Genomic DNA, 105,111 nt, shown 5'->3' on the forward strand with positions numbered 1-105,111 from the left:
AGAGCTGGACAAGTGGATGCGTCACCGGCTGCGAGCCATCCAGCTCAAGCACTGGCGCCGTGGTCGGGTCATTTACCGAGAGTTGCGTGCCCTGGGTGCTACAGCTGACGCCGCCAGGCAAGTAGCGGCGAGTGGCCGGTGCTGGTGGCGCAACAGCGGGGACTCGCTGAACCGAGTCCTGACCATCGCCTACTTCGATCAGTTGGGCATGCCCCGCCTCACTTAACCTCAACCTCTCGAACCGCCCGGTGCGGACCCGCATGCCGGGTGGTGTGGCAGGGGCGCAGCCAGTGCGGCTGCCCCCTATGCCGATTGCTCTTGCGCGACGGCTTTGCGTGCGCAGCCGGGCACGTTATGCTAGCGGGCAACGTGCCCGGGCTGGCGTGCGGTGCCGCGCCGGCGCAAAGCAATCCTCGGACAGGAGCGTCTATGGCAGCGCTTGCAGCATGGTGGCGGCAAATCGCAATCCTGTGGACGCTGGCGCTGCCGTGCCTGCCGGCATGGGCGGCCACGCTGGCAACGGCACCAGCACCCGCACCAGCGCCGGTACCGATCGCCGTGCCCAGCGGCGAAGTCGCGGAACTGAGGCTGATGGACCGTCCCATCGCCATGCTGCGCGCAGCAATCGGCGGTGCGACACCGGCCATGCGCGTAGCGCGCGCCCAGCAGTTGTTCGACGGTCTTACCGAAGCCGAACTGGCCCAGCCGGTCGGGCAGCTCAGCGGCACCCTCGGTGATGCGCCGATGATCGCCTTCCGGCTCGGCGACCGGCTGCTGTTCGCCCTGGCCGTGCAAGACCTTTCCCCGGAAGACAACCTCACGCTGGAGGCTGCCGGCGCGCAGGCCGCGGCGGCGCTGCGCCAGGCCATTGCCGCGCGGCGCGCGCACCTGCACTGGCCCACCCTGATGCGCGGGGCCGCGCTGAGCCTGCTCGGCCTGGGCGTGCTGGCTACGCTGGCCTGGGGCGTCTCGCGCGCCAGCGTGACGCTGCGCACGCGCCTGCGCACGGCATTGCAGCGCCACGTGGCGCTGCACCTTGAGCGCCGGGCCGGCCAGTTCGACTGGACCGGCACGCTCTACCAGTTGGTGGCGCGCCTGGTGCAGATCGTTGCCGTCGGCGTGGTGCTGGTGCTGGCCTTTGCCTGGCTGGAGTTCGCGCTCGAACAGTTTCCGCTGACGCAGCCGATGGGCGACCGCATGGGCGTGTTCATCCTCCACCTGCTGTCGGGCATTGCCTTGTCGATGGTGGGGGCGGTGCCAGGGCTGGTGACGGTGGTGGTGATCCTGCTGATCACGCGCGCGGTGCAGCGGCTGGTATCGAATATCTTCAAGGCGGTGCAGAAAGGCCAGATCTCGGTGCCCGGACTGCATGCCGAGACCGCCGGCGCCACGCGGCGCCTGGCCGCGGCGTTGATCTGGGTGCTGGGCTTCACCTTCGCCTACCCGTATATCCCGGGCTCGGAAAGCGATGTGTTCAAGGGCCTGTCGGTGCTGCTCGGCTTTATGGTGACGCTGGGCTCGGCCAATGTGGTCAACCAGCTGATGAGCGGCATGGTGGTGGTGTACTCGCGCGCGCTGCGGCGTGGGGACATGGTATGTATCGGCGATACCGTCGGCACGGTGGCCTCGCTCGACGCGCTGTCGGTCAAGGTCATCAACCTGCGCAACGAAGAAGTGACGCTGCCGAACGCGGTGGTGGTCGGCAGCGCGATCCACAACTACACGCGGCACGGCAGCGTGCGCGATGCCGGCACGAAAGAGGGCTGGCAGGCCGCGATGATTTCGACCTCGGTCACCATCGGCTACGACACGCCCTGGCGGCAGGTCCATGCCATGCTGCTGGCTGCGGCCGCGCAGGCCGGACACGTGGCGGCGTCGCCGACGCCGTTCGTCCTGCAGCGTGGCTTGTCGGATTTCTACGTCGAGTATGAACTGTTTGCCGCGCTCGATGATCCGCGCAATCGCTTCTATGCGCTATCCGCGCTCCACGCGGCGATCCAGGACCAGTTCAATACGCACGGCGTGCAGATCATGTCGCCGCACTTCATGGCGCAGCCGGAGAAGACGGTCTACGTGCCAGAGGCCAAGTGGTTCGAACAGCCCGGCAGCGCTCAGATCGATCCGGCCGCGCGGCCACACCGGGCACCGTCGCGCGCCGCATGAGCACGGCCGGTGCACAGGTCGTACGCGCAGCGGGGCGCCTGCCTCAGCCGTCGACGTGGCGGGCCTTCCATTGCCCGCTGGGCTGCTTGCAGAACCAGCCTTTCCAGTGTTCCTGCGAGCTGCCGCGCTTGAGCTCCGACTCGAGCCGCCGGCACTGCTGGCCCTTGTCGGTCTTGCTTTCAACCGGGGTGATGGTGCCATCGACTTGCGGGCGCCGGCCGTTGGCCGGATAGGTCCAAGTCACCGACTGGCCATCCGCGGTATCGTTCAGGGCCTTGCGCACCGATTGCGACAGCGAGGCACCTTCCTTCTCGTTGAGCGTGCCGATGATGGATCCGCTCAGGTAGTTGTCGAAGTACGCGTGGGCCGGCGCGGCCATGGCGAGCATCAGCGTGGAGCCGAGCACGCCGGCGAGGGCGGCGCGAGTGGCGGCGCGGATGGCAGGGCGGAACGGGCGGTCTGTTTGCCGAGGCAGCATGGCGATTCCTTTGGCTTCGTGTTGGCGTGCCGCGAGCCGAGGGAAGGCATTGCGCGGGCAAGCCGGATGGGTCGTTTGGGTGGCATTGTAAGCGCAATGCCGGGCTGGCGACGACCACTTTGCCGCATTGCGGCGGCGCCGGCGCGGTTGACACCGGCGTAGCGCTGACCTAGCGTTGATTGCTGCCCCAACGCTTGCCATCCCTTGTTCCGCAGCGGCTGTCGGCGGTGCACGCCGCAAGGCAAGCGCCTTTCCCCCGAGAGGAGATCCCATGAAGCTGCGCTACCTCATCCTCGGCCTGGCCGGTGCGTGTGCGTTCGGCACACTGCATGCCCAGACCGGCAAGGCCGACAAGTTCAACCCCTATACCGACGGCGCCAGGCAGGACAAATTCAGCACGTACACCGATGGGGCCAAGCAGGACAAGTTCAGTCCCTATTCTGATGGCGCAAAAAGCGACAACGTGACCTCGCTCAACCCCGGTGCGCGGCCTGATCAGATGGAACCGATCCAGGGCGGAGCGCAGAAGTCGTTCGATTCATTCAGCCAGGGCGGCATGAAGAGCGGCAAGTTCGATCCCTATAGCGAAGGCGCGAAAAAGTAACGCTGTATTAAAAGTGTCGAGTGCGGGGTGCCGGCTGGCACCCCGCCCATCACGCTGGTCGGAGGTCCGGCGAGCTTGGCGCTCGCCTGCGCTGCGCCGGTGTGACCCGAACGCCCGCAAAGCCTTGCCCGGAGCGGCTTTCGGGCAACCTCACCAACATTTTGTTGCAAACCTTGCGTGATCGAAACGTGACTTCCGCGTCTCGAATTGTTATGGTTTATTGCGCATCGCAACAAACCGGATACAGCGCCCCACCGGCCCCGAGACCCGTGTTAAGGCCACGCCAGTTTGGCCGGGCCCGTCTCTTGCTGTGTCGTGTCTTGCTGCACCGCCTGCAAGGCTCTTCGTCCCGACCGCCGATGCCGGTCACCCCGTTTTAACTGTTCCCCTGGCATACATGTCACAGATCGCCACGCTACGTTTATCCGCATTGTTTACCGTGCCTGCCCGTCGCCGCAGCGCGCGCGCCGGCGTACGGATCGCGGCATGGCTGGGCGGCGGCGTCCTCGCACTGTGCGCCATGACGGCGCAGGCGTTCGACTTCGATACCGTCGCCGCGCGTGCCAGGCAGCTCGCAGCATCGCCATACAAGGCACCGCAGCAGACCCTGCCGCGCGAACTGCGCGAACTTTCGTACGAGCGCTACCGCGAGATCGAATACAAGCCCGAGCGTTTCGCCTGGCGCGGCACGCGCTCGCCGTTCGAACTGTCGTTCTTCCATGAGGGCATGGTGTTCGACCAGCCGGTGCGCATCCATGAAGTGGTGGGCAACAGCGTGCGTGAATTCCGCTTCGATCCCGCCGCATTCAACTACGGGCCGCACAAGGTCGACGCCGCCAAGCTCAAGGGCCTGGGTTTCGCCGGCTTCCGCATCCTGTATCCGCTGAACCAGGGCAAGCGCAAGGACGAACTCGCGTCGTTCCTGGGTGCCAGCTATTTCCGCGCGCTCGGCAAGGACCAGTGGTACGGCCTGTCGGCGCGTGGCCTGGCGGTGGACACCGCGCTCAATTCCGGCGAGGAATTCCCGCGCTTCGTTGAATACTGGATCGAGCGGCCTGGTCCCAATGCCAAGGAGCTTATCGTCTACGCACTGATGGATTCGCGCCGCATGAGCGGCGCCTACCGCTTCACCATCAAGCCGGGCACCGAGACCGCCATGGAGGTCAAGTCGCGCCTGTTCCTGCGCGAGAACGTGACCAAGCTGGGCCTGGCGCCGCTGACCAGCATGTATCTGTTTGGCGAGAACCAGCCGGCGCCGGCGCGGGATTTCCGCCCCGAGGTGCATGATTCGGACGGCCTGTCGATCCACCTGGGTACCGGCGAATGGGTCTGGCGCCCGCTGGTCAATCCCAAGCGCCTGCTGGTGACGTCCTTCGCGGCGACCAACCCGCAGGGCTTCGGGCTGATGCAGCGCGACCGCAGCTTCAACAACTACCAGGAACTGGGCGCATGGTATGAGCGCCGCCCGAGCGGCTGGGTGCAGCCGCGCGGCAACTGGGGCTCGGGCCGGGTCGAGCTGGTGCAGATCCCGACGCCGGACGAGACCAACGACAACATCGTCGCGTACTGGGTGCCGGACAACCCGCCCAGGCCGAAGCAGCCCTTCGACTACGAGTACCGGTTGCTGTGGCAGAAGGACGGCGAACAACTGCCGCCGCTGTCGTGGGTGAGCCAGACCCGGCTGGGCCAGGGCCAGTCGGCCAGCAAGGAGGACACGAGCTTTTCGCTGGTGGTGGACTTCGAAGGCCCGGGCTTTCGCAAGCTGCCCGCGGACGTTCGCATCGACCCGGTGGTTTCGGCCGATGCCAACGGTGAACTGCTGAAGACGTCGGTGCAGCGCAATGAGGCGACCGGCGGCTGGCGCATGACCATGGTGATGCGCCGCAAGGATGAAACCAAGCCGGTAGAGTTGCGCGGCTATCTTCGCAACGGCAATACAACCCTATCCGAGACGTGGAGCTACATCTTACCCCCAGGCTAAAGCAGCGGCCGGCCCAGGCAGCGGCATGCGAGCGCTATGTCGACCGCCTGCCCATATCGCCTGAAATCCGCAGCGAACTGCTGGCCGACATGCCCGGCGCGGCCGCGGCGCCGGTGGCGTCGCTGGCGCCGCTGAGTACGGCCAGCCCTGTCATGCCGGTCGGCGGCGACGGCCGCGATGCACAGGAGGCGATCTCGCGCCTGCAGTCGCGCCTTGCCGCCAAGGACACGCCCGCCGCGCAGGGCGGCAGCGCCTACGCCTCGGTCGGCCGCCGTTTCACCATCGCTTACGGCAACCCGCAGATCGGCGGCGAGCCGCTGCTGCAGCGGCGCGAAGACGGCACCGTCAAGGTCGACACCGGCCCCGAGCCCGAGCGCAGCTCGATGGTGCCGCGCCAGTGGCCGCCGCATATCGTCACCGGCTGGCTGCGCAATACCTGGCGCCGCATGCTGGGCCGTCCGCCCGTGCCCGAGACCTGGGACACGCTCCACGACGGTCCCGATGCCGAAGGCAAGTGGCATCCGGCCGGTTCGCACCGGCGCTGGGTCCTGCTTGGCCTGGTCCTGGTCCAGACCGTGCTGGCCACCTACTTCATGACCAGCGTGCTGCCATACCACGGAGTCGATCCGCTCGAGATCGCGATCCTGGGCCTGTTCGCCATCCTGTTCTCGTGGGTGTCGGCGGGCTTCTGGACCGCGATGATGGGCTTCCTCGTGCTCGCCAAGGGCGGCGACCGGCATCTGATTTCGCGCTCCGCCGCACCCGAGGGGCCGCTCGCGCCCGAGGCGCGCACCGCGATCATCATGCCGATCTGCAATGAGGACGTGACGCGGGTGTTCGCGGGGCTGCGCGCGACCTATGAATCGCTGGCGCGCACCAGCCATCTGTCCAATTTCGACTTCATCGTGCTGTCCGACAGCGGCAACCCGGACCTGCGCACCGCCGAGCATGACGCGTGGATGGAACTGTGCCGCGCGGTCGGCGGCTTCGGCCGTATCTTCTATCGCTGGCGCCGCCACCGCGTCAAGCGCAAGACCGGCAACGTCGCCGACTTTTGCCGCCGCTGGGGCAGCAAGTACCGCTACATGGTGGTGCTCGATGCCGACAGCGTGATGAGCGGCGACTGCCTGGCCACGCTGGTGCGGCTGATGGAGGCCAACCCCGGCGCCGGCATCATCCAGACCGCGCCGCTGGCCGTGGGCCGCGAGACGCTGTATGCGCGCGTGCAGCAGTTCGCCACGCGCGTGTACGGGCCGCTGTTCACCGCGGGCCTGCACTACTGGCAGCTGGGCGAATCGCACTACTGGGGCCACAACGCCATCATCCGCGTCAAGCCGTTCATCGAGCATTGCGCGCTGGCTCCGCTGCCGGGGCGCGGTCCTCTGTCCGGCGAGATCCTGTCGCACGACTTCGTCGAAGCCGCGCTGATGCGCCGGGCCGGCTGGGGCGTGTGGATTGCCTACGACCTCGAAGGCTCGTACGAAGAGCTGCCGCCGAACCTGCTCGACGAGGTCAAGCGCGACCGCCGCTGGTGCCAGGGCAATCTGATGAATTTCCGGCTCTGGCTCAAGCAGGGCTTCCACGTGGTGCATCGCGCGGTGTTCCTGACCGGCATCATGGCCTACCTGTCGGCGCCGCTGTGGCTGTTGTTCCTGCTCTTGTCCACGGCGATGCTGGCCAAGCATGCGCTGGTGCCGCCGGAGTATTTCACGCAGCAATACCAGTTGTTCCCGACCTGGCCCGAGTGGCATCCGGAGAAGGCGCTGGCGCTGTTCTCGGCGACCGCCACGCTGCTGTTCCTGCCCAAGCTGGCCAGCGTGGTGCTGCTGATGAAGCAGGCGCGGCGCTACGGCGGCGCGGTGCAGCTGTTTGCCAGCATGCTGATCGAGGTGCTGCTGTCAGCGCTGCTGGCACCGACGCGGATGCTGTTCCATACCAAGTTCGTGATCGCCGCCTACAGCGGCTGGGGCATCTCGTGGAAATCGCCGCCGCGCGAAGACGCCGAGACCACCTGGGGCGAGGCGTTTCGCCGCCATGGCTGGCATACCGCGTTGGGGCTTGCGTGGGGCGGGCTGGTCTACTGGCTGAACCCGTCTTACGTGCTGTGGCTGCTGCCGATTGTCGGGTCGCTGGCATTGTCGATCCCGTTGTCGGTGATGCTGTCGCGCGTGTCGCTGGGCCGTGCCTCGCGCAATGCGGGCCTGTTCATGATCCCGGAAGAAACGCTGGTGCCGCGCGAGATCGTCGAGACGCAGCAGCATGTCGAGAACGCCGCGGACACGCCTGACTTTGTCGATGCGGTGGTGGACCCGGTCACCAATGCGCTGATGTGCGCGACCGCGACGGCGCGCCTGGTGCAGCCCGAAGCGGCACGCCGGCGCCACGAAACGCTGGTCGAGCATGCGCTGACCCATGGTCCGCGCGCGTTGACGCCGGCGCAGAAGCACCTGCTGCTGGACAACCCGTTCGCGCTGGCCCGGCTGCATGAGCTGGTGTGGGGTTCGCCGCTGGCCGATGCCGGCTGGAAGGACACGCGTTTGCTGGTGCGCAGGGCGGCCAACGTGCTGCCGTTGCGGCCGCGCGCGGCGTGACGGTGGTGGCTATTGTCTCCCCTCTATGGGAGAGGGAGTAAACCTACAGCCTTTGACAAGTCTGCGAAACAAAGCTGCGGCCCGCTAGATGCGGGCCGTTTTCATTTTGCGCAGGGCACCGGCGCCAGCTACCCCATTTGCAACCGATTCTTGTTTCCTGCTTGCTTCAGCGCAGCGCCGACGTGCAGATCGGCGCGTTGATGTAGACATCGCCGATGCGGCGCTCGCCGCGGTCCTTGCGGGTCATGTAGCGGAACATCAGGCTGACGCCGAGCTTGGTCAGGATCTCCACGTCGCGGTTGGCGCAGATATTGCGTTGCAACGGCGCGGCATAGTTGACCTCGAAGCTGGCGAGGTCCAGCATCGGCCCGCGGTAATTGGTCAACTCCAGCTGGAACAGCACGTGCTTGCCGGGCACCGACTGGCAGCGGCGCAGCCGCGTCTCGCCGTCGATTTCGATTGGCAGGGCATCGTTGAGCTGGCGGCAGGCGCGCGCCAGTACGCTGTCGGGACGAGTGGTGTTGCGCAACAGTTCCGGCACGCCGGCGGCGCCGGTATTCTGGCCCGTGGCAGCCCCCTTGAGCATGCGCGACAGGGCTTCGGCTTCGTCGACCGTGGGAGCCGGCGCCGACGCCGGGGCGGCATTGCGCGCCGGCACCGGCGCCGCTTGCAGAGGCAGAGGCAACAGCAGCGCGGCCACCCATGCAAGGATGGCCAGGCCAGGCGAAGCGGAAATCGGCGTGTGTCGTGTTCTCATGCAGGCTAACGTTGCCGGGAGCGGTACTGTCGTCCGTCTCTGCGTGGCCGGCGGCGCATGTCACGCGACACTCACGCCGACAGGCTCGCATTGTACCCTCGACCCTGCCAGGCGTGAAAGGCGCGCCACACTTGCCATCCTGGTCTGCGTCAGCCCAATGCGCGCCATGCATGCCGGGCTGCTGCTCGCCTGAGCACTATCTGGCAAGTTTGCCAAACCTGCCAACGTCATCGAACCCGACCTTGGCAGGGCAATATTCCTGAACGAGTGTTTCAAACCTGCGCAACCCACTGCGGCATCGCTTTCGTTATGCTGTGCAACAATTGCACCTTTCCACAGGTTGCTCCCGCACCCCGGCATTGCCCGCGGCGGTGCGCGCCGCGCAACCCTGTGCACCGGATCTCTTCCATGTCCCGTTCCCCGAGCGCTGCCTCGACCGCGCGCTTTCCTGCCTGGCTCTTGATTTGCGGCTCGCTGATGGCGATCGCGCCGCTGTCGATCGACATGTACCTGCCAAGCTTTCCCGCGCTGGCAGGCGATCTTGGCGTCGATATCGGCCAGGTACAGCTGACCCTCGGCGCGTTCCTGGTCGGCCTTGCCCTGGGGCAGGCGTTCTACGGGCCGTTCAGCGACCGCTTTGGCCGCAAGCCGCCGCTGTACCTGGGACTGGCAGTCTATGTGGTTGCGGCGATCGGATGTGCACTGGCGCGCAGTGCCGAGACGCTGATGCTGTGGCGCTTCCTGCAGGCGCTGGGCGGTTGCGCCGGCATGGTGATGGCGCGCGCCGTGATTCGCGACCGGCTCGAGGCCCATGAGTCGGCGCGCGCGTTTTCGTCTCTGATGCTGGTGATGGGGCTGGCACCGATCCTTGCGCCCGTCATCGGCGGCGCGATCCTGACTGCGGCCGGCTGGCGGGCGATTTTCTGGGTGCTGGCGGCGGCCGGCCTGGCCATCCTGCTGCTGGTGCACTGGCGCATGGAGGAGTCTCTGGACCGGCGCCGGGCGGCACCGCTGCGGCCTGGCACCGTTGCCAGGAGCTATGGCGAACTGCTGCGCGACCGGGAATTCGTCGGCTACTCGCTGTCGGCCGGTTTCGGGTCGGCGGGGATGTTCGCGTATATCTCGGGTTCTCCGTTCGTGCTGATCGAGCTGCACGGCATTGCGCCGTCGCACTATGGCTTCGTGTTCGGCGCCAATGCGCTCGGCCTGATCCTCATGTCGCAGCTCAACAGCCGGCTGGTGCACGGCCGTACGCTCGACAGTGTCCTGGGACAGGCGCTGCTGGCGGCTTGCGCCGCCGGCGTGGTGCTGGCCGTGGCGGCGCTGGCTGGACGGGCGACGCTGCCGATGCTGCTGGCGGCGTTCTTCGTCTTTATCGGTGCGCTGGGCTGCGTCACGCCCAATGCTTCCGCGCTGGCGCTGGCGCACCAGGGGCATCGCGCCGGCACGGCTTCGGCACTGATGGGTACGCTGCAGTTTTCGCTGGGCACGCTTGGCGGCGCGGCCGTCAGCGTATGGCGCGACGGCACCGCGCTGCCGCTGGCCGTGGTGATGGCGCTATGCGGCGCTGGCGCGGTGCTGATGCGTTACTACGGCCGCTCCGGCGCTGGCCGGGCGGCTGCCTGACGATTCAGGCGGCGGCCTGCTGCAAGGCCGCGGCCTGCTGTACCACCACCATGTGTGCCGGCATGGGTGCGGCATAGCCGGCCTGGCCGAAGCACTCGCGGATGATGCGGTTGGTGTCGAAGTAGACCTGCCAGTAATTGTCGTTGTGGCAATACGGGCGTACCGCCAGCACCGGCCCGACCAGCGTGAACTCCAGGATCTCCACGTCGACTGCGGGTTCCGGCAGCACGTTCGGGATCTGCGCGATGCGCGACTTGAGCAGCGCCACCGCATCGGCCACGTCGGTGCTGGCAGCGAGCTGCGCCTTCAGTTCCACGCGCCGGAACGGGTTGGCGGTGAAGTTCTGGATGGTGTCGCTGAAGATCTTGTTGTTGCCGATCACGGTCTGCACGTTGTCCGGCGTGTCGAGCGTGGTGGCGAACAGCCCGATCTCGCGCACCGTGCCGGTGACGCCGCCGACGGTAACGAAGTCTCCCACCTTGAACGGCCGCAGTACCACCAGGAAGGCGCCCGCCGCGAAATTCGACATCAGTCCCGACCACGCCATGCCGATGGCCACGCCGGCCGCGGCAATCAACGCGGCAAAGGTAGTGGTCTGGATGCCGAAGTAGCCGAGGATGCCGATCACCAGCACTACGTTCAGCGTGACCGTGACGATCGACCCCACATAGCGCAGCAGCGTCGGGTCGACCTTCTGTTTGGTGAGCGCATTCTGCACCATTCGTACCACAAAATGGATCAGCCATCGGCCGATGACCCAGAACGCTAGCGCTGCCAGTATCTTGACCCCGAACTGCGTCGCATAGGCGACCACCAGGGTCTTGAGGTTGTCGAAAGTCGTGGCATCCATCGGCGTGTCCTCTCGGTTTGGGTGAGTGGTGCAAGCCCTGCGCGCTGACGCGGCGCAATACGTGGGCACGGCAATTATTGGAATGCCGTGCGTGGAACTGCAAGCAAATAATTGTCAAGACAAGCGGGCCGGCAGGCCAGCTTGTCCAGGCCCCTCCGGGCGGCGCATCCGCCTTACCAGTTGGTTTCGCGCTCCGGCGTGGCGGAGATGCGGTGCAGCGTCAGGTCGGCGCCGTTGAATTCGCCTTCGGCATCGAGCCGGATGCCGACCAGCTTCTTGAGCGCACCGTATACCAGCGTGCCGCCCACCAGCGCCACCACGATCCCCAGCGCCGTCCCGATCAGCTGCGCGCCGAGCGACACGCCGCCCAGCCCGCCCAGGGCCCTGGCCCCGAAGATGCCAGCGGCGATGCCGCCCCAGGCGCCGCACAGCCCGTGCAGCGGCCAGACGCCCAGCACATCGTCGATGTGCCACCGGTTCTGCGCCAGCGTAAACATATAGACGAAGAGGGCGCCCGCAATGCCCCCAGTGATCAGCGCACCCAGCGGGTGCATCAGGTCCGAGCCGGCGCATACCGCCACCAGCCCCGCCAGCGGGCCGTTGTAGGCAAAGCCCGGATCATTGCGCCCGGCGGCCCAGGCCGCCAGCGTGCCGCCGGCCATCGCCATCAGCGAATTGATCGCGACCAGGCCGCTGATCTTGTCGACGGTCTGCGCGCTCATCACGTTGAAGCCGAACCAGCCTACCGCCAGGATCCACGCGCCCAGCGCGAGGAACGGGATATTGGAGGGCGGATGGGCGCTGATGCGCCCGTCCTTCTGGTAGCGCCCGCGCCGCGCGCCGAGCAGCAGCACCGCCGGCAGCGCGATCCAGCCGCCCAGCGCATGCACCACCACTGAGCCGGCAAAGTCATGGAAGGGCGCACCGGCAACCTGCGTGATCCAGTCCTGGACCCCATAACGCTGGTTCCACGCAATCCCTTCGAAGAACGGATAGACAAAACCGACCAGCACGAATGTCGCCACCAGTTGCGGATTGAAGCGCGAACGTTCGGCAATACCGCCCGAGATAATCGCCGGAATGGCGGCGGCAAAAGTCGCCAGGAAAAAGAACTTGACCAGGTCGTACCCGCTTTTGTGGGCCAGCGTTTCTGCCCCGGACATGAATTGCACGCCGTAGGCAATGGTGTAACCGATAAAGAAATAGGCAATCGTGGAAACTGCGAAATCCACCAGAATCTTTACCAGTGCATTGACCTGGTTTTTCTTGCGCACCGTGCCCAGCTCGAGGAAAGCAAAGCCGGCGTGCATGGCCAGCACCATGATGGCGCCAAGCAGGATAAACATGGCGTCGGTGCCGGTCTTCCAGTTGTCCATAGTGACCTCATGCTCAAAATGGGCGCATGTGAATGCAAAAAGCATTCCAGTTTCGGCTACATCCTGGTGCCGGCTGCACCGGAGTGGGCAAAATCCGCACCGGAATGCCGCGCGCAGGGAACCGGGCACGCAGGACGCCGGGAGGCAGGCGCCACTGGTTGTGCCGGAAATGCGCCAGAATGGCGCGTCGCCGGCATGCCAGGATGACCCGTTATGGTGCGGCGCCCCAATTCCGGGCATTTGTCCCGTCCGGTCCATGCCGGCGACGCCTTGCGGCACAACGCCGCAGCCAGGCAAATCCGGTTCGTGACAAGCGCCAAAAGAGCGGGAAATTGCCCGCTAACCGGCCTCAAGCAAGGATTTGCGGGTTTTTTCGTTGCATTGGTGCCACTGGGGATTGCTCAACGCACAAGGGGCAGATTAGACTGCGCCGATCGATGTTTTGCCGCCAGGCAGGCACATCGGTGACGACGACCAACAAGGGAAATCAGCCATGAATAAAGGTGAACTGGTATCGGCCATCGCCACGGAAGCAGAACTGAGCAACGCCGCCGCCGAGCGCGCGCTCAACGCGGCGCTGGACAGTATCAAGAAGGCAGTGGCAAAGGGTGATTCGGTCACGCTGGTAGGTTTTGGCAGCTTCAGCGCCGGCAAGCGCGCAGCCCGCACCGGACGCAATCCGCGCACCGGCGAAACCATCAAGATCCCGGCCGCCAAGACGGTCAAGTTTTCCGCCGGACAGGGTTTCAAGGACGCGGTGAACAAGAAGAAGTAAGCAGTTTGCGTCCACAGCGTGAAAGGCGGCCAGGCAGGCCGCTTTTTTGTTTGGGTGCCGTGCCGCGATGACCGGCAACGGCGGGGCCGATCCGGGTTAAACTGCCGGCGCCCGGATGCCGACCAGCCGGCCCGGGCGACCGCCCCCGCAATCCAGACCCTCCGCATCATGAACGACCAGTCCCACCAGCTTTCCATGACCGTGCTGATGACGCCGGACATGGCCAATTTCTCCGGCAACGTCCACGGCGGCACCATCCTGAAGTATCTGGACATGGTCGCCTATGCCTGCGCCAGCCGCTACGCCGGACGCTACGTGGTGACGCTGTCGGTGGACCAGGTGGTGTTCCGCCAGCCGATCCACGTGGGCGAGCTGGTAACCTTCCTGGCCTCGGTCAACTTTACCGGGCGCAGCTCGATGGAGATCGGCATCAAGGTCGTGACCGAGAATATCCGCAGCAAGCTGGTGCGCCATACCAATAGCTGCTACTTCACCATGGTGGCGGTCGATGACAACGGCGCCCCGGCCGAGGTGCCGCCGCTCGAGCCGCGCGACGAGGTCGAGCGCCAGCGCTTCGCCGCCGCCCAGCAGCGCCGTGCACTGCGCCAGGAAATGGAAAAGCGCCACGGCGACATCAAGTCGTCGGTGACCTGACACGTTGCCTACCGCCATGATGAAGCGATCCTGCACGATCCTGGTCCTGGCCGCCTGCGCGGCGGCCACGGGCGGCGCGCATGCCGAAGAGATCGGCAGCGTCAGCACCAATTTCCGCGTGACCGGCTCCGACAAGGTCGTGATCGAAGCCTATGACGACCCGCAGGTCGACGGCATTACCTGCTACGTGTCGCGGGCCCGCACCGGCGGCATCAAGGGCCAGCTGGGCATGGCGGAAGACCCGCCGGAAGCCTCGATCGCGTGCCGGCAGGTGGGAACCATTGCCTTCAAGGGGCCGCTGAAGCAGCAGGACCATGTCTTTTCCGAGCGCATGTCGGTGCTCTTCAAGACCCTGCATGTGGTGCGCGCGGTCGATCGCAAGCGCAATACGCTGGTCTACCTGACCTATTCGGACCGCATCGTCAGCGGCAGCCCGCAGAACAGCGTGACCGCCGTGCCGGTGCCGGCCGGCACGGCGATTCCCGTCAAGTAAGCGCTGGCGGCCCGATCACGGCGCCAGCGCCGCGGCTTCGGCCTGGCAATCACCCGGCGCTCGGGCGCCGGCGACGCGTGCGGCGGCCACTTCGCGGCGCGCCTGCTCAAGGTCTGCGCGGAAGGTCGGGTCGGCATGCAGGCGCGCCACGGTCGCGGCGGCCATCATGCGGCCTTCGTTGACGTCGCTCTGCCAGTGCACGTTGCACACCACCCGGCTCTGGCCGAAGGTGCGCCCGCGCGCCAGGATGGCGTCCGCGCGGGCGGGTTCCACCTCGGCCAGGATCAGCGCCCAGGCCCAGCCGATGGCGCTGTGGCCCGACGGGTAGGACCCGTCTTTCTCCAGCTTGGGGGCTTCGTCTGGCGTGCACATCGCGGTCTTGTTGGCGACGAATGGCCGCGTGCGCTTGTAGCGGTCCTTGGCGCCATAGGTGGACAGGCCGGCATCGACCAGGCTGCGGCGCAGCAAAATATTCAGGTAGGGCGTGTCCCTGGCGCTGACCGGCACCCCCAGCGCACATGAAAACGCGCTGGCCGCCTGCGGGAACGTGAGTACGGCGTCGGTGGCGGCAACCTGCCAGCGAGGCGAGCCGCGCAGCGTGCCGGCCTGGCGCGCGGCATCGTCATCCAGCGCCTGCGCGGGCGAGCCCTGTGCCGGTGGGGCGGGCAACAGCTTCAGGCTGTCCGGGCGCGCATCGGCCGGCAGGTAGCCGGCCGGCACGCCCGGGCGGAATTCCGGCACCGCGGACAGGTTGGTGCCGCCGGCCGCGCAGCCGGCCAGCAGCGCGGCTGCCGCGGCTGCTGCGACAGCGGCGCCAAGGCGCAAGGGATTGGACAGGGTTCGATTCCGCTTTGCTAGGTCCGTCAATTCTTGTTCCTTGTTGAGATGGTTTGCCGCCGGCTGGTCAGGCTGCCGGGTCGAACAGCTTGCGCAGGTTCGACTTGAGGATCTTGCCATTGGCATTGCGCGGCAGCATCTCCTGGTACAGCAGGATGCGCACCGGCACCTTGAACGCCGCCAGCCGCTCGCGCACGAAATCCTGCAGTTCGGCCTCGGTTGCCTGCATGCCTGGCTTCAGGCTGACCACGGCGGTCGGTTCCTCGCCCAGCGTCTTGTGCGCGATGCCGACCACCGCCGCGTCCATCACCGCCGGATGTTCGTACAGCGTGCTTTCCACCTCGATGCAGTAGATGTTCTCGCCGCCGCGGATCAGCATGTCCTTCATGCGGTCAACGATATAGACATAGCCTTCCTCGTCCAGCCGCGCGATGTCGCCGGTGCGCAGCCAGCCGTCGACAAAGGTCTGCGCCGTGGCTTCGGGCTTGTTCCAGTAGCCGCGCACGACGTTGGCGCCGCGTACCAGCAGTTCGCCGGTCTCGCCCGGCGGCAGCGCCTGGCCCCGTCCGTCGACCACTTTCATTTCGCCGACCGGCAGCGCCGGACCGCTGCTGTCGGGGCGCAGCACGTATTCCTCGGCGCTGTGGCTGGTGAAGGTCGACGAGGTCTCCGTCATGCCCCACCCGATGCCGGGTGCCGCCATCGGGAACACGTCGACGATGCGCCGCACCAGTTCGGGCGATGCCGGCGCGCCGCCGTAGTTGACGTTCTCCAGCGAAGACAGGTCGAAGCGCGCGCGCTCCGGATGTTCCAGGATCTGCCAGGCGATGGTGGGCACGCCGCCGGCGGCGGTGCAGCGCTCGCGCTCGATCAGCTCCATGCCGCGCAGCGTGTCCCAGCGGTGCATCAGCACGATCTTGCCGCCGCTGGCGAGCGCGCCGTTGAGCACCGCCATGCAGCCCGTGACATGGAAGAACGGCACCGCCAGCAGCATGGCCTTCTGCGGGGCGGCGGGATCCGGCGCCGGAATCGGCTCGCCGCGGCGTAGCAGGTTGCGCAGCGGGCTGAAGCTGCCCGCGGCAGCGACCGTGGCGGAGTTGCGATGCGTGCCCAAGGCCCCCTTGGGTTTGCCGGTGGTGCCTGAGGTATAGAAGATGGTGGCATCGTCCTCCGGATCGATCTCGACCTGCGGCGGCGATTGTTGCGGCAGCGCGGCCCAGTCGACGCTTTTGCCAATCAAGTTTTCCAGTGCGGCGACGCGAGGATCGCCGGTCGCAGCGCCGGCGCGCGAGACGTATACGCGTTCCAGCGCAGGACAGCCGGGCAGATGCTCGAGGATGCGGTCGAGCCGCTCGGCATCGACGATGGCCACGCGGCTGCCGGAATCGGCCAGGCCATATTCCAGCTCGGCGCCGGTCCACCACGCGTTCAGCGGCGTCACGATCGCGCCAGCGAGCAGCGCGCCGTAGAACGCCACCGGCCACTCCGGCAGGTTGCGCATCGCCAGCGCCACGCGGTCGCCCTTGCGCACGCCATCGCGCACCAGCGCGTGCGCCAGCGTGATGGCGGCGCGGCGGAAGGCATCGTAGGAAACGCGCTCGTCCTCGTAGACCACGAAGGTGCGGTCGCCGAAGGCACTGGTCGCGTGGAACAGGTCGCACAGCGTGGCGGGTGCGTGCTTCCAGACTGTGGTAGGGATGCCGCGGATCTCGCGTGTCTCGGTCTCGAACGGAGAGCCGGACGCGGTCAGCCGGGCATGGGCCTCGGCCAGGGACATGACCGGCCAGCTGCCGGCCACTTGCGGATTGCTTGACATGACTGCCTCCCGTGACTGCGCTGCAGGTTGAGGGCAATGCAAAGAAAGCGGCGTGCGCCGGACAGGCCGGCGCACGCGCAACGCTTGCGTCAGAAGCTCAGGTACAACTCAGAATGCGGCTCAGAGGCGTGGCTCAGATCGTCACGCCGCCGTCGACCACCAGCGCCTGGCCGGTCATGAAGCTGCTCGCGGCGGAGGCCAGGAATACGGCCGCGCCGGCGATCTCGACGGGCTCGCCGATACGGCGCAGCGGGGCGCCCTGCGTGGACTGCTTGTAGCGCTCGGGGTCTTCCCACAGCGCGCGCGCGAAGTCGGTCTTGATCAGGCCCGGCGCGATGCAGTTGACGCGCACATTGTGCGGCCCGAATTCCACGGCGAGGTTGCGCGCCAGCTGGAAATCCGCGGCCTTGGAGATGTTGTACACACCGATGGTCGGCGAGCCGCGCAAGCCGCCGATCGACGACACGATGATGATCGAGCCGTCCTTGCGGTCGATCATCTGCGGCGCCACCATCTGAATCAGCCAATGGTTGGAAATGACGTTGTTGTCCAGTACCTTGCGGAACTGGTCGTCCGAGACACCGCCCATCGGCCCGTAGTACGGGTTGGACGCGGCATTGCAGACCAGCACGTCGATCCTGCCGAAGGTGCGATTGGTTTCGTCGACCAGCCGCTGCAGGTCTTCCTTCGACGAGATATTGGCGGGCACCGAGATGGCGGTGCCGGCGCCATGGCGCGCATTGATGGCGTCAACCACTTCCTGGCAGGCCTCTGCCTTGCGCGAGGAAATCACTACCTTGGCGCCCTGGACGGCCATCTGCTCGGCAATGGCGCGGCCGATGCCGCGCGAGGAGCCGGTGACGATGGCAACCTTGCCCGTCAGATCGAACAATGACATGGAGTCTCCTGTATAGCTGCGCCGGCGTCAGCGACCGGCTTCATGCAGGCGGCGGGGCTGCCGCGCTGTGGTCCTGGCGATGCGGCGCAAACGCAGCATCGACGGGACATTATGGTGGTGCCGCGGCGGCCGAGTCCACAGCGCCGCGGTGCGGATGGCCGCCATATCAGCATTCTTTCTGCGGGCAATGCGCGGCGTGCATGGAGGGCTGCAGCAGCGGGGCAGGCTTCACGCGAAGGTGGCGCACAAGCCGCGCACTGAATGCGCTTACGTGTGCCGGCCAGTGGCGAGCAGCGGTGGCAGCGCCGCCATCAGCCCATGCCGCAGCGCATCGTCAAGCCGTATGCCGAAGCGTTCGGATAAGGCGCCCACCACGGCTTCAGGCGTTGCCAGCCGCTGGTGCCGCACGCTGCCGTCGGGCGCTCGTTCGGCCAGCTCGCCATCGGCCAGCGTCACGCGCGTGCCGCCATCGGTGCGCGCGGCCATCAGCCGGCGCAGGAACACGCTGTCCGGATGCGTCGAGACATACCAGTTGCGCGGCCCGAAATCGATCCATGGCTGCGGCGTCAGGTCGAAGCGGTAGACCTTGATCCAGCCAGCAGCGCCGCGCGCCTCCAGGTCGAAGCTGTGGAACGCGTTGCCGGCGGCTTCCGGCGGGGAGCTGGCGAGCCGGTAGGGGAAGTCGTCCTCGGCAGGCGCGGACAGTGCCATCGCGCGGAACGGCGTGGGTCCGCCGAAGCCGACGTCGGCGAGATAGCTGCGATGCGCCACTTCCACGCGCAGCAGCATGTGCGATACCACGGTCTCGACCGCATCGGGCACGCCCCAGCGCACGCGCGCGGCCAGCGGCGTCACGCTGAAGCCGAGCGCCCCCAGCGCTGCCGCCAGCAGCGTATTGAGTTCGAAGCAGTAGCCGCCGCGCCTGCGCGTGACCAGCTTGTCGAAGACGGTGTCGAGATCGATGCTGACCGGCCGCCGCAGCAGCGGATCGATGTTCTCGAACGGGATGCTGGCCAATTGTGCGCCGAGCACGGTGTCGAGCGCCTGCAGCGTGGGCGAGGGCGGGGCGGCGATGCCCAGCCGCCCGCAATAGGCGTCGAGCTGGGCAGCATCGAGTGTGTTCATGGCAGGCAAGGCTCCACGGTGGTGGATTCAGTCGAGCGCTTCCAGCGCGGCCAGGTCGAGCAGCTCGATGCCGCCGTATTCCAGCCGCAGCAGGCCGCGGGCTTCGAGTTCGCGCAGGGCGTGATTGACGGTCTGGCGCGACAGCCCCAGCATCTGCGCCAGCTGCTCCTGCGGGATGCGCACGTGCAGCACCGCATCGGCATGCGCCGGCAGGTTGCCGTAGCCATGCGCGATCGCGGCCAGGCGCCGGGCAATGCGTGCCGGCGGCGGCAGCAGCTGCGTTTCCTCGACATAGTCGAAGGCCTGGCGCGTCTTCGCCGCGAGCAGCCGCCCGAATGCCTGCCACCATGCCGGATGCTGCGCGAGGCGCCGCTCCAGCGGCGCGCGCGGCACGTGCCACAGCGTTGCGGCGCTGACTGCGCGTGCGTCGTGCGTGCGCGGCAGGCCGTCGAACAGGCAGATCTCGCCGAACCAGGTGCCGGGCTCGAGCAGCCCCAGCAGCGCCGCCTTGCCCGATTCGCCGCTGGCATGGATCTGCACGGTGCCGCTGGCCACGCAGTACAGGCCGTCGAAGCGGTCGCCACGGGCAAACAGGGTCTGGCCGGGCACCAGCCGGTGCAGGCAGCCATCGTCGAGCAGCGCCTGGCGCAACGCCGGCGGCGACTGGCTGAACCAGGCGCCGGCGCGCACCGCGGCCAGCGGGTCGTGGCCCGGTGAGGCGGTGTCAGGCCGCGCGCGTGCGTGCGCGGCATTGGCCGGCTGCGGCGCGTGGCGGTGCGGCGGGGGCGCGGATCCCATGCCGGTCTCCTGTGGGGCGAAAGGTCGTGGCAAGGCCGGTGTCGTGGCAAAGCCGGTGTGCCGGCAGATTGTCAAAAACCAGACAGACCCGCCGGTACACGCCCACTACTATAAATCCACATCGCGACCTGAGCGCGCACAGCAGCAGGCGGCAGTTTCCGCGCACGCCTGCGCATACAAGGAGACGCCCCGTGAAAACCCTGATCGAGCACCTGGCCAACTATGCCGCCTACCACCGTGATCCGCGCAATATCGTCACCCATTTCGTTGGCATCCCGATGATCGTGCTGGCGGTGACCACGCTGCTGGCGCGGCCGGCCATGGCGCTGGGCGACGGCTCCGCCCACCTCACACCGGCGATGCTGGTGTATATCCTGTCGTGCCTGTTCTACCTGCGCCTGTCGTTGGGCTTCGGCGTGGCGATGGCGTCGATCCTGGCGCTGTTCCTCTATGCCGGGGCGCACATCGCCGCCATGCCGACCGCTGCGTGGCTGGCTGTCGGGGTCGGGCTGTTCGTGGTGGGGTGGATTATCCAGTTCGTCGGCCATTACTACGAAGGCCGCAAGCCGGCGTTTGTCGACGACCTGGTGGGCCTGCTGATCGGCCCGCTGTTCCTGGTCGCCGAGACCGCCTTCGCGCTGGGGCTGGCGCGCGACACGCGCGACGCGATGGCGGCACGCGCGCACTGACGGGGAATTCAGGGCAGGCCCGCCGGCAGCCGCAAGCGCGCCGACAGCCCCCCCATGGGGCTGGTCGCCAGCGCCAGGCTGCCCTCATACATCGCGGCGATTTCGGTGACGATCGCCAGACCCAGCCCGCTGCCTGCAGCCGCCTCGTCCAGCCTGCCGAAGCGGGCGGTGGCCCCTTCGCGCGCCTCTGGCGGCATGCCCTGGCCATCGTCCTCGACCAGGATTTCCAGTTCGCCGCCGGCCTCGCGCAGCGTGACGTGCACACGCGTGCGCGCCCACTGGCAGGCGTTGTCCAGCAGGCCGCAGCCGGTAACCCTGGCCGCGCACCGTCTCGATCACGTCCACGCCCAGCTTGCGCCGCAGCCGCCCGACGAAGACTTCGATGGTATTGCTGTCGCGGTCGAAATCCTGGGCGTAGATGTGTTCGGTCAGCGCGGTCTTGCTGACGATCGCGCCCGGGTGGTGCATCAGGTAGTCCAGCACGCGGAACTCATGCGAGGTCAGCACCACCGTCGCGCCGTCGACGGAGACGGTGCCGGCGCGCGGGTTCATCCGCACCGGCCCGCATTGCAGCTCCGGCACGGCCATGCCGTGCGCGCGCCGGATCAGCGCGCGGATGCGCGCCAGCAGCTCCTCCATGCGGAACGGCTTGGCCAGGTAGTCGTCGGCGCCCGCGTCGATGCCTTCGACTTTTTCGGTCCAGCTGTCGCGTGCGGTCAGTATCAGTACCGGCACATTGACCTGCCCGGCGCGCCAGCGTCGCAGCACGGAGAGGCCGTCGAGCCGGGGCAGGCCCAGGTCCAGGATGACGGCGTCGTACGGTTCCTGCTCGCCCATGTGGCAGGCATCGATGCCGTCGGCGGCTACGTCGACCGCGTAGCCCGCGTCGGCCAGGCTGGCGCGGACCTGCGCGGCCAGGGTCGCTTCATCTTCAACCAGCAGGATGCGCATCAGTGTCTTCCGGTGGGCAGGTTGGCGGCCGGCGCGCGCTCACGGCTTCTTGCGCGCCTCTTCAAGGCCGCGGCCCTTGGCCTTGATCAGCGCGGCGGTGCGCGCATCGTATTCCAGCTTGGCCACCGAGCCGCCGGGCAGCAGCAGCTTGACTTCGTATTGCCAGATGCCGTCGTCGCGGTCCAGCTCGACGCCGATCACGTCGCCGGCATACTGGCGCGAGACGGTCTCGAGAATGCGCGACAGCGGCAGGATTTCGCCCGACTGCACCGCGGCGCGGGCGCGGTCGGCATCCTTGTCGGCATGCGCGGCAGGCACGGCCGCGAGCGCCAGCAGCGCTGCCAGTGCGGCAGCGGACAGCAGGCGGGCGGGGCGCCACAGCAGCGCGGAAAAACGCTTCATGGCCCGAAGTTTGCATCAAAAACCCTGAACGCGGGCTGAACGAAACGCTCAGGCCGGGATTGAGGCAGCGCCGCCGGCAATGCCCGCATCCCATCCAAGGAAGCGGACATGTCCCGATCCGACACCCTCGCCAGCGTTTCGCCGATCCATCGCGGCAGGTCCCTGCGCACGCTGTCGCTTGTCGCCGTTGCACCGGTTTCGCTGCTGAGCGTGGCCAGCGTGTTCGGCATGCAGGCAAGTCTGGCGGCACTGTCGAACGCATGGGCGCAGGCTGATGCATCGCTGCCGCTGCTCGCGCTCGGCGCGCTGTTTGCGGGCCCGTTGCTTGCGCTTTCGGTGCGCGCCCGAGGCATGCAATCGGGTCTGCACGTTCGCGTCGCGCAGCGTGCGCAAGCGCCAGAACGGGGGTACGTAGGCCCTCTTTGCGTTTTTACTGAGGTAAAGCCGCGACAAAACCCGGGGTTTTCACGGGGTTTTGCGTTTCGCATGCACGAAAACCCCTTGACTTATGGCTGTTTCCGCTATGATTCAGTGGGCGCCGACAAGGCGTTTTGCGTAGCGCTGCTGAGCGATGCAAGACGACGAGCCGGCATCCATCGTTCAACCTACGTATATCGATATGGCGACCAAAGCGAAACCGACCGCGAAGACTGCAACCAAGCCCGCTGCCAAGAAGGCTGCGGCAACCAAGGCACCCGTGAAGGCTGCCGCCAAGAAGGCCGCGCCGGCCAAGAAGGCTGCTCCCGCCGCTGCGCCCGTTGCGCGCCCGCTGAAGGACACCTTCAACAAGTCGAGCCTGGTCGCTCATCTGGTAGCTCAGACGGAACTGGAAGCCAAGACCGTGAAGACGGTTCTGGCCCATCTGGAAAACACCATCGTCAGCGCGCTGAACAAGAAGGGCGCTGGTGAATTCACGCTGCCGGGCCTGCTGAAGGTGACGGCGCAGCAAGTCCCGGCCAAGAAGAAGCGCTTCGGCAAGGACCCGTTCACCGGTGAAGAGCGTTGGTTCCCGGCCAAGCCGGCCAGCGTCAAGGTGAAGGTGCGCCCGCTGAAGAAGCTGAAGGACGCCGCGGCCTGATTTGCGCCACAGCCTGTCCCAATGAAAAAGGAGCCGCTCGCGGCTCCTTTTTTACGGCTGGGGACAATGTCGGGCATTTAATCCAGGTCAATCCGCCAGCGCGGGCATCGTCCTAGAATCCCAAACGTCATGGGTGCGGGGGCGCTCCCCGTGACAGGCTTCGGCGTCTTCCCCGAAGCTGGTGCCCGCGGCTTGAGAAGGCCGCGGGTTTTTTATTGGGTGCGCCAATCGTTGGGGCGCAGTCGCGGCTCAGGCAATGACCTGCTTGGCGTAGGTCGCGCGCTGCATCTCGCACACTTCCACCGAAACCTGCACCGATTGCCCGCCGTCCACGCCCGTGCGCACGGCATCGGCGATCACGTCGCAGACGGCCTGGCCTAGCGCCTGTCGCACGGCGGTGTCGCGGCCGTCGAGGATCGACAGGCGCGCATGGACGAAGGCGCGATCCGCGGCATCCACGCCCTGGCGGTAGGTCGACAGCGTGATGCAGCGCGACTTGATATCGGCCTCCTGGAACTGCCCCGACGCCAGCAGCGCGGCATTGGCTTCATCGAGCAACTCTTCCTGCGAGCAGTTCAGGCGGGTGTTTTCCGTGAGTTCGATGACGAGGTGGGGCATGGCTGTATCCTGGATGATCCTGGCGGTGGTGCCGGCGGAATGCCGGCGGCAGCGAGCATGATACGGGATCGCGCGTTACGTGGAATGCAACGGGGCGCCCGAAGGCGCCCCGCTTGGCTTGCCGAAAAGGTGGCTGCGGATCAGGCGTGGACGTACTCGCGCATGACCTGCGCAGCCTGCTCCGTGGCGAAACGTGCCGGTTTTTCGCGCGCCAGTTGCTGCAGTTGTTCCAGCTTCGCCTTCAGCCCGGCATCGAGCTTCGGCGCGGGCATCACCGTGGACGGGCAGGCCACCCCGAGGATCCCGAGCGCTTGCTGGAAGTTTTCGAGGGTCAGGCCGAGCGCCGGATCGACGCTGACCAGGTGATCGCGAATGGCTTCCGGCATGGATTCGGGCGCGGCGCATGACAGGATCACGTAATGGACGGGCGCCGCAGCCTGCGCAAAATAGGCGGCGATCTCGGCGCCGTGCCCGCCCGGGGCGGCCGGGGTCATGGCTTCGACCTGCAGGTCCAGCTGCTGCAGGATCGCGGCCGGCGTGCCGCGACGCCAGGCATCGGACACCACCACGCGCGCACCGGCGACACCGAACAGGCGGCGGACGAATCCGAGCGCGATCGGGTCAAAAAACCTGACATCGCGCAGGGTGCCTGAATCCGGAATGCCGCCGAGGCGGGCGCGGGAGCGGTCGGAGTACAGGACGCCGGGTACGTCCAGCATGATCAGTCGTTCAGCCATGATTTCCTGGGCGGATGCCAGTTCAGTTGGTGTGAGGCAAGATTACTAGGCAGGCAGCGGCCTGCACGTAACTGGCACCGCTTCAGTTGAAACAGATCTGTAACTTTGTCGAGGAAGACGTAAATGCCGGTTACTTCGCCATGACAAATGTTTCGCGCTGACACATCTGCCTGACGGTGACGGCTGCCTGACGGACAAGCGAGACCGGGGAGCAATAAAGCTTGCCGCTCAGAAGCGGAAACGCGCCACGTCCTCGGCCAGGACCGCGGCCTGGTGATCGAGGCGACCGGCCTGACCACCCAGTTCGTCCACCAGCGCGGCATTCTGCTGTGCGGTCAGGCGCAGCTGCGTGACGGCTCCTGCAGCCGCCTGCACGCTGGCGGCCTGCTGGTCGGCCAGCGCGCACAGGGTTCCGGCCAGCGCATGGCTGTGCCGGACCGCGGTGGCGATGCGCTCCATGGCTGCAACCACGTCTCCGCTCAGGCGCGCGCCCAGTCCGATTTCATGTGTGGCCGTGCCGATGATGCCGCCGATCTCGCGCGCGGCATCGGCGCTGCGCTGGGCCAGCGCGCGCACTTCCTGCGCAACCACGGCAAAGCCGCGCCCGGCCGGGCCCGCTCGGGCCGCCTCGACGGCGGCGTTGAGCGCCAGGATATTGGTCTGGAACGCGATGCCCTCGATCACGCTGACGATTTCCGCGATGTGCCGCGAGTGCCCGTGCAGCGCGTCCATGGCGCCGCGCATCTGCCGCACCACGTCTGCGCCGGCATCGGTGGCGGCGCGCGCCTGGTCGGCCAGCAGGCTCGATTCGGTCGCCTGGGCGTGCGCGTCGGCAACGCGCCCCGCCAGCGTCTCCATGCTGGCGCCCGCGGCATCGAGTGCGCTGGCCTGCAGTTGCGTCCGGGCCGACAAGGCGTGATTGTCGGCGGCGATCTGCTGGCTGGCCGCGGCGACCTCCTGCGCGGAGCCATGAATGCGCGCCAGCACCCCGGCGAGCTGGTCGCGCATGCCCGCCACGTGATGCAGCATGCTGCTGCGATCCGACGGATGCAGCGCGATCGTGGCGGTCAGGTCGCCGGCGGCAATGCGCCGCGCAATCTCGGCGGCGTCGCGCGGCTCGCCGCCCAGTTCGGCACGCAGGCTGCGTGCCGCGATCCACGCCAGCCCTGCGGCGGCCAGCAGGCTGGCGCCGAGCAGGGCTACCATCCACGCTTGCGCGCGCAACTGGCTGCTGGCGACGCTTGCCACGGTGGCGGCGGCCTGCCGCTCCTGCTGCACGCGCACCGCCTCGATACGCTGGCTCAGCGCCTGCAATTGCTCGGTGACAAAGTGGCCCTCGACCGAGACCGCGCTGTCGAACTGCAACGGATCGAGCGGCTGCTTGCGCAGCAGCGCGACATAGCCTTGCACCAGCCCGGCGGCGCGTTGCCTGGCGTCGAGCAGCGGCACGGCCTGCGTGGCACTGGCTTGGCGCACCCCGCCCAGCGCCGTGTCGAGCCGCGCCAGCGCCTGGTCGATCTCGGCGGCGGCGGTGTCGCGCTCGGCGCCGCTGGTGGCCATGGTCAGCGCCAGCTGGGCGCGTCCGAGTGCGGCCAGCGCCGAATGCGCGCGCTCGGCCGACATGGCGCCATGCATGTCCTGCTGGTAGAGGGTATCGGTGCGCGCCTTGATCGAAACGAGGTTGGCGATGCCGGTCAACCCGACCGCGGCCCCGAACAGGTAGACCAGGGCAAAGGCGGCGCACACGCGTGCGACCAGCGGCAGGCGGTTCAGGCGCGAGGCGGCCCGGCCCAGTACGGCAAAAGCCGGGCGGCGGCCCGGCAGGCTTGACTTGATGACGTGCAACACGGAGATGACTCCTGACGGGCGCGCGTCCAGCCAACCGCGGCAGGCGGCAGCGCAGCCCGGGCTTGACCCGGTTTGCCGTCGCGCCTTCCTCGTGCGGGAGGGTCGCTGGCGGCGCACGGATGGTGGCCGATCAACGTGACGCCGGCGTGACATGACAGGCAGGGGACTGTCATCGTGCTGTCACATTTATGTCATGCAATGTGGCCCGCCTCTGTGGTCTTGTGCCCTGCCAATCTGCTTCGCCTCCCGGATCCATTCATGCCCGGCCACGACGCCGCACTGCTACCGTTCCACCTCGCAACAGGCGTACCTGCCGCGCCTGCGGTGCCCCGCGCGCAGATCCCGCCGCTACATGCGGTGTTCCAGCCGATCGTGCAGGCCGGCAATGCCCAGCTGCTCGGTTACGAAGCCCTGGTCCGCGGCCCGGCAGGCTCGCCTTACGCGTTGCCGGAAGCCTTGTTTCGCCTTGCACAGGGCGTCGAGAACACGATTGCGCTGGAAATCGAGGCGGCGCGCACCGCGCTGGCCGCCTGGCGCGGCCTCGAGCTGCCGGGCAAGCTGTTCCTGAATTTCAGTCCGATGACGTTGCGACATCTGCTGGCCGATCGCGAGCGCTTGTCGGCGGCGTTGCTGCGAGCCGGTATCGCACCGTCGCGGCTGGTGGTCGAGGTCACCGAGCAGACCCCGATCGGCGATGCCGCGAGCTTCGGCGCGGCCATGTCGCTGCTGCGCGAACTGGGCATGCAGTATGCGTTGGACGACTTCGGCTCCGGCCATGCCAATCTCGACCTGCTGGCGCATCTGTCGCCGCAGTTCGTCAAGATCGACAAGTCGCTGGTATGCGGCATCGCTTCGTGCTCGCGGCGGCTGGAGATACTGCGTGCGGTGATGCGCATGATGAGTGCCTTCGGCGGGCGCGTCATTGCCGAGGGAATCGAGCATGAGGACGAACTTGCGGTGGTCCGCGACCTCGGCGTGACCTGCGCGCAGGGCTACTACATCGGCCGGCCGTCGGCGCGCCCGGATACGCAGGTGGCACCGCAGGTGCGGCGCACGCTGGCATCCCGGCATATTGCCGTGTTTCCGCAGGTGGTGCGCTCGGGCTGGTCCGGCATGACTGCCGGGCGGCTGTTGCGCCCGGCACCGACCGTATCGCCCTCCACCTGCAACGACGCGGTGCTGCGCATGTTCCAGGACCAGCCCGAGCTGCACGCCGTGGCGGTGGTCCATGACGATGGCCGGCCGCTTGCCATCATCGGCCGCCAGGGCTTTATCGACCGCTACGCCGCACCGTTCCACCGCGAGCTGTATGGCAAGAAGGCCTGCATTGCCATGGCCAACCGCGAACCCGCCTGTTTCGAGCGCCGCGCGACGCTGGAGGAAATGGCGCAGATCTTGTCCGGAGAGAATACGCGCTCGCTGGCCGATGGCTTCCTGATCACCGAGCAAGGGCGCTATATCGGGCTGGGCACCGGCGCCGACCTGATCCGCGCGATCACCGAAGTGCGCATGGAGGCGGCCCGCTATGCCAATCCGCTGACGTTCCTGCCGGGCAATATCCCGCTCAACCAGCATATCGAGCGCCTGATCGAAGCCGCCAGCGAGTTCCGCGCGTGCTATGTCGACCTGAACCACTTCAAGCCGTTCAACGACAAGTACGGCTACTGGAAGGGCGACGAAATGCTCAAGGGCGCCGCCGCGATCCTGGCCGAGGCATGTGATCCGGCGCGCGATTTCCTTGGCCATGTCGGCGGCGACGACTTCCTGGTGCTGTTCCAGAGCCGCGACTGGCCGGCACGGATGCACGAGGCGATCCGGCGCTTCAACGATGCGGCCCTCGCCATGTATGCACCGGGGGATCGTGCCGCAGGCGGCATGCAGGGCGAAGACAGGCACGGCCAGCCGGTCTTCTTTCCGCCGGTATCGATGGCAGCGGGCGTGGTGTGCGTGAGCGGGGAGGGCGTGGCTGCGCTGCAGCGCCTGGGCAGCCAGCATATCGGCGCCGCCGCGGCAGTCGCCAAGCGCGAGGCCAAGCGTTCGGCCACGGGCATGGCGGTGCTCGAGTTCCTGTCGCTGGCGGCTGCGCTGCAGGGCTAGCAACCGGGGGGCTTGCGACCGGCTGCCGGCAGGCGCGGCAGGCTGCTTTCCTCCAGCACATCGAGCCGATAGCCATGGGCGTAGACGACGGTGACGATGATGCCGTTCTCGATGCCAAGCCGCAGCGTCTTGCGCAGCCGCGACATCAGCCCCGCCAGCGCCCGTGACAGCGGCGGCAATTCATGGCGCCATACCGTCTGCTCGATGCGGCTGTTGGGCATCACCCTGCCGACATTGGAAAACAACAGCATGGCCAGGTCGAATTCCTTCGGCGTCAGTGCGATGCGCTCGTCGCGCAGCGTGGCGAAGCGCCCGATGCTGTTGAGCTGGTACGGGCCGGCACGCACCACCAGCCCCTGGCGCAAACGCTCGCCGGTCACGCGCCGGCGCAGCGCGGCAATGCGCGCCAGCAGCACGCGGTGGCTGAGCGGACGGCACATGTAGTCGTCGGCACCGGCGTCGAGCGCATCAACCAGGCGGTCTTCGCTGCTGTCGCTGCCCAGCATCATGATCGGCACATCGCGCGAGCGCGCGCTGCGCACCGCGCGGATCACGTCGATGGCCGGGATGTCGGCCACTTCGTCGGGAAGCAGCAGCATGTCGTAGGTCTGCTGCAGGGCGCTGTGGATCAGGTCGCGGCCCGCGTCGAAGATGCTGCAGCGAAAACCCGAGCGCACCAGCAGGTCTGGAACGTCCTGGAGCTGGGGCGACCTGCCCAGCAGCAGCGCAATAGTGATCGGCGACGGCATACGAAGCGAGCGTGACGGCGTGTGAGAACCGCAGGAACAGGACGGGTAGCGGACGCTTGGCGGGCAGATACCGGACAGCGCTTCAACGGGATCGGACCGGCCTCAAAGCGTAAAAAGCCGCGTGCCGTGGAACAATCAGATGTTTCCGAGAAGCTCGCCGTTTTTGCCCTTTTTGTGGCAGCGCGGTAAATGGCGGCCATTGATGGCCGGCCGGGGCCGGGGGGGAGACGAAGTTGTCCACAGATCCTGTGGACAACGGGCCGGCCCCAGGCCTGGCGGCCGCATGGCACCGTCATCCCATCGGCGTGCCAAAAAAGAAGGCAGGCGTGCGCCGCGGCATCAACATCCCGCCCGCGGTGTGCCAAAATAGCGCGCATCGTGTTCCGGTCCAGGGACTCAAGCCACCGATGCTGCAGAGCCCGAGTGTCATCGCCTTCATCCTCCTGGCCTTTCACGTCGTCGGCTTGGTGGCGGCGCTGCACGCCGTCATGACGGTGCGCACCGCGCCTGGCGCGATCGCCTGGGCGGGGTCGCTGCTGATGATGCCGTATGTCACGCTGGTCCCTTACCTGATCTTCGGACGCAGCACCTTTGCCGGCTATGTCGATGCGCGCCGCTTCAATGACGACCGGCTGCGCGAGATCCGCCATGGCATGACACCGCGCGAACGCGAGGCCCGCAGCGCCTGCGTGGTGCACGAGCCAACGCAGGTCTGCATGCGCGCGTTGCCGCGATTGACCGGCATGCCATGCCTGGCCAACAACGACGTGCGGCTGCTGGTCAATGGCACGCAGACCTTCGATGCCATCTTTGCCGCGATCGGCCAGGCCAGGGAAGTGTTGATCGTGCAGTTCTTCATCGTCCACGACGATGCGCTGGGCCGGCGCCTGCAGGCGCTGCTGTGCGAGCGCGCGCAGGCCGGCGTCAAGGTCTACTTCCTGTTCGACAGCATCGGCTGCCACGCGCTGCCGCGCCGCTACGTGCGCACGCTGCTCGAGGCGGGTGTCGATGCCCGGCCGTTTTCCACGCATCGCGGCTTCGTCAACCGCTTCCAGCTCAACTTCCGCAACCACCGCAAGCTGGTCATCGTGGACGGGCGCGAGGCTTTTATTGGTGGCCACAATGTCGGCGTGGAGTATCTGGGCGAGCATCCGTCGCTGGCGCCATGGCGCGACACCCATATCGCATTGCGCGGCAGTGCCGTGCTGGACCTGCAGATGTCCTTTGCCGAAGACTGGTACTGGGCCGCGCGCGAAGTCCCGCATTTGCTGATGCCGCCAGCCGAGGTGGGCGGGCGCATGACATGCCAGGTGGTCCCGACCGGTCCAGCGGACTCGCAGGAAACGTGTTCGCTGTTCTTTGTCGAGGCGATCCAGTCGGCCCGGCACCGGCTGTGGATCACGTCGCCGTATTTCGTGCCGGACGAGGCGGTGTTCGCCGTGCTGCGGCTGGCGGTGCTGCGCGGCGTCGATGTGCGCATCCTGATACCGGCGCGTCCCGATCACGTCGTCGTCTACGCCGCGTCGACAATCTATGCGTACCAGGCAGTCGCGGCGGGAATCAAGCTGTATCGCTACCAGCCCGGGTTCCTGCACCAGAAAGTGATCCTGATCGATGACGAGGCCGCCGCGGTGGGCACGGCGAACCTCGACAACCGCTCGTTCCGCCTCAATTTCGAACTGATGGTGATGACGGCGGACAAGGGGTTCGCCGCCGACGTGGCGGCCATGCTGGAATCCGATTTCGCCAACGCCACACGCATCGGGCCGGATGAGTTCCTGGGCGCGCCCGCGCCGCTGCGCGTGGCCATGCACGTGGCCAAGCTGTTCGCCCCCATTCTCTGATACCGGTTGTGGATGCCGGCCTGCGGATACGGGCCCGCGGCGAGCCGATGGCGCTTTGTTTGTGTACACTGTTCACTATAAGCGCCTACAGATAATGAACCGATTCCAGCATCACAGGGGAGCCGCATGAAGCCGGCCGTCCCCGCGCCACCGGCGCGCGCCACTTACCGTCATGGCGACCTGCGCCGCGCCTTGCTTGACGCCGGCATTGACCTGGCCCGCGAAGGTGGCCCAGACGCCATCGTGCTGCGCGAGGCCACGCGCCGCGCCGGCGTCGTTCCCAATGCGGCTTACCGGCACTTTGCCAGCCGGCAGGACCTGCTGCAGGCGGTGCGAGCGTCAGCCTTGTCGTCGCTGGCGATTGCCATGGAGGCAGAGATTGGCGGACTGCGCCCCGGCCGTGGCGCCGCTGCCCATGCGCGCGCCTGCCTGCGCGCGGTCGGCACGGGTTATCTGCGCTTCGCGCTGACGGAAACCGGCCTGTTCCGTACGGCATTCTCCGTGCCGGATGAGGTCGAGGATGACGCCGATCCCGCCAAGGCGGGCAACAGCGGGCTCAACCCGTTCCAGTTGCTTGGCGCCGCGCTCGACAAGCTGGTGGAGTCCGGCGCATTGCCACCCGAGCGGCGGCCCGGTGCCGAGTACCTGGCCTGGTCCGCCGTGCACGGGCTGGCAATCCTGCTGATCGACGGCCCGTTGCGCAGCCGCGCGCGCGAAATGGCCGAGCCGCTCGGGCAACGGCTGCTGGAAATGGTCGAGAAGGGCCTGTAGCCCCGCGCGTGCTCAAAAAAATTGCCACGATGGCGGGGACCATCGTGGCAGTGCAAGGAACCAGGAAGGGGGGCAACCTGGCTCTGTCGGGGCACCCGCGGGCCGGGTGCAAGGGCAATGTAATACGGGCTTTCTCATGCGAATATCGGACAAATCCTAAATATGTCCCTGAATTGTCGTGATTTGGATGGGGCTGCGGCGCAGCGACCGTAAGTCATCGCCAATTGCGGGCCGGGCGCCGGTGGAATTGCGTGGCAGTGGCGGGGGTCTAACCTGTGCCCGCAATGCACGCTGGCGATGCAAGGAGGGAACCCCATGCGCTTCGGATATGGAATATTGCTTGCGGTGGTGTTGGCCAGCGGGTGCGTGGCTTATCCCTATGCCAGCGACGACTACCTGGCCTATCCCGCCTACCCGGTCAGCTCACCGTACTACAGCGGCTATCCGGTCGCGCCCGGCTACCCCTATTACGGCCCCGGATACAGCAGCTACTACGGCAGCTTTGCCTTTATCTATGGTGGCGGTGGCCACGGCTGGAGGCACGGACACCATGGACACCGCGGCTGGCACGGCGGCGGCCGTGGCAGAGGCGGCTGGGCTGCTGGCGGACATGGCGGACATGGCGGACATGGCGGACATGGCGGACATGGCGGACATGGCGGACATGGCGGACATGGCGGACATGGCGGACATGGCGGAGGCAGGGGCCGATGACGGATGTCTGGCCGGGATGTCTGGCGGGGATGGCCAAGGCGCACGACTTCCTGGCCATCTCGCTTGATGCAGAAGTGCGCTAGCGCCAGGGGCCTGACGCTACGTTTTGATAGACGCCACGGCAGCTAGGGCAGCTGCCGTAGCTGGCCGATCACGGACATCAGTCGCCCGTGCGCCACGATGACGCCCGATTCGTCCTGCAAGGCTTCCTGGTAGCGCTTGCGAAAGCCGGGATCGGCGCCGTCGCTGAAGAGCCTTTCAGCGGCGCGCGCCACGGCGCGGCAGGTTTCGTCGTGATGTTCCTTCGATTCGAGTTCCTCATCGACCTCGATGATCAGCCGCGACAGCGGATCGAGCCAGCGAAAGAAGTTGTCCTCCGTGACCAGCTGGACAAACAGTCCGGCCGGGATCGGGCCGTTCAGCCGTTCGTACTGGTCGCGGTCGTAGCCGATGACTTCCTTGTGAACTTGCAGCAAGGCCGCCCGCAAGGCTTGCAGCCCCGAGCGGCGAGTTTCCTGGGTGGCGAGGAATTGTTCGTTGGGCATGCCCATCTCCGCATTTCCACTGGGTTGGCCCGGCAGCCGGTCCGGTCACTCCGGCACGCGTTCCGGCGCACATCGTGGGCTCGTCCGGGCGGGCCGCCATCACCTGCCCCGGACCTCCGGGTACTGCCGGCCAGCGCATCTGGCAATGTCCGGCGCGCCTGCCAGTATAGGCACCTGACGCATCCCGGGCCAGCGCACGGGGCTAGCGAAATACCCGAATTTGCGGCGCGCTCTGCGCCCGCTAGCCGTCTTGTTCTTCCGCTTGTGCAGGCCCGAGCAGGTCCGCAGCGCGCGAGCGCTGCATGTCCGCCGCACGGAAATAGCGCACCACTGTGGCTACGCTGGCGTGGCCGGTCATCGCCATGGTCTCGGCCAGCGGCACCTGTTGCGCCGCCGCTTCGGTGACGAAACCCGCGCGCAGCGAATGCGCGGAGTAATCGCCCTCAAGTCCCGCCTGCGCGCAGCGCGCCTTGACGATGCGGCTCACTGCGGCATCGGACAAGCCTTCACCCACATGTCCGCCGCGCCGGATGCGGCGGAACAGCGGTCCGCCGGCAATTCCCGAAGCGGCCAGCCACGCCTCCAGTGCCTGTCCCGCTGCACCCGTCACCGGCTTGGCGGCATCGGCGTGGTCGCGGCCCGACTGGTTGGTCTTGGACCAGCCCAGCACGTAGACAAATTCACCCGGCGCGACACGCGTCAGGTTCTCCACCGTCGCGCGTGCGACCTCGGAACGACGGCGGCCGCCGCTGGCCCATGCAAACAACAGCAGCGCGCGGTCACGGACGCCGCGCAACGAATCATCACAGGTAGCGAGCAGCCGCAGCAGCGGGTCGCGCGTCAGCGCGGCCTTGCGCGCCTGGCGGTGTCCGCGGCGCGCATAGGCGCGGCGGATGCCGGACATCAATTCGCGCACGGACGCGTCGGCACAAGGATTGGGCAACTGCTGCATGCGGTGGGCCTTGGCCAGCACCGCAAGGCGGTGCGTCAGCGTGGACAGCGCGGGCGCGCCGGGTCGTGCCTTGTATCCATCAGCGACCAGCGCCTGGTCGATCGCCGGGGGTAGTTCACAGACCGGCCCGTGCGGCGTCTGCCGCGTAGCGTGGTCGACGATGAATTGAACCACGACGGCAGGAGCAAGCGGAAGCCGGGCCGGCTGGCGATAGCGCAGCCCGTGCCAGGCAGCCCAGTAACGCAGGGCAGAGCGGTAGCTCGCCACGGTGTTGGACGACTCGCCTTCGCGGCGCAGTGTGTTCGCGGCCTGTTCGGCGAGGGGATCCAGTTCAGACGGGCGGAGCGGCGCCGGGAATTCGACATCGGAGGCAAGCTGCGGTGGGTTGGCTAGCGGGTCAGCTGTTATCATAATAAATATGATGTATGCTGTATTATATCATACATAAATATCGAATAGCGCTCGATAAGTCTCCATTATCGAACCTTATTTGGGTCTTCTCCGGATCACACCATGGAAACGCTCCGCTCCCGAGGCATCAATCGCGACGACGTCTGGGCCGCCGCCGACAGCCTGCTCAAGGCAGGCCAGCGTCCGACCATCGAACGCATCCGCCTGCATCTGGGCCGCGGTTCGCCCAATACTGTCAGCCCCCACCTCGACGCTTGGTTCGCCGCGCTCGGCGGGCGATTGCAGGATCCGCAAGGCTTTGCGCCGAAGCCGGGTTGCCCGGAACCGGTCACCGAAGCGGCGCGTTACCTGTGGGAAGCTGCATTGCAGGTTGCCCAGGCGCAGGCGGAAACGGCGCTGACCCAGCGCGAAACGGCGCTGGCCGACGCGCAGGCGGCATTGGCCAGGGAACGGGAGGCGCTGGAGCAGGAGCGCCTGGTCATGCAGGCGCGGCTGGACGGTGCCGAAGCGGCGATGGCGGAGCTGACGCGCGCGCGGGACGAGGCGCTGGAGCGCGGCGCACAGGCCGAAGCCCGCGCTGCAGGCCTGCAGCAGCAGGTGGAGACGTTGCGAGCCGAGGCTGGCGTCGCGCTGGAGGCCCGTGCCTCGTTGCAGCGGGAATTCGCCGCGGAACGCGGCGCGTGGGACCAGGAGCGCGAAACCATGACCGCCCGCGCCACGGCCAGCGAACGCCGGCTGGCGCTGGAACTGGATGCGGCCCGCATGGCGGGCAAGGAAGCGCAGAAGTTGCTGGAAGCAGAACGCAAGGCCGCGCTGGAGCGGCTGGCGCACGCTGCCGAAGCGGCTTCACGCCAGGGCGGCGAGATGATGCGGCTAAGCCAGTCGATTGCCGTACTGGAAGAACGCATCCGCCAGCGCGAGGCGATGCTTGTCGAATATCGCGAACAGAAGGGTGCCGGCAGCCAGGGCGTTGCCGCGGCGGGCCGGCGCGGGCGCCCGGCGCGTGGAGCACTGGCCGGCGGCGCGAGTGCCCTGCTGCGGACGCGGGCGGCGCCGGGCGGCTGAACCGCGGTGCGTTACACCTGCGCGCCAGTGCGCAGCATGTGCTTCTGGATCTTGCCGCTGGTGGAATAACGATTTGCTCTTTCCTTATGCCGCCGTTGCCGCACAGGGCGGGAGAATCGGTTCGGATACTGTATATTCATACAGCCTTTTTAGCGTTCCAGCCTTCGTGTCCGTCGACCCACTTGCCGCCCCCGTTCGTGCCCCAGCTCCAGCGCAAGCTCCCGCCTACGTCGTCGCCGTGCGCGCGTTGTGCGACTTCACCGCCAGGGCAGGCGACCTCGACCTGCGCTTCGTGCCGACGCCAACCGCGCAGGAAGGCGTCGCCGGCCACTCCCTGGTGACCGGCAGGCGCGGACCGGACTACCAGGCGGAAGTGCCGCTGTCGGCGGATTTTGGGCCCTTGCACGTTCGCGGCCGTGCCGATGGCTTCGATCCGGGGGCCAACCGCCTGGAAGAAATCAAGACCGTGCGCGGCGAGGCCGCCGTGCCGGATAACCACCGCCACCTGCACTGGGCGCAGGCAAAGATCTATGGCTGCCTGATGTGCCGCAAACTCGGATTGCCCGGGATCGACGTGGCCGTGGTCTATTTCGACATCATCGGCCAGCGCGAGCACCCGGTGGTGCAGCACTTCACCGCGGACGCGCTCGATGCGTTCTTCGTCCAGACCTGCGAACGCTTCCTGCGGTGGGCCCAGGCCGAACTGGCGCACCGGCAGGCCCGCGATGCCGCGCTGGCGCGGCTGGCCTTTCCGCACCCGGCATTCCGAACTGGCCAGCGCGAACTGGCGCAGGCGGTCTACAACGCCAACCGCGCCGGGCGCACCCTGCTGGCCCAGGCGCCGACAGGCATCGGCAAGTCGGTCGGCACGCTGTTCCCGCTGCTCAAGGCGATGCCGGGGCAGGGCATCGACAAGGCGTTCTTCCTGTCGGCGCGCTCCACCGGGCGCGGCGTCGCGCTGCAGGCCGCCCAGGCGCTGCGCAGCCACGGCGCGCAGCCGCTGCGCGTGATCGAACTGGTGGCGCGAGACAAGGCCTGCGAGCATCCGGAGCTCGCCTGCCACGGCGAATCCTGCCCGCTGGCGCGCGGCTTCTACGATCGCCTGCCGGCCGCGCGCGAAGCCGCCTGCGATGTGCCGGTGCGTAACCGTGCCGCGGTGCGCACGCTGGCGCTGGCGCATGGCATCTGCCCCTACTACCTGGCGCAGGAACTGGTGCGCTGGAGCGATGTGGTGGTGGCGGACTACAACTATTTCTTCGACCGCAGCGCGCTGCTGTATGCGCTGACGATCGCCAACGGCTGGCGCGCAAGCGTGCTGGTCGACGAGGCGCACAACCTGGTCGAGCGCGGCCGCGCCATGTACACCGCCGAGCTGGATCCGCACGCGCTGCGCGAAGCCCGGCGCGGCGCGCCCGGCGCGGTGGCCAGGCCGCTGGCCCGGCTGGCGCGCCACTGGAGCGCGCTGGCGCGGCAGGCCGACGTTGCCTATGAAGTCTTGCCGGAAGTGCCCGCGCCCCTGCTGCGGGCGCTCGATGACTGCTGCGCGGCCGTGCTGGCGCACATGACCGAGCAGCCCGCGGCGATCGACCCGGCGCTGCAGCGCTTTTATTTCGATGCGCTGCATTTCAGCCGGCTGGCAGAGCAGCTCGATGCCAGTTCGCTGTTCGATATCCAGCGGCCAGCCCTCGCCGCAAACGCCCGGCGCGGCAACCATGCGCGCCTGTGCCTGCGCAACGTCATCCCGGCGCCGTTCCTGCGGCCGCGCTTTGCCGCGGCGCATTCCGTCACGCTGTTCTCGGCCACGCTGGACCCGGCCGCCTACTACCTCGATACGCTGGGTTTGCCTGCCGACTGCGCGCGCGTGGCGGTGCCGTCGCCGTTCCGGGCGGAACAACTGTCAGTACGTATCGCCAGCCGGATTTCCACCCGCTATGCGCGGCGCGGCCAGTCGCTGCCGGACATTGCCGCGCTGATGGCGAACCAGTTTCGCGCCCGCCGCGGCAACTACCTCGCGTTCTTCAGCAGCCACGAGTACCTGCAGCAGGCCGTGTCGAATTTCACGCAGGCCCATCCCGACATTCCGTACTGGGTCCAGTCGCGCGGCATGGACGAGGCGGCGCAGGCCGCCTTCCTGTCCGCCTTTGTCCCGGATGGCGCAGGCATCGGCTTTGCCGTGCTGGGCGGCGCCTTTGCCGAGGGCGTGGACCTGCCCGGCGAGCGCCTGATCGGCGCCTTCGTCGCCACGCTGGGGCTGCCGCAGTTCAACGCGGTCAACGAGCAGTTCCGCGCGCGCATGCAGTCGGCCTTCGGCCAGGGCTACGACTATGCCTATCTCTATCCGGGCTTGCGCAAGGTGGTGCAGGCCGCGGGCAGGGTGATCCGCACGCAGCAGGACGAAGGCGTGGTCTACCTGATCGACGACCGCTTTGCCGCGCCGGAGGTGCGCCGGCTGCTGCCGGAATGGTGGCAAATCGGCCCGGCGGCGTAGAAATTACACGGCGTGATGGGCTTGGCCAGGCCGCTGGCGGCCCCGCCGGGCCAGAACGAATCTGGCACGAATCCGGCAGCAATGCGACCATGCGTGCCGACCGCATCCCGTCGTCATCGAACCAAGGACCCGACCATGCCCATGACCCAGCATTACGCGGCCACCGAGCCGCCCCGTACCGAAGTGGATGCGCTGAACGGCGGCACCGTGCTGGAGTTCGGCGCCCCGTGGTGCGGCTTCTGCCAGCGTGCGCAGCCCGCGCTTGCCGAAGCGTTCGCCGTGCATCCGGGGCTGCGCCATATCAAGGTCGAGGACGGCAGCGGGCGCCCGCTCGGCCGCTCCTTCCGCATCAAGCTGTGGCCGACGCTGGTATTCCTGCGCGACGGGCAGGAAGTCGCCAGACTGATAAGGCCGACCGAGGCGGATCCGATCCGGGAAGCCATGCGGCGCATCAGTTGACCGCTGTGGGCGCTTAAGACGGAACTTCGGCAATTTTCGGCCACGCCAGGGGCGCTCAACCCTGCTTTGGGAGGGAACACCCGGAGCTCCTTCTGCCGTTTGTGCAGAAGCCTTGACGACGCGCCGCCTGTCACGGCCTCCGGCCAGGGCTGATACCTGGCACGAGACCGTCAGCGGCCGGCCGGCAGCACCATCGTCACCAGCACCGACGCATCGGTGTCGGCGGTCAGGTCATAGCGCACGCCCGGGCCGACGTAGAGCAGGTCGCCCTGGCGCAATCCGCGTTCGGCGCCGTCCACGCGTAGCCGGACTTCGCCTTCCAGGCACTGCACCGTCATGGGACCGTCGACTGCATGGGGCGGCACATGCTTGCCCGCCTTCAGCACCAGCCGCATCACTTCCAGCGGGCCTTCCTTGAACAGGGCTTGGGTGACAGTCTGGTCGAGGCGCGTGCCCAGGGGCAGCACGCTGGCGATCTGTCCGGAAGCTAGGTGGGGGAGGGACATGCGCGGCTCCTCGCTGTAGTGGGTCGTGTGATGTGTGCGTTGTCAGGCGCAGCTGGCATTTGCCGCCAGCAGGCCTTTCCAATCTAGCACCGGAGCGCGCGCCTCAGTAGGGTTCAGCGTGCCGCAGCCGGCGTAGCCTGGATCGCCGAAGCGGGCGCCGCGGGGGCACTTTGTGCACAGGGAACCGCATGGCGGGCGCGAGCTTCGGCGCGGGCGCGCTCGATCACGGACGAAGTGTAGTCACGCTGATCCATTCCTGTGACGATTAAAAATGACAAAAATCAGTCGCTTTTTTCATCGTTATGCGCAGGCCTTTCCAAGGGCTCTGCCGGGGCCTTGGGTGCGGCTTGCCAACCGCCGCCCAAGGCGAGGAACAGGTCCACCTGGCGGTATGACACCTGTGCTTCGGCCACCGCCAGGGCGGCCTCGGCATCGGCCAGCGCCTGCTCGGCGTCGAGACGGTCGAGGTAAGGGATGCGCCCGGCCTGTTGCAGCCGCACCTGCTGGCGCGCGGCTTCGCCGGCCTGCTCGCGCGCCGCATGCAGCGACTCTTGCCGCTCCAGTGCGCGGGTATAGGCGGACAGCGCCGTTTCCGTTTCCTGCAGCGCACGCAGCACGGCGCCGTCGAAGCGAGCCAGCGCGGCGTCGGCGGCCGCCTCATGGCCGTGGATGCGGTGACGCACGCCGTTGGTCGGCAGCGACCAGCTCAGCATGGGGCCCAGGCTCCAGCGCGCCGTCGGGCCGCTGCCCAAGTCGCTGAGCACGCCGGTCAGGCCTGCGCTGGCGCCGATGCGGATCGAGGGGTACAGGTCGGCGGTGGCAACGCCGATGCGCGCGGTCGCCGCGGCCAGCTCCCGCTCGGCCTGGCGGATATCGGGACGGCGCCGCAACAGCGCGGCACCGTCGCCGACCGGCAACGGCGCGTGCAATTCCGGCTCGGTGTGGCAATCGACGTCGTCCGGCGCCAGTTCCGACGGTGGTTTGCCCAGCAGCAGCGCCAGGCGGTGGTGCGCCGCGGCGCGCTCCGCCGCGAAGGCCGGCAAGGCGGCGCGCAGTGCTTCAGTGCGGGCGCGTTCGCGGGCCACGTCCGGCGGCTGCGCGCGGCCGGCGGCGACCAGCCGGCGGGTTGCGTCCAGCGTTCGCTCGCGCACGGCAAGCTGCTGCGTGGCCACTGCCAGTTCATGGGTGGCGGCGCATCCCTGCACGTAGGCGCGCACGGTCTGCGCGGCCACGCTGACGCGCACCATGTCGAGGGTGGCTTCGCTGGCTTCGGCGCTGGCGAGCGCGGCCTCGTCGGCACGCGCCAGCTTGCCGAAGAAATCGACCAGGTAGGACACGCCGAAGCCGAAATCGCCCAGGTTGAACACCGGCGGCTTGACAGTCTGCAGGAAGCTCTGGGCCGACAGCTGCGCGCGCGACACGCTGGCGTCGGCCCCGCCCTGCGGCAGGTTCTCGGACTCGACTTCGTGCAGCAGCGCCACCGCGCGCCGCAGGTTGGCCGAGGCGGCGCGGATGTCGGTGTTGGCGGCCAGCGCCTGTTGCACCAGCCGGTCGAGCCGCGCGTCGTCATAGAGACGCCACCAGTCGTCAGGGACCGGGCCGATGTCGACACCATGCGCGGTGCCGCCCTGCAGCGCGCCGTTGGCCCGCGCAGCCTTGAACGCGGCGCGTTCGGGCACTCGGTAGTCCGGGCCGACCGTGGCACAGGCGCACAGGCACGCGGCCGCGCACGCCAGCCAGCAAAGGCGCCCGCTCATGATCGCGCCGCGGCAGGGCGCCGCGGTTCGCGCACCGACACCGTCGCGGTGCGGCCCGAGACCAGCCTGACGTCGGCGGGCACGTCTTCCAGCACGATCCGCACCGGCACGCGCTGCGCCAGCCGGACCCAGTTGAAGGTCGGGTTGACGTTGGGCAGCAGGTTGGAGCCGGCACTGCGGTCACGGTCCTCGATGCCGGCGGCGATGCTCTGCACATGCCCGCGCAGGTGCCGGGGCTCGCCCATGATATGGACGTCCACCGGGCTGCCGATGTGGATGCGGTGCAGCTTGGTTTCCTCGAAATACCCTTCCACATGGAATGACGCCGCGTCGACCATCGACAGCACCGGGCGGCCGGTGGACACGTAGTCGCCCAGGCGCGGCAGGCGGTCGTTGAGGTAGCCGGCCACCGGGCTGCGCACGCTGGTGCGCTCCAGGTTCAGCCGCGCCAGCCGCACCGTCGCCTCGGCCTGCGCCAGCGCGGCTTCGCCTTGCTCCACGCGGGCGCGGCCCTGCTCGGCGACTTCGCCGGCCACGAGCCCGTCGAGCGCCCGGTTGCGCGCGGCTTCGCGCCGCGCCTGGGCCAGCGTCGCGCGCAGCGTGGCGGCGGTGGCCAACGCCTGCTGCAGTGCCAGCGCGTAGCGGTCGCGGTCGATCTCGAACAGCAGCTCGCCGCGCTGCACGTACTGGTTGTCGCGCACCGGCACGCGCGTGACCAGGCCTGCGACGTCGGGCGCGACCTGGACGATGTCGGCGCGCACATGGCCGTCGCGCGTCCATGGCGCGGCGGTGTAGTAGTCCCACAGGTGGCGCAGCACCAGCACGGCGGCGAGCACGGCCAGCAACGTAGGCAGCAAGGGAAGCAGGGGGCGGAGTCGGAGTGTCATGACAGCAGTTCCGGTACCGCGGCGAAGACCGCCGCCACAGTGCCCAGGACGATCACATAGAGGGAAAGATTGAACAGCGAGCGGTGCCAGATATGCCGGTAGCAGCCCAGCGCCGCCAGCGCCAGGCGGATCGCGGTGGTGGCGGCGAAGGCCAGCACCATCAGCACCAGCACGCCTGGCACGAACACGCCATAGAGATCGATTTCACTGAGCATCGGGAATGCAACGAGGGCGGGGAACGGGATCAGGCCGCGCGCGTCGGCGGGCATGCGCCGGGCTGCAGCGTGACCTGCAGCACCACCAGCGCGCGCAGCGCGCCACTGTCCTGGCGTGGCAGCGCGGAGATGGCATCGGCGACCCAGCGCTGCAGTGCCGCCGGCGCCACCGGTGCCGCCACCGCATGGCCGCTGCGCAGCCGCGACCGGTAATGCCGCGCGACTGCCGCCAGCACCCGGCGCACCGGCTTGCGTGCCGCCGGCGGCAGGTCCGGCAGCGCCTTGTGTAGCGCCAGCGCGCAATAGCCGACCTGCAGCGCATGGAAGCCGTCTGACGAGAGCGGGTCACCGGCCGCGCCCAGGCGAGGCACCAACTGGCCGAGCCGGTCCAGCATGCGCGCACCCAGCCGCGCGTCGCCATCCGACGCGCGCAGGGTGGCCGCCTGCGCCAGGTCCCGCCAGCTTGCGCGCACCAGCCGGTGCGCCGCCGCGCGCGCGCCGAACGGGCGCACCGCCATCGACCACAGCGGCGCGAACAGCATCGCGGCGGCGCTGGCCAGGCAGGCATTGAAGGTGCCAAGGAAATCCGCGTCGAAGACGGCCTGCACATTGGCGAACGAGGCGGTGTTGACCGACAGCAGCATCGCGATCAGCTGGAAGCCCGGCCGCGCCACCAGCAGGCCGATGCCGAGGTAGGGCAGCGCCAGCATCGCCGCCAGCGCCTCGAAGGTGTGCGCGTGCGGGACCACCACGAAGAGGTAGCCCGAGGCCACCAGCAGGCACGCCAGGCTCCACCGGAGGAAGGAGCCGGCCATGCGGCGCGGTTCGTCGATGGCGGCAAAGAAGCAACAGGCGATCGATGCCACCGCGACCGCGCCGGCACCGTCTTCCCAGCCCGAAAATATCCACAGCAACCCGGCACAGAACACCGCCAGCCCGCTGGACACGGCACCGAACAGCAGCATGCCGTGGTCATGGTGATGGCCGGTGCCATCCGGTTCCGGCTGGCTGCAGGTGGACGGCGCTGCGGGGCCGCGTTCGCCGATGCCTCGTTGCAGTGCCAGGCATTCCGCGTAGAGCATGCACAGGCGCTGCAACTGCCCCGCGGCGGTGGTGGCGAGCCGCGCCGGCCAGTCGCCATCCGCGCCGTCCAGGCGCCGGTCGCGTTGCAATAACGGAGCTGGCCGCTCGGCACCGCCATCCAGCCACGCGGCAGTCGAATCCATTGCCCGCCGCAGTGGAGCGGGCATGCCGCCGGGCATTCCGCGCAGCGCCTGCAGCACGCTTTCCAGCGACGACAGCAACGGCATCAGCATGGTCATGCGCTGGCGCAGCGCGCGCGCCTGGTGCAGTGTGCGGCTGCATTCGGTGTCGTAGGCGAGCTGGCTGATCAGCTGGTCCAGCGCCAGGATGTCGCTCGCAAGCCGATGGCGGCCATCGTCGGCGCCGGGGCTGCCGCGCAGGATCGCCGCGGCCCAGCCGCTGGCGTCGGCAAGCCAGCTCTGGGCACGCTGGCGCAGCGCGGGCGCCACCTTGGCCGGGAACACGATCGATCCGACCAGCCCGGCGCAGACGATGCCGATCACGATCTCCTCGATGCGCGCCACGGCGATATCAAAGATCCCGGCCGGCTGGCTGACCGCCGGCAGCGCCACGATCGGCAGCGTGTACGCCGCCAGCAGGAATACATAGCTGCGCGGCGAGCGCTGCAGCAGCGACAGGTACACCAGCGCGGTAATCCACAGTGCGATCGCACCCATCAGCACGATCGGCATGTTGACCAGCTGTGGCACGGTCGCGACCGCGGCGGTGGCGCCGAGCACCGTGCCGGCGACGCGATAGGCAGCCTTGGAGCGGGTCGCGCCGGTCAGCGGATGCGAAACGAAATACACGGTGGCCATGGCCCAGTACGGCCGCGGCAGGCCAAGCGCCAGCGCGATATAGAGTGCCAGCATCGCGGCGGCAAATGCCTTCAGCGAGAACAGCCACTGTCGTGCATTCGGCCAGCTAGCCATGGAGCGGGGTCTTGAAGACACAAGGAGTTCGGGGGCGCGCACCGCCGCCTGCCGCTCCACGCTTCATGGCGGCGCAGTCGGGCAGGGGCGATGTGTGGAAGCGAAGTGTAGCCAAACCTTCGCATTCCATTCATGATTTAATATTAGCTTTACCATTCGCTTTGTTCATGGATGCGTGCCGCCACGATCCAGCCTGAGTTCCACATGCCTATCGATATCCGCGCGCTGCGCTACTTCGTCGAGACCGCCCGCCTGCGCAGCTTCACGCAGGCGGCCGGCTCACTGTTCGTCACCCAGTCGACCATCAGCAAGATGGTGAAGCAGCTCGAGGACGAGGTCGGCCAGCCGCTGCTGATCCGCGAAGGCAAGAGCGTGCGCCTGACCGACGTTGGACGCGTGGTGTACGAACGCGGGCAGGAGGCGCTCGGCGTTGTCCACCGGCTGACGCTGGAGGTGGCCGACCTGTCATCGCTGGGCCGCGGGCAGCTGACCGTCGGCATCCCGCCGATGTCAACCTGTTTTTTTCGCCGGCAGTCAGCGCGTTCCGGCAGCGCTATCCCAACCTGCAGCTGACGCTGGACGAGCACGGCGGGCAGGTGGTCGAGCAACTGGTTGCCAGCGGCGAACTGGAAGTCGGGGCCACCGTGCTACCCGGCGACAGCGGGCTGGCGCTGGAGACCCGGCAGTTCGGCCGGCACCCGATCTGGGCGGTCGGGCCGCGCAAGGCGAAGTGGGCGCGCGGGCGTACCGTCACGCTGGGTGCGCTGCGCGACGAGCCGCTGGTGATGCTGACCGACGACTTCTCGCTGACGCGCAAGCTCAGCCAGGCCTTTCTGCAAGCGCGCATCGAGCCGCGCGTGGTGGCGCGTAGCGGCCACTGGGATTTCCTGGCCTCGATGGCGGCGGCGGGACTGGGCACCACCTTCCTGCCGCAGCCGCTGGCCGAGCGCCTGCAGGGCCAGGACACGCTCGCCATGGCGCGCCTGACCGAACCCGCGATGGACTGGGCCATGGCGCACATCTGGTCGCCTGGGCGCTATTTGTCGCACGCGGCGCGCGCGTGGCTGGCGGTCTGTGACGAGGTCCTCGGGGAGGGGGAGAGGCGCTAGGCGTGCCAGCGCCCGCCTACTTGCGCAGGCACTGGTCCGGCGCGATATTCAGCCGCACCAGCGACTGCCGCCCCGCGGTGTAGTGGTACAGCAGGGTCACGCCGAGCTTGCCCAGCACCGGCACGTCCGGATTGCGGCAGATCCCGCGCTCCAGGATCGGCTTGGCCGATGCCATGTACTCGCGCGTGCCGTCGCGCGTGGCATCCACGCCCGACACCTTGAGCTGGAGACGATCTTGCCGGGCCGGGCCACGCAGCCGTCCAGGCGCGTGGTGTCGTCCAGGTCCAGCGGGCCGGCGCGCACCAGCTCCTGGCAGGCCATCCGCAATTCCCGGTCGGCATTGCCAGCCGTCAGCCGCGTGACGCCGGTCATGCCGGTCGGCTTGCCGCGCACGGTGCCGAGCAGCAGCGTGGCGAGGCCGGAGAGCTGCGGGCTTTGCGCGGGCGGCGCGGCCAGCGCGGCGGTGGCTGCGATGGATGTGGCCAACGAGGTGGCCACGGAAACGAGGGCCGGCAGGAGGCGGTGGGGCTTTGCCGTCGAGGCGGCTGGCGTAAAGCGCATAAAGGGAGCGGGGTGGGGTAGCCTGTAGCGCTGCTACTTTAGCCCCTGCTCCTTGTTGCCGTTGTCAGGCATTGTCCTACGCGCCGCCGGAGTGTGTAGGGCGAGGGGCTGTCCGAGGCACTTTGTGCCAATGCGGTGGCTGTCGTCACAGTTCCAGCACCAGCCGGCACCCGCCGGCCGCACGCGAGCAGCACGCCATCATCCGGTCGTTGGCGTCACGCTCGCTGCGGGTCAGCACCACGTCGCGGTGATCGACCTGGCCGGCCAGCACGCGTACTTCGCACGAGCCGCACAGGCCTTCCTCGCAATCGCTCTGCACATCGATATTGGCGCCGCGCAGCGCCGCGAGCAGGGTCTGGCCGGCAGGCACCTCCATGACCAGTCCGGAATCCTTCAGCTCGACGGTGAAGGGTTGCTCCTTCGACGCGTCCAGCGTGCCCAGCCGCGACACGAAATGCTCGACCCGCAGCGCGTCCTGCGGCCACGCCGCGCAGGCACCGGCGAGCGCATCGAGCAGCCGTTGCGGACCGCAGGCGTAGACGTGGGTGCGCGGCTGCGGCGTGGCCAGCAATGCGGCGAAGTCGGCGCGGCGGCCTTCGTCGCCTGCATAGATATGCAGGCGCTCGCCATGCAGGGCCTGTAGCGTGTCCAGCATCGCCATCGACCGCCGCGAGCGGCCGCAGTAATGGATCTCGTAGTCGATGCCGAGCTGGCGCGCGCGCCGCGCCATCGCGCTGACGGGCGTGATGCCGATGCCGCCGGCAATCAGGATGGCGCGCCCGCAGCCCTCGTCGAAACGGAAATGGTTGCGCGGGCCGCGGATGCGCAAGCGGTCGCCCGCCTTGACGCTGTCGTGCACCCAGGCCGAGCCGCCACGGCTCTCGGGCTCGCGCAGCACGGCGATTTCCAGTACGGCGGCATCGTCGGGATCGCCGCACAGCGAATACTGGCGCGACAACCCGGTATCGCCGCACTCCACGTCGATATGCGAGCCCGGCGCCCAGCGCGGCAGCGGCTTGCCGTCCGGCGCCGCCAGCCGCAGCCGCAGCACGCCGTCGGCGGCAGGGGCGATGCTTTCCACCACCACGGTGCGCGCGCTGGTGTGCGCCGACGGCTCGCCAATGCGCACGGGCTGCCGTTGCGTGAGTAGTGCAGGGTTGCGGCGCTCCGGGTTCCGCGCAGGATCCCATTCGACCAGCAGGTGCTCGGGGCCACGGAACGAAGTGTTGGGCACGTAGGTGAAGACCTGTTCCGCCAGCCGCATATGCGGCAGCCGGCGCGTCAGCTCTTCCAGGAAGATCTGCATTTCCATGCGCGCCAGGTTCTTGCCCATGCACTGGTGCGAGCCGTAGCCGAAGGTCAGCTGCTCGCTGGCGTTGTCGCGGCGGATGTCGAACAGGTCGGCATCAGCGAAGTGGCGCTCGTCATGGTTGGCCGACGAGGTCACGATCAGCAGCTTGCTGCCGGCGGCCACCCGGATGCCGGCCACCTCCGTGTCGCGCGTGACCAGCCGGCGCCACGCCGCCACCGAGCCGTTATGGCGCAGGCATTCTTCCACCGCGTTGGGAATCAGCGAGGGATCATCGCAGATCTCGCGCCATGCATCCGGGTGCTGCAGCAGCAGCTTGATGGCGTTGGCCGACGCATTGGCCGTGGTCTCGTGCGCGGCGACGATGCCGGCCATCATCATCGAATGCAGGTAAGAGTCGGTGACAACCTCGGGCAGTGCCTTCTGCTTGCGCAGGCCGTACTGCATCCATCCCGAGCCTGACGGGTCTTCGCGCATCTTGTCCAGGATGCGCCCGGCCAGCTGCCAGAAGTTGCCGACCGCATGCGCCACCGCGACCTGTTCCTCGGGCCTGGGGCGGCCCCAGGTGTTGACCGTATGGGCGATGGAGTACTGGCGCAGCAGGTCCATGTCCTCTTCGGGCACGCCCAGGAAATGCAGCGCCACGGTCAGCGGCACTTCCCACAGCATCTGGTCGACCAGGTCGGCGCGGCCGTCGTCGATAAAGCGGTCGACGTACTCGCGCGCCAGGCGCCGCACCATCGGCTCGTGATGCGCCAGCTCGGCGGGCGTGAACGGATCCATCAGCGCGCGCCGGCGTGGCATGTGCGCGGGTTCGTCCTCGTTGACCAGCGTGCGGTTCATGGCATACCCGTACGAGGCCAGCACCGCGTTGGCTTCGTCGCCGGTGGGCGTGATCTTCTCCAGCGCGATCGACGGGCTGAAGGTGATGTTGTCGCGGAAAATCGCCTTGATGTCGTCGTAGCGCGTGACCACCCAGTAGCCAAGCTTCGGGCTGTAGAACACAGGCTCCTGCTCGCGCGACCAGCGCACATACTCGGGCGGATCCTGCTGGTAGCCGTCGCCGAAGGGATCGAACTCGGCCGCCTTGTGGCTGTCCGGGCAGCCATTGGGGGCGGTGAAGGCGGAATGGTCGACGGGACAGCCGCCGCGCGCGGTGTCGGGGGAGGGGGTGGCCATGCTGCGTACTCCTGCAAGAACATTGCCGTCCGGGCGGGCCGGACGGGCTTGGGGTCAGGCGATTGTCAGACGATTGCCGGCCTCAGTTGTCCAGCGTGATCTTCAGGTCGCGGATCAGCCTGGTCCAGCGTGCCGACTCGGTGCGCAGCAGCTCGCTGAACTGCGCCGGCGTATTGCCCACCGGCTCCACGCCGAAATCCACCAGCCGCTTGTTCACCGCCGGCTCGCGGATCGCCGCGACCACATCCTTGTTCAGCGTGTTGATGACCTCGGGCGGCGTGGCGGCCGGCACCACCATGCCGACCAGCGCGGCGGCTTCCACGCGCGGGTAGCCCAGTTCGGCGAAGGTCGGCACGTCGGGCAGCTGCGGCAGCCGGGTGGCATTGGCCACCGCCAGCGGCCGCACCTTGCCGCCCTTGATGAAGCCGGCTCCGGCGGCGTAGTCCACCATCATTGCGGCCACCTGGCCGGCGGCGACGTCGGCCAGCGCGGGAGCGGCGCCGCGGTATGGCGCGTGCGTCATCGGCAGGCCGCCGGCTTCTACCTTCAGCAACTCCATCGCCAGGTGGTGCGGGCTGCCCGCGCCGGCGGAGCCATAGTTGACGCCACCCTGCGTGGACTTCGCCTGCGCGATGAAGTCCCTGGCGCTTTTCACCGGGCTGTTCGCGCCGACCACCAGGATCATCGGGAAGCGGCCCAGCAGCGTGACCGGAGCCAGGTCCTTGCCCGGGTTGTAGGAAAGTGTCTTGTACAGGACGGGGTTGAACACCAGCGTGCCGTTGTCGGCGGACAGCACGGTATAGCCGTCGGCGGCCGATCGCGCCGTCTCGGCCGCGCCGATCGCGGTGTTGCCGCCGGGCTTGTTATCGACCAGCACGGGCTGGCCGGCCTTGGCCGACAGCCCCTGGCCGATGGTGCGCGCGAGGAAGTCGGAACCACCGCCCGCGGCGTACGGCACGATCCAGCGGATCGGCTTGGCGGGGTAGGTGTCGGCGCCGTGCGCCGGCATGGCGGACAGCAAGGGCAGGACGAGCGCGCCGATGGCCAGGCGCGGCAACAGGGGGCGGGGCATATGGTTGTCTCCGTTGATTTCTGTTTTGCGTAAATCTTATACGCATTGCGTAATGATTGAATTGGGGGTTAACCTTGAAGCCGACCGCCCGCCCGGGCGTGGCCTAATCTGCCTGCTCTTGCCCAACCATCAACACCACTGCCATGCCTGCCTCCCGTTCCAAGCCCGCTGCCTCCGAAACGCCTGCCGACGCCTCGCTCCGCACACGGGAGCGCCGCCAGCGCGTGCAGTCCGCTGTCACGGGCATGGCCGTGCTCAAAGGACTGGCCCGGCTGGGCGGGCGCGCCAGCCTTACCGCACTGGCCGCGCATATCGACGAAAGCCCGGCCAAGGTGCACCGCTACCTGGTCAGCCTGCTGGAAGAGGGACTGGTCGCGCAGGAATCCGGTACCCAGCAGTACCACCTCGGCTACGAGGCGCTGCAGATCGGCATGGCGGCGATGCGCCAGGCCGACCCGATCCGGCTCGCCGAAGCCTCTCTGGTGCGGCTGCGCGAGACGCTGGAAGTGACGTGCTTTGTCGCGGTGATGGGCAACAAGGGCCCGACCATCATGCGTTTTGAAGAACCGGGCCTGCCGGTCACGGTGAATGTGCGGGCGGGGTCGGTGATGCCGCTGCTGTGGTCGGCCACCGGCCGCGTATTCCTGGGCCTGCTGGACGAAACCCGTGTACAGGCGCAGGCAAGGGAAGAACTGGCAGAGGCCGGCCCGGCGCGGCTAGCCTTGCTCGATCAGGACGACCCGATCGGCGCACTGCGCCGCACCGTGCAGGCCGACGACTGCGCCTGGGTGCGCGACACCAACCTGACCGGCATCAGCGCCGTGGCCGCGCCGGTGCGCGACTACACCGGCCGCGTGTGCGCGGTGCTGACGGCGCTGGGCGCCACCGGCGGCTTCGATCCGTCGATCGACGGGCCGGTCGGCTCCGCGCTGCGGCATGAGGCCCGCGTGGTCAGCGCCGCGCTTGGCTTCAACCCGGACGCGCCGGTTTGAGCCCGGGGGTTTCAGCGCTGGCGGCCAGTTTTCCGGGGCTTAACCGTGACGGGCGGTAAAACATTCGGCGAGTCTCTCGCGGCGGAAGGCTTCCACGGTGGCCCACCAGGAAGGGAGTTGCCATTGTGCAAGCCGCGCGCAGACGCGTATAGTCCCTCGCGGTTTGCCGACACTCCTGCCATTGCCTGACATGACGATCCTTGCCCCCACGCACTTCGCGGCGATTGCCGCCGCCGGTCTCCTGTGCACGCCAGCCACGTACGCCGCCGACAAGGTCGACCAGCGCCAGCTCGAGCGCGCTGTCAACGAGGCGATCGCGCCGATGATGAAGGCGCACAACGTGCCGGGCATGGCCATCGCGGTGACGGCCGGCGGCAGGCAGTATTTCTTCAACTATGGCGTGACAGCGAAGCGGGGCGGCAAGCCAGTCACCGAGTCCACGCTGTTCGAGATCGGCTCGGTCAGCAAGACCTTCACCGCGACGCTGGCGGGCTATGCGCAGGCGCGCGGCGCCATGTCGCTGTCGGACCCCGCTGGTAAATTCCTGCCGGCGCTTGCCGGCAGCGCCTTGGGCACGACCAGCCTCCTGGACCTTGGCACCTATGCGGCCGGCGGCCTGCCGTTGCAGTTTCCCGAGACGGTCAACAGTCCGCAGGCAATGACCGACTACTTCAAGGCCTGGCGACCCGCCTACGCGGCCGGTACCCACCGGCGCTACTCGAACCCCAGTATCGGCCTGTTCGGCTACCTCGCCGCGCGCAGCCTGGGCGAGCCGTTCGACGACCTGATGGAGAAGACCATCTTCCCGTCGTTTGGCCTGAAGCGCACTTATATCCGGGTGCCGAAGCCGCTGATGGTGGACTACGCGTCGGGTTACACCAAGGACGACAAGCCGACCCGCGTGACGCCGGGGGTGCTGGATTCCGAGGCCTATGGCGTGAAGACGACGTCTGCCGACATGATCCGCTTCGTCGAGGCCAACATGTCGCCGAGCGGGCTCGATGACAGGCTGCAGCGCGCCATCGCCACCACGCGTACCGGCTACTTCAAGATCGGCGGCATGGTGCAGGGGCTGGGATGGGAGATGTATGCCTATCCGACGCCGGTCAGCGCCATCCTGGCGGGCAGCTCGCCGCGGATGGTGTTCGAGGCCAACAAGGTCGACCGGCTGGAGCCGCCGCAGGCGCCGGGCGCCAATGTGCTGGTCAACAAGACCGGGTCGACCAACGGGTTTGGTGCATACGTCGTGTTCGTGCCCGCAAAGCGCATCGGGCTGGTGATGCTCGGCAACAAGAACATGCCGGTGCCGGCGCGGGTGGAAGCGGCGTATCACATCCTGACGGTGCTGGACGGCGACCTGGCGGCAAAGCGCTAGGACCGACGCGCCAGTCGCTGCCCGAAGAAAGAAAGCGGCCCGAAGGCCGCCCTGTCTGCCGCGCGCTGAAGCGCCGTCAGAACTGCTCCGCCGTCAGAACTGCTCCGCCGTCAGCGCATTGACCGGCGCCGCACCGCCGACCACGGCATCGCGCAGCGCGGTTGCCTGCGACAGGATGTGCTGTGCGAAGAAATGCGCGGTGGCGATCTTGGCGTCGTGGAAGTTCGGATCCTCGGCACGTTTCGCATCCGCGGCCAGCATCGCGCGGCCCAGCTGCCAGCCCGAGAATACGATGCCGCACAGCTTCAGGTACGGCACGCTGCCGGCGAACACGGCATTCGGATCCGACTTGGTATTGGCCACCACGAACTCAACCACCGCTTCCAGCGCCGCGCGGCCATTGGCCAGTTGCGCCTGGACCGCGGTGAAGGCAGCGCCGCCATGCTTGCCCAGCGCGGCCTCGGTCTCGGCGATCTGCGCGCAGATCGCGCGCGCCACCGCGCCGCCGTCGCGCACGGTCTTGCGGCCGACCAGGTCGTTGGCCTGGATGGCCGTGGTGCCTTCGTAGATCGGCAGGATGCGGGCGTCGCGGTAGTGCTGCGCCGCGCCGGTTTCCTCGATAAAGCCCATGCCGCCATGCACCTGCACGCCCAGGCTGGCGACGTCGATCGACAGCTCGGTGCTCCAGCCCTTGACCACCGGCACCAGGAATTCATAGAACGCCTGGCTTTGCTTGCGCACGGCTTCGTCCGGATGCTGGTGCGCGGTGTCGCTAGCGGCGGCCGCCACGTAGGCGACGGCGCGTGCGCCTTCGGTCAGTGCGCGCATCGTCATCAGCATGCGCTTGACGTCAGGGTGGTGGATGATGGTGACCGCTTCGCGCGCCGAGCCGTCGACCGGGCGGCTTTGCACGCGCTCGCGCGCATACGCCACGGCCTGCTGGTAGGCACGCTCGGACACCGCGACGCCCTGCATGCCGACTGCAAAGCGCGCGGAGTTCATCATGATGAACATGTACTCCAGGCCGCGGTTCTCTTCGCCCACCAGCGTGCCGATGGCGCCGCCGTGGTCGCCGAACTGCAGCACCGCGGTCGGGCTGGCCTTGATGCCCAGCTTGTGTTCGATCGACACGCAGTGCACGTCGTTGCGCTCGCCCAGGCTGCCGTCGGCGTTGACCAGGTACTTGGGCACGATGAACAGCGAGATCCCCTTGACGCCTTCGGGCGCGTCGGGCGTGCGGGCCAGCACCAGATGGACGATGTTCTTCGCCATGTCGTGCTCGCCGTAGGTGATGAAGATCTTGGTGCCGAAGACCTTGTAGGTACCGTCGCCCTGCGGCTCGGCGCGGGTGCGCACCGCGGCCAGGTCCGAACCGGCCTGCGGCTCGGTCAGGTTCATGGTGCCGGTCCACTCGCCGCTGATCAGCTTGGGCAGGAAGGTGGCCTTCTGCTCGTCGGAGCCGGCGGTCAACAGGGCCTCGATGGCGCCGTCGGTCAGCAGCGGGCACAGCGCGAACGACAGGTTGGCGCTGTTCAGCATTTCGATGCAGGCGGTCGCAATCAGCTTGGGCAGGCCCTGGCCGCCGAAATCCTGCGGATGCAGCACGCCCTGCCAGCCGCCTTCGCCGAACTGGCGGAAGGCGTCCTTGAAGCCGGGGGTGGTGGTCACCACGCCGTCCTTCCAGCTGCTGGGATCCAGGTCGCCGGTGCGGTTGAGCGGCGTCAGCACCTGTTCGTTGAACTTGGCGGCTTCGTCGAGCACGGCCCCGGCCGTTTCCGGCGTGGCTTCCTCGAAGCCGGGCAGGCGGCTGACAGCGTCAAGACCTGCGAGCTCGTTCATCACGAACAGCATGTCTTTGAGCGGGGCACGGTAGGTCATGGATGTCTCCTGTCTGTACGTCTGTACGCTTGTTCCTGGGTGGCGCGCAGGGCATGGCGCCTGGCCCGCAACCCGGGCCGATACGTCATCGTAACGCGGGAAGCACCGGGCGCGGCTATCCAAAGCTGCCCATTCATTGACGAAATCTGCCGCCATACATAAACCGGCGCGCGGCGATGCCCGCAGGTCGGCACCGGCCTGGCCTCGTGGCAGGATTTGTCAGGGGTGTGCGGGCATGGTCCGGTAGGCCTTGGGCGTGCTGCCGGTCCAGTTGCGGAAGGCACGATGGAAGGCGGTGGGGTTGTCAAAGCCGATATCGAAGGCGATCGCCGCGATCGCATCCGTGGTGCGCGTGAGCCGCTGGATGGCAATGTCCCGGCGCACCTCGTCCTTCACTGCCTGGAAGGTCGTGCCTTCAGCGGTCAGCCGGCGGCACAGCGTGCGGACCGAGAAGTGCAGGTCCTGCGCCACCGCTTCGATGGTCGGCGTCGCCGGCAGGCAGTCGGCCAGGTACTGGCGCACATGGTGGCACACCATCTGGTCGGCGAACGCGACGAAGATCCAGTCCTCGGGCGCGCGCGCCAGGAATTTCTGCAAATCGGCCTTGCGCCGGCGGACCGGCATGTCCAGGTAGGACTCCTCGAACCTGAGCAGCGTCTGGCGGCCGCCGAACTGCACCGGGCCGGGAAACAGGTAAAGGGAGTCGCTGGCGCGCGGCGGCCGCGGAAAATCGAACTCCACCCTGGCCAGAGGGATGCGCATGCCGATCAGCCATGAGGCGACGCCGTGGACCAGCTTGAGCATCAGCTCGCTGCCCAGCGCGCTGACGCCGGGGCCGGCCGGGTCGGCACGCAGCACGACCTCGCCGAAACCATCGTCGCGTCCGGATTCGAGCCGGAAATCGTCCAGGATCAGGTGGAAGAACTGGCCAAAGCGGTGCAGCGCCACTTCCAGCCGCGGCGCATCCAGCAGGCTCAGGCACAGGAACTTGAGCGTGCCGTTGCGCAGCGGCCGGCTGAAGATGCCGGGCATCTCGTCGTCCAGTTCCATGGCCAGTTCGCGGTAGAGCGTGGAAAACTGTTCCTCGGTCACGCGCGCGGCCGGCGCCTGCAACAGGCCGCTCGGGATCCCCGCGCGCTCCGCCAGCCGCGCCATGGCGGCCGGGTCGGCACCGGACAGGAAGCCGTTGACCAGCGAAATGGGGACGGTGGCGGTGAACTGGGTCAATGTTGCGGGGCGGCTAATACGGAGTGGTGCGCAAGCGCGCCGGGACGATGCGTGGCGTATTTTGTCATAGCCCGGCGGGTGTTACCGGCGCTCCGGGGTTGCTATGGCACCCATGTTGAGCGTCGCGACCGCTGTCAGTCCTGCGCGGACCGTGCCGGTTCCTCCGCCGCGTGCGCGCCGGGGTCCGCGTCCATGTGGACGCTGGCCAGGCCGGCGTTGAGCTGGTTCAGGAAATGGACCAGCGAAACCTTGTCGTCAAAGCCGAAGCTCGCCAGCGCCTGGCGGTAGAACTCATAGATCCTGGGTTGCAGGCTGTTCCAGAACTCGCGCCCCTTCGGCGTCAGCACGACCTTCTTGGCGCGGCGGTCCACGGTGTCGGCAACACGCTGGACATGCTTTTCCCGCTCCAGCCGCTTGAGCACGCCATCAAGGCTTTGCCGGCTCACCACCAGGTATTCGGTCAGTTCCGAGAACGACATGCCTTCCGGCACCTGCGGCCGCGATAGCGCCCCCAGCACGGACCACTGCACGGTGGTGATGCCGAGCGACTTGCTGGTCTGCCGGTCCAGCGTATTGCCGGCCTGGAACAGCCGGAAAAACAGCCGGTTATGGACGGATGCGTCGGACGGGTCGTACGCGAATTCTGGTTTGGTCATGGTGTGGGATTGACACTGGCCGCCGTGAGCCTGCCATTAGTGTGCCTATTCTAAGGCGGCGCGGAGCACACACGCACAGGCGCGACGGGTGGGATGGTACCCTGCGAGCCGTTTGAATGTGTTCCATCGTGCTCTTTTGCTGCATTTGCGCAAAGATCATGATCATTATTTATAAGCAGTGGTAGTGAGAAAAAGCCTGCTAGCGGATGTGTTGGTAAATATAAGTAAGGATATTGACGTATACGTAAGGCGTGCCTAGTATTCTTCGGATTCTTGCCATCAAGGTTCAGCCATGACCATTACGTTCCACCATGCTGCCGATGTCGCCGTCCTGGCCGTCCTGGCCGTCCTGGCCGTCGAGCGCCCGGCGCGCTTCGTCGGCCGCTGAGCGGCTGGTCTTCCGGCTCGCTGGGACGCAAATATGGAAGTGGCACAAGCCGCGCGCCCCCTCCGGTCCACACAGCCGGAAATGGGCATCACCGACATGCTCCATCACATCCGCGCCGCGGCCCGGACCATCCAGGCCGAGGCGCGGCGCCAATGGCCCGGCGACGCCAATGCGGTGACACGCCGCCTCAGCCGCCTGCTGTCGCTGGCCATGCGCCAGCAATCCGCGCTGGACATTGCGGTGATCCTGGGCAGTGCCGCCGAGCTTCGCTATTTCCCCGACGATGCGGCGCTGGAGCGGTGTACCCGCATGGTCGAGTCCCACGGCGGCAAGGCCATGCGTGCGGTCGTCTGGGCGGTCCGGCATCGCCGCGTGCGGGCCGGCGTAACCATTACCCGGCGCTTTATCGTCGACGCGGTCGACTGACCTCCAATGAACAATGGCGGGCCAGGGCCCGCCATTTCCTTATGGCGGCGCGCAGTCGCGCCGCGCGCCTCCAGGACGCTGTCAGCTTCGCGCTTCAGCCACGCCCGGCACCATCGACGCCGGGGCCGCGCTTGCCGCTGCATCGGCGTGCAGCGCCGATGCCGACAGCCGATGGTTGATGCACGCGAGCGCCAGCGCACCCACGATCCCCGCCGCACCGATGACCAGGAAGTTCTGCGCCAGCGGCAACTGCAGCGAAACGATCAGCCCGATCAGCACCGGCGCCGCGATGGCACCAAGCCGTCCGATGCCCGAGGCCATGCCAACGCCGGTCGAACGGATCGACACCGGATAAAACTGGCCGCTGTATGCATACGCGACGATCTGCGCGCCGGTAGTGCAAGCACCTACCGCGCCGATCAGCAGGTAGAGCATCTCGGTCGAGGTCTTGAACGTCATCAGGTAAAGGAACGCGCCGCCGAGCAAGTACATCACCACCAGCACCCACTTGATATGGAACCGGTCGGCCAGCCATCCGCCACCGATCGCACCTACCACAGCGCCCACGTTCAGCGCGATCACGAAGCTGAGCGCGGAGCCCAGGCTGTAGCCCGACATCGCCATCAGCTTGGTCAGCCAGGTGCTGAGCGCATAGACCATGAACAGGCCGGTAAAGAAGGCGATCCAGAACATGACCGTGCTGAAGCCACGGCCGTCCTGGAACAGGCGGGCCACCGGCGCGCCGGCTGCGCGGTCCTGCTGCGGCAAGCGGAAGGTGGCGCCGGCATCCAGGCGCAGGTGCGGGTCGATGCGTTGCGCGAGGGCGCGCAGGTCCTTTTCGTTCTGGCGCGACACCAGGAACGACAGCGACTCCGGCATCGTCTTCAGGATGAACGGGATCAGGATCACCGGCACGCCGGCCGCGAAGAACACGATCTGCCAGCCAAACCCGGCAATGAACTGCTTGCCGATCACCGCGGCCAGGATGCCGCCGATGGCATAGCCGGAGAACATCACCGTGGTCATGAAGCTGCGGATCTTGCGCGGCGAATATTCCGTCATCTGCGCCACGATGTTGGGCATCACGCCGCCGATGCCAAGACCGGCGATAAACCGCATCACGCTGAACGTGACCGGATCGCTGGTCAGGCCCGCGGCCGCCGTGAACACGCTGAACAGGAATACGCACAGCGAGATGGTCCAGCGTCGTCCGATCTTGTCGGAGAGGGCGCCCAGGAAGATAGCGCCGAACATCATGCCGAACAGCGCCGAGCTCGCCATGAAGCCGGCGGTCGACGCCGTGACGCCCATCTCCTTCATGATCGATGGCAGCGCGGCACCCGCTACGGCGATGTCATATCCGTCGATGATGATCACCAGCAGGCACCAGGCCAGGACACGCGCATGGAATCGGTTAAAGCGGGCGCCGTCGGCCAGCTTCTGTACATCAATGTGCTGCATCTATGTCTCCTTCACCAATCTTCTTTTGAACGCTCAACCAGCGGCAAGGGCCCGCGAACGGGCCCCTGGCCCGGGCTGGACGGGCTATGGTTGATGCGTGGTTATACGTCAAGATCATTACTTATATCGTGACGAAAACCTAGGGTATTTCCGGTGAAGAAGTGCTGAATCGGCGGTTATTTAGTCAATAAGTTGATTTATCAAGCAGTGTGCGCGCAGGCGCGATCGGTTCGGCCGCCTGGCCCTCCCGCACCTGTCGCCGCATTCATGCCAGCGTATCGAGCCGTGCCTGCAGCCGCCCGCGCGTGATCGCGCCGATCTGAGCCAGCGCCTCATCCAGTTCCTGCTGCGTGCTGCGGTCGATACGGCGTTCCAGCGCGGCAAAGATGCCTTCCCGCGTGTAGTGCCGCACGCAGATAATGAAGGGAAAGCCGTGTCGTGCCAGGTAAGCGGCATTCATGCGGTCGAGCGTGGCTTCCTGCTGCACTGACATCGTGTCCAGCCCCGCGCTCTTCTGCTCGGCATTGGAATCCGCCGTCATGGTGCCGGCGCGGATATTGGCGGCCGACAGCATCGGGTGCAGGTTCAGGAAATCGCACTGGGCCTTCGCATCCAGCTTGCGGATGACATCCATCATCGCATCATGCAGCGCGCTGGACGATGCAAAGGGCCGCCGCGCCCAGGCGCGCTCTGCCGCCAGCGGAAAATGCTCGAACACGCTGCCGAACGCGTGGGTAAAGCCGGACTGGTCCAGCGCGTTGACCGGCGCCAGATCGATGGACTGTGACATGGACTGCTCTCCCGTTGTGCCGGCCGCGCAGGCCAGGCATGGAAACCGAATACGGGCCGAGTATAGGAAGCAGGCATGGCCGCGGCGAGGGGCGCGGCCATATAAGACGCATAACAGAATCCGATACCGCTATGCGCGTGGGGCGGGGTCCAGGTCGCGCAGGTCGCGCAGCGCCTGCGATGCCGCCGTCAGCATGCCGCGCAGCCACGCATGCGAGGCCGAGCGGTGGCGCGCGGGATGCCACAGCTGGTAGAAGCGCATGAACGGGAATTCGATCGGCGGCCTGAGCACCGCCACCGGTACATGCTGCGCGTGATAGTTGGCAAAGTGGCGGCCCGTCGTCAGGATCAGGTCCGTGCCGGGGATCAGGCTCGGCGCCAGGTTGAAGTAAGGGCAGCTCACGCGGTTGTCCCGGTGCACGCGCATCGTGCTGAGGCCCGTGTCCACCAGCCCGCGCTGGTCGCGCGAGTAGGGCGTCGGCACGATATGCGCCGCGCCCAGGTAGGCCTGCGCGGTGAACTTTCCCGGCCGGTTATGCACGCTGTCAGGCGCCACCATGCAGACCACCTCGTCTTCCAGCAATACGGACAGGTGCAGGTGCTCCGGGGGATTGGGCCAGTTGCCGATCACGATGTCGATGGTGCCCTCCGACAGCGCCTGCTCGTAGTCGAAGGTGGCGGTCAGTGGAATCGCCGCCAGCCGCGCCTGGGGTGCCATGCGCCGGAACTCCCGTACGACTTGGGCAAAGAACGGCGGCGCGAGGTAGTCGGGCATCGCTACGGTAAAGCTTTGCTCGGTGGTGGCGGGGTCGAAGCGGTCGTCCGACACCAGCAGATTGTCCAGCGCGCTGAGCGCCGCCTGCGCGTTGCGGGCAAGCTGCAGGGCGCGCTCGGTCGGCACCATGACATTCTTTTCGCGCGTGAGCAGCGGGTCGTTGAAGATCGCGCGCAGCCGCTTGAGCGCTGAGCTGATCGCCGGTTGCGACTGGTTCAGCCGGACGGCGGTGCGCGAGACGCTCTGCTCGGCAATCAGGATGCACAGCACGCGCAGCAGGTAGGTATCGAAAGGGTCGTCGGCGCGGATCATGCGGAGTCTCGGGCGTTCCGGTAGGTAAGTAGGCGTGGGCAGCAGGCGCCGCAACCGGTGCGCATTGCTTGCTGCCCATGGCGGCTTTGTAGCCTTTTGCGCACCGCACGGCAACGCGGTCGAACCCGCACGCGGGCGGGAACGCCGCCCCCCGGCGCACCGCGGAGGAGGGCAAAGCGGGTGCCCTAGGGTAATCCATAGGTCCGCCAACGCGCCTGGCAAAAACCCGGAATCCCGCGCCAGGCAAGGCTTTCCGACCCATATCCAAGCTGATATAGGGCCTATACCAGCGCCCCCGTTCCGCAATCCGGGCCCGTTCCTATACTTGCACCCAATCCAGACGGAGGGCCGCCGCAGCACCATCCCCGCGGCATCGCCCGCACAACACAAACCGACAAGACAGGAGACTCCATGTCCATTACAAAACAGGGCGTTCCGCTGTTCGCCGACACGGCGGACGATGCGGAAGCCAGCGTCTTTCGCAAGGTGTCGTGGCGCCTGCTGCCATTCCTTGGCGTGCTGTGGGTGCTCGCGTGGCTGGACCGGGTCAACATCGGCTTCGCCAAGCTGCAGATGCTGGATTCGCTGCGCTTCAGCGAGGCGGTGTATGGCCTGGGCGCCGGCATCTTCTTCCTCGGCTACTTCTTCTTCGAAGTGCCGTCGAACATGCTGCTGCAGAAGATCGGCGCCAAGAAGACCATCATGCGCATCACCATCTGCTGGGGCGTGATCTGCATGCTGCAGACCTATGTCACCACGCCGACGCAGTTCTATATCCTGCGCTTCCTGCTGGGCGCGTTCGAGGCGGGCTTCTATCCCGGCGTGATCCTCTACCTGACCTACTGGTATCCGTCCGAGCGGCGCGCCCGCGCTTTCGGCACCTTCATGTCGGCGTCCGCCATCGCAGGTGTGCTCGGCGGCCCGCTGGCCGGCTGGATCATGACCTCGATGGGTGGCGTGCATGGCATGCATGGCTGGCAATGGCTGTTTATCCTGGAAGGCATTCCTTCCGTGCTGGCCGGCATCTTCGCGTGGTTCTACATGACCGACAAGCCGGAGCAGGCACAGTGGCTGACCGACAGCGAGAAGCGCGTGGTGCTCGACGCCCTGAAGCGGGACAACGCCACCATGGGCGAACGTGGGCACGACTGGCGTACGCTGTTCACCAACCGCAAGGTGTGGCTGCTGATCGCCATCTTCTTCTGCCTGCTGTGCGCCAACTCCACGCTGACATTCTGGATCCCGACCATCATCAAGGAAGTCGGCTTCACCACGCCGATGGCGGTGGGCTGGATCGCGGCGGTGGCCTACCTCTGCGGCGCGATCGGCATGATCGCCAACGGCGCGCACTCTGACCGTCGCAACGAGGTGCGCTGGCACTTCAGCGGCGCCGCGCTGGTCGGTGGTGCGGCAATGGCCCTGCTGGCCGTGCTGCTGGGCATGCAGGCGCTGTCGCCTGTGATCACCCTGGTGGCCATGACTGCCGCGCTGGTCGGCACCATGAGCGCCATCCCCGTGTTCTGGCAGCTGCCCAACCGCTACCTGGCTGGCAGCGCCGCCGCGGTGGGCGTGGCCCTGATCAATTCCGTCTCAAACCTGGCCGGCTTCGGCGCGCCCTATGCGATGGGCCTGATCAAGACCGCCACCGGCACGGTCAGCAGCGGCCTGTACCTGGTGGCCGCCATCGAGATCCTGGCTGCGATGCTGGTTGTGTTCTGCATCCGCCGTCTCCATCACAAGCGCGAGGCCTGACATGCACGACGACCACGATCCCGGCTTCAACGCCGCCCGCCGACGCTTCGGCCTGCAATCGATCACGCTGGGAGGCAGTGCGCTGCTGGCTGGCAGCGCGCTGGCCGCCAGCCCGGCACCGACTCCGGCGCCCAACCAGACCGCGGGCCCGGTGCAGCAGGGCGGCCTCAGCCCGCGGCTGACCATGCACGCGCTCGACACCTGGCACGGCACGCCGGCAGCCGGTATGCGCGTAGACATGTACCGCATTGAAAACGGACAGCCACGCCTGCTGCAGACGGTGACGCTCGCCGCCAATGGCCGCAGCGAACCACCGCTGCTGCTCGGCGACGCCTACCGCACCGGCACCTACGAACTGGTCATGCACGTGGACGAATACTTCGCCGCCCGCAAGGCCAGCCTGCCGCAGCCGCTGTTCCTTGCGAAGATCCCGCTGCGCCTGCGCGTGACGGACGCCAGCCAGCGCATCCACCTGCCCGTGACGTTCGGGCCGTGGAGCTACAACTACTACCGCGGCAGCTGATGCCTGCATTGCATTGAAAGGAGACAGACCATGGCAGGCATCAGCACCCACGTGCTCGACGTATCGCTCTGCAAGCCGATTGCCGGCATGCAGATCGAACTGTTCGACGTCGGCACGCAACCCCCGAAACTGATCGCAAAGGCGCGCACCAACAACGACGGCCGCACTGACACGCCCATGCTGCCCGCCGCCCAGGCCCGCACCGGCGACTTCGAGCTGCGCTTCTGGGTGGCGGACTACTTCAAGGCGCCGGACACGTTCGCCGACATCGTGCCCGTGCGCTTTACCATCGCGGACGCCGCGCAGCACTACCACGTGCCGCTGCTGTGCTCGCCGTGGAGTTTCGGCACGTACCGGGGCAGCTGAAGCGCACCTTACTGCGTGCCGGTCAGCACCGCGCTGCTGGTGGTCGGCGGCGCGTTGCCCTCGACCACCAGCAGCGTGGCGGCGGCAGGCTGCTTCGTGGACAAGGCGGGCACCGCCTCGCGCAACGGCCCGATGGCCGTGCCATTGGCGGCGCCGGCGGCATTCGTCCTGAAGCTTGCAACGGGCGTGCGGTGGCCAGAGACGTAGACGTTGTAGACCGTCTGCGGCTTTAGCTGGTAGAGGAACACTTCCAGCGCATCGACCAGGCCCAGGTTGCGTGCCACGACAAAGCCGCGTCCGGCGCCGCTGGTGGCCTTGAGCGGAATGTTGACGGGATCGCTGTTTGCACGCGGCGCGAGATTTGCCTTGCCATCGCCGGCCGGCACGGCATTGGAGACATAGACGAGGGCCTGCGGTGCCTGTCCGACCGGGGTGCGGGCGATGACGCGCTGGGTGGCGGTGTCGATCACGTCGACCCCGTCGCCGTTTTCCAGGCCGACATACATGCGGCTGCCGTCATCGGACGGCCAGATGCCATGCGGCAGCGCGCCGACGGGTATGGTCGCGAGCAGGCGGGGCTCGGCGTCGGTGCTGTAGACCTTGACCGCATTCTCGCCGCCGACCGTCACGTAGGCGAGCGTGCCGCGCGCTGTCCTGGCGAAGCCGATGTGGTTGGTGATAAAGCCGGTATCGAACACGCCCCTGACGCTGAGGCTTTGCGTGTCGATGCGGGTGACCTTGCCCACGTCCTTGTGCGTCATCCACACTTCGCTGAAGTCCGGGGTGAACTGCAGGAAGGGCGAAAACGGGCTGGCGACCGGAATGCGCTTGACGACCTGGTGCGTGGCGACATCGATCACGTCGACCTCGGGCGTAAAGCTGGAGACGACAAAGGCGAGCTTGCCGTCGGGATGGAACAGCACCATGCCCGGGCCTGGCGCGGTGGGGATGCGGCGGATCTCCTTGTAGCTGGCCGGGTCGATCACCGAGATGTAGTCCTCGCCGCGCACGACCACCCACGCTTCCTTGCCGTCGGCGGTAAAGAAACCCTCGTGCGGCGAACGGCCGATATAGGCAACCCCCTTGACCTTGTTCGTGGCGGTATCGATGAACGTCGCCGAGTTCGAGCCATTGGAGACGACGAGCAGCGTCTTGTGATCCGGCGAGAAGCCCAGGCCATGCACGTTGATCTCGCCCTTGTAAAGCGGCGAAAGGATATCGGGCCGCGCATTGCCAAGGCGGATCTGGCCGAGCAGCGTATTGGTGGCGGGCTGGATGACCGACACGGTGTTGCTGTTCTGGTCCGCCGTATAGACGCGGTCGCTGGCGGCCGGTGCCGCGGTGGCGAGCGACGACGCCGTGGCCAGGACCAGCGCAAGCTGCAAGGTCTGCTTCATGTGGGATTCCTTCAGTGAGAATGTGCTGGTGCCGGGCTGCGGCTCGGCGCGGTTTTCGGATGGCGGGCAAGCCAGGCTTGCATCAGGCGGATCTCGTTCTGCTGGTCGGTGATGATGCCCTGTGCCAGGTTGCGCAATTCAGGATCCCGGGTGTCGAGCAGCAATGCCTTGGCCATGTCGATGGCGCCCTGGTGATGCGGGATCATCATCGCGACGAAGTCGTGGTCAGGGTCGCCGTTCATGGGGGCGGCGCGCATGCCTGCATCCATGACGGCCATGGCGTCGTCCATGCGTTGCGCGAACGGCTTTGCGGTGCTGGCGACAAAGGGTTCCGGCTGCCGCGCCACTGGCGTCTGGCCATGATCATGCGGCGCCGTCGGGACACCGCCTGCCAGGCAGATCGAACCGGCCGCCGCCGCAATGGCGGCGAGCATGAAAGCGGGCAAGTTGGACTTCATGTGTGGCGTTCTCCGGGTTGTGGTTCGAGGGCTGCTTCGGAGTAAACACGCCCGGGACCGGCTTTATTCCGCACAGGCCAACTTTTTTTGCAACACATCCTCGGCACACCAACCGTACGGGCACGGCGCTTGCGAGCCGCCAGGCGTTGCAATCATGGCTGCGCAGCGGCGGCCCTCAGGGTTCTCCCGCTCCCATGAGGCTGCCACCGTTCGCTACACTGACCTGCCGCCAGCGGCAGGCGAGACGACACAACGGGTGCCAGCCCGCAACACAACTACGTCTTGCCCAAGGCGCGGCGCAAATGGCAAGCGCATCCATGCCCCCGAATCCACTGCCCCCGACCGAACCGTCCGCTGCAGCCGCCGCGCCGCGCGCGCTGCGCCATGTCGTTGCCGACGAGGCGCAGGCTGCCGCGGCCGAGCTCGATGGCTGGCAGCAGCGCTACCAGCAACTGACGCCAGGTGTGTTCCGGGCCGAGGTCTCGCAGGTCACTTACGGCGATGTCCATGTGTTCCGCGAACAGACCACGCAGGCGCTGCTGGAAGAGGGGGAGGCGGCGCGCGGCTATCTGTCGCTCGCCTTGCCGCATGTGCACTGCGAGGATGGCTGGTTCCACGGCTACCGCATGCACGGATATTCGCTGCTGTGCGCCGGCAACGGCCAGGCGCTGGCGATGCGCACCCCGCGCGAACTGGACCTGACCGGACTGACCATGCCGCTGCCCGCGCTGGATCGCGCGGTAGCGCTGGCGAGCGGCGAGCCACGCCGCCTCGACAAGCTGGCCGGCGTGCGCCAGTTGCGGCCGGCGGTCGGCAATGATTTGCGCGCCGCGTTGCTGTCGGTGCTGGCGACCGCGGCGATCGAAGCGGAGGTGTTCAGCAACCGCTTCGTGGAGAGCGCGATACGCGACGCCTTGCTGCTGGCGGCGGCGACCGCGCTGATCGCGGACGACGACCGCTCGCGCGAGCCGCTGCCAACCGCAGGCGCGCGCCGCCAGCTGGTGGCCGACGCCTACGCGCTGGTGCGTGCCGCGCCCGACCACGGCTGGAGCATCCTGGCGCTGTGCGAGCGCCTGGGCGTATCGCGCCGCACGCTGCAGTACAGCTTCAACGAGGTCACCGGCCTGGCGCCGCTGGACTTCGTGCGCGCGGTGCGGATGAACGGCGTGCGCCTGGCGCTGCGCGCCGGCCCGGTGGAGCCGGTCGGCGCCGTGGCGGCGCGGTTCGGCTTCCACCATCTGCCGCGTTTCGCGGCGCAGTACCGCGCCTTCTTCGGCGAACTGCCGTCGCAAACGCTGGCACGGCGCCGCGGGTTGGCCCAGGCCTAGGCCATCATCGCGCGCGGCAGGTGGCGGCCCACCCAGTCGCGCTCCTGCTCATAGGCGCGCGCCAGCCGCAGCACGCCCAGGTCGTCGTGCGGCCTGCCGATCAGCTGCATGCCCATCGGCAGGCCATCGCGGCTGAAGCCCGCTGGCACGCTGATTACCGGGCAACCCGACAGCGTCCAGGGGAACACCACTTCCATCCAGCGGTGATAGGTGTCCATCTGCCTGCCGGCGATCTGTTTCGGCCACGGCTCGCGCACGTCGAACGGAAACACCTGTGCGGTCGGCACCGCGATGAAGTCATGCCTGGCGAAGACCTGCTGCAGCGCCTGCGCCCAGGCGCTGCGCTCGGCGCTGGCGGCATAGATGTCGCCGGCATCGAGCTTGAGCGCGCCTTCGATCTCCCAGACCGCTTCGGGCTTGAGCAGCGCCCTCTTGGCCGGGTCGCGGTAGAACGGCAACATGCCGTTGCCGACCAGGAAATGCCGGTGGACCAGCCAGGTCTTCCACAGGCGTTCCGGCGCAAAGGGCGGCTTGATGGCGTCGACCGAAACGCCGAAGGCCTGGAATGCCTGCAAGGCCTGCTCGCACAACGGCAGGATGCCGTCTTCCATCGGCAGGTAGCCGTCCCAGTTGCCCAGCCACGCCACGCGCTTGCCTTTCAGGTCGGCGTCCAGCGTCACCATCACGTTGTCGGGCGTGAGGCGGGCCAGCGTTGCGTCGCGCTCGAGCGCCAGCGGGGTGCGCGGGTCGGGCCCTGACTGCGTGGCCAGCAGCAACGCGACGTCGGCGACGGTGCGGCCCATCGGCCCTTCGTAGCCAAGTTGCTGCAGGAAGACCTCGGCGGTCGGGCCGTAGGGCACCCGGCCCATCGACGGGCGGAAGCCATACACGTTGCAATAGCCGGCCGGATTGCGCAACGAGCCGCCGAAGTCGCTGCCGTCGGCGACCGGCAGCATCCGCATCGCCAGCGCCGCGGCCGCGCCGCCGCTGCTGCCGCCGGCGCAACGGGTGGCGTCGTAGGGGTTGCGGGTGGCGCCATAGACGGTGTTGAAGGTTTGCGAGCCCAGCCCGAACTCCGGCGTATTGGTCTTGCCGACCAGGATGGCGCCGGCCTTGCGCACGCGCTCGACGATGATCGCGTCGGTCGCCGGCACGTTGTCCTTGAAGATCGGCGAACCAAAGGTGGTGCGGATGCCGCGCGTCAGCGCGAGATCCTTCGGTGCCTGCGGCATGCCGTGCATCCAGCCGCCCGGCTTGCCGGCGGCCAGCGCCTGGTCGGCGGTCGCGGCTTCCTGCAGCAGCACGTCGCGCTCGCGCAGGGCAACGATGGCGTTGGCGGCAGGGTTGACCCGATCGATATGCGACAGGTAGGCCGCCATGACCTCGCGGCACGAGACGCGCCGCGCATGGATCTCGCGCGACAGTTTCCAGGCCGGCATCATCACGATCGGGTCGGGTGTGCCGCTTGCCGCCTGGCCCGCGGCATTGGCGCCAGGGCTTGCGGCAGTGGCCGGGCGCGACAGCGCGGCGCCGGCCGCGGCCGTGGTCAGGGCGGTACCGGCCAGCCGGCCCAGCCACTGGCGGCGGGCCGGCTGCGCCACAGCGGCGGCGTCGTCGGCGGCGGCGGCGGCGGCGGGGCAGGGAGAAGTGGTCTTCATGGTCGTACTCATTGCTGGCGGTCCGCGGCTCAGACAGCGATCATCACCGACTTGGTCTCGGTGTAGTGTTCGAACACGGCGCGGCCCATCTCGCGGCCGATCCCCGATTGCTTGAAGCCGCCGAACGGCATGGCGTTGTCGAGCAGGTTATGGCAGTTGACCCACACGGTGCCGGCCTTGATGCGCGGCACCAGCCGGTGTACCCGCGACAGGTCGTTCGACCACACCGATGCGGCGAGCCCGAACGGCGTGCCGTTGGCCCGGCCGACCACCTCGTCGATCTCGTCGTAGGGCAGGGCCACCACCACCGGCCCGAAGATTTCTTCCTGCACCACGCTGGCAGTGTCCGGCGCGCCGGCGAGCACCGTCGGGCGGAAGAAATGGCCGCGCGACGTGTCCGCCGGGCCGCCGCAGACGAGCGTCGCGCCGTCCTTCACGCCCGCCTGCACATAGCCGGCAACGCGCTGGCACTGGCGTGCCGAGACCAGCGGCCCCATGGTGGTATCGGGCTCGATGCCCGCGCCCAGCCGGAAGCCGTTGGCGATGCCGGCGAGCGCCGCCACGGTGGCGTCGAAATGCTTGCGCGGCAGGTAGAGCCGCGAACCCGCGGTGCAGACTTGCCCCTGGTTGAAGAAGATGGCCTGCGCGGCGCCGGCCGCCGCGGCCTCGGGCGGCATGTCGTCGAGCATGATCACCGGCGACTTGCCGCCGAGCTCCAGCGTGACGCGGGCCAGCCGCTGCATGGCGGCAGTGCCGACCAGCTTGCCGACCTCGGTCGAGCCGGTGAAGGCGACCTTGTCGACATCCGGATGCGCCGCCAGCGCCGCGCCGCAGTCCGCGCCGCCGCCCGTCACGATATTGACCACGCCGGCGGGATAGCCGGCTTCCACGATCAGCTCGCCCAGGCGCAGCGCGGACAGCGGCGTTTCCTCGGCCGGCTTGAGCACCACGGTGCAGCCGCACGCCAGCGCCGGACCGAGCTTCCACGCCGCCATCAGCAGCGGGAAGTTCCACGGGATGATGGCGCCGACCACGCCTACCGCCTCCTGCCGGGTGAAGGCGACGAACTCGCGCTCGCGCACCAGCGGCACCGACACGTCCAGGCTCTCGCCGTGCAGCTTGGTCGCCCATCCGCCCATGTAGCGCAGGAAGCTGGCGGCGGCGGCCACGTCGACGGCGCGCGCCATGCTGGCCGGCTTGCCGTTGTCGAGCGCCTCGATCTGCGCCAGTTCGTCGGCATTGGCCTCGACCAGGTCGGCCAGGCGCAGCAGCAGGCGCTCGCGGTCGGACGGGCGCATCGCGGCCCACGCGCCTTGCCCGAAGGCCTGGCGCGCGGCTTGCACGGCGGCGTCGACGTCGGCGGGCTTGCCGGCGGGCACCTCGGCCAGCGGCGATTCCGTGGCGGGGTCCTCGCTGACGAAGACGCCGCCGTCAGCAGCGGCGACCCACTGGCCTCCGATCAGCATGCGTTTGGGGCGTTGCAGGAAGGCGCGGGTAGCGGGCAGAAGCAGGTCGGTGCGGGTGTCCATGGGTCTCCTCGTCGGATCGTTGTCGGTGTGGGTGTTTCGGGTTCAGCGGCCCGGCAGGATCGCGGCGCGGTGCGCGGCGACATCGTCGAGCCGGTCATTGCGGTAGCGGGTCACTTCCTGCGGCGTGTACGGGGCCGCGTCGCGCTGCGCGGTCAGCGCCGGCAGCATCCAGTTCATCAGCTCGGCGATCTGCGCATCGGTCAGGTCCGAGCCGGACGTACCAGGCACCTGCACCAGGAACGCGCGGCCCGCGGCGGAGCGCAGCAGCTGTGGCACGGTGAGGCGCATGTCGGGAATGCCGGCGGCCGGCTTGCCCGAGCCATCCGGCAGGTGGCAACCCGAGCAGTGCAGCATGTAGCTGCCCTGGCCGCGCTGCAGCCTGCCCTCGGCATGCGCCGCCGCGGCAACCAGGCAGCAGGCCAGGGTGGCCGCGATCCGCACGACTCGCACGACGCGGCGTGGCGCGGCGCGGCCCATGTCAGCGGGCCTCGCGCAGCTTGCGCACGGCGCCCGGCGTCTTGCGCTCGGCGCGCGCTTTGGCCAGCGCTTCGGCGCCGCCGGCAGTCGCTGCCTGTCCGTTCTGCGTATTGAGCCACGCCATCACCGCCAGCAGCGAGGCGTCCGGCAGCGCGGCAAAGGGCGGCATGATGCCGTTGAAGGACTGCCCCTGCGATTCGATGGGGCCCGCCAGCCCGTGCACCAGCACGTTGGCGAGGTAGGCCTGGCCTGCCGGCGCGCCCAGCCGCTCGCGCAGCGCATTGGCCAGCGGCGGCGCGACCCCGGCAATCCCGGATGCGTCGGCGTTGTGGCAAGCCGCGCAGTTGGCGGCGAACAGGTCCTTGCCCTGCGCGGCAAGGTCGGCCGCGGCGGCGGGCAGGGCGGCCAGCAGTGCCGCCCCGGCGGCGGCGATCAGGACGGACGGCTTCATTCCTGGACTCCGAGAATGATCGAGGTGGTGCAGTGGAACATCGTGCTGGTGTTGCTCATGCACCAGTTGACGTCGTTGTGGACGCCAAGCTTGTAGCCCGGGCGCTCGCGCTCGTTGGTATTGCATTCGCAGCGGCCACAGGTAGTTTTGCCGCAGCAGTCGTTGTAGCTGACCATGTAGTCCTTGCCGTCCGCAGGGTTGCGGCAGGTGCCAACCCACGACACTTTCGACGGTTCGGTGCCGGGCGGGCAGGTAGTCGAAGTGCCGCCGCAGCACGAGCACAGGAAGCCGTCGACCGCGCAGTATTTCCAGTAATCGCATGCGGTTTCGTCGGCCGGCTTGCCGGCGCGCGCGCCGTGCGCGCTGGCGGCATGCGCGCTGCGGTCGAAAGGCAGTACCGGCAGCGCCATGCCGCCGACCATCGCCTTGCCCAGCGTGGCCAGCACGCTGCGGCGGCCGACGCGTTGCGCGGCCCGGCGCGCCTGGCGCTCGAAGAGGTTGTCGAACCACATCACACGTTCTCCTTTGCGCTCAGGCGTGGGTTTCAAGGAACTGCTGCACCGACGCCACGTTCAGGTCCATGGCGGTGAACAGGCTTTCCAGCTGCTCGCGCGAATTGACCAGGCCCTTGGCGCGCAGCGTCCCTTGCTGGTCCAGCAGCACACCGTAAGGCAGCTTGCCGATCTGCAGGTGCATGCCGAGTTCCTTCGACAACACGTATTCGAATTCGCCCAGGCCGGCCTGCTTCAGGAAGGCGAGATGCTCCGGCTGCTCGCCGTCGGACGCCAGCACGATGCGCAGCCAGCCGCGTTCGCTGGCGCGGATCGACTTCAGCACCGGGATCAGCTTCTTGCAGATCGGGCAGGTTGGCGACAGGAAGAACATCAGCGTGGCGGCGGCTTGCTGGCCGCCAACGGAGACTTGGCCGCCGCGCACGTCCTGCAGCGCGAACGGCTGCAACGGCTGGCCGACGCGCGGGCCGGCGTCGATCACCAGCGCGCCCATCGGGGCCACGCGTTCATAGAGGATGCCGACCTGGCGGGCCAGCGCATACAGGCCAAGCAGCAGCGCCAGCACGGCGATCCACAGCACGATATTTGCTATCACAAGAGCAGTCATCACGGTCTCGGTCAGAAGGAAATCAAGGGATGGTCAGGCGCGGGTACGTGCCGCGTTGGCCAGCAATTGCGTGCTGGCCAGCCACATCAGCAGCAGCGCCAGGGCGCAGAAGCCAGCGGCGGCAAAGTCGAGCGGTGCCAGGGCGCGCGTGGGCGCTGCCGCGGCGGATGCGGCCGCCGCGCCCAGTACCGCCAGCAAGGCGGCATTGCGCCATACCAGGCCGCCCGACAACGGCACGCCCTCGGCATCGCAGCCACAGCGGATATCGCGACGGCCGCGCGCCAGGTTGATGCCGACGGCAGCGGTGGCGAGGCCGACGACGGCAAGCCCGGCGACCGCCGAAGCCGCCTGCAGGGGCCGTGCCACCAGCAGCAGCGCGGCGCCCGCTTCAGCGGCAACGAAGGCCATTGCCGCGGCACGGGTCCATGCGGCGGGAACCAGCTGGTAGGCGTCGAGGGCCGCGTGGAAGCGCGCAAAGTCGCGCAGCTTGGGCAGCACCGACATCAGCAGCACCAGCGCCGCGGCCGCACTGCAGGCAGCGGTGACAAGGGGATCGGCGCACAGCAGGGCGGCGGTCATTGATGGGCCTCCACCTGCACGGCGTTCTCGGTCACGTTATCCAGCCGCGCGACCGGCTTCAGCCGTGCCGCGGGATCCAGCGCGACCACGCCCGCCTTGATCGCGTCGAGCGCGTACAGCGTGGGCCTGGCGCCTTGCGTGATGGTCAGTGCCAGCGCGTTCTGCCCGGGCGCGCGCGCCACGCGCTTGCGGCTGGCCAGGTCGATGGTCCAGATCTCCGCCGCGGGCGTCTTGTGCGAGCCCTCGCGGCTCTTCGGATGCATGCCGACATAGAGCCGCTGCGTGGCGGCGTGCAGCGCGAACAGCTGATAGCCGCCGGGCTTCCAGCCGCCCCTGGTGTCGGCCGTATCGACGATGGGCCACGGCTTGCCAAAGGACGGTGCTTCGCCCGAGAGGTCGGCGGTATAGACGTTGCCGTTGAAGGAAACGAAGTACAGCGTGTTGCCGATGCGCTCCGCATGCAGGAAAACGGGGTCTTCCTGCGGATCGAACATGCGCGCGCTGCGCTTCTGGCCGGCAGGCTGGCCATTGGTATCGTGCGTGACGGTCAGCATGGCGCCGTCGCTGCACAGCGAGTGAAAGCGCTGGCTCGACGCGGCGCTGGCAAGGATGCCCCAGCAACCCGGCGTCTGGACTTCGGACGCAAGCTTGTTCTCTTTCAGGTCGACGATGCTGACCGAGGTCGCCGGCGTGGCATTCTGCACATACAGGAAGCGGCCGTCCGCGGACGTGGCGATGATGCCCCGGTAGTTGAGCGACTGCGCATGGCGTGGCGGGATCACGATCTCGCTGCGGTAGGCCAGCGTGCCGGCATCGTACAGGCTGACCACGTCGGTCCGCTCGCCGCGCGACAGGCGCGGGTAGAAGGTCGAGACCACATAGATGGTGCGCTTGTCCGGCGACAGCAGCGACTGTCCGCCGAAGCCGGTCGGCACCAGGCCGAGGTACTTCATCTGCTTGCCGTCGACCACGTGCAGGCGGCCGTCGACCATGTGGCGGAACGCAACGTCGGAGATGTAAAGGCGGTTTTCGTCGGCCGGCGCCAGCGTGGCCATCGTCAGCGTTTCGGGCGGCAGCTCGGCGACGGCGCTGCCCGCGCCGATGGCGAGCGATGCGAGCGACATGGCAAGGCACCATGCGCGCAGCGCCGGGGGTGCGGAACGTGCGAACTGCCGCGCTCTGCTGGCGGGGCGTGCGTTCCTGCTTGGGTGCGTCACGACTGTCTCCTGTGGGAAGCGGGATGGAGGCAGTCTATGAAGTGGCGGGGCCTGGGCGTTAGCCGGAATCGGCAACCGGCGTACCGGGAGATCTACTGAGTCGCGGCGTGCGTGCGGCGGTGCGGCGAGGGGCGCCGGGCGCGAGGGCCGGCATCCCCTGGCGCCCGCACGGCCTGATCGGGCCATGCAATGGCCGCTACGGATATCCGATTTTGGCAATCGTGCGGCGCCCGAGGCGCCCGAGGTGCCTGAAACACGCTCGCGAAATCAGGCCGCCTTTGCCGTGGCTTCGAAGTAGTCCGCGAATTCGTCGCGCACCACTTCCTCGATCCGTGCAATCTCCGCATCGGACAATTCGGTGAATTTCGCGCGCTTGCGGTTGGAGAGCTCGCCGTGGTTCTGCACGACCAGGTCGATCAGGTTGGTGAGGCGCGCCTGGCGCAGGTCCAGCCATCCTTCGATGCGGGCCACGCTGGCATCGAAGGCCTTCAGGTAGCGGATCTCCAGCGCCAGGTCTTCTTCGACGCACTGCTGGACGCATTCGAAGACAAACTCGCAAAGCGCCGTCGCATCGAACGACGCATAGAGCCAATAGGGTTGTGGCGACTTGATGAGAATCGTGTCGCTGTCCGCGTCAAGCACATAGTTCAGCAGTCCCGTGCGAGGCGCCGAGTAGTCCTTCAGCAAGCCGGCGTAGACCGGCAGGTTTTTCAGCATGCTGGCCGATACCGGCAACACGACGCCCTCTGGCGTCACGCCGGCCTGGCGCAACAGATGGTGGATCAGGAAGCGGTGGAGGCGCCCGTTGCCGTCGTAGAACGGGTGGATATAGACAAAGCCGAATGCAACGCACGCCGCGATGACGAGCGGGTGCGCGGCTTTCGTCTTGATCAGGCCGGCAACCTGTGCCAGGCCTTCCATCATCGGCTCGACCTGCTGCGGGGGCGGGGGGATGTAGTCGGCAATGTTGCGCAGCCGTCCGCCGCGCGAGAGCCAGTTCTGGCGATCGCGATAGGCGTACTCCGCCCGGATCGATGAAATGATCTCGTTCTGCCATTCGCAGAACTGCGCCTCGTCGAGTGGCACGGCCGCACCGGCAAACTCCAGCAGGCGCCTGAACCTGGCGACACGCTGGTTGTCGGGCAGCTCTTTCTCGATCGAATAGGTCGAACGCGTTTCGGCGAGGTAGAGATAGTCCACCGCGCGCGCCAGGACTTCCGGTTCGAGCCGGTTGATCGCGGCGGCGATCTTGCCCGGGAGATCGGCGCCGATGAATGCCTGGAGGCGCTCGGTGCGACGCACCAAGGGGCAGAATGCCGCCGGGCCGAGGTGGTTGTTCAGGATGCCGAACTGGGCGTCGAGCTGGCTGTCGCCCGTAACGTAGTCCGCTTCGTCGAGCGCCGCAACGCGGGCAGTTCCGGCCGGCAGCTTGTAGTCGAACTGCGCGCCGGCAAGCCACTTGGCATAGAAACCGCTGAGCCGCGCGTACCGCGATCCGGGCGAAGCCGCCAGCCACTGCCGTACCTCCTCAACCGCCTCCTGATGCTCGAACAGCGCGGCCAGCACGGTCAGATTCAGCGGTTCCTTGCGCAGCGCAAAGGTGAGATGGTCGAGGGTCGTATCGTCGCCGCGGTAGCGATTTCTGGGATAGACAGTCTTTACGCTGCCGTCAGCGCCGGTATGCGTGCTCAGCACGCCTGTCTTGTCCGCCAGTTCCGATATCGAATGCAGGGGCGGAACGCGCAGCTTGAACCTGGCAATCAGGGCGCTGTAGCCGAGTGGAGCGTAAGCCATAAGCGGACTGAGGAGTGAGGTAATGGAGGCATGGAGGATTACCAGAGTTTATACGTCGATTACTACTTCGTCTATTTATGGCGCATCGGCTTACCACATTGCATATGCCGGCCGAGCGCCCAAATTGCCAGATCACCTATGCGGCTTATCCAAACACCTACCGGATACGCTCTCGATTACCGATTCGCATACGGCCGATAGTGTGACGCATGGGTCTATTCCGCAATGATCTTGCGTTCCGCGGCAATCCGCTTCCATTGCGCGAGATCGTGCTTCATCCGCGCGCCAAACTCGGCCGGACTGACAGCCAGCGGACGCGAGCCATCCGGCTCCAGCACCATGCGCACCTCCTGCGAGGCAGCGATCTCGGCGATTTCCCGATTGAGCCGCTGCACCAGCGCCGCCGGCGTCCCGGCCGGGGCCAGCACCCCGACCCAGATCTCGATGCCATAGCCCGGCACCGACGCCGCCAGCGTTGGCAACTCCGGGAAAGCGGGATTCGGTGTGGCCGACGTCACGGCCAGCGGCTTGACCTTGCCGGATTTGATCTGCGTGGCGATCGAACTGTAGTTCGACATCATCACATCGATCTGCCCCGCGGCCAGGTCGATCAGCGCATTGGCCGCGCCCTTGTACGGCACGTGCATCATCTGCACCCGGGAGGCGTCGCACAGCATCTCTGACGCAAGGTGGCCCAGCGATCCGACGCCGGCCGAGCCGTAGGTGATGGCCCCCGGCTTCGCGCGCGCGGCGGCGATCAGTTCCGCGGCGGTGCGGATCGACTTCGACGCCGCGAGCGTGGACGACACCGCCAGCAGCAGCGGCCCGTCGGCAACCAGCGCAACCGGCGCGAACGCGGTCAGCGGGTCATATGGCGAGCGCGCTTGCGTCGCCGCGGCGGTCAGGAAGGTCGACGACGTCAGCAACAGCACCGATCCGTCGCGTGGCGACTTGGCGACGTAATCCGCGCCCAGCACGCCTGCCACGCCGGGCCGGTTCTCCACGATCACCGTGTTGCCGAGCTGACGGGCCAATGCCGGCGCAATCGCGCGAGCGATCACGTCGTTGCTGGCGCCTGCCGAGAACGGCACCACGATCCGCATCAGCGGCGGCACGGCAGCTGCATTGTCCGCGGGCGCGGCGCCGGCCGTGGCGGCGAGCGCCAGCGCTGCCGTGGCAATAGCCGCCGGCAGGGTGCGCGCCAGGCGGGTCCAAATGCGCTTGAAAGAGGTCTTGTTCATACGTCTGTCCGAACTCATCGTAGTGCAGCAAGGCTGCAGGACGGCACCGCCGGCGCAACCGGGCGGCGCCGGCGATGCCACAGGCCCGCGCGCGGCCAGCCGGGCCGGCCGCGCTGGCTGTGCGCAGGTCAGGCCGGAATCTCCAGTTCCAGCAGCGGTGCATACTGCTGGGCGCCAAAGATGTCGCCGTCGCCGGCGCTGCCGCTCGGGCGCTGGCGGTACATGGTGAACTTGATCGCGAAGGCCGGATCGTATTCGACGAAATCGCTGATGCGCGTGGCCGGGACGCCGAACAGCGCGGCCATGCTTTCGCGGCTCAGCACCCGGGACCGCTTGACGCGCTCATACTGCGCCGCCTCGCGGAAGATGATGTCGAACGTGATCTTGTTGACCCCGGCGTTCTTGCTGCGGATGGTCTTGGCAAGTTCGTGCAGCTTCTGCGCGGGCGCATGGGGGGCGGGCGCGGCGAACGCGGTCGGATTGGCAGTGGTCATGATGGATCTCCTGGAAACCTGGCGCCTCAGACGCCGGCCTCGACAACATGGGTGGGAAACAGTGCCAGCGGATCGTGCACCGCCATCGTGTGGTTCAGCGTCCAGCGATAGGCGGGGCTGGCGCGCAGCACCTCGTCCAGCGGGAACGACACCGAGCCGGCGGTGCCTTTGACGTCCGGCAGGCGCGCATAGAACATCTGGCGCAGGCCGATCATCGCGACTTCCTCCGCCATCTCGCGCGTTGGCGCCACGCCCTGCACCATGACGCACAACTCATGGCCGGGACGGTCGCGCAGCGGTTCCAGCTCGCCCATCACGCCGTCGCGTCCGTAGACGTTGTAGTGCAGCTCGTAGCCGTTATCGCCGAAGCGCGCGCGCACCTGGTCGCGGGCCCAGGCGATCACGCGGTCCACATTGGCAATCGTGTACGGGTCGCGGATGCCGCAAAGCCCCACATACCGCTCGCCGACCTTGCCGGCGCCTTCCAGCTTGACGCGCACGAGCTGGTCGGGCTCGAAGCGCGAACCGGTGATGCGGGTGGTGCGCGGATCGAGCTGCTCGTAGCGGCAATGGCGCATGTCGAGCCTGCCGCCCGCGACGAATTCCTCGAACGGGTTGGAGCGTTCATACATGGCATGGCCGGCCACCGAGGCAACGGTGCAGCGCTGGTCCGGATGCATCGCGGTGACGCGGACGTCGTCGCGGGTGATCTCGCCCAGTACCGTTTCCTTGCCGCCATACGGCTCCGCGCAGAAGGAGGCGCACTCCAGCACCTTGCCCAGATAGTAGGCGTGGTCCGCCGCGAAGCCATGGTGCAGCGCCGGCGCGGCAAACACGGCGGCGTCGGAGCTGCGGCCACCGATGATCACGTCTGCGCCCTGGCGCAGCAGTTCGAGATACGGATGCACGCCGGCCATAGCGACGATGCGCTCGGTGCTGTCCAGCTCGGACAGCGTCAGGTCGGCAAAGCCGTCGAGGCCCCGGATGGTCTCGCCGGCGCCGAGCTTCTCGCGGACCAGCGACGTGGGAACCTCCGAGTAGAAGTAGCCGATGCGAAAGCGCCTGAGCCCGTGCCGTTGCGCCAGTTCGCGGATGATGCTGACGTAAAGGTCGACCCGGCTGTTGGTGCCCGTGTCGCCAGCCGAGCCGATGATCATCGGCACGCCCAGGCGCCGCGAGGCCAGCAGCATGTGCTCCAGGTCGTGGCGCTGCCACGCCTCGGGGCTGGTCGAAGTATCCGAGCCGAGCGGCACCGGGCCCACGTCATCGCTGCCCGAATCGGCCGCGATGTAGTCCGGCCGGGCGGCCACGCCAAGCTCGAAGCTGCCGGTGCGCAGCGGCGCAAAGCCGAGATGGCCGTTGGGGCAAATGATCTTCAGCGACTGCATGCAAGGTTCTCCGGTTAGGTGTCGCTTTATCCGATTAAGCGAGTCACACGACACTTATTGAGCAGAAGCCGTGCCAGCCGAAGACGCCAGATTTTTTGCTTTTAAATCAAGGGTATGTGGAATGGGGCAGGGTGGGCTGCGTGGAGCGCACGCGAGCGCGGCCGAGCGCGCCGCGTGTTTTCCACGCGGATGCGTGAAATGCGCGCAGGGTCAGTCCGCGGCCAGGCCGAGCTTGCTCATCTGGTGCCGGAGTGCGTGGCGGCTCAGGCCAAGCCGGCGCGCCGCCTCGGCAAGATTGCCATGGCATGTCGCCAGCGTCTGGCCGAGCAGCGCCGCCTGGAATTGCGCCGTGGCGGCGTGGTAATCCAGGCCATCCGCCAGCGCGGCGCTTGCCGCGGGCGCAGCCGCGCTGGCGACAGGAGCGGCATCGGCGGAAGGCGCGAGGCTCGTGCCGGAGGTGTCAGTGCCCCCGGTGGCGCGCAGGATCCGCGCGGGCAGGTGGGCCGGCAGCACGCAGTCGCCCTGCTCGAGCAGGCAGATGCGTTCCAGCAGGTTTTCCAGTTCCCGCACATTGCCCGGCCAGCGATACGCGCGGAAGATCCGCTCGACTTCCGGGGCGAGCCGATCCATGCGGCTGCCGTACTGCCGGTTGTAGCGCTGCAGCGCGCCATGCGCGAGCAGCAGGATGTCGTCGCCGCGCTCGCGCAGCGGCGGGATATTGATCGCGATGACCTGCAGGCGGTAGTACAGGTCCTCGCGGAACTTGCCGGCGTTGACCTCGCTGAGCAGGATCTTGTTGGTGGCGGCGATGAAGCGCACATCCACGCTGATCGGCTTGACCGCGCCGACCCGGCGGAACCGGCCGGTATCGAGCAGCGTCAGCAGCTTGGACTGCATGACCAGGTCCAGCTCGCGTACTTCGTCCAGGAACACGGTGCCGCCGTTGCCGGCCTCGATCAACCCTTCCTTCTTGCCGACCGCGCCGGTGAACGCGCCGCGCTCATGGCCGAACAGCTCGGATTCGAGCAATTGCGCCGGGATCGCGGCGCAGTTGATGTCGATGAATTCCGCGCTGGCGCGGCTCGATTGCTGGTGCAGCATGCGAGCCACCAGGCTTTTTCCGGTGCCGGTCTCGCCGTACAGCAAGACCGTGCGCGCCTGGCTGCCGGCCACGCGGGCAACGAGGTCGCGCAAGGCGACAATCGATGGATGGTTTCCGACGAGTTGCAGTGGGGCGTTCATCGCGGGCGGATGGCTGGCCAGGGCGCTGATGGAGCGCGCGGACTGGCATGACCGTGGGGGGCTGAATCGCCAGCATCATAACCCGCGGGGTGAGCCGGGGCAGCGCCGGAAGCCGGGGAACCCGCACCCCAAGGCCCGCGTCAGGGGTCAGAGTTGGGGGCCAATCAGCGAAGACATCCGGTCGCGCAGTTTTTCGGTCCAGGGACGGTTGGCCCACTGTTCATAGGTCTTGGGGCGCGACAATTTCAGGTCTTCCTCGAAGATCCTGGTCTGCTCGGCGGCAAACCCGGCATCCAGGATATTCAGCGTGGCTTCGTCATTGAGACGGAATGACCGGTTATCGAAATTGGTCGAACCGACCGACACCAGCAGGTTATCAACGATCAGCACCTTGCAGTGGTACATCGTCGGCGCGTATTCGGCGATCACGGCGCCTGCCTTCAGCAGATTGCCCCAGCGCCGGCGCGACGCGGCGCGCACCGTCTCCGAATCGATATGCTCGCCCGGCACGATCACGCGCAGCCTGACGCCTCTTGCCAGGGCCGCCAGCAACGCTTTTTCCGTCAGTTCGTCGGGCACGAAGTAGGCCGCCGACAAATCGATCGTTCGCGCGGCCGCCGTGATGGCAAGGTGGTACATCAGCGCCATGCTCTCGCTGCCGCCGGTGGGCGAACTGCTGAACATCTGGGCGCGGCCGTTGCCGACCGGGGGCAATTCAGGAAAGTACTCCGGCCCATGCGGCACCGCGCCGCTGACCTTGATCCAGTTGTCCAGGAATACGGACTGCATCTGGCCAACCACGGGGCCTTCCACCTGGAAATGCGTATCGCGCCAGTGGTCGGGATCCTGCGCATTGCCGGTCCATTCCGGCGCGATGCCGACGCCGCCGGTAAAGCCAATCGTGCCGTCGACCACCAGCACCTTGCGGTGCGTACGGTTGTTGAGCTTGCCGACGGTGTACCACCGCACCGGGTGGTAGCGGCGCACGTCCACGCCGGCGCCGGTCATGATGTCCAGCACGGACTTGTCGATCTTCGAGCTGCCGACGGCGTCCAGCAGCACTTGTACCTTGACACCCGCCCTGGCCCGTTCGGAAAGGGCCTGCGCGAATTCATTGCCGATATCGCCGGACCAATAGATGTACGACTCGAAATTGATCGTTTGCTTCGCGCTTCGGATCGCACCCAGCATCGCTGGAAAGATCTCGTCGCCATTCCTGAGCACGCGAAAGCGGTTGCCATCGACGACCGGAGGCCCGAGCAGTACGCCCAGTTCGCGGACAAATTGCGGATCGGCCAGGCTGTAGAGCCGGTCGAGGCGGCGCTCGATGCGCTTTTCGCCACCAATCAGGTTGTACGCGACAATGCCGCCGAGGGCGGCCACAAGAATGGCGGCAAGCAATGCGAGCATTCGGCCCTTTCTACGCGCCCCTGGAAAGGCGTGGCGGATCACGCAAGCACCATGATGTCTGGTCCAAGAATCGAGAATTGCGCCGGCAAGCTGGCGACTTTCACAGCATACTGCCCGGAATTGGCAGTTTCAAAGCGAGGCTCACAGGTATTCTTGATCGACAAAGACACCCGGAAAAGAGACATGGGCATCCACATCCGCAATGAGCAGGGCGCCGACTCCGACACCATCGCACGGCTGACGGAAGCCGCGTTCCGCGGCGAGCCGCACTCAAGCCATACCGAGCACTTCATCGTCAATGCACTGCGCCGCGATGGGCAACTGACTGTGTCACTCGTGGCAGCGGACGGCGATGCCATCGTCGGCCATGTCGCCGTCTCGCCGGTGACGATTTCGTCCGGAGCAACGGCATGGTATGGCCTGGGGCCGATCTCCGTGTTGCCCGGGCGGCAAGGGCAAGGAATCGGCACGAACCTGATGAAGGCGGCCCTGGTTGAACTGCGGCGCCTCGGCGGCGCTGGCTGCGTGGTGCTCGGCAGCCCGGCGTACTACGGCCGTTTTGGATTCAAGGCGCATGCCGGCCTGGTGCTGCCCGGCGTTCCCCAGGAATACTTCCAGGCCGTAGCCTTCGGCGGAGAAATGCCGGTTGGCGACGTGTGTTACCACCAGGCGTTCGACGCGACGGAGTAAGGGACATAACCGGCACACAGCAGGCGGTTACTCCCCTTGGTGGCATGGAAGCCGATCTTCTAGCATAGATACGCTGGACAGGCGACCGACAAGGCAGGGGAGCGCCCGACATGACCGGTTACGAATCAAGTGACGGTGACGAAGCTTCAGGAGGTAATGGCTATGTCTGCAACAAGGATCGAGATGTGCGACCAGGATGGCGACGGGGTATTGACCATTCGAGATGACGGCGCCGAATTTTCAGGAGTCGCACTTGAGCTTTCGAATCTTTTCGGTGAAGACGTGGTCGCGGACCTTGACAAGCACCAGTTGCTCAACTGGTGCGAGACGGTCGCTGCCCATCTTCGCAACCAGGGCGTTACGCCAAATGAGAGCGCTCAGGAGGGCTACGTCAACAAGACCAGTCAAACCCGCACGAAAGAGCAGCCTGGCGTCGCGGAACTTTTGCAGTCGGCATCATCTTGACCCTGACAAACGCTAAACGCTCTGCATGGTGTCATGCGACGACCAGGTTGCCTGCGGAACGGGCTGGCCGAGGGGCGGGGGACATAATGAGAATGAGGCTGGTGCTCTGGCTCGTCGCTGCAGCGATTCTATTGCCTCGCGTGGCCCTTGCCACCGACTTCGGCAGCAAGGGCGGGCCAGAGCCGGCCAACATCGAACAGATCGCGGCACGGCTTCGCGAGGATCCCTACGACCTGGAGTTGCTGATCAGCTTCGGCACGTCCAAAGGCGGTTCGGCCGGTCATATTGCACTGGCGCTCCGTGACGATGCGCCTGGCGACGAGGTGGTTTATTCGGCCAACTTCTATGCGGACCGAGACCGCAAGCACGCGAGCGGCTACTACACCACCGATCTGATGATCGCCATACCCAAGCAGGAGTATCTGTTCAGGACGGTCTCCACGGTCGCCGAGACCGCATCGTTTGGGCTGGATTTTGGCGAAATCTACAAGCGCTCGGTCATCGGTGTGCGTGTCTACGGGGTGCCGGCGGGGGACAGGGCGGCCCTGGTCGCATACTTCCGCCGCATCAACGAAGACTATCACCGGCGGCGCAGTGACACCGAGTATCACCGAGGCGAAATCAAGTATGACTACCTGCGCCTGAACTGCGCCAAGACCATCGGCGCCGCCTTCAAGTTTGGCGCCGGCTACCGCGACCTGGAGGTGACCAGCGCGAGAGTTCTGTCAGGACGGCGCGTGGTGGCGGCAGCCACCGCCAACGTCCCTACCGAGATGGCGATGAAGCTGATCAGGGAGTGGGGCCGGCGCGAGTATGGAATGGACGTGGTGCTGTACAAGAAGTACCGTGGCTCGGCCTATGTCGACCCACAAGACGAAGAGAAAGTGGCATTCAAGGACCTGCCCGACCGCTTTCCCTCGGTCCTGTCGCTAGACTTCCGCCGCGACGCCGGCGCTTACCAGGATTATGACAACCTCCTGGCGATGTACCTCCTTTTCAACCTCGGTAAATACAGCGTGCGTGTCAACGAACACACGATGCTGCTCGAGATCGAGAAATCGAAGAATCCCATGCCCTATCCCGAGGCGCTGAAGCTCGCCACCCGCGATGCCAGGACCGATAGCGAAAATTACCAGCGCCATATCGAGTTCCGCCCGAGCGGCGAGAGGATCGGCGAGGCGCCGGACAACACGCACCTTTACCACTTCACCGATGACGCGCCTGGGAAGAGGGCGCGCTAACTGGGGCCCGATACAGGCAATCCCAGAGCGCCGGCGAAGGCCACTGCGGCCCGGTAAAATAGTGGTCTGTCTTGACTGGTAGTGATGGACAGTGCACAGATGAAGTCTGTGCACTGCGTTGTTTGTAGGGGAGTAGAGTGGTTTTCCTGGATTTGTTCCGAACCAAGAAAAAGGCAATCGCGCCGCCGCCTGGAGCGCTGCGCATTCCGTCTGCGCCCACAGCGGGTGTTCCTGTCCGCGCTTACGACCGGGTTTTCGCGCAAGTGATGGAAACGGTCGAGGGCATTTCCGCGGAAGAGAAATCCCAACTGCGGGACCTGGTGACCGAGACGGGTAGCGATGGGCTGAATCTCGGAGGTTACTTCGAGAAAGGTTATGAAGTCTTCTTCAAGGGCCGCCAGTGGAAGTGGGTCGAGTATGAAGAATGGCACGATACATTTGAGCGGCTGGGATCCTTCCCGTCCAACTGGATCGATGTGAATCAGATCGCCAGACTCGGCACGCGAAACACCTATGACAAGCTGCTGGAACTAAAGATATTCGAGCTCCGGGAATTCCTGTCCGCCGAGGGGATTTCTTTCGACCTAGACACCCCCAAGGCTCAACTAGCGTCCCTGGCGGAACACTCACCAGGTTTGACCGCGTCGTCTCTGTGGGCGCGCCTGCATCAGAACGAGGAAGAGGCACGGCAGAAAGCAGAAGCGCGTCGGCCAAAGGCACTCTATGACTTGTTGATGCGGACCATCGCCTATCGGGCCAAGAGCGTTCGCGACCTCGAGCGGGCGCACTCCAACGGAATCCACCGGCACGAAGTCATGCTCGTCCTGGAAGCGGACCGCAAGTTCATCGATCTCGCGCGCAAGAAGAATCCCCAGGCCGTGCCGCCGTACTATCCCAACGACTTTACGCAACTCAGGCCTATCGTCGACTTCAGCAAGCAGTAACCTGCGGCGCGGCTGGCGGAGTGCCTCAAGGTCGACATTCACCCTTCTGGCAGGACTTTGGCAAAATGCCTATAATCGAATGGCAAATTGCCAAGGTGCAGATATGCAGACGATAGATTTCAAGCCCTCGGGTAGCGGGGCGCCGCAGAACCGCTATCTTGACAGCCTGAGTGACGTTCTCAGGACAAACATTCGCTCAGGCGCGGATCTTGTCGCGCTCGCCGTGCAGCGGCTGCCGGCCGAGACCATGGAGCGCTTGCTGCATGCAGGTCTGGCGTGGGAAGAGATCAGCTTTATTATCCCGCGCCGCACGCTCAGCCACAGGCGTGAACGGGGCGAGTCGCTCACGGTGGATGAATCGGACAAGGCCATTCGGCTGGCGCGGATTCTCGCGCAAGCCATTTCCACCTTCGGCCAGGCCGATCGGGCACTGTCCTGGCTGAGAGCCGGCCAGCAACGCTTTGCCGGCAAGTCGCCGCTTGAACTGGCGGGTACGGAACAGGGCGCGCGCCTTGTCGAGGAAGAACTACTTCAGATCGACGAAGGGTATTTCGCCTGATGTACCTGTGGCGGATCAGCAATTACGCCGACCTGAAAGGGTTGGGCGGACTTCGGGCGGGCGGCCGGTGGCACTTTCCAGGCCAGCCCGTCGTCTATCTCGCGGAGCATCCCGCGCTGGCATTCCTGGAGATCCTCGTCCATCACGAGGCGGCGAAGATCGAGGACCTGCCGAAGCAATACCAGCTGCTCCAGGTCGAAGTCCCCGAGTCGGTGGCAGTGGCCGAAATTGCAGCATTGCCCGAAAACTGGAAAACCGACAGCCAGTGGTCCAAAAGCGCCGGCACGGAATGGCTTGCTGCCCGCACCAGCTTGCTGCTGAAGGTGCCGAGCGTGCTTGTGCCATACGCCTCCAACTACGTCCTCAATCCGGAACATCCGGATGCGACCGCCGTCACGATTATCCTGGCCACGCGCGTCGACCACGATCCGAGGATTCTGTCGCTGCTGACAGAGCCGAAAGCGCAGGGCTAGACAGCCTTGGCCAGGCGATACCCGGCAAAGAAAATGTCACTTAGCCCCTACAGATTTTTTCGCATAATAAACCTTATGTTAAATATCGCCTAGCCGGTCATTCCCCGCGTTGGCTTGATTACCCTGGTCACGCCACCATCAGCGGCTCGCTTTGGGCGTCATCGATACGGCAAAGGCTTCGGTGTAGACCGCCTGCACCTGGTCGCCGCGCCGGATGGCCTTGAGCTGCTGGGGATCGCTGACATGCACGTCCACCGTTTTCCCTTTTGGACCCTTGAGCGTCACCATGCCGGCCTTGTGGTTGACGTTCACGACATCCGCAGTCACGGTCACCTCCCGGCCGATGCTGCCGCCAGGCTTGGCTCCGGGCGGTGCGCGTTCGATCGTTTCCCGCTCGATAGCCGAGCGCACGCCGGTCTGCCGGGTCATGCTCACGGACAGCGCTTGCTTGTACTCGACGGTCACCACGTCGCCAATGCGGATCTGGTCGAAGTTCCGGACGTCGTCGCCGACCTGCAGGTCGGTAACCTTGCCTTGCTTGTTCCTTAACGAGACTGTGCGTGTGGCACTGTCGATGGCGACCACGGTCGAGGTCGTCTTGACCGTCTCCGTCGCCATCACCGCCCCGACGCCGGACGCGACATGCACGTTGGATTCTGGCTGGGCTAGCGCTACGCCACTGGCTGCGACGAGTGCGCAGGCGACGAATAGCTTGTCGAAATGCATGCTCGGCTCCATTGCGCGGAGAAACTTTCGGATACGTGAGGTTTAGTTCATCCACGCCAAAGTACAAGGCGTGCGACACGTCACAGGCATTCAGCAACGCGCGCTTGAATGACTGTTGCTCAAGCTTTCCCGGTGTTTCGAAGACTTGCCGGCCACGCCATCGTCAGGCAGTTTTCCAGACCTGAACTTGTGGGCTCGAAGCCACAGAACCTTACCTGCCTGTTTGGATCACCTAGACTACCGGACAGCGGCAAACATAGCGCGCGGTAAGGGAGAAGACATGGAAGCGACCTTCTTTCCCGCCACCCTGGTGGCGGCGGCAATCGCTTGTTTCGTATGGCAATTGCGAAACCGGTTTCTGCTGTACTGCAAATCCTATCTTCTGCTCAACGGACTCGTGGTAGCGCCGGTCAATGGTCGAGAAGTGTCCCTGGTCGGCCACTATGACGGTCGGGATATCAGTGGCGTGGTCCCGGCGGAGACCATTTTCTACAGGATCGAGTCGCCCTTGAAAAAGAAGCTTGTGCCCGCCGAACCCGCACAAGGCGATGAGCCGATCGTGCACGCATGGGATGCGCCAAAGTACTCGGTACAGATGTTCTGCCGGGGCGAGATGATATGGTCGGGTGCGGTTTCGCGACGCGAAGCACTACGGATACGCGAGGCAGTCGAGGCTTTCCGCAAGCGCGCCCGGGCGCCTCGAAGCGGAGACCAGGCGGTTCATGACGTGCAGCTGCTCTGGGTGGATTGAAGACTTCGGAGAATCCCGGCGCGCAGGATACTTGCCATGGATTTTCGCGCAATCGGCCAAAAGGATTAACCGCATTTAACCCTTCTCCTCGTTGCCAAGTCCTGGTTTGCGCTGAAGAATGCAGTCATGGACGAAGGGAGGCTGACGATGGAAATGCGTTGGGAGAAACTCTACTCTGGCGGCTTGGCCGAATTTCACAAGTCCGATTCCGAGGTCCGTCGTTCGGCGCGGCGCGCAAGCGCGTTCGAGGCAGTGTGGCTGGGAATGCTGCTGATGGTATTGATAATCGCCAGCGCCCTCCTCTTTAAATGAATCCGACACCGGGATGCCTGGATCCATGCCGTCCCCAGCCAGGGTGTCCGGCTAGGATAGCCGAGTCATGCACCTCGCAGCCGCTTGCGTCATGCCCCGCGTCGTAGGTATAGTCACCCGCGATGACTCCATCGCGGAGACTTGCCAATGAGCGCCTTCATTGCACGCAGCCGGGCCAGCGCAGTGGCGTACATCAACGCCTGCGCGAAAGGTACCGTCGAGCTGGACTATGAGACAGCGTGGGAGGATGCGATCGAGCTCGGGCGGCTTGGCCAGCGGCTGGGTGTCGATGTCCAGTACCGGACAGTCGAGCATATTTGCGTCGAGTCTGCCGACGCCTTGACACGCGGGCTGCGTGAAAAGAAGCTGACCTTCAGACAGCGATACCTCTATTGCAGGTTCGACATGATTGCGCTGCCCGAGGCGGTCCTGTGCGAACTCGAGTCCCTTGCGATCGAGCATGGCGACTATATCTTGCCCGGCCATTTGCTCGGGGAAACAACCCTGGTCTGGCGCTAGCGATTTCCACGAGAAAACTGCGACCTGCAGTCTGGCGTCGTGACCTGATGTGACGCCTTGATATGGCGACGGATAGGCAAATCCACCTAAGGATCAATCCCTACAGGCAGCATGCCCCCTCGAAAATAGGATAAGAGGACGAACTACGCGAGGGTTTCCTCTATGCGTCCTCACTATGCTACCGAGGCGGACTGGCCGGACATTAAAGCACTCCTGCACGCCTCATCATTATCCGTGGCCGGGGTTCAGGACCGGATCGGCCAATACATGGTAATTCGGGATAACGCCGGCCTGCTGGGTTGCGCAGGGTTGGAGCGCTATGCGAACACGGGCGTTCTGAGAGGCCTTGCGGTTGCACAGCGCGCGCGGTCAGCCGGCCTTGGCGAACTCCTCATTTCCGCCATCGTCGCAGACGTCCGCCGCGAGGGCGTCGAGTCGATCGTGCTGCAAACCAGCAACGCGTCCGGCTACTTCGCGCGAATGGGCTTTATGCCCATCAGCTACGCGGAACTGGCTCCGGCGGTCCTTGCCTCCCCGGCACTGCGCCGCGACCAGGTCGAAGCCGGAATGCTGATGCAGATCGCGCTGTGAGAATCGCCACAATCGCCACCTCTGCCATGGCCGCGCCCTCCCTCGCTAAGGTATGCTTTCGCCTTCAAAACGGTCCTGGCAGGGGAAGAAATGCGGCGCGTCGTATTCAATCAGAAAGGCGGAGTTGGCAAGTCAACAATCGTATGCAATCTCGCGGCGATCAGTGCCAGCGAAGGCTTGCGCACTTTGGTCGTCGACCTGGATGCCCAAGGCAATTCGACCCAGTACCTGATGGGCGCGCGCGCCGGCGAGGCGAGCCCGAGCGCGGCAAACTTCTTCGAGGCGTCCCTGGCCTACAGTTTCAAGCCGGTGGACCTGGCGTCGTTTATCCATCCGACGCCTTTCGAGAACCTCGACGTGATGCCAGCGCATGCCGACCTCGACGCGCTGCATGGCAAGCTTGAATCCCGCTACAAGATCTACAAGCTGCGCGATGCGCTGATCGAACTGGAGGCAACCTACGATGCGATTTACATCGACACCCCTCCGGCCCTGAATTTCTATACCCGTTCGGCGCTGATTGCGGTGGAGCGCTGCCTGATCCCGTTCGACTGCGACGATTTTTCCCGGCGCGCCCTCTATACGCTGCTCGATAACGTGAAGGAAATCCAGCAAGACCATAACGACGCGCTGGAGGTCGAGGGCATCGTCATCAACCAGTTCCAGCCGCGTGCCAGCCTGCCGGCAAAGCTGGTCGAAGAACTGGTCACCGAGGGGTTGCCGGTACTTGAGTCGCGGCTGTCTTCCTCGGTGAAGATCAGGGAATCGCACCAGCACGCCATGCCGATGATCCACCTTGACCCGCGGCACAAGCTGTCGCAGGAGTACCTGGCGCTGCACCGGGAGCTGGCAGGCTGAGGGCCACCGTTGCAACGCCGGCTCAGCGCATTCAGCGGAATCCGATACGCCGCGCTCCTTCCCGGAACAGCGCTTCCCCGTCGGCATCGAACGGGAACGTCAGCAGGAAGTCGTCGAGCGTATAGTGCGGCGCGACCTTGTAGATCGCCGCGGCCTGGGACCGCGCCCGCTCCAGCGAGTCGGCCAGCGCCAGCGTGCAGGCGGCGATGGCGTGGATATGCGGAAAGACATTGGGCCGCGCGGCGGCCTTGACGGCCCAGCCGGCGGCTTCCTCGAACTGCCCGAGCCGGACCAGCGCCATCGCCCGCGTCGCCAGCATGCCGAACAGCATCGGGTCGAACGGGCTCAGCTGGCGTGACAGGTCCGATGAATCGATAGCCGCCTGCGGGTCGCCGGAGATCGAGCGGACGAACGACAGGTTGTAGTGCCCCAACGCGAAGTTGGGGCTCAGGTCGATGGATTGCTCCAGCTCGCCGACGGACTCTTCGGGGCGGCCCCGCAGCCACAGCGCCCGGCCCATCGCCCAGTGCACCGCGGGGTCGCGGTCATCCGCCATCATGCCCTGCACCGCGGCTTCGTAGGCCTTGTCGATCTCCGGTCCGCGCTTCTCCCAGTTCTGGAATGCGTCCTGGAAATGCGTGAAGGACAGGCCCGCGTAGGCGCGCGAGAAGGTGGGATCCATCCGCAGCGCCGTCTGGAAGAAATGCCGGGCCATCTCGTTGTCGGCCCGGCGATACCGGTACATGTGCCACAGGCCGCAGTGGTAGGCTTCCCACGCATCGAGCGAGCCCGGTGGCTTCAGGATGGCGCGGTTGCGCTCCAGCGTCTCGATTTCGCTGGCGATGGAGGCGACGATGCGGTTGCCGACTTCTTCCAGCACAAGGAAAGCATCGTCCAGCTTGTGGTGGAAGGTGTCCGCCCAGACGATCCGGGCGCTGCGGGTCTCGGCCAGTTCGACAGTCACGGTCAGGCGCCCTTCCCGCGTGTTGACGGTGCCGCCCACGACGTAGTCGACATTCAGTGTCCGGCCTGCTTCTTCCGCGCCGACGTGGCGCTCATGCAGCGCAAACACGGTTCCCTGTGCAATGACAAACAGGCTGCGCAGCTTGGCAAGCCGCGTGATGATGTCGTGCGCCAGTGCATCGGCAGCGCCGCCGCGCGCCAGCGCGGCGGTGGAAGGGTCGACGAAAGGCATCACCGCGATGGAGCCGTGCCGCGAAATTGCCGGTGAGGCGTCGGTGGCGGCAGCGACGCTGGCGACCCCGGCTACCTCGACGACCGCGGTGCGGCTGGCCGCCCCAGCCACCGACGCGGCCATGGCCGAGCGCCAGGCATTGCGGATCGGCCGGCTGTCCAGCCCTTCGGCCTCGAACAGCCTGGTGGTTGCGGCGACATGCTCTTCCCCTTCGCGAAGGCGGCCCTGGCGTGCAAGCGCGGCAAGGATGGTTGCGTGCACATGCTGGTCGAATGGCGCCAGTTCGCGCCACTTGTCCAGGTAGCCGAACGTTTCTTCGCCGGCAGCGCCCTGCGCGAGCTGCTCAAGCAGTGCGACGTGGCAGGCCCGGAGGCGCCGCCGTTGCGCGGTGAGCCATGTGCTGAATGCCGGGCAGCGCCCAAGCTCGAGGCCTTCCAGGAAATCTCCTTCGAACAGCACCGCCAGGTCGCGCTGCCGCTCCGCTGCCAGTGTCGTGACGCCTGCTTCCATCGCCTGCGAGACCGCCAGCGCGTCGACAAACCCGTCTGTCAGGTCCAGCCAGATCGTGTCCCCTCTGGTGCGCAGCCGCTGCCGTGCATCGGAATCGACGAGCTTGCGGATCCGGCTGAGGCACCAGCGTAATTCGCCGCGTGGATCGTTGGGCACCTCCCACAGCAGTTCGCACAGCTGGCTGCGCAATACAGGCCGTGGCGCAAGTGCCAGGTATGCGAGCAGTGCGCGGACTTTCCTCGACGCCGGCAGCGAAAGCGCAATGCCCTGCTGATGGACACGAAGCGGCCCAAGCATCCGGATCTGCACAGGCGGGATGCCGGGATCGGGCGGCCGGTGAGATTCCACGGCAATTTCCACGCCGGCTACCACGCGCCCTTCCACGCGCGCGGCAAAAGATCGGGACCGGAACGACCTGGAACAGACAGGAAAGGAGACAGGACCATGGACACCACCGTGCGTGTGCGCAGCCGCAGTCATCTGACCATCGCCCTCGCGGCCGGAGCGGTCTTCGCGCTGGGGCTGGGCCTGCGCCAGTCGCTGCCGCTCTTCATCAGCTTACTCAACTCTCATACCGGCGTCGGCTATGCCACCGTCAGCCTGGCCTTTGGTGTCTCGCAGCTGATGTGGGGCGTGGCGCAGCCGGTCGCGGGCGCGATCGCCGACCGCTGGGGACCGCGGCCGGTGATGATCGCCGGTGCCACGCTGTTTGCGGCCGCGGTCGCGGCCACGCCGGCCGCGGACAATGCCATTGCACTGATGCTGCTAATCGGGGTGGCCGCCGCTGCCGGCTCCGGGGCGATCGGGCCGGCCATGCTGATGTCGGCAGCGAACCGGCTGATCCCCGAGGTACACCGCGCCATGGCGAGCGGCATTGTCAACGCGGGCGGCTCGGTCGGCCAGTTCACGATCCTGCCCCTGACCCAGTTGCTGATCGGCACCGCGGGCTGGCAGCCGGCCCTGGTGCTGCTGGGCGCCGCAGGACTGGCCGCGATCCCGGCAATCCGGGTCATCACCCGCGCGGCGCCGGCGCATGCCAACGCCCACGCCAGCGCCGCGGGCGACAGTACGGAGTGCGGGGCCAAGGTTGGCGAGGCCAGGGTGGGAGAAGCATTACGCGGCGCATTGCGCGATCCCAGCTTTCTACTTCTCAGCGCAGGCTTCTTCGCCTGTGGCTTCCACATTGCCTTCATTTCGACGCACCTGCCCGGCGTGGTCGCGCTTTGTGGAATGCCCGCCACGGTCAGCGCGTGGTCGCTGTCGCTGATCGGCCTGTGCAACATCCTGGGGAGCCTGTTCATCGGCAAGGTTATCCAGGCCGCGTCGATGAAATATGCGCTGGCCGTCCTTTACTTCGCGCGGGCCTTGCTGATCATGGCGTTCTTCATGGCGCCGAAGACGCCGGTGAGCTTCGCCCTGTTTGCTGCCGGGCTCGGTTTCACCTACCTGTCGACCGTTCCGCCGACCATCGGCCTGGTCGCCAGGCTGCGCGGGGCCCGCTATCTGGCCACGCTATTCGGCGTCGTCATGCTGTCGCACCAGCTTGGCGGATTTCTCGGCGCCTGGCTTGGTGGCAAGGCGTTCGAGATGACCGGCAGCTACGACTGGATGTGGCAGGCCGACATCGCGCTTTGCCTGCTTGCCGCGATGCTGCACCTGCCGATCCGCGAGGCACGCCCGCTGCCCGTCGTTGCCGGGCAGGTCCAACCCACCTGAGGAGACTGCCATGCGTTCATTTCACTCGGCATCGCTGCCTGTGCCCTCTCAGCCCTTCCTCCGTGAGGCGGGGACCGGACCCGGCGTCGTCTGCATCCATGCCAATGCCGGCACCTCAGGACAATGGCGTGCGCTGATGGAACACCTCGCACCGAGGTTCCACGTCCTGGCGCCCGATTCCTATGACGCGGGCCAGGGTCCGCACTGGCCGTCGGACCGGGTCATTTCGCTGCGCGACGAGGTGACGCTGATCGAGCCGGTGCTTGGCAAGGCTGGCACGTCGCTGGCCCTGGTGGGGCATTCGTATGGCGCCGCGGTGGCACTGGTCGCCGCGCTGGCGCAACCCGGCCGCGTGCGCGCCGTCGTGCTGTACGAGCCCACGCTGTTCTCGCTGCTCGATGCGCAACAGCCCGCGCCGAATGACGCCGATGGCATTCGCCATACCGTCGCCGCCGCGGCCGCCGCGCTCGACGCCGGCAACGAAGACGCCGCTGCCGGGCACTTTATCGACTACTGGATGGGAGCGGGAGCGTGGCGGCAGACACCCGCACAACGCAAGCCACCGATTGCCGCGTCGGTGAAGAATGTCCGCCGGTGGGCGCATGCGCTGTTCACGGAGCCCACGCCGCTGCAGGCATTCCGCTCACTCGACGTACCGGTGCTCTACCTGGCCGGCAAGCGCTCGACGCCGTCGGCGCATGGCGTGGCGCGGCTGCTGACGGCGGCACTGCCGCGGGTGGAAGTGGTGGAGTTCGCGCAGCTCGGGCATATGGGCCCGTTGACGCATCCGGAGACGGTCAACCCGGTGATCGCGGCGTTCCTCGAGCGCCACCGGCAATGAGCCACGTCCATTCACCCATTGCTGCTACAAGGCGAGCGTAAACGGCAACAAGAGCGCATTCACCAACAGCAAGCCGAAGAAAAGGATCGCGATGGCCGCGGAGACGGCGCGAGGCCGTCCCTGCCCTGCACCCGCCGTTCGCCGCGTCCACAGGAAACCGGCACCCATGCCGAGCACGGCCAGCCCGGAAAATACGCTCTCCGCGGTCAGCGCGGCCGGGTAGGCCCGGGCGGGGGTGGTATTGAAGCTCTCGATGAACGGAAGCGACGCCATCCCAGGGTCTGGCCGCGGTGGCGCGGCGGCGGCAACCGGCGGCCGTGCGGGCACCTCCGGTTCCTGAGCCGCTTGCGTGGCAAGCAACGCTGCCACCGGCAATGCGTCCGGAGCGGGCTGCGCCGGTGGTTCGTCGGGTACGGCGACCAGTGCAGGGGCCACCAGTGGAGGGGCCACCAGGGCTGGGGCCGGCGCTGGCGTGGCTGCCGGCTCCTGGAGGGGCAGGGTTGCCGGAGTTGCCGGGACTATCGGCTTTATCGTGACTTTGGCCGTGGGCGGCGTCGGTACAGGCCGCTCCGACGCATTTTTCATCGAGTCCCGTTCCCGCCAGAAGCGGGCGAACAGGCTTTCCAGGCAGCGTGCCGACTCGCAGGCATCGCGCCGCGCACGCCACGCCGTGATGTCGGCATTGTCGATCCTGCCCTTGCGCAACATCCGTTGCTGCTCGGCGTAGATGCGCTCGTAACGGTCGGACAGCCTGGAGGAATCGCAGATCAGGGCCTGCCGCTGGCGCGGCCTGGGCTCGTCGGTCGCCAGCGAGCATCGCACGCCGGAACCATCCGGATTATTGCAGCGGACCGTGGATTCGCCCGCAGGCGACCTGCATGCGATGTCGGAGGCCCATGCGCCGCCGACGGCGAAAAGGCACGCGGCAACAGCCGCGGCAACCAGCGAGGGCAGGCGCCACAGGATCCTTTTCATCATGATGCCCCATCGTGAATCGGTCCAAGGCTTCCAAGCTAGTCGCTAGTTGGCGCGTCATACAAGTGCTGGTTTTCGCAAGCCTGCGTCAGCGCACATGACGCGAGGCTTGCGGGCGGGAAAGCGCGCTGTCGTTCTCTCGCGGCAACCCGTTGCGGGCGAAACGCGTTATTCGACCGCGATGCCCTTGTCGCGGATGACCTTGCCCCACTTGGCATAGTCCGAGCGGATGCGCTGGCCCATCTGTGCCGGTGCCTGGTAGCCGGCGATGGCGCCCGCCTTCAGCAGCTTGTCCTGCACGTCCTTGTCAGCCAGGATCTTGCCGACTTCGCCGGAGATGCGGTCGACCACGTCCTTGGGCGTGCCCGGCGGCGCCAGCAGCCCGCCCCACGACACCGCGTCATAGCCCTTGAAGCCCTGCTCGGCAATGGTCTTGACGTCGGGCAGCATGGCCACGCGCTGCGGCGAGCCGACGGCGATGGCGCGCAGCTTGCCGGCCTGGATGTGCGGCAGCGCCGCGACCAGGTCGGCGTACATGATGGGCACCTGGCCGCCGATGGTGTCGCTGATCGCCGGCACCCCGCCCTTGTAGGGCACGTGCTGCATCTCGAAGCCGCCCATCTGCTTGAGCAGTTCCATGCTCAGATGGCCGAAGCTGCCGGCGCCGGAGCTGGTGTAGTTGAGCTTGCCCGGCTGCGCCTTGGCCTGCGCGATCAGCTTGGACAGGTCGGTCACGTTGGGCAGCAGCGTCGGGTTGACCACCACCACGATCGGCAGGTCATAGACCGTCGCCACCGGCGTGAAATCCTTGGTGGTGTCGTATCCCGCCTTCTTGTACAGGAACGGTGCCAGCAGCGTCGGCGTGGCCAGCATCATCAGCGTGTAGCCATCCGGCGCGCTCTTGGCGACCTGGGCCGCGGCGATGGAGCCCGACGCACCGGCGCGGTTTTCCACCACCACCGGCTGCTTGAGGGCTTCGCCCAGCTTCTGGCCGACGATGCGCGATGCGGTATCCGTGGGCCCGCCCGGCGGGAATGGCACGACCAGCTTGATGGGCTTGGCTGGCCACGATTGGGCGAAGGCGCCGCTGACCAGCAGCGGTGCGGCGGCCAGCGCCAGGATCGCGCGGCGGCGGGAGTGAACCATACGGGTAATGTCTCGAATACGCACTTTCTTGTTCCAGTTGAATCAGCGCAAGGCAATCCAGCCCCCTTGCCGGGCGCGCTGCGCGTGCGCCATGGGCCTGCCATGGGCACCACGCGCGGCGCGAATGCTCAGGCGGACGCGTCCGGCAGCGTCAGCACGCCGCTGGCCTGCAGCGCCTGCAACTGCTCGTCGCTCAGCTGCAGCAGGTTTTGCAGCACGGCCCGCGTGCCTTCGCCCAGCGTGGGCGGCGCGCTGCGGATCGGCAGGCGCTGGCCATCGAGCCGGTAAGGCGGCGCGAACACATGGGTGGTGCCTGCGACCGGATGCGGCATCTCGCGCAGCAGGCCGCCCTGGCGGGTGCGTTCGCTGGTCAGTGCCTCGTGCAGCCCTGCCACCTTGCCGCACGGAATGCCGCAGGCGCTCATGCGCTCGAGCAGCAGGTCGCGCGCAAAGCTGCGGATCAGGCCCGTGATCAGCGGGGTCAGCGTCTCGCGGTTTCTGGCGCGCTCGACATTGGTGGCGTAGCGCGGATCCTCGACGACGTCCGGGCGCTCGATCACCTGGCGGCAGAACTTGTCGAACTGGCTGTTGTTGCCCACCGCGATGATCAGCGGGCCATCGGCGGCCTCGAACATGCCGTAGGGCACGATCGACGGATGGGCATTGCCGTAGCGGGCCGGATCGCGCCCCAGCAGCATGGCGTCCAGGCCGTAGTAGCCGGTCACCATCAGGCCGCAGTCGTACAGCGCCATTTCGATCAGCTGGCCCTTGCCCTTGCGCTCGCGGCGGAACAGTGCCGCCAGCACGGCCTGCGCGGCGTACATGCCGGTCATCAGGTCCACCACGGCCACGCCAAACTTCAGCGGCGGCGTGTCGGCTTCGCCATTGAGCGCCATCAGCCCGGCCTCGCCCTGGATCACCAGGTCATAGCCAGGGCGCTTGGCCTCGGGGCCGCTGCTGTTGTAGCCGGATACCGCGCAGTAGATCAGTTCGGGCTTGATGGCCTTGAGCTGTTCGTAGCCCAGGCCCAGCTTCTCGGCGCCGCCGGTCTTGAAATTGTGGATGACCACGTCGAACTGCGGCAGCAGGTCGTAGACGATCTGCACGCCTTCCCTGCTCTGCAGGTCCAGCGTGATCGACCGCTTGTTGCGGTTCATGCTGTTGAAGTACGTGGTCTCGGTCTTGCCGATGCGCATGCCCCAGTCGCGCGTATCGTCGCCGCGTCCGGGGTGCTCCACCTTGACGACTTCTGCGCCGAAATCGGCCAGGACCTGCCCGCACAGCGGGCCGGCAAACACACGCGACAGATCGAGTACGCGCACCCCCTCAAGCGGGAAGTCGATGCCTTGGGATGATTCGGGCGTCTGCAAGTCTTGTCTCCTTGGGCTGTTTCGAGGTACGAGCCGTCTTTGGGAAATCGTAGCCCATGCCGGGCTGGCGGCACGCATGGCAGGCGTGGCTGCGGTGTGGCGCTGAGGTGTGGCGCGGTCAGCCCATCATTCTTGCTTGGATAAATAGCCTATACAATCCCAATCGACATTGACAAAATGTTCAATAGAATTTGACAACGCTCCGCGCAGGAGCCCAAATGCGTGGCGCCCGGGCATCCGACTGGAGTCGAATGCCCGGGCGCCACGTTGACTTCACATTTACCGGAACGGTACTGCCTGCTTCAGTGGCTGGCTCCCTCCACCGCGCCGATGCCGGTCTCGGAACGCAGTTCCTGCGCCTCGAAGCCAGCCTTGTCCACGCGGGCCCGCGTCGACTTGTCTGTCACCGAGAAGAACCAGATCCCCAGGAAGCCGGCAGTCATCGAGAACAGCGCCGGCGACGTGTAGGGGAACGGCGCGCTGCTGAAGTGGAACACGTCCACCCACACCGCCTGCGACAGGATGGTCAGCACCACCGCCGACAACAGCCCGATAAAGCCGCCGACCGTGGCGCCGCGGGTGGTGCAGCCCTTCCACAGCACCGACATGAACAGCACCGGGAAGTTGGCCGACGCCGCCACGGCAAACGCCAGCGACACCATGAAGGCGATGTTCTGCTTCTCGAACACGATGCCGAGCACCACCGCGACCAGGCCAAGGATGATCGTGGTGATGCGCGAGACGCGCAGTTCCACCGAACTCGTTGCCTGACCCTTCTTGAAGACCGTGGCATAGAGATCGTGCGAGACGGCCGAGGCACCGGCAAGCGTCAGGCCCGCGACCACCGCGAGGATGGTGGCAAAGGCCACGGCGGAGATGAAGCCGAGGAACACGTTGCCGCCCACCGCGCTGGCCAGGTGCACCGCCGCCATGTTGATGCCGCCCAGCAGCTTGCCGCTGCCGTCCTGGAAGCTGGCGTTGGTACCCACCAGCACGATCGCGCCGAAGCCGATGATAAAGGTCAGGATGTAGAAGTACCCGATCCACGTGGTCGCCCAGAACACCGACTTGCGCGCCTCCTTGGCATTGGGCACGGTAAAGAAGCGCATCAGCACGTGCGGCAGGCCGGCGGTGCCGAACATCAGCGCAATGCCGAACGAGATCGCGGAGACGGGATCCTTGATGAAGTTGCCCGGGCTCATGATCGAGTCCTGCTTGGCATGGACCTCCACCGCCTTGGCGAACAGCGCCTCGGGGCTGAACTGATACTGCGCCAGCACCATGAACGCCATGAACGAGGCGCCGCCAAGCAGCAGGCAAGCCTTGATGATCTGCACCCAGGTGGTCGCGGTCATGCCGCCGAACAGCACGTACACCATCATCAGCGCGCCGACGATGACCACCGCGACCCAGTATTCCAGCCCGAACAGCAGCTTGATCAGCTGCCCCGCGCCGACCATCTGCGCGATCAGGTAGAACGCCACCACCACCAGCGTGCCCGACGCCGCGAACGCTCGCACCGGCGCTTGCTTGAAGCGGTACGCGGCGACGTCGGCAAAGGTGAAGCGGCCCAGGTTGCGCAGCCGCTCCGCCATCAGGAACGTGATGACGGGCCAGCCCACCAGGAAGCCGATCGAATAGATCAGCCCGTCATAGCCGTTGGCATACACCGCGGCGGATATGCCAAGGAACGACGCCGCAGACATGAAGTCGCCGGCGATCGCCAGGCCGTTCTGGAAGCCGGTGATGCCACCGCCGCCGGTGTAGAACGCCGCGGCGGACTTGGTCTTGGAGGCCGCCCACTTGGTGATGTAGAGCGTGCCGAGGACGAACACCACGAACATGCCGATGGCGGTCCAGTTGGTCGGCTGGCGCACGGCCTGCCCCATGTCGCCGCCGGCGGCGAACACGCCCGCCGACAGCAGCAGCGCCGCGGCGCCGAAGATTGCGTGACGGGCGTTCATGCGACCTCCCGCTTGATACGTTCGGTCAGCTCGTCGTAGGTGCGGTTGGCATGCTGCACATACAGCCCGGTGATGACCACCGTGAAGACGATCACGAACAGCCCGATCGGCATGCCCCACGTCATCACGCCCTCGCCCATCTTCCTGGCAAGCAGTTCCTTGTCGAAGGCGATCAGCAGCACGTAGCCGTAGTAGATCACCAGCGTCGCCGCGGTCAGCAGCCAGCCGAGGCGCGAACGCCTGCGCACAAGCCGCAAGTAATTGGGATTGGCCTTCAGTCGCCTGACCAGATCTTCATGCATTCCTGTCTCCTGCCATCTATGCGTGGTCTTGCCCGGTTCACCCGTGGCGGGACGCCGCGAGTCCGTGCTGCATAAGTTAATGGCCGCCCCTTACCTGCTTCTTACACGGGCCAGAAATCGGCACCGGGTAAACGCTGAGGCGAGGCGAGGGGCAGGAGGCTCCCCGCGATGTCGGTTGTTGGTTGGCAAGGGCGGCGCATGCGCCGCAAGTCGGGCCGCGCCCAACACTCTTGCCGATGGACGAGCGGCATTTGCACGCGTGGCGGGACGCCGGCGGCATTTTCCTGCCACTGCATCCGGTGGCATGGCTCCTGCGTAAGAGCAAGCGGACGCTGCAGCGTTCTGCCCGCTTTCTCTGACCGTTTTTCTGCTTCTCCTTACCGTTTATCGGAGTACCGCCATGATTCGACAGTTCGCTCACACGTTCCTTGCCACCGCCGCGATCGCAGTGGCCTGCACCGCCAGCGTCGCCCATGCCGCAGCGCCGCGCGACAGCGGGCATGCCGGCGACAAGTACGGCTATTCGTTCCGGGTCGGCATGCACGATGTGTTCAGCGACGGCGCACGCGCCGGCCGCTTCGATGTGTTTGCCGAAGGCGCCAGCACCGAGGCTCCGGCCGCCAATGCGCAGTACATTTCGGGCCTGGACCGCAGCGGCGTGTCAGCGGATCCGGCGCGCAAGTTCGACGTCTATTCCGACGGGGCATTGGCCTAGGCAATGCCGGAGAACAGCGCGTCGAGTATCCGCCTCGAATGACAATCAGCGGCGTGCTTGCGGCCGTGGCCTAGCCGTACTTTCCGCCCGGCAGCGCCATCTCGATCGCGCTCATCAGTTCCTGCAGGCGCAGCGGCTTCGCGCACACCGCATCGAAGCCGCTTTCCATCGCCAGGCGCCGGTCCTGTTGGCGCGTGAAGGCGGTCAGGGCGATGGCCGGCACGCGCGCGCGGGACCCGACCACCTCCTGCGCGCGCACTTCGCGGACCAGTTCATTGCCGTCGCGGCCCGGCAGGCCGATGTCGCTGATGATCAGGTCCGGCGTGGCGTTCGCCATCTGCGCCAGTGCGTCGTCGCTGTCGCGGGCGCTGCGGACATGGGCGCCAAAGCCGGCCAGGATGGCGCTCAGGGCGGCGGCCGCATCGCTGTCGTCTTCCACCAGCACGATATCGAGTCCGTCCAGCCGCGTCGCGGTGCCGGGTGCGCCGTGGTCGGTACCGCCGGCAGAATCTGCCTCCTCCGGCTCGGCGCTCGGGGTCAGCAGCGGGATGGCGATCTCGAAGGTGGCGCCATGGCCCAAACCCTGGCTGTAGGCCTGCACGACGCCGCCATGCATTTCGGCAAGGCGCTTGACGATCGCCAGGCCGAGGCCCAGCCCGCCCTGGGCGCGACGGTTGGCACCTTCGCTCTGGGTAAAGCGGTCGAACAGGAACGGCAGGAATTCCGGATCGATGCCACGGCCCGCGTCGACCACGGACACGCTCAGGGTCTCCGTATCGGACTTCGCGATCACGCGGACGGTGGCGCCTTCGGGCGAGAACTTGATCGCGTTGGAGATGAGGTTCCACAGGATCTGCTGGAAGCGCGCCGGATCGAGCCACGCAGCCTGCGCCAGGTCCGGGGCGATTTCCCCCTGAAGCGACAGCCGCTTCTCGCTGGCCATCAGTTGCATGCTGTCGAGTGCGGCGCGAATGACTGTGGCTGGGTTGGCCATCTCGCGCTCGAGCTTCATCTTGCCGACATTGAGCAGCGACACGTCGACCAGGTCAGCCACCAGCCGCTGCTGGATGGCGACATTGCGTTCGACCGCGGCCAGCCCGCGGCGCCCTTCGTCGGTGCTGACATGGCGCCCCAGCACATGGGTCCAGACCGAGATCACATTGAGCGGGTTGCGCAGCTCGTGCGACAGGATGGCGATGAACTCGTCCTTCATGCGGTTCACGCGTTCAACGCCGGCACGTGCCGCCTGCTCGCGTTCGATCAGCTGTTCCTGCTGGCGCTCAAGGTTGAGCCGCTCGGTAGCGTCCGTCACGACCGCGACCCGGTCGCCCGATGGCGTGCTAGGGGAAATTCTCCAGTCGAGGTGGACCGGCTCTCCCGCCGCGTCGAGCAGCGGGAACGATCCCTGCCATCCCTCGTCCGCTGGCACGGTGGCTTCGGCGGCGCGCTCGGCAAAATCGCCGGGCGCCAGCGCGGTGACGGACTGCCCGAGCAGATCCGAGGCCGGCCGGCGCAGCAGTGTCAGCATGGCGGGATTGACGTCAATCAGCTGGCCGCGGGCATCGAGAACGCAGATGCCGCTGGTGGCCTGCTGGTAGATCGCGCGCAGGCGTGCCTCGCTCTCGCGCAATGAGCGCTCGGCCGCGGCGGCACGCGCCAGCGCCGAGGCCGTGGCAATCAGCACTTCCGGTTCGGCGGGATGGATCAGGTAGGCCGTGGCACCGGCATTCAGCCCGCGCGCCTTGTCGTAATCCTGCACGTAGGTGGCCGACAGGTGGATCACCGGCAGCGTCGTGGTATCCGGGTCGGCACGCAGCCGTTCGCACACCTGGATCCCGTCGATATCAGGCAGGTTGACGTCGAGCACCATCACGGAAATGCCCGGTGCCCTTGCCAGGCGCAAGGCGTCCAGCCCGCAATCGGCCTCGGTCGTGCGGAACCCGGCGCTCTTGAGCACGCGCACGGTCGAATAGCGGGTGATTGGGTTGTCGTCGACGACCAGTACGAGCGGAGATGACGCGGACGGTGCCGCCTGCTGCGTGGATTGCGGGTCCATGATCATGCCTTTGCCGCGCCCGCCGCCGCCGGCGCTGCGGGATAGGTGAGCGGCAGCGTGACGTAAAAGCGCGAGCCCACATCGACTTCGCTTTCGAAACCGACCCGCCCGCCCAGCACCTCGGCCAGCCGCTTGCTGAGCGCAAGGCCAAGCCCTGAGCCGCGCAGGCGGCGCTGCAGCGGCGAATCGATCTGCACGAAATCCTGGAACACCGCGCCATGCATTGCCGCGGGGATGCCAATGCCAGTGTCCTTGACCGAGAACATGACCTCGTGCTCGCCCACCAGCTTCGCGGAAACACGGACTTCGCCGCGCGGCGTGAACTTGAGCGCGTTGGAGATGAAGTTGCGCAGGATCTGCGACAGCTTGCGGTCGTCGCTGTAGAGGCTCGGCACCTCGTGCGGTTCTTCAAAGATCAGCGCCACCTCTGGATTGGTCAGCACCGGCTTGAACATGCCGCGCAGCGTATCGAACAGCGCGACCATGTCGAACCACGCCGGCGACACATCCACCCTGCCCGCTTCGAGCCTGGCCAGGTCGAGCAGGTCGTTGACCATGTCGGCAAACTCCGCGGCGGTCTCGCGCACGAACATCACCTGCCGTTCCTGCTCGGTGGTGAGCGGACCGTCCACGCGATCGATCAGCAGGCGGGTGATGCTCTGGATCGCGACGATGGGAGTGCGGAATTCATGGCTCATGTACGTGAGGAAGCGGCTCTTCAACTCGGTTGCCTGGCGCAGCTGTTCCGCCTGGATGTCCAGTTCCGCGTACAGCGCCACCACGCCGCGGTTGGTCTCCTCAAGTTCCGCGCGCAGGCCGTCGCATTCGCGGATCTTGGTGTCCAGGGCCTCGCGCAGTTCGTCCGGGCTCAGCGGGGTGTCCGGCGGCAAGCGGGAGTCGTCGTGGCTGGCCATGCTCAACCCTCGGCGCGGCGGATCACCAGCACGGTGGCGTCATCCCGGCCCCGGCCGAACTTCCACACGATAAACGCCGCGATCAGCGTGGGATCGTGCCGCAACAGGCTGGCATCCTCCAGGCGCCAGCGCGACTGCACGCCATCCGAGAACAGGATCACCAGCGCATGGGCCGGCCATTCCATCACCTGTTCCTGGATGGCATGTACCTGGATCCCCGCGGTGCCGTGCTGCGGCAGCAGCGTGCGGTCCGCGGTGCCCGAGATAACGCGGCCCATCACATTGCCGGCCCCGGCGAAATGGATCTGGTTGCCGCGCAGGTCCAGCCGCGCCGCGCTGACGGCCGCGCCACGGGTGCTGCGCAGTGCCGCGTGAGCGCGTTCGAGGACCTGGGACGGGCTGCCGCAGGGCTTCTCCGCAAACGCCGCCAGCGCGGCCCTGGCTGCGTCGGCGGCCAGCGGGCCATGCCCGAGGCCGTCGGCCAGTACCACGTCGGCGCCGTTCTCGTGCTGCGCCACGCCCCAGCCGTCGCCGCTGACCTGCTCGCCGGGTGCGGCCAGGCATACCGCCCCGACCAGGCAGCCGCGCAACGGCGCCGCCCGTACCGGGCGGCCACCCGGCTCCCGTTCGCGATAGAACCGCGCCAGGATGACGCTGCCCTGGCCAAGGCGGCTGACGATATCGAAGTCGTCGGCCATGCGCTGCACGGCGCCCAGCCCCTCCCCGGCGCTGCCCGCGCTGGAATAGCCATCGCGCATGCATGCCTGCAGGTCGTGCATGCCGGGCCCGTTATCCAGCGAGATCAGCTCGATCAGCATGCCGTCGCCCACGGCGCGGGCGCCAATGTACATCCGGCCGCCCACCGCATGGCGTACCAGGTTGCTGCAAAGCTCGTTCGCGACCACGGCGATGCGGCCCGCCAGCACGCTGTCGAAAGCCAGCCGCGCGCACAGGTCGGCCGCGAGCCGGCGGGCTTCGCCGACCCGGCTGGCGTCATCCATGGGAAGCACGACGGCGGGACCCTGTCCGCTACTTCCACCGAGTGACACTGACACAGGTTCCCTCCCCGACTTGGGTACGGATGGAGAAATCGTTGACCAGCCGGCGGCTCCCGGACAGGCCCATGCCGAGGCCATTGCCGGTGGTCCAGCCATCGGTCAGCGCCAGGGAAACGTCGGGGATGCCAGGGCCCTTGTCCTCGAAATGCAGCCGCAAGCCCCGGCGTACGCCTTCGTCGATGAATTCCCAGCGCATTTCGCCGCCATGCCCGTGCACCACCGCATTGCGGGCCAGTTCGCTGGCCGCCGTAATCATCTTAGTCTGCTCGACCAGTGAAAACTGCAGCTGGGCGGTCAGCGCACGCACGACCGAGCGGGCCTGCACGACATCGCGCTCGTCGCGCAGCGGGATCGTCCCAGTGGTGCCAAGCGCGGATTGCGTCACCTGAGCTCACTCCGCTGCGCCTTGTCCAGCAGCGCCATGCCGCGCTCGACGTTGAGCGCGGTCCTGACGCCGGTCAGGGGCAGCCCGAGTTCCACCAGCGTGATCGCCACGGCCGGGCGGATGCCGACTACCACCGTGGCCGCGCCCAGGATGCGTGCGATATCGGAAATGCCGACGAGCATGCGGCCGATAAACGAATCGACCATTTCCAGCGCCGAGACGTCGATCAGCACCCCGCGCGCGGTGTTCTGCTCGATGCTTGCCGCCAGGTCTTCCTGCAGCCGCAGCGCGGTCTGGTCTTCCATGTCGATCTGGATCGTGACCAGCAGGTAGGACCCCATCCGCAGGATCGGAATTCGCTCCATGGTCTGCCTCCCGGTCAGGCCGGCTGGCGGGTCACGGCGTGCCCCGTCAGCCGCATGGCGGTGGCCAGCGCGTCGGCCAGCGTTGCCTTGGTCACGATGCCTTGCAGGTCGATGCCCAGATGCACGATGGTCTGCGCGATCTGCGGCCGGATCCCGCTGATGATGCTCTCCGCGCCCATCAGGCGGATCGCGGTCACCGTCTTCATCAGGTGCTGGGCCACCAGCGTGTCGACCGTCGGCACGCCGGTAATGTCGATGATGGCCAGTGCGGAGCCGGTTTCGACGATACGCTGCAACAGGGTTTCCAGCACCAGTTGCGCGCGGCTGCTGTCCAGCGTACCGATCAGCGGTACCGCCAGCACCCCTTCCCACAGCTTGATCACCGGCGTCGACAGCTCGAGCAGTTCCTGCTGCTGGCGCCGGATGATGTCTTCGCGGCTGCGCTGGTAGGTAGACATGGTCCACTGCGCCATGCGGTCGACGATGGCGGACGCGGCCCAGATCACGTCGATCCGCGCATCCAGGTTGCTGCGGTCGCGCTGCAGCGCCTCGAAAATGGGCCGTTTGAGCGACAGCACGAAGCCGCTGGTCACGTCCGCGGTCTCGCCTTGCGCGGCGCGCGAGGCCGACAAGTGGGCGAGTGCCTCGCGCAGTTCGGCGAACGGCGCCTGCTCGAAGCCGTCCGCATCGCCGTTGGCGCGCAAGGCGGCCTGCAGGCCTTGCAGGATGGAGCGCTGCTCGCTGGCAAGGTTGCCGGTGAAGCCCCGGCCGCCGGACAACGACTGGTATTCGGTGGCCCAGCTCTCGGCAATTTTTTCGACTTCGGCGTGCAACAGGCCGGCAAGGCGCTGGTTTTCTGAACGCATAGGGATGGCGAAAGTTGTAAGCGATGCACAGGAGACAAAGTACGCAGTGTCAGTGCATTCTAGGAGAGATTGATAGCTCACTCCACGTTACTTCGCGCCTCACAAAACAAAATCGGGTGCAGCCATGTGCACTGCCGTGCACGGCTGCGCCCGTCCGGGTCGGTCGTATCCCGGATCGCTATTGCATATCGGCAAACCGCTTGCCGCGCGCCGCCAGGTCTGCCAGCAATGGCGCGGGATGGAATTCCTCGCCAAGCATTTCCTCGTACTGCCGCAGCGTCCGCACTACCTTGTCGAGCCCGATAGTGTCGGCATAGAACATCGGACCGCCCCGGTACCCCGGCCAGCCATAACCGTTGTTCCAAATCACATCAATATCGGACGCCCGCAGCGCCTTGCCCTCCTGCAGGAGCTTCGCGCCCTCGTTGATCATCGGCAGAACGCAGCGCTCCAGGATTTCCTGGTCGGATACCGCGCGGCGGGTGCGGCCCTGGCGCGCGGCAAAGTCGCGGATCATCTGCTCCACCACCGGCGACGGCCGCGCATTGCGCTGCGCGTCGTAGTCGTAGTAGCCCGCGCCGGTCTTCTGGCCGCGCCGGTCCATCTCGCAAAGGATCTCGCGCAGCGTCGAGCCGGTCGAGCGCTCGCGCACCCAGCCCAGGTCCAGTCCCGCCAGGTCGCTCATCGCGAACGGGCCCATCGGGAAGCCGAAGTCATGCAGCACACGGTCGATGTCCCAGGGCAGCGCCCAATCCACCCAAGTTACTGTAAGCATCAACAAGCCTTATAAGCGGCATGTCGATGAGGCTTTGGGCGAGGCGGACGAGGTTTGTTGCGATCCGGTCGCACGCGATGGGCACGTGTTGCGATCAAAGCCAAGGTCTCATTCAGGGCAGCCTTGGCCCAGCGCAAGCCGAGCAGCGCCGCTGACAGGACAGGTTTGAGAGCCGTGATGGCGAAGGTTCGGTTGATACGACGGTCCGAGTCAATCTCATGTTCCTGCGCGGCGCTGAGGCAGCATAGGGCGTGCAAGTTGTCGCTGAGGATTTTGG

At 66.9% G+C, this 105,111-nt stretch carries 100 protein-coding genes and 4 pseudogenes; 40 read left to right on the plus strand and 64 right to left on the minus strand.

The genetic code is table 11. The features are described from left to right. Window positions 1-226: pseudogene (locus tag K309_RS42960) on the plus strand (group II intron reverse transcriptase/maturase); the annotation flags it as partial. A gap of 203 nt (window positions 227-429) precedes the next feature. After that, window positions 430-2,163, plus strand: a complete 1,734-nt coding sequence (locus tag K309_RS0116135; protein ID WP_029047400.1) for a mechanosensitive ion channel family protein — start codon at window positions 430-432, stop codon at window positions 2,161-2,163. 43 nt (window positions 2,164-2,206) lie between these two features. On the opposite strand, the gene K309_RS0116140 is transcribed toward K309_RS0116135, so the two are convergent. Next, window positions 2,207-2,641: an RT0821/Lpp0805 family surface protein gene (locus K309_RS0116140; protein ID WP_029047401.1), complete on the minus strand. Its 435-nt coding sequence runs from the start codon at window positions 2,639-2,641 to the stop codon at window positions 2,207-2,209. Window positions 2,642-2,912: 271 nt separating this feature from the next. On the opposite strand from K309_RS0116140, the gene K309_RS0116145 reads away from it, so the two are divergent. From K309_RS0116145 to mdoH, 3 genes are all read left to right on the plus strand, one after another. Beyond that, window positions 2,913-3,245: a hypothetical protein gene (locus K309_RS0116145; protein ID WP_029047402.1), complete on the plus strand. Its 333-nt coding sequence runs from the start codon at window positions 2,913-2,915 to the stop codon at window positions 3,243-3,245. A gap of 397 nt (window positions 3,246-3,642) precedes the next feature. Continuing rightward, the gene (locus K309_RS0116150) at window positions 3,643-5,226 is read left to right on the plus strand and encodes a glucan biosynthesis protein G (protein ID WP_029047403.1); all 1,584 of its coding nucleotides are present in this window, start codon (window positions 3,643-3,645) and stop codon (window positions 5,224-5,226) included. Continuing rightward, a complete protein-coding gene (gene mdoH, locus K309_RS0116155) occupies window positions 5,199-7,817 on the plus strand; it encodes a glucans biosynthesis glucosyltransferase MdoH (RefSeq protein WP_029047404.1) in 2,619 nt (872 codons plus the stop codon). Before K309_RS0116150 ends, mdoH begins: the two co-directional genes overlap by 28 nt. 166 nt (window positions 7,818-7,983) lie before the next feature. On the opposite strand, the gene K309_RS0116160 is transcribed toward mdoH, so the two are convergent. After that, on the minus strand, window positions 7,984-8,574 hold the full coding sequence (locus tag K309_RS0116160) for a hypothetical protein (RefSeq protein ID WP_029047405.1): 591 nt from the start codon (window positions 8,572-8,574) through the stop codon (window positions 7,984-7,986). Window positions 8,575-8,982: 408 nt separating this feature from the next. On the opposite strand from K309_RS0116160, the gene K309_RS0116165 reads away from it, so the two are divergent. Next, window positions 8,983-10,200 carry a Bcr/CflA family multidrug efflux MFS transporter gene (locus K309_RS0116165; protein WP_029047406.1) on the plus strand — a complete coding sequence of 406 codons (1,218 nt, stop codon included), beginning with the start codon at window positions 8,983-8,985 and terminating at the stop codon, window positions 10,198-10,200. Window positions 10,201-10,204: 4 nt separating this feature from the next. On the opposite strand, the gene K309_RS0116170 is transcribed toward K309_RS0116165, so the two are convergent. Further along, entirely contained in the window at window positions 10,205-11,050 is an 846-nt protein-coding gene (locus K309_RS0116170; RefSeq protein WP_029047407.1) for a mechanosensitive ion channel family protein, read from the minus strand. 173 nt (window positions 11,051-11,223) lie between these two features. Further along, on the minus strand, window positions 11,224-12,426 hold the full coding sequence (locus K309_RS0116175) for an ammonium transporter (protein WP_029047408.1): 1,203 nt from the start codon (window positions 12,424-12,426) through the stop codon (window positions 11,224-11,226). 493 nt (window positions 12,427-12,919) lie between these two features. Between K309_RS0116175 and K309_RS0116180 the strand changes: the two genes are divergently transcribed. From K309_RS0116180 to K309_RS0116190, 3 genes are all read left to right on the plus strand, one after another. Next, window positions 12,920-13,201 (plus strand): HU family DNA-binding protein, encoded by a 282-nt coding sequence (locus tag K309_RS0116180; protein WP_029047409.1) that lies wholly within the window; start codon window positions 12,920-12,922, stop codon window positions 13,199-13,201. Between the two features lie 168 nt (window positions 13,202-13,369). Beyond that, on the plus strand, window positions 13,370-13,855 hold the full coding sequence (locus K309_RS0116185; protein ID WP_029047410.1) for an acyl-CoA thioesterase: 486 nt from the start codon (window positions 13,370-13,372) through the stop codon (window positions 13,853-13,855). A 16-nt stretch (window positions 13,856-13,871) separates the two neighbouring features. Then, complete coding sequence (locus K309_RS0116190) at window positions 13,872-14,348, plus strand: CreA family protein (protein ID WP_369796435.1); 477 nt, start codon at window positions 13,872-13,874, stop codon at window positions 14,346-14,348. Between the two features lie 15 nt (window positions 14,349-14,363). On the opposite strand, the gene K309_RS0116195 is transcribed toward K309_RS0116190, so the two are convergent. The 5 genes from K309_RS0116195 to K309_RS0116215 form a co-directional block, all read right to left on the minus strand. Further along, window positions 14,364-15,215 carry an acid phosphatase gene (locus K309_RS0116195; RefSeq protein WP_232232402.1) on the minus strand — a complete coding sequence of 284 codons (852 nt, stop codon included), beginning with the start codon at window positions 15,213-15,215 and terminating at the stop codon, window positions 14,364-14,366. A 37-nt stretch (window positions 15,216-15,252) separates the two neighbouring features. Beyond that, window positions 15,253-17,001, minus strand: coding sequence for a class I adenylate-forming enzyme family protein (locus K309_RS0116200; RefSeq protein ID WP_029047413.1), 1,749 nt, complete (start codon window positions 16,999-17,001; stop codon window positions 15,253-15,255). A 133-nt stretch (window positions 17,002-17,134) separates the two neighbouring features. After that, the gene (locus K309_RS0116205; RefSeq protein ID WP_029047414.1) at window positions 17,135-17,899 is read right to left on the minus strand and encodes an SDR family oxidoreductase; all 765 of its coding nucleotides are present in this window, start codon (window positions 17,897-17,899) and stop codon (window positions 17,135-17,137) included. A 267-nt stretch (window positions 17,900-18,166) separates the two neighbouring features. Beyond that, entirely contained in the window at window positions 18,167-19,024 is an 858-nt protein-coding gene (locus tag K309_RS0116210; RefSeq protein ID WP_029047415.1) for an arylamine N-acetyltransferase family protein, read from the minus strand. 27 nt (window positions 19,025-19,051) lie between these two features. After that, on the minus strand, window positions 19,052-19,822 hold the full coding sequence (locus K309_RS0116215; protein WP_029047416.1) for a Crp/Fnr family transcriptional regulator: 771 nt from the start codon (window positions 19,820-19,822) through the stop codon (window positions 19,052-19,054). 191 nt (window positions 19,823-20,013) lie between these two features. On the opposite strand from K309_RS0116215, the gene K309_RS0116220 reads away from it, so the two are divergent. Beyond that, a complete protein-coding gene (locus K309_RS0116220) occupies window positions 20,014-20,511 on the plus strand; it encodes an Mpo1 family 2-hydroxy fatty acid dioxygenase (RefSeq protein WP_029047417.1) in 498 nt (165 codons plus the stop codon). An 8-nt stretch (window positions 20,512-20,519) separates the two neighbouring features. On the opposite strand, the gene K309_RS39990 is transcribed toward K309_RS0116220, so the two are convergent. The 4 genes and pseudogenes from K309_RS39990 to K309_RS0116240 all read right to left on the minus strand — a co-directional run bounded on the left by K309_RS39990 (window position 20,520) and on the right by K309_RS0116240 (window position 22,094). Further along, a complete protein-coding gene (locus tag K309_RS39990) occupies window positions 20,520-20,774 on the minus strand; it encodes an ATP-binding protein (RefSeq protein ID WP_232232403.1) in 255 nt (84 codons plus the stop codon). A gap of 16 nt (window positions 20,775-20,790) precedes the next feature. Then, window positions 20,791-21,462: pseudogene (locus K309_RS36675) on the minus strand (response regulator transcription factor); the annotation flags it as partial. 39 nt (window positions 21,463-21,501) lie between these two features. Beyond that, a complete protein-coding gene (locus tag K309_RS0116235; RefSeq protein ID WP_029047418.1) occupies window positions 21,502-21,864 on the minus strand; it encodes a PepSY domain-containing protein in 363 nt (120 codons plus the stop codon). Continuing rightward, complete coding sequence (locus tag K309_RS0116240; RefSeq protein ID WP_156914379.1) at window positions 21,861-22,094, minus strand: hypothetical protein; 234 nt, start codon at window positions 22,092-22,094, stop codon at window positions 21,861-21,863. Before K309_RS0116240 ends, K309_RS0116235 begins: the two co-directional genes overlap by 4 nt. Before the next feature lie 389 nt (window positions 22,095-22,483). Between K309_RS0116240 and K309_RS0116245 the strand changes: the two genes are divergently transcribed. Continuing rightward, window positions 22,484-22,942, plus strand: a complete 459-nt coding sequence (locus tag K309_RS0116245; RefSeq protein ID WP_029047420.1) for an HU family DNA-binding protein — start codon at window positions 22,484-22,486, stop codon at window positions 22,940-22,942. 249 nt (window positions 22,943-23,191) lie between these two features. On the opposite strand, the gene K309_RS0116250 is transcribed toward K309_RS0116245, so the two are convergent. The 3 genes from K309_RS0116250 to K309_RS0116260 form a co-directional block, all read right to left on the minus strand. Beyond that, window positions 23,192-23,560, minus strand: a complete 369-nt coding sequence (locus K309_RS0116250) for a 5-carboxymethyl-2-hydroxymuconate Delta-isomerase (protein ID WP_029047421.1) — start codon at window positions 23,558-23,560, stop codon at window positions 23,192-23,194. Between the two features lie 140 nt (window positions 23,561-23,700). Then, a complete protein-coding gene (locus K309_RS0116255) occupies window positions 23,701-24,297 on the minus strand; it encodes an HAD domain-containing protein (protein WP_029047422.1) in 597 nt (198 codons plus the stop codon). A 228-nt stretch (window positions 24,298-24,525) separates the two neighbouring features. After that, on the minus strand, window positions 24,526-26,145 hold the full coding sequence (locus tag K309_RS0116260; RefSeq protein ID WP_029047423.1) for a methyl-accepting chemotaxis protein: 1,620 nt from the start codon (window positions 26,143-26,145) through the stop codon (window positions 24,526-24,528). A gap of 258 nt (window positions 26,146-26,403) precedes the next feature. Between K309_RS0116260 and K309_RS0116265 the strand changes: the two genes are divergently transcribed. Beyond that, window positions 26,404-28,242: an EAL domain-containing protein gene (locus K309_RS0116265; protein WP_029047424.1), complete on the plus strand. Its 1,839-nt coding sequence runs from the start codon at window positions 26,404-26,406 to the stop codon at window positions 28,240-28,242. On the opposite strand, the gene K309_RS0116270 is transcribed toward K309_RS0116265, so the two are convergent. Beyond that, the gene (locus K309_RS0116270; protein ID WP_029047425.1) at window positions 28,239-28,979 is read right to left on the minus strand and encodes a response regulator transcription factor; all 741 of its coding nucleotides are present in this window, start codon (window positions 28,977-28,979) and stop codon (window positions 28,239-28,241) included. The genes K309_RS0116265 and K309_RS0116270 overlap by 4 nt on opposite strands. Before the next feature lie 419 nt (window positions 28,980-29,398). On the opposite strand from K309_RS0116270, the gene cls reads away from it, so the two are divergent. The 3 genes from cls (at window position 29,399) to K309_RS41730 (ending at window position 32,387) form a co-directional block, all read left to right on the plus strand. Then, window positions 29,399-30,835, plus strand: a complete 1,437-nt coding sequence (cls, locus tag K309_RS0116275) for a cardiolipin synthase (protein WP_029047426.1) — start codon at window positions 29,399-29,401, stop codon at window positions 30,833-30,835. Window positions 30,836-30,961: 126 nt separating this feature from the next. Further along, on the plus strand, window positions 30,962-31,606 hold the full coding sequence (locus tag K309_RS0116280; protein WP_029047427.1) for a TetR/AcrR family transcriptional regulator: 645 nt from the start codon (window positions 30,962-30,964) through the stop codon (window positions 31,604-31,606). A gap of 550 nt (window positions 31,607-32,156) precedes the next feature. Further along, window positions 32,157-32,387 (plus strand): hypothetical protein, encoded by a 231-nt coding sequence (locus K309_RS41730; protein WP_156914380.1) that lies wholly within the window; start codon window positions 32,157-32,159, stop codon window positions 32,385-32,387. A gap of 58 nt (window positions 32,388-32,445) precedes the next feature. On the opposite strand, the gene K309_RS0116290 is transcribed toward K309_RS41730, so the two are convergent. Both K309_RS0116290 and K309_RS0116295 read right to left on the minus strand, forming a co-directional pair. Next, window positions 32,446-32,871: a hypothetical protein gene (locus K309_RS0116290; RefSeq protein ID WP_029047429.1), complete on the minus strand. Its 426-nt coding sequence runs from the start codon at window positions 32,869-32,871 to the stop codon at window positions 32,446-32,448. Window positions 32,872-33,106: 235 nt separating this feature from the next. Continuing rightward, on the minus strand, window positions 33,107-34,228 hold the full coding sequence (locus K309_RS0116295) for a site-specific integrase (protein ID WP_051320486.1): 1,122 nt from the start codon (window positions 34,226-34,228) through the stop codon (window positions 33,107-33,109). Between the two features lie 102 nt (window positions 34,229-34,330). On the opposite strand from K309_RS0116295, the gene K309_RS0116300 reads away from it, so the two are divergent. The 3 genes from K309_RS0116300 (at window position 34,331) to K309_RS0116310 (ending at window position 38,240) form a co-directional block, all read left to right on the plus strand. Next, window positions 34,331-35,293 carry a DNA-binding protein gene (locus tag K309_RS0116300; RefSeq protein WP_029047431.1) on the plus strand — a complete coding sequence of 321 codons (963 nt, stop codon included), beginning with the start codon at window positions 34,331-34,333 and terminating at the stop codon, window positions 35,291-35,293. Between the two features lie 166 nt (window positions 35,294-35,459). Then, on the plus strand, window positions 35,460-37,781 hold the full coding sequence (locus K309_RS0116305; RefSeq protein WP_051320487.1) for an ATP-dependent DNA helicase: 2,322 nt from the start codon (window positions 35,460-35,462) through the stop codon (window positions 37,779-37,781). A gap of 135 nt (window positions 37,782-37,916) precedes the next feature. Continuing rightward, the gene (locus K309_RS0116310; RefSeq protein ID WP_029047433.1) at window positions 37,917-38,240 is read left to right on the plus strand and encodes a thioredoxin family protein; all 324 of its coding nucleotides are present in this window, start codon (window positions 37,917-37,919) and stop codon (window positions 38,238-38,240) included. Window positions 38,241-38,410: 170 nt separating this feature from the next. Here K309_RS0116310 and K309_RS0116315 read toward each other — a convergent pair whose 3' ends face one another. From K309_RS0116315 to K309_RS0116335, 5 genes are all read right to left on the minus strand, one after another. Beyond that, window positions 38,411-38,746, minus strand: a complete 336-nt coding sequence (locus K309_RS0116315; RefSeq protein ID WP_029047434.1) for a cupin domain-containing protein — start codon at window positions 38,744-38,746, stop codon at window positions 38,411-38,413. A gap of 281 nt (window positions 38,747-39,027) precedes the next feature. Further along, complete coding sequence (locus K309_RS0116320; protein WP_029047435.1) at window positions 39,028-40,503, minus strand: efflux transporter outer membrane subunit; 1,476 nt, start codon at window positions 40,501-40,503, stop codon at window positions 39,028-39,030. After that, window positions 40,500-41,390, minus strand: a complete 891-nt coding sequence (locus K309_RS0116325) for an efflux RND transporter periplasmic adaptor subunit (RefSeq protein WP_029047436.1) — start codon at window positions 41,388-41,390, stop codon at window positions 40,500-40,502. Before K309_RS0116325 ends, K309_RS0116320 begins: the two co-directional genes overlap by 4 nt. Continuing rightward, window positions 41,387-41,605 carry a DUF1656 domain-containing protein gene (locus K309_RS0116330; RefSeq protein WP_029047437.1) on the minus strand — a complete coding sequence of 73 codons (219 nt, stop codon included), beginning with the start codon at window positions 41,603-41,605 and terminating at the stop codon, window positions 41,387-41,389. The genes K309_RS0116325 and K309_RS0116330 overlap by 4 nt, the downstream gene beginning before the upstream one ends. Window positions 41,606-41,634: 29 nt before the next feature. Beyond that, window positions 41,635-43,620 carry an FUSC family protein gene (locus K309_RS0116335; RefSeq protein WP_029047438.1) on the minus strand — a complete coding sequence of 662 codons (1,986 nt, stop codon included), beginning with the start codon at window positions 43,618-43,620 and terminating at the stop codon, window positions 41,635-41,637. Between the two features lie 204 nt (window positions 43,621-43,824). On the opposite strand from K309_RS0116335, the pseudogene K309_RS36680 reads away from it, so the two are divergent. After that, window positions 43,825-44,729: pseudogene (locus K309_RS36680) on the plus strand (LysR family transcriptional regulator). Between the two features lie 16 nt (window positions 44,730-44,745). Here the strand turns inward: K309_RS36680 and K309_RS43970 are convergent. The 3 genes from K309_RS43970 to K309_RS0116355 form a co-directional block, all read right to left on the minus strand. Next, window positions 44,746-44,937 (minus strand): hypothetical protein, encoded by a 192-nt coding sequence (locus tag K309_RS43970; protein ID WP_369796436.1) that lies wholly within the window; start codon window positions 44,935-44,937, stop codon window positions 44,746-44,748. 498 nt (window positions 44,938-45,435) lie between these two features. Further along, entirely contained in the window at window positions 45,436-47,778 is a 2,343-nt protein-coding gene (locus K309_RS0116350; protein WP_029047439.1) for a cytochrome P450/oxidoreductase, read from the minus strand. 82 nt (window positions 47,779-47,860) lie between these two features. Then, on the minus strand, window positions 47,861-48,850 hold the full coding sequence (locus tag K309_RS0116355) for a Bug family tripartite tricarboxylate transporter substrate binding protein (protein ID WP_029047440.1): 990 nt from the start codon (window positions 48,848-48,850) through the stop codon (window positions 47,861-47,863). Window positions 48,851-48,993: 143 nt separating this feature from the next. On the opposite strand from K309_RS0116355, the gene K309_RS0116360 reads away from it, so the two are divergent. Next, a complete protein-coding gene (locus K309_RS0116360) occupies window positions 48,994-49,842 on the plus strand; it encodes an IclR family transcriptional regulator (RefSeq protein WP_029047441.1) in 849 nt (282 codons plus the stop codon). A 190-nt stretch (window positions 49,843-50,032) separates the two neighbouring features. Continuing rightward, on the plus strand, window positions 50,033-51,217 hold the full coding sequence (gene ampC, locus K309_RS0116365) for a class C beta-lactamase (protein ID WP_029047442.1): 1,185 nt from the start codon (window positions 50,033-50,035) through the stop codon (window positions 51,215-51,217). A 93-nt stretch (window positions 51,218-51,310) separates the two neighbouring features. Here ampC and K309_RS0116370 read toward each other — a convergent pair whose 3' ends face one another. From K309_RS0116370 to K309_RS0116380, 3 genes are all read right to left on the minus strand, one after another. Next, window positions 51,311-53,095 (minus strand): acyl-CoA dehydrogenase, encoded by a 1,785-nt coding sequence (locus K309_RS0116370; RefSeq protein ID WP_029047443.1) that lies wholly within the window; start codon window positions 53,093-53,095, stop codon window positions 51,311-51,313. 219 nt (window positions 53,096-53,314) lie between these two features. Beyond that, a complete protein-coding gene (locus K309_RS0116375) occupies window positions 53,315-54,250 on the minus strand; it encodes an AraC family transcriptional regulator (protein ID WP_084402454.1) in 936 nt (311 codons plus the stop codon). A gap of 206 nt (window positions 54,251-54,456) precedes the next feature. Continuing rightward, entirely contained in the window at window positions 54,457-54,978 is a 522-nt protein-coding gene (locus K309_RS0116380) for a MarR family winged helix-turn-helix transcriptional regulator (protein WP_029047445.1), read from the minus strand. A 469-nt stretch (window positions 54,979-55,447) separates the two neighbouring features. On the opposite strand from K309_RS0116380, the gene K309_RS0116390 reads away from it, so the two are divergent. After that, entirely contained in the window at window positions 55,448-55,792 is a 345-nt protein-coding gene (locus K309_RS0116390; protein WP_051320488.1) for a hypothetical protein, read from the plus strand. Window positions 55,793-55,873: 81 nt separating this feature from the next. Here the strand turns inward: K309_RS0116390 and K309_RS0116395 are convergent, their stop codons facing one another. The 3 genes from K309_RS0116395 to K309_RS0116405 all read right to left on the minus strand — a co-directional run bounded on the left by K309_RS0116395 (window position 55,874) and on the right by K309_RS0116405 (window position 59,129). Continuing rightward, complete coding sequence (locus K309_RS0116395; protein ID WP_029047447.1) at window positions 55,874-57,253, minus strand: MFS transporter; 1,380 nt, start codon at window positions 57,251-57,253, stop codon at window positions 55,874-55,876. 265 nt (window positions 57,254-57,518) lie between these two features. Continuing rightward, window positions 57,519-58,043, minus strand: a complete 525-nt coding sequence (gene uraD, locus K309_RS0116400) for a 2-oxo-4-hydroxy-4-carboxy-5-ureidoimidazoline decarboxylase (RefSeq protein ID WP_029047448.1) — start codon at window positions 58,041-58,043, stop codon at window positions 57,519-57,521. A gap of 129 nt (window positions 58,044-58,172) precedes the next feature. Next, window positions 58,173-59,129: a LysR family transcriptional regulator gene (locus tag K309_RS0116405; RefSeq protein WP_029047449.1), complete on the minus strand. Its 957-nt coding sequence runs from the start codon at window positions 59,127-59,129 to the stop codon at window positions 58,173-58,175. 411 nt (window positions 59,130-59,540) lie between these two features. On the opposite strand from K309_RS0116405, the gene K309_RS0116410 reads away from it, so the two are divergent. From K309_RS0116410 to uraH, 3 genes are read left to right on the plus strand one after another with little or no spacing between them, the layout of a single operon-like run. Next, window positions 59,541-60,881: an MFS transporter gene (locus K309_RS0116410; protein ID WP_029047450.1), complete on the plus strand. Its 1,341-nt coding sequence runs from the start codon at window positions 59,541-59,543 to the stop codon at window positions 60,879-60,881. Window position 60,882: 1 nt separating this feature from the next. Further along, window positions 60,883-61,404, plus strand: coding sequence for a hydroxyisourate hydrolase (locus tag K309_RS36690; protein WP_035877687.1), 522 nt, complete (start codon window positions 60,883-60,885; stop codon window positions 61,402-61,404). A 30-nt stretch (window positions 61,405-61,434) separates the two neighbouring features. Continuing rightward, a complete protein-coding gene (gene uraH / locus K309_RS0116420) occupies window positions 61,435-61,770 on the plus strand; it encodes a hydroxyisourate hydrolase (protein WP_029047452.1) in 336 nt (111 codons plus the stop codon). An 8-nt stretch (window positions 61,771-61,778) separates the two neighbouring features. Here the strand turns inward: uraH and K309_RS0116425 are convergent, their stop codons facing one another. Continuing rightward, on the minus strand, window positions 61,779-63,167 hold the full coding sequence (locus K309_RS0116425; RefSeq protein WP_029047453.1) for a beta-propeller fold lactonase family protein: 1,389 nt from the start codon (window positions 63,165-63,167) through the stop codon (window positions 61,779-61,781). Between the two features lie 11 nt (window positions 63,168-63,178). Further along, window positions 63,179-63,625 carry a DUF305 domain-containing protein gene (locus tag K309_RS0116430; protein ID WP_035877689.1) on the minus strand — a complete coding sequence of 149 codons (447 nt, stop codon included), beginning with the start codon at window positions 63,623-63,625 and terminating at the stop codon, window positions 63,179-63,181. Window positions 63,626-63,942: 317 nt separating this feature from the next. Here K309_RS0116430 and K309_RS0116435 point away from each other — a divergent pair, with 317 nt between their 5' ends. Next, window positions 63,943-64,953, plus strand: coding sequence for a helix-turn-helix domain-containing protein (locus K309_RS0116435; protein WP_035877690.1), 1,011 nt, complete (start codon window positions 63,943-63,945; stop codon window positions 64,951-64,953). Here the strand turns inward: K309_RS0116435 and K309_RS0116440 are convergent. The 14 genes from K309_RS0116440 to K309_RS0116505 form a co-directional block, all read right to left on the minus strand. Beyond that, window positions 64,950-66,611 (minus strand): amidase, encoded by a 1,662-nt coding sequence (locus tag K309_RS0116440; protein WP_255360114.1) that lies wholly within the window; start codon window positions 66,609-66,611, stop codon window positions 64,950-64,952. The genes K309_RS0116435 and K309_RS0116440 overlap by 4 nt on opposite strands. 29 nt (window positions 66,612-66,640) lie before the next feature. Beyond that, window positions 66,641-68,140 carry an aldehyde dehydrogenase family protein gene (locus tag K309_RS0116445; protein WP_029047457.1) on the minus strand — a complete coding sequence of 500 codons (1,500 nt, stop codon included), beginning with the start codon at window positions 68,138-68,140 and terminating at the stop codon, window positions 66,641-66,643. A 42-nt stretch (window positions 68,141-68,182) separates the two neighbouring features. After that, on the minus strand, window positions 68,183-68,617 hold the full coding sequence (locus K309_RS0116450) for a cytochrome c family protein (protein ID WP_029047458.1): 435 nt from the start codon (window positions 68,615-68,617) through the stop codon (window positions 68,183-68,185). 1 nt (window position 68,618) lies between these two features. After that, on the minus strand, window positions 68,619-69,068 hold the full coding sequence (locus K309_RS0116455; RefSeq protein WP_029047459.1) for a c-type cytochrome: 450 nt from the start codon (window positions 69,066-69,068) through the stop codon (window positions 68,619-68,621). Continuing rightward, the gene (locus tag K309_RS0116460) at window positions 69,065-69,580 is read right to left on the minus strand and encodes a methylamine dehydrogenase light chain (RefSeq protein WP_084402448.1); all 516 of its coding nucleotides are present in this window, start codon (window positions 69,578-69,580) and stop codon (window positions 69,065-69,067) included. The genes K309_RS0116455 and K309_RS0116460 overlap by 4 nt, the downstream gene beginning before the upstream one ends. A gap of 19 nt (window positions 69,581-69,599) precedes the next feature. Next, window positions 69,600-70,187: a methylamine dehydrogenase accessory protein MauD gene (mauD, locus tag K309_RS0116465; RefSeq protein WP_029047461.1), complete on the minus strand. Its 588-nt coding sequence runs from the start codon at window positions 70,185-70,187 to the stop codon at window positions 69,600-69,602. Window positions 70,188-70,220: 33 nt separating this feature from the next. Beyond that, entirely contained in the window at window positions 70,221-70,766 is a 546-nt protein-coding gene (locus K309_RS0116470) for a MauE/DoxX family redox-associated membrane protein (protein ID WP_029047462.1), read from the minus strand. After that, window positions 70,763-71,890 (minus strand): amine dehydrogenase large subunit, encoded by a 1,128-nt coding sequence (locus K309_RS0116475; protein WP_064737453.1) that lies wholly within the window; start codon window positions 71,888-71,890, stop codon window positions 70,763-70,765. Before K309_RS0116475 ends, K309_RS0116470 begins: the two co-directional genes overlap by 4 nt. A 360-nt stretch (window positions 71,891-72,250) precedes the next feature. Continuing rightward, entirely contained in the window at window positions 72,251-73,777 is a 1,527-nt protein-coding gene (locus K309_RS0116480) for a Fic family protein (protein WP_029047464.1), read from the minus strand. A 215-nt stretch (window positions 73,778-73,992) separates the two neighbouring features. Beyond that, a complete protein-coding gene (locus K309_RS0116485) occupies window positions 73,993-75,018 on the minus strand; it encodes a tripartite tricarboxylate transporter substrate-binding protein (RefSeq protein WP_051320489.1) in 1,026 nt (341 codons plus the stop codon). A gap of 128 nt (window positions 75,019-75,146) precedes the next feature. Next, a complete protein-coding gene (locus K309_RS0116490) occupies window positions 75,147-75,512 on the minus strand; it encodes a DUF4387 domain-containing protein (protein WP_051320490.1) in 366 nt (121 codons plus the stop codon). 26 nt (window positions 75,513-75,538) lie between these two features. Continuing rightward, window positions 75,539-76,900 carry an acyclic terpene utilization AtuA family protein gene (locus K309_RS0116495; protein WP_029047467.1) on the minus strand — a complete coding sequence of 454 codons (1,362 nt, stop codon included), beginning with the start codon at window positions 76,898-76,900 and terminating at the stop codon, window positions 75,539-75,541. A 210-nt stretch (window positions 76,901-77,110) separates the two neighbouring features. Next, a complete protein-coding gene (locus K309_RS0116500; RefSeq protein ID WP_029047468.1) occupies window positions 77,111-78,142 on the minus strand; it encodes a sigma-54 interaction domain-containing protein in 1,032 nt (343 codons plus the stop codon). A 147-nt stretch (window positions 78,143-78,289) separates the two neighbouring features. Beyond that, the gene (locus tag K309_RS0116505) at window positions 78,290-79,552 is read right to left on the minus strand and encodes a phospholipase D-like domain-containing protein (RefSeq protein WP_029047469.1); all 1,263 of its coding nucleotides are present in this window, start codon (window positions 79,550-79,552) and stop codon (window positions 78,290-78,292) included. Between the two features lie 183 nt (window positions 79,553-79,735). Here K309_RS0116505 and K309_RS0116510 point away from each other — a divergent pair, with 183 nt between their 5' ends. The 6 genes from K309_RS0116510 (at window position 79,736) to K309_RS0116535 (ending at window position 83,924) form a co-directional block, all read left to right on the plus strand. After that, on the plus strand, window positions 79,736-80,242 hold the full coding sequence (locus tag K309_RS0116510; protein WP_029047470.1) for a GNAT family N-acetyltransferase: 507 nt from the start codon (window positions 79,736-79,738) through the stop codon (window positions 80,240-80,242). Window positions 80,243-80,371: 129 nt separating this feature from the next. Further along, window positions 80,372-80,707, plus strand: coding sequence for a hypothetical protein (locus K309_RS0116515; RefSeq protein WP_029047471.1), 336 nt, complete (start codon window positions 80,372-80,374; stop codon window positions 80,705-80,707). 92 nt (window positions 80,708-80,799) lie between these two features. Beyond that, window positions 80,800-81,948: a hypothetical protein gene (locus tag K309_RS0116520; protein WP_029047472.1), complete on the plus strand. Its 1,149-nt coding sequence runs from the start codon at window positions 80,800-80,802 to the stop codon at window positions 81,946-81,948. A gap of 137 nt (window positions 81,949-82,085) precedes the next feature. Next, window positions 82,086-82,892, plus strand: a complete 807-nt coding sequence (locus K309_RS0116525; protein ID WP_156914382.1) for a hypothetical protein — start codon at window positions 82,086-82,088, stop codon at window positions 82,890-82,892. A 103-nt stretch (window positions 82,893-82,995) separates the two neighbouring features. Continuing rightward, complete coding sequence (locus K309_RS0116530) at window positions 82,996-83,451, plus strand: Xre family toxin-antitoxin system antitoxin (RefSeq protein WP_029047474.1); 456 nt, start codon at window positions 82,996-82,998, stop codon at window positions 83,449-83,451. After that, on the plus strand, window positions 83,448-83,924 hold the full coding sequence (locus K309_RS0116535) for an RES family NAD+ phosphorylase (protein WP_156914383.1): 477 nt from the start codon (window positions 83,448-83,450) through the stop codon (window positions 83,922-83,924). The genes K309_RS0116530 and K309_RS0116535 overlap by 4 nt, the downstream gene beginning before the upstream one ends. A 138-nt stretch (window positions 83,925-84,062) precedes the next feature. On the opposite strand, the gene K309_RS0116540 is transcribed toward K309_RS0116535, so the two are convergent. Next, window positions 84,063-84,650 (minus strand): hypothetical protein, encoded by a 588-nt coding sequence (locus K309_RS0116540; RefSeq protein WP_029047476.1) that lies wholly within the window; start codon window positions 84,648-84,650, stop codon window positions 84,063-84,065. Between the two features lie 280 nt (window positions 84,651-84,930). Between K309_RS0116540 and K309_RS0116545 the strand changes: the two genes are divergently transcribed. The 5 genes from K309_RS0116545 to K309_RS0116565 all read left to right on the plus strand — a co-directional run bounded on the left by K309_RS0116545 (window position 84,931) and on the right by K309_RS0116565 (window position 87,681). Next, complete coding sequence (locus K309_RS0116545) at window positions 84,931-85,401, plus strand: hypothetical protein (protein WP_029047477.1); 471 nt, start codon at window positions 84,931-84,933, stop codon at window positions 85,399-85,401. Window positions 85,402-85,527: 126 nt separating this feature from the next. Next, the gene (locus K309_RS0116550) at window positions 85,528-85,713 is read left to right on the plus strand and encodes a hypothetical protein (RefSeq protein ID WP_029047478.1); all 186 of its coding nucleotides are present in this window, start codon (window positions 85,528-85,530) and stop codon (window positions 85,711-85,713) included. A 147-nt stretch (window positions 85,714-85,860) separates the two neighbouring features. Then, the gene (locus tag K309_RS0116555) at window positions 85,861-86,232 is read left to right on the plus strand and encodes a hypothetical protein (RefSeq protein ID WP_029047479.1); all 372 of its coding nucleotides are present in this window, start codon (window positions 85,861-85,863) and stop codon (window positions 86,230-86,232) included. 162 nt (window positions 86,233-86,394) lie between these two features. Continuing rightward, entirely contained in the window at window positions 86,395-86,823 is a 429-nt protein-coding gene (locus K309_RS0116560; protein ID WP_029047480.1) for a GNAT family N-acetyltransferase, read from the plus strand. A 90-nt stretch (window positions 86,824-86,913) separates the two neighbouring features. Further along, window positions 86,914-87,681 (plus strand): ParA family protein, encoded by a 768-nt coding sequence (locus K309_RS0116565; RefSeq protein ID WP_029047481.1) that lies wholly within the window; start codon window positions 86,914-86,916, stop codon window positions 87,679-87,681. 31 nt (window positions 87,682-87,712) lie between these two features. Here K309_RS0116565 and K309_RS0116570 read toward each other — a convergent pair whose 3' ends face one another. Further along, entirely contained in the window at window positions 87,713-89,734 is a 2,022-nt protein-coding gene (locus K309_RS0116570) for a BTAD domain-containing putative transcriptional regulator (RefSeq protein ID WP_029047482.1), read from the minus strand. A gap of 96 nt (window positions 89,735-89,830) precedes the next feature. Here K309_RS0116570 and K309_RS0116575 point away from each other — a divergent pair, with 96 nt between their 5' ends. Both K309_RS0116575 and K309_RS0116580 read left to right on the plus strand, forming a co-directional pair. After that, window positions 89,831-91,102 (plus strand): MFS transporter, encoded by a 1,272-nt coding sequence (locus tag K309_RS0116575; protein WP_035877696.1) that lies wholly within the window; start codon window positions 89,831-89,833, stop codon window positions 91,100-91,102. A 10-nt stretch (window positions 91,103-91,112) separates the two neighbouring features. Further along, window positions 91,113-91,943, plus strand: coding sequence for an alpha/beta fold hydrolase (locus K309_RS0116580; protein WP_035877697.1), 831 nt, complete (start codon window positions 91,113-91,115; stop codon window positions 91,941-91,943). Window positions 91,944-91,967: 24 nt separating this feature from the next. Here the strand turns inward: K309_RS0116580 and K309_RS0116585 are convergent, their stop codons facing one another. The 5 genes from K309_RS0116585 to K309_RS0116605 form a co-directional block, all read right to left on the minus strand. After that, window positions 91,968-92,921, minus strand: a complete 954-nt coding sequence (locus tag K309_RS0116585) for a hypothetical protein (protein ID WP_051320492.1) — start codon at window positions 92,919-92,921, stop codon at window positions 91,968-91,970. Between the two features lie 165 nt (window positions 92,922-93,086). Beyond that, entirely contained in the window at window positions 93,087-94,064 is a 978-nt protein-coding gene (locus tag K309_RS0116590; RefSeq protein WP_029047486.1) for a Bug family tripartite tricarboxylate transporter substrate binding protein, read from the minus strand. Window positions 94,065-94,192: 128 nt separating this feature from the next. Continuing rightward, window positions 94,193-95,434: a CaiB/BaiF CoA transferase family protein gene (locus K309_RS0116595; protein ID WP_029047487.1), complete on the minus strand. Its 1,242-nt coding sequence runs from the start codon at window positions 95,432-95,434 to the stop codon at window positions 94,193-94,195. A gap of 302 nt (window positions 95,435-95,736) precedes the next feature. Further along, window positions 95,737-97,398 carry a cation acetate symporter gene (locus K309_RS0116600; protein ID WP_029047488.1) on the minus strand — a complete coding sequence of 554 codons (1,662 nt, stop codon included), beginning with the start codon at window positions 97,396-97,398 and terminating at the stop codon, window positions 95,737-95,739. Continuing rightward, the gene (locus K309_RS0116605; RefSeq protein WP_029047489.1) at window positions 97,395-97,700 is read right to left on the minus strand and encodes a DUF485 domain-containing protein; all 306 of its coding nucleotides are present in this window, start codon (window positions 97,698-97,700) and stop codon (window positions 97,395-97,397) included. The genes K309_RS0116600 and K309_RS0116605 overlap by 4 nt, the downstream gene beginning before the upstream one ends. 400 nt (window positions 97,701-98,100) lie before the next feature. Between K309_RS0116605 and K309_RS0116610 the strand changes: the two genes are divergently transcribed. Next, window positions 98,101-98,415, plus strand: coding sequence for a hypothetical protein (locus K309_RS0116610; RefSeq protein WP_029047490.1), 315 nt, complete (start codon window positions 98,101-98,103; stop codon window positions 98,413-98,415). A gap of 70 nt (window positions 98,416-98,485) precedes the next feature. Here the strand turns inward: K309_RS0116610 and K309_RS0116615 are convergent, their stop codons facing one another. The 8 genes and pseudogenes from K309_RS0116615 to K309_RS42965 form a co-directional block, all read right to left on the minus strand. Further along, window positions 98,486-100,471, minus strand: coding sequence for a response regulator (locus K309_RS0116615; RefSeq protein WP_029047491.1), 1,986 nt, complete (start codon window positions 100,469-100,471; stop codon window positions 98,486-98,488). Window positions 100,472-100,473: 2 nt separating this feature from the next. Further along, window positions 100,474-101,385, minus strand: a complete 912-nt coding sequence (locus K309_RS0116620; RefSeq protein WP_084402451.1) for a sensor histidine kinase — start codon at window positions 101,383-101,385, stop codon at window positions 100,474-100,476. A gap of 2 nt (window positions 101,386-101,387) precedes the next feature. After that, complete coding sequence (locus K309_RS0116625; protein ID WP_035877700.1) at window positions 101,388-102,386, minus strand: ATP-binding SpoIIE family protein phosphatase; 999 nt, start codon at window positions 102,384-102,386, stop codon at window positions 101,388-101,390. 28 nt (window positions 102,387-102,414) lie between these two features. Then, window positions 102,415-102,828 (minus strand): anti-sigma regulatory factor, encoded by a 414-nt coding sequence (locus K309_RS0116630; RefSeq protein ID WP_029047494.1) that lies wholly within the window; start codon window positions 102,826-102,828, stop codon window positions 102,415-102,417. Then, entirely contained in the window at window positions 102,825-103,193 is a 369-nt protein-coding gene (locus tag K309_RS0116635) for an STAS domain-containing protein (protein ID WP_029047495.1), read from the minus strand. The genes K309_RS0116630 and K309_RS0116635 overlap by 4 nt, the downstream gene beginning before the upstream one ends. A 14-nt stretch (window positions 103,194-103,207) precedes the next feature. Further along, window positions 103,208-104,059: an STAS domain-containing protein gene (locus K309_RS0116640; RefSeq protein ID WP_029047496.1), complete on the minus strand. Its 852-nt coding sequence runs from the start codon at window positions 104,057-104,059 to the stop codon at window positions 103,208-103,210. Between the two features lie 178 nt (window positions 104,060-104,237). Further along, a complete protein-coding gene (locus tag K309_RS0116645) occupies window positions 104,238-104,834 on the minus strand; it encodes a 3-hydroxyacyl-CoA dehydrogenase family protein (protein WP_084402452.1) in 597 nt (198 codons plus the stop codon). Next, window positions 104,834-105,111, minus strand: a pseudogene (locus K309_RS42965) (IS4 family transposase); the annotation flags it as partial. The pseudogene K309_RS42965 and the gene K309_RS0116645, both read right to left, overlap by 1 nt.

This window comes from Cupriavidus phytohabitans (assembly GCF_000426345.1).
Classification (GTDB): domain Bacteria; phylum Pseudomonadota; class Gammaproteobacteria; order Burkholderiales; family Burkholderiaceae; genus Cupriavidus.

What these genes read in the sequence shown, in the direction of transcription:
- K309_RS0116135 (WP_029047400.1), top strand. Translation starts at nt 430, where the DNA reads ATGGCAGCGCTTGCAGCATGGTGGCGGCAAATCGCAATCCTGTGGACG.
- K309_RS0116140 (WP_029047401.1), bottom strand. Translation starts at nt 2,641, where the DNA reads ATGCTGCCTCGGCAAACAGACCGCCCGTTCCGCCCTGCCATCCGCGCC.
- K309_RS0116145 (WP_029047402.1), top strand. Translation starts at nt 2,913, where the DNA reads ATGAAGCTGCGCTACCTCATCCTCGGCCTGGCCGGTGCGTGTGCGTTC.
- K309_RS0116150 (WP_029047403.1), top strand. Translation starts at nt 3,643, where the DNA reads ATGTCACAGATCGCCACGCTACGTTTATCCGCATTGTTTACCGTGCCT.
- K309_RS0116160 (WP_029047405.1), bottom strand. Translation starts at nt 8,574, where the DNA reads ATGAGAACACGACACACGCCGATTTCCGCTTCGCCTGGCCTGGCCATC.
- K309_RS0116165 (WP_029047406.1), top strand. Translation starts at nt 8,983, where the DNA reads ATGTCCCGTTCCCCGAGCGCTGCCTCGACCGCGCGCTTTCCTGCCTGG.
- K309_RS0116170 (WP_029047407.1), bottom strand. Translation starts at nt 11,050, where the DNA reads ATGGATGCCACGACTTTCGACAACCTCAAGACCCTGGTGGTCGCCTAT.
- K309_RS0116175 (WP_029047408.1), bottom strand. Translation starts at nt 12,426, where the DNA reads ATGGACAACTGGAAGACCGGCACCGACGCCATGTTTATCCTGCTTGGC.
- K309_RS0116180 (WP_029047409.1), top strand. Translation starts at nt 12,920, where the DNA reads ATGAATAAAGGTGAACTGGTATCGGCCATCGCCACGGAAGCAGAACTG.
- K309_RS0116185 (WP_029047410.1), top strand. Translation starts at nt 13,370, where the DNA reads ATGAACGACCAGTCCCACCAGCTTTCCATGACCGTGCTGATGACGCCG.
- K309_RS0116190 (WP_369796435.1), top strand. Translation starts at nt 13,872, where the DNA reads ATGATGAAGCGATCCTGCACGATCCTGGTCCTGGCCGCCTGCGCGGCG.
- K309_RS0116200 (WP_029047413.1), bottom strand. Translation starts at nt 17,001, where the DNA reads ATGTCAAGCAATCCGCAAGTGGCCGGCAGCTGGCCGGTCATGTCCCTG.
- K309_RS0116205 (WP_029047414.1), bottom strand. Translation starts at nt 17,899, where the DNA reads ATGTCATTGTTCGATCTGACGGGCAAGGTTGCCATCGTCACCGGCTCC.
- K309_RS0116210 (WP_029047415.1), bottom strand. Translation starts at nt 19,024, where the DNA reads ATGAACACACTCGATGCTGCCCAGCTCGACGCCTATTGCGGGCGGCTG.
- K309_RS0116215 (WP_029047416.1), bottom strand. Translation starts at nt 19,822, where the DNA reads ATGGGATCCGCGCCCCCGCCGCACCGCCACGCGCCGCAGCCGGCCAAT.
- K309_RS0116235 (WP_029047418.1), bottom strand. Translation starts at nt 21,864, where the DNA reads ATGAAGCGTTTTTCCGCGCTGCTGTGGCGCCCCGCCCGCCTGCTGTCC.
- K309_RS0116240 (WP_156914379.1), bottom strand. Translation starts at nt 22,094, where the DNA reads ATGCCGAACACGCTGGCCACGCTCAGCAGCGAAACCGGTGCAACGGCG.
- K309_RS0116245 (WP_029047420.1), top strand. Translation starts at nt 22,484, where the DNA reads ATGGCGACCAAAGCGAAACCGACCGCGAAGACTGCAACCAAGCCCGCT.
- K309_RS0116250 (WP_029047421.1), bottom strand. Translation starts at nt 23,560, where the DNA reads ATGCCCCACCTCGTCATCGAACTCACGGAAAACACCCGCCTGAACTGC.
- K309_RS0116255 (WP_029047422.1), bottom strand. Translation starts at nt 24,297, where the DNA reads ATGGCTGAACGACTGATCATGCTGGACGTACCCGGCGTCCTGTACTCC.
- K309_RS0116265 (WP_029047424.1), top strand. Translation starts at nt 26,404, where the DNA reads ATGCCCGGCCACGACGCCGCACTGCTACCGTTCCACCTCGCAACAGGC.
- cls (WP_029047426.1), top strand. Translation starts at nt 29,399, where the DNA reads ATGCTGCAGAGCCCGAGTGTCATCGCCTTCATCCTCCTGGCCTTTCAC.
- K309_RS0116280 (WP_029047427.1), top strand. Translation starts at nt 30,962, where the DNA reads ATGAAGCCGGCCGTCCCCGCGCCACCGGCGCGCGCCACTTACCGTCAT.
- K309_RS41730 (WP_156914380.1), top strand. Translation starts at nt 32,157, where the DNA reads ATGGACACCGCGGCTGGCACGGCGGCGGCCGTGGCAGAGGCGGCTGGG.
- K309_RS0116290 (WP_029047429.1), bottom strand. Translation starts at nt 32,871, where the DNA reads ATGGGCATGCCCAACGAACAATTCCTCGCCACCCAGGAAACTCGCCGC.
- K309_RS0116295 (WP_051320486.1), bottom strand. Translation starts at nt 34,228, where the DNA reads ATGATAACAGCTGACCCGCTAGCCAACCCACCGCAGCTTGCCTCCGAT.
- K309_RS0116300 (WP_029047431.1), top strand. Translation starts at nt 34,331, where the DNA reads ATGGAAACGCTCCGCTCCCGAGGCATCAATCGCGACGACGTCTGGGCC.
- K309_RS0116310 (WP_029047433.1), top strand. Translation starts at nt 37,917, where the DNA reads ATGCCCATGACCCAGCATTACGCGGCCACCGAGCCGCCCCGTACCGAA.
- K309_RS0116315 (WP_029047434.1), bottom strand. Translation starts at nt 38,746, where the DNA reads ATGTCCCTCCCCCACCTAGCTTCCGGACAGATCGCCAGCGTGCTGCCC.
- K309_RS0116320 (WP_029047435.1), bottom strand. Translation starts at nt 40,503, where the DNA reads ATGAGCGGGCGCCTTTGCTGGCTGGCGTGCGCGGCCGCGTGCCTGTGC.
- K309_RS0116325 (WP_029047436.1), bottom strand. Translation starts at nt 41,390, where the DNA reads ATGACACTCCGACTCCGCCCCCTGCTTCCCTTGCTGCCTACGTTGCTG.
- K309_RS0116330 (WP_029047437.1), bottom strand. Translation starts at nt 41,605, where the DNA reads ATGCTCAGTGAAATCGATCTCTATGGCGTGTTCGTGCCAGGCGTGCTG.
- K309_RS0116335 (WP_029047438.1), bottom strand. Translation starts at nt 43,620, where the DNA reads ATGGCTAGCTGGCCGAATGCACGACAGTGGCTGTTCTCGCTGAAGGCA.
- K309_RS0116350 (WP_029047439.1), bottom strand. Translation starts at nt 47,778, where the DNA reads ATGGCCACCCCCTCCCCCGACACCGCGCGCGGCGGCTGTCCCGTCGAC.
- K309_RS0116355 (WP_029047440.1), bottom strand. Translation starts at nt 48,850, where the DNA reads ATGCCCCGCCCCCTGTTGCCGCGCCTGGCCATCGGCGCGCTCGTCCTG.
- K309_RS0116360 (WP_029047441.1), top strand. Translation starts at nt 48,994, where the DNA reads ATGCCTGCCTCCCGTTCCAAGCCCGCTGCCTCCGAAACGCCTGCCGAC.
- ampC (WP_029047442.1), top strand. Translation starts at nt 50,033, where the DNA reads ATGACGATCCTTGCCCCCACGCACTTCGCGGCGATTGCCGCCGCCGGT.
- K309_RS0116370 (WP_029047443.1), bottom strand. Translation starts at nt 53,095, where the DNA reads ATGACCTACCGTGCCCCGCTCAAAGACATGCTGTTCGTGATGAACGAG.
- K309_RS0116375 (WP_084402454.1), bottom strand. Translation starts at nt 54,250, where the DNA reads ATGGCGCGGCTGGCGGAGCGCGCGGGGATCCCGAGCGGCCTGTTGCAG.
- K309_RS0116380 (WP_029047445.1), bottom strand. Translation starts at nt 54,978, where the DNA reads ATGACCAAACCAGAATTCGCGTACGACCCGTCCGACGCATCCGTCCAT.
- K309_RS0116390 (WP_051320488.1), top strand. Translation starts at nt 55,448, where the DNA reads ATGGGCATCACCGACATGCTCCATCACATCCGCGCCGCGGCCCGGACC.
- K309_RS0116395 (WP_029047447.1), bottom strand. Translation starts at nt 57,253, where the DNA reads ATGCAGCACATTGATGTACAGAAGCTGGCCGACGGCGCCCGCTTTAAC.
- uraD (WP_029047448.1), bottom strand. Translation starts at nt 58,043, where the DNA reads ATGTCACAGTCCATCGATCTGGCGCCGGTCAACGCGCTGGACCAGTCC.
- K309_RS0116405 (WP_029047449.1), bottom strand. Translation starts at nt 59,129, where the DNA reads ATGATCCGCGCCGACGACCCTTTCGATACCTACCTGCTGCGCGTGCTG.
- K309_RS0116410 (WP_029047450.1), top strand. Translation starts at nt 59,541, where the DNA reads ATGTCCATTACAAAACAGGGCGTTCCGCTGTTCGCCGACACGGCGGAC.
- K309_RS36690 (WP_035877687.1), top strand. Translation starts at nt 60,883, where the DNA reads ATGCACGACGACCACGATCCCGGCTTCAACGCCGCCCGCCGACGCTTC.
- uraH (WP_029047452.1), top strand. Translation starts at nt 61,435, where the DNA reads ATGGCAGGCATCAGCACCCACGTGCTCGACGTATCGCTCTGCAAGCCG.
- K309_RS0116425 (WP_029047453.1), bottom strand. Translation starts at nt 63,167, where the DNA reads ATGAAGCAGACCTTGCAGCTTGCGCTGGTCCTGGCCACGGCGTCGTCG.
- K309_RS0116430 (WP_035877689.1), bottom strand. Translation starts at nt 63,625, where the DNA reads ATGAAGTCCAACTTGCCCGCTTTCATGCTCGCCGCCATTGCGGCGGCG.
- K309_RS0116435 (WP_035877690.1), top strand. Translation starts at nt 63,943, where the DNA reads ATGCCCCCGAATCCACTGCCCCCGACCGAACCGTCCGCTGCAGCCGCC.
- K309_RS0116440 (WP_255360114.1), bottom strand. Translation starts at nt 66,611, where the DNA reads ATGAAGACCACTTCTCCCTGCCCCGCCGCCGCCGCCGCCGCCGACGAC.
- K309_RS0116445 (WP_029047457.1), bottom strand. Translation starts at nt 68,140, where the DNA reads ATGGACACCCGCACCGACCTGCTTCTGCCCGCTACCCGCGCCTTCCTG.
- K309_RS0116450 (WP_029047458.1), bottom strand. Translation starts at nt 68,617, where the DNA reads ATGGGCCGCGCCGCGCCACGCCGCGTCGTGCGAGTCGTGCGGATCGCG.
- K309_RS0116455 (WP_029047459.1), bottom strand. Translation starts at nt 69,068, where the DNA reads ATGAAGCCGTCCGTCCTGATCGCCGCCGCCGGGGCGGCACTGCTGGCC.
- K309_RS0116460 (WP_084402448.1), bottom strand. Translation starts at nt 69,580, where the DNA reads ATGTGGTTCGACAACCTCTTCGAGCGCCAGGCGCGCCGGGCCGCGCAA.
- mauD (WP_029047461.1), bottom strand. Translation starts at nt 70,187, where the DNA reads ATGACTGCTCTTGTGATAGCAAATATCGTGCTGTGGATCGCCGTGCTG.
- K309_RS0116470 (WP_029047462.1), bottom strand. Translation starts at nt 70,766, where the DNA reads ATGACCGCCGCCCTGCTGTGCGCCGATCCCCTTGTCACCGCTGCCTGC.
- K309_RS0116475 (WP_064737453.1), bottom strand. Translation starts at nt 71,890, where the DNA reads ATGTCGCTCGCATCGCTCGCCATCGGCGCGGGCAGCGCCGTCGCCGAG.
- K309_RS0116480 (WP_029047464.1), bottom strand. Translation starts at nt 73,777, where the DNA reads ATGGCTTACGCTCCACTCGGCTACAGCGCCCTGATTGCCAGGTTCAAG.
- K309_RS0116485 (WP_051320489.1), bottom strand. Translation starts at nt 75,018, where the DNA reads ATGAACAAGACCTCTTTCAAGCGCATTTGGACCCGCCTGGCGCGCACC.
- K309_RS0116490 (WP_051320490.1), bottom strand. Translation starts at nt 75,512, where the DNA reads ATGACCACTGCCAATCCGACCGCGTTCGCCGCGCCCGCCCCCCATGCG.
- K309_RS0116495 (WP_029047467.1), bottom strand. Translation starts at nt 76,900, where the DNA reads ATGCAGTCGCTGAAGATCATTTGCCCCAACGGCCATCTCGGCTTTGCG.
- K309_RS0116500 (WP_029047468.1), bottom strand. Translation starts at nt 78,142, where the DNA reads ATGAACGCCCCACTGCAACTCGTCGGAAACCATCCATCGATTGTCGCC.
- K309_RS0116505 (WP_029047469.1), bottom strand. Translation starts at nt 79,552, where the DNA reads ATGCTCGCATTGCTTGCCGCCATTCTTGTGGCCGCCCTCGGCGGCATT.
- K309_RS0116510 (WP_029047470.1), top strand. Translation starts at nt 79,736, where the DNA reads ATGGGCATCCACATCCGCAATGAGCAGGGCGCCGACTCCGACACCATC.
- K309_RS0116520 (WP_029047472.1), top strand. Translation starts at nt 80,800, where the DNA reads ATGAGGCTGGTGCTCTGGCTCGTCGCTGCAGCGATTCTATTGCCTCGC.
- K309_RS0116530 (WP_029047474.1), top strand. Translation starts at nt 82,996, where the DNA reads ATGCAGACGATAGATTTCAAGCCCTCGGGTAGCGGGGCGCCGCAGAAC.
- K309_RS0116540 (WP_029047476.1), bottom strand. Translation starts at nt 84,650, where the DNA reads ATGCATTTCGACAAGCTATTCGTCGCCTGCGCACTCGTCGCAGCCAGT.
- K309_RS0116545 (WP_029047477.1), top strand. Translation starts at nt 84,931, where the DNA reads ATGGAAGCGACCTTCTTTCCCGCCACCCTGGTGGCGGCGGCAATCGCT.
- K309_RS0116550 (WP_029047478.1), top strand. Translation starts at nt 85,528, where the DNA reads ATGGACGAAGGGAGGCTGACGATGGAAATGCGTTGGGAGAAACTCTAC.
- K309_RS0116555 (WP_029047479.1), top strand. Translation starts at nt 85,861, where the DNA reads ATGAGCGCCTTCATTGCACGCAGCCGGGCCAGCGCAGTGGCGTACATC.
- K309_RS0116560 (WP_029047480.1), top strand. Translation starts at nt 86,395, where the DNA reads ATGCGTCCTCACTATGCTACCGAGGCGGACTGGCCGGACATTAAAGCA.
- K309_RS0116565 (WP_029047481.1), top strand. Translation starts at nt 86,914, where the DNA reads ATGCGGCGCGTCGTATTCAATCAGAAAGGCGGAGTTGGCAAGTCAACA.
- K309_RS0116575 (WP_035877696.1), top strand. Translation starts at nt 89,831, where the DNA reads ATGGACACCACCGTGCGTGTGCGCAGCCGCAGTCATCTGACCATCGCC.
- K309_RS0116580 (WP_035877697.1), top strand. Translation starts at nt 91,113, where the DNA reads ATGCGTTCATTTCACTCGGCATCGCTGCCTGTGCCCTCTCAGCCCTTC.
- K309_RS0116585 (WP_051320492.1), bottom strand. Translation starts at nt 92,921, where the DNA reads ATGATGAAAAGGATCCTGTGGCGCCTGCCCTCGCTGGTTGCCGCGGCT.
- K309_RS0116590 (WP_029047486.1), bottom strand. Translation starts at nt 94,064, where the DNA reads ATGGTTCACTCCCGCCGCCGCGCGATCCTGGCGCTGGCCGCCGCACCG.
- K309_RS0116600 (WP_029047488.1), bottom strand. Translation starts at nt 97,398, where the DNA reads ATGAACGCCCGTCACGCAATCTTCGGCGCCGCGGCGCTGCTGCTGTCG.
- K309_RS0116605 (WP_029047489.1), bottom strand. Translation starts at nt 97,700, where the DNA reads ATGCATGAAGATCTGGTCAGGCGACTGAAGGCCAATCCCAATTACTTG.
- K309_RS0116610 (WP_029047490.1), top strand. Translation starts at nt 98,101, where the DNA reads ATGATTCGACAGTTCGCTCACACGTTCCTTGCCACCGCCGCGATCGCA.
- K309_RS0116615 (WP_029047491.1), bottom strand. Translation starts at nt 100,471, where the DNA reads ATGGACCCGCAATCCACGCAGCAGGCGGCACCGTCCGCGTCATCTCCG.
- K309_RS0116620 (WP_084402451.1), bottom strand. Translation starts at nt 101,385, where the DNA reads ATGGCCAGCCACGACGACTCCCGCTTGCCGCCGGACACCCCGCTGAGC.
- K309_RS0116625 (WP_035877700.1), bottom strand. Translation starts at nt 102,386, where the DNA reads ATGGATGACGCCAGCCGGGTCGGCGAAGCCCGCCGGCTCGCGGCCGAC.
- K309_RS0116635 (WP_029047495.1), bottom strand. Translation starts at nt 103,193, where the DNA reads ATGGAGCGAATTCCGATCCTGCGGATGGGGTCCTACCTGCTGGTCACG.
- K309_RS0116640 (WP_029047496.1), bottom strand. Translation starts at nt 104,059, where the DNA reads ATGCGTTCAGAAAACCAGCGCCTTGCCGGCCTGTTGCACGCCGAAGTC.
- K309_RS0116645 (WP_084402452.1), bottom strand. Translation starts at nt 104,834, where the DNA reads ATGCTTACAGTAACTTGGGTGGATTGGGCGCTGCCCTGGGACATCGAC.